We start from the raw sequence: 114,469 nt of genomic DNA on the forward strand, positions 1-114,469 counted from the left end.
CGCTCCGAAGAACACTATCGGGTCGCCACCGCATCAAGCGCCCACACTTATCGGCTGTAAATTTTTAAAGAGCAATTCGTCTTAATCGCTTCGTTTTCGTTCGCAGCGATCAGCGAAGGAGGCGAATTATGCGGGTCATTCCGGATATCGTCAAGCGACTTTCGAATATTTATTTTTGGGGTCCGCTACGCCAATTTTCGACAGCTACCGGCACCCACACGAGACAGGTCGCCCCTTCTGTCACCAAATCGGGAACGGCAGCTGCATACGGGTCGCAGCACAATCGAATTCGAGCGCAGTGATGTCGCTATCGATCAAGCGCCGACGGTCTCGACGACGCCTTCGGGAAGCGGCTGGGGCAACCCGACACAAAACCCTTGCGCGTAGTCGATGCCAATCCCGCTGAGGCGACCGATGATCGCCTCGCTTTCCACAAATTCAGCGATGGTCGCCTTGCCGGCGGCATGGGCCACCTGGTGAATGGACTGGACGATCGTCCGATCGAGGTCGCTGCTGGCAATCCCGCGCACGAAGCTGCCGTCGATCTTCAGGTAGTCCACGGGCAGGCGCTTGAGGTAAGTGAACGAGGACATGCCCGAGCCGAAATCGTCGAGGGCGAATCGACAGCCGAGTGCTCGCAGGCTCTCCATGAGCGTAATCGCTTTCGAGAGATTGGTGATCACGGCCGTTTCCGTGATCTCGAAGCAGACGCTTTCGAAACTGATTGCGCAACGCTGCTGCTGCTGCACGATGTACGCGAATAAGTCCTCGTCGCCGAGCGACGCGCCGGAGAGGTTGATCGACCAGACGTTTGCGGCGAGATGGCCCGCCGCAATGGCTTCGAAAGCACGGCCGATCACCCATCGATCGACGAGCGGCATCAAGTTGAAGCGCTCGGCGGCGCCAATGAAGTACGCGGGAGGAATCACTTCACCCGATTCGTCGACCATGCGCAGCAGCAACTCGACATGCACTTCTTCGCCGGGACCGCCCTCCTTAAGCGACTTGATCTGTTGCGCGTAGAGGCGGAAGCGGTCGTGCTCGAGCGCGGCTTTCACGCGGGCCACCCACTCCATCTGCGTATGGGTGGTCGACTGGAGCTGATCTTCGAGGCAATACTGGTGCACGCGGTTGCGGCCTTTTTCCTTGGCCATATAACAGGCGACGTCTGCCGCCTTCATGATGTCCCACGTCGAGATTTGCGCGGCGTCCACCTCCACCACACCGATGCTCACGCCGGTCGTCAGCAAACGCTGGTCCCAGGGTAGCCGGATGACCGTCACGGCCTCCCGCAGATCCTCCGCGACCCGCAGGGCGTCGTCGATGCAGCACTCCGGCAGCACGACGCCGAATTCATCGCCGCCGAGGCGGGCGAGGATATGGGCAGCGCGCAGCTGCTCTTTCAGGGCACCACCCACACTGCGGATCAATTCGTCGCCGGCCGCGTGGCCGCACGTATCGTTGACGACCTTGAACTGATCGAGGTCGAGGAACATCACCGCATGCGGGCGTGTCCCGGCCTTCTCGAGCAAGCTCGAAAGCCGGCGCTCGAATTCGCGGCGGTTCAGCAAACCCGTCAGATGATCGTGCGTAGCCTGATATTCGAGTTCGGCGGCATGCTTGCGCTCCGTGCTCGCGTCTCGAAGCACCATCACCGTGCCCAGCATTTCCTCTTCGTCATCGCGGATCGTCGCCACAGAGCAGGCCACGGGCAGGAGCGAGCCATCCGGGCGCGTCACAGAGAGTCTGCGTTGCGCGTCGTCATCGGCCGCTGCAGCACGGTTGTGCAGACATTGCGCAGTGACGATATTGCCGGACCGCTCGTCGTAGAGATCACAGACGTCGAACAACGGCTTCAGGTAGATATCGCGCGAGGCACGCCCGAGCATGCGCTCGGCGGCGGCGTTGCAATAGGTCACGCTCGCCTGGTTGTCCATGCGGATCACACCGTCGTCGATCGAAGCGAGCGTGGCTTCGGTGAGGCTCTTTTCCTTCGCGGCGGCCGCTTCTGCGCGCTTCAACCCGGAGATATCGAAGAGGCAACCGACGATGCGCGTCGCCCGGCCGCTCTCGTCGCGTATGGCCTTGCCGCGTCCCCGGCACCACAGATATCGACCATCGGCCATTCGCAGTCTGTACTCGACGTCGTAGAGGCTGTCATGCTTCAGATGGTTGATGATGGTCTCGCGCAAACGGAGCAGATCCGCAGGATGCACGAGCGCATTGAACGCGCGGGTGTCCATGGGGAGGTCGCCGTCGCCATACCCGAGTTGCTGATACAGATAGCGAGAATAGTAGGCACGGTCGTTGACCAGGTCCCAGTCCCATAGCCCAGCGTTGATGCCTTCGAACCCGAGGCTGAGACGCTCCTCGCTCAAACGCAAACGAGCGGCGAGTCGCTGGGAGAAGCGCAGCATCGATAGCACAACGCTGCACGCGAGTGCCGCGACGAGCCACGCTATCGCAGCACGGGACTGCTGAGCGAACACGGCCGCCGCAACGGCACTCATCCACATGGGGACGAGCACCACAACGATTCGACCGCGGCGGTTGCCTTCGGTAAGCCAGCTCACTGCGCGTGTGATCAGTCTCATGGCTGATTTAGTATTCTTTTTGGTTCAGCTTCCATGCGTCGCGTGCGCGCGGCACTACGAGACAGAGTCACAGTAAAGCGTGACGGCGTGTATCTGGAAAACGCGCAAACGGAGGAAGGCCCACGGACGGGTGGGTAAGTCTACCTGCTTTCCCTATTCAGATTGAATGGGGATTACCCCCGGAAGTCATTCATGTTCGCGAGAGTATGCATTTACGTTCTCGCGTGTGCGAATGATAGATACGGAAAGACTTGCGAATTCGATTTTGTACCGGCTCGCAAACGTTCGCGAGCCGGCCGTTTTCAGGAATTGAACACAGAGGCCGCCAACGCAGCCTCTGTGCGTCCTCTCGCTTACCGGCTCTGCAGGCGGATATCGCGCGACGAAGCCCCCACATACACCGCGCCGCCAGCAACATAAGCCCAGTCGCTATGCGTCGTGTCCCAAACGCTCTGTGCACGTTCGGTGATCGTCACGCGCACCGGCTGCGACTGACCCGGCTTCAGGAACACCTTCTGGAAACCAACCAGACGACGCGGCGGCTCGCCGGCATAACTCACGCCCAGATAGACCTGTGCCGTTTCCGCACCCGCTACGCGGCCATCGTTGCGCACCGTGAACGACGCTGTGAGCGTATGCCCCGGGCCCTGCTTCACCGTCAGCCCCGAATAGCTGAAGTGCGTATACGAAAGGCCATAGCCGAACTCGTAAAGCGGCGTGATGTTGTTCGCGTCATACCAGCGATAGCCCATGTCCAGCTTTTCGGAGTACACGGGATCGGTCGCGAAGGCGCCGTTCGTCCCCCACGTCGGCGTGTCCTGATCGTGCACCGGGAACGTGACCGGCAGCTTGCCCGAAGGGTTCACCTGTCCGAACAGCACGTTCGCGATCGCCTTGCCGCCGCCCTCGCCCGGATACCATGCCTCGACGATTGCCGAGACCTGGTCCTTCCACGGCATCAGTACCGGATTTCCGCTCTCGATGATCACGATCGTGCGCGGGTTGGCCTTCGCAACGGCCTCGACGAGCTGATCCTGATTCGACGGGTTCGCGAGACTCAGGCTTTGCAGATCGCCGAAGTCCTCACCCGCAGGCTGCGCCACGACGACGATCGCGACATCGGACTGGCTGGCGAGCGTCGCGGCCTGGGTGATCTCCTGCTGCGTATAGGCGCGGAACGGCTGCGTCTGGTCGGTGTTGCCCGCGAAGCTCACCTGCGCCGAAGGCGCGAGCTGCTGGATCGCCTGGGTGATAGGCGTATTGAGCTTGAGCCACGGGTTGGTCCACCAGCCGCAGCCCGTGGACGAAGCGAACGTGAGCCCGCCGCAGCCCGAGAAGTTGCCCGTGACCGGATCGCGCGTATTGCCCGAGCCGCCGCCGCTCAGCACGGCCGTATCGGCGTGAGCGCCGATCACCGCGATCTTGTGCAGGCTCGGGGCCGAAAGCGGCAGCTGGCTGTTGTCATTCTTCAGGAGAACGATGGATTGTTCTTCCGCAGCCTGCGTGAACGCGTTGTACTTCGCGAAGTCGATCGTGGCACCGCCCTGCGCCGGATGGTCCAGCACGCCCGTGCTGATCATCACATAGAGCTTGCGCCGCACCATGTCGTCCAGACGGTCCTGCGACACGGCCTTCGAAGCGATCGCCTGTTTGACCAGATCGGGCGTGAGGTAGACCGTCGGGCCCACGTCCTCTTCCTCGTCGAGACCCGCGTTGATCGCCGGGGCCGTGCTATGCGTCGCGCCCCAGTCCGACTGCACCTGGCCCTGGAAGCCCCAGTCCTTCTTCAGCACGTCGGTCAGCACATGCGTGTTTTCGCATGCGTAGGTGCCGTTCAGGCGGTTGTAGCTGCACATCACGCTGCCCGGGCGCGCTTCCTTCGCCGCGATTTCGAACGGCAGCAGATAGAGTTCGCGCAGCGTGCGCTCGTCGATCTGGCTGTTGCCCCCCTGGCGGCCCGTTTCCTGTTCGTTGCCGACATAGTGCTTGATCGTGGCGATCACCTGCTGGCTTTGCGTACCGATGGTGCGCGCCGCCAGAATTTCGCCCGCCAGCACGGGGTCTTCGCCGAGGTACTCGAAGAGGCGCCCGCCGCGCGGTTCGCGCGCGAGGTTCGTGCCACCGCCCAGTCCCATGCCGAATCCTTGCTCGCGCAACTGGTCGGCTATGCGTGCGCCGAAGTCGCGCGCGAGATAGGGGTCCCAGCTTGCCGCGAGCGCGATCGTCGCCGGAAAGGTCGTGCTCTTCTGGCTCGTGCTGCCGGAGCCCGTTGCGGAATCAACCATATTGAGGTCGGGAATGCCCAGACGCGGCACGCCCTGAATATAGCCCGCGCCGCCGCCCGGCACGGCGCTCATCTGATATTCGGAATGGATGAACTGGAGCTTCTCGTCCTGCGTCATGCGCTTGAGCAGCAGGTCGGCACGAACGTGCGCGCCGAGGTTCTGGGGGATGGCCATCAATGGCATCGGCAACGGATAAGGTACGTCGTTGCTGCTGTCGCCGGCATGGGCGGTAGCGGCCATCGCAATCAGCACGGCGGCGGTGGGCCAACGGGTGATCCTCATATGTCTCTCCGAGAGTTCGAATACGTTATGGAGTACTGATCAGACCGGTAAACAGGTCTGGCAGAACGGCCGGCCGCGTCGGGCACCGGCAGACTTCCTGCGGGGAAACCGGTTTAGTTGCAGCGCGCAAACGTTTGCTTTGATGCATCCGCTTTGGCTTCGCCGGTTGATGTAGCAAAACTCCAAATAATCATATAAAAACTATTGAGTACCCTTACGGGCTTTTATCTCAGTATTTTCCCGGCTGGCGGTAGCTAACACGCATGAAAGGCGCCAAACCGACAGGTAATTGCAAGCTACCGGTAATGTGATTGTTGCGAACGCAACGGAAATTCGGCATTCGATGTGATTTGCATGACGCTCGCGAATGCGGCGCGCCGGCCTGTGAACGCGGCGTGCAGCGCGCATCGCGGGTCGAAAAAAGCTAATCTGTTACGAGGCCTGCGCAAGCGGCGGCGCCGCCCCTGCGCGCGCGAGATCGACATCACTGTAAGGAGTGACCACGATGGAAAGGCAACGCAAGGTTCCCCGAATCGCGTCGGCCCTGCTCGCTGCAATGTGCGCATTCGCAATGGCAAGCAGCGCACTCGCGCAAACGGGCATGCCCCAAACGGAGCAGCAAGGCGACATCTCGTTCGTCTCCGGCGGGGTCGGCCGCGACGAGTCTTCCGCACTGCGGCACGCGCGCAGCCAGTGGCCGCTCTCGATGCTGTTTACCGGCCCCGGTTCGAGCTATGTGGCCGACGTGCACGTGCAGATAACGAACGCTGGCGGCACGTCGGTGCTCGACACGCGTTCGCACGGTCCGTACATGCTCGTGCGACTGCCGGCCGGACGCTACACGATCACCGCCACCTATAACGAGGTAACGAGGACGCAGCGTGTAAACGTCGCCGGCAATGGCAGCGCGCGTGCGACGTTCTCGTTCCCGGGCAAGCACTGAGCACGAATCGTTTCCGGCCGGTCGGGATGGCTCACCAGGGAACGACTCTGGTGCCCGGATCGTTTCTGTGCAACCGCCGTGTGCAACTGCCGGAACAACGGGGAGAACTGCGCGAATCACTCCACTCCGCTGGAATCCACGTTTTCGAGCTGCCGGCAACGCGTGCCGCTGTGATGTCGACGCAATCAATGCCCAGCGGCCCAGGCAACGATGAAATCGATGAATGCGCGCGTTTTCGCGGGCATGTAGTGGCGTGACGGATAGTAGACGTATAGCGGGAAGCGTTCGTCGGGCCAGTCAGGAAACAGATTCACCAGCCTGCCATCGGCAATCAGGGGCTCGGCGCCGAGAAGCAGCATTTGCGCAATACCGGAACCGGCCAGGCAAGCATTGAGCAAGGCGCCCGGGTCGTTCACCGTGAGTCGCCCTTGCGTCGCCAGCACGACGTGCTTGCGCTTGCGATGAAACTCCCACGGATAAGGCTTGCCTGTCTCAGGGTCGCGGAATTCGAGGCACCGGTGAGCGGGGCCTTCGAGATCTTCGGGGCGCAGCGGTCTTCCCCAGCGCGAGAGATAGGCCGGCGCCGCGACCGTCACGACAGCGGTATCGAGCAGCTTGCGAGCAACCAGCGTGGAGGATCGCGGCTTGCCGAATCGCATCGCGACATCGAATCCCTCCGCAACCAGGTCGCCAAGACTATCTCTCGCGATCAGTTCGATCTCGAGTTCGGGATGGGCGTCCATGAACCGGTCGATTTCCGCGCCGAGAATCGCCCGATAGCACACCGGGTCCAGATTCACCCGCAATTTACCCCGCACCGCCGACGCATTGCCCGATGCCGCGATGGCCGCTTCCTCGAGCCCCGCGAGATGCGGAACCACCTGCTCGTAGAAACGGCGCCCGCCTTCGGTGAGCGAAATCGATCGCGTCGTGCGATTGAAGAGCCGGATATCGAGCCGCTTCTCCAGCCTCGCAATCGCACGGCTCACGCCTGGCGGCGACATGCCGAGCACGTCTGCCGCGGCGGCAAAGGTCCCCGCGTCGACAACGGCGGCAAACACGTTGATCGCGCCGGAAATGTTCTCGAGTGTCGTTGTTCTCAATGTCGTCGTTCCAATGGCAGCCGGTACGGCGGCCCCTGGCAGCCTTTGGCGATGATGGATCGGCCATCCGATTCGTGCGCCCGAGTCACTGATGTAGTGCCCTTCGCGGCATTTAGCTTCGGCCGCCCTGCGTCCAGAATGCGTCTCACCGAAACGGCACCAGGCAGCACCTCGCTGCCAATCGTGTTCGGCTTTTTCGACACATTCGTCGTCGCATGCGGAGGGTTTCAAGTGTACGCAATTACAGGCATTACCGGAAAAGTGGGCGGCGCACTCGCCCGTGCGCTGCTGGCCTCTGGGCAACCGGTTCGGGCAGTCGTGCGCGACGCTGCGCGCGCCGCGTCGTGGCAAGCACGAGGATGCGAGCTGGCCACGGCAAGCATGGAAGACGCCGCCGCGCTGACCGCGGCATTCAGCGGCGCGCAGGGCGTGTTCATCCTGCTGCCTCCGCAGTTCGATCCCTCGCCGGGCTTCCCGGAGTCGCGCGCGGTCATCGACGCCGTTTGCACCGCGATCCACAACGCACGGCCCGCGAAAGTCGTGTGTTTGTCGACCATCGGTGCGCAGGCGCAAGAGAGCAATCTGCTCACGCAACTCTCGCTGATGGAGCAGGCGCTCGCCGCACTGCCTGTGCCGGTGACTTTCCTGCGTCCCGGCTGGTTCATGGAGAACGCCGCGTGGGATGTCGCGAGCGCGCGCGACCATGGCGTGATCGAGAGCTACCTGCAACCGCTCGACCAGGCCGTGCCGATGGTCGCGACCGCAGACGTCGGCCGCCTCGCCGCCGAACTGCTGCAGCAGACGTGGAGCGGCACGCGCGTGGTCGAGCTGGAGGGCCCGCGCCGTGTGAGCGCGAACGACATCGCCTCCGCGTTCGCCCGCGTGCTTGGCCGGCCTGTGCGCGCGGTGGCAGTGAACCGGCAGGAATGGGAGTCGCGCTTCCTGTCGCAAGGCATGAAGCATCCCTTGCCGCGGATGCGCATGCTGGACGGATTCAACGAGGGCTGGATCTGTTTTTCCAGGCCCGCCGATGAAATCCTTCGCGGGCATGTCGAACTGGACACCGTGCTCGAAGCGCTGGCAAGCGGTGCGTGACGAAAGGCATTGGCGGGAATGACGCCAAAGTTGGCGGGTTCGGCCGTGGTCCGCCGAACCCGCCTCGTCTAGACTATCGTCGCAAACCGTCACCATCCCTTACCGGAGCGCGAATCATGTTCGATGTGCTGGCAACGATACCTGCGGGCAGCACGACCGCGCTGGACAACGTGCCAGGGCACGCGCTGACGGGCCGCCAGCGCCATCTCGCCGTTGGGAACGAGCGCGCAGTGCGGTATGCGCCCGCCGTCGCCCCCTTTGCGGCAATGACGGACACCACGCCTGAATCGTTCGACGCCTTGCGCGGACTGATCGAAGAGCACGCGCCCGTTGCCCTGACCACGCTGGATGCCGTGGAGCCACCCGACGGCTTCGCGCTGATCCGGCACGCCACGCTGCTGCAAATGGTCTGGCAAGGCGAAGCGCCTGCGCCCACCGCGCTGGAGCACGCGCGGCTAACGGGGCAAGACGTGCCGGAGATGCTCGCGCTGGCCGCCGCAACGCAGCCGGGCCCGTTTGGTCCGCGCACCATCGAATTCGGCGGCTACGTTGGCGTGCGCAGGGAGGGCAAGCTCGTCGCCATGGCCGGCGAACGCATGAAGATCGAAGGCCATACCGAAATCAGCGCCGTGTGCGTGGACCCGGCGTTCCGGGGACAAGGGCTCGCGGCGAGCCTCATGAAGCTGCTGATGGCGGCAATCAGTGCGCGCGGCGAGACACCCTTCCTGCACGTGCTCACGTCGAATCACGGCGCCATTTCCATTTATCGCACGCTGGGCTTTGTCGAGCGCCGCGAGATGCATCTCACGGTGCTCGGCCTCGCGCCATAGAAAGGCCGCACGGTCACAACAGGTCGGAACGCAGTTCCCGCACCCCTCTTCCCAAGCGCTGTCGCAACAGGCTGCGCAGCGTCGCGCCGTCGCCGTAACCGACTTCGGCGGCGATCCTTTCCAGGTCGAGCTTGCCGCTGCGCAGCAGCGACTGCGCGTGCTCGACCCGCAAATCCTGAAAGTACGCCAGCGGCGACTTGCCGAGTACTTCCTGGCAGCGGCGCTGCAATGAGCGCGAGCTCGTCGCCAGCGCCTTCGCGGCGTCCTGCAGCGAGAATCCCGACTTGAGATTTTTTCTCGCCCATTGCTCGAAGCGCTGAATGAGCGGATCGGCCTGCGCGAGATGATTCGGGATGATGTACGGCGCCTGCGACGAGCGAATGTCGGCCAGCAGATAGCGCGATACGAGCGATGCGAGTTCGGGGCTCGCCGAACGGATCAGCCAGAGCGCGAGATCGAGATGCCCCATGGCCGCGCCGGCCGTCACGCCGATATCCGAAGGCACGAGCATGCGCGATTCGTTCAACTGAACATGCGGATAGCGTTGCCGGAAGAACGGCGCGAGCGACCAGTTGGTCGTGGCTTCGCGGTGATCGAGCAGCCCCGCCTCTGCGAGGATGAACGTCCCCACACAAGATGCGCCGATTCGCGCGCCCCCCGCTTGCCATTCGAGCAAACGCGCCATGCCCTCTTCGACGTCCCGGCGCTCGAACGACCGCATCAACTCCTGCGCAGACAGCGTCACCAATGCCGGTACGATCACCCAATCGGGCTTCGCATCCGGCGCGACCGTTTGCACCGGCACCGCGAGGCCGTGAGCCGAGCGCACCCGCTTTCTCACCCCCACGAGCGTGATGTCGAAACGCGGAACGCCGCCCATGGCCGCGGCCGAAAGCTTGTTTGCGACCGAGAACGCGTCGAGCGTGACGGAGAGCCCGGTATCGAAGACGCCGTCGAGAGCCAGGACAGCAATGCGCATGGCGTAAATGCCTCTAAAGTTGTCGTTTGTGACAGTACAGCCGACGAGACCCCAACGATACACTCAATCGCGTTGCAAGTCGCAACAAACATGGATCAAGGAGGTTGTCATGAAGGTTCTCGCCATTGGATCGATCGTCAAGGAACTCACGCCCGCGCAGCGCGACGAGATCATGCCGCACGAAGTGCCGGCCACGCTCAAGCTCTACCTGGACGACAAAATCGAGCAGTACTGGTTTCGCCACGACAAGCCGGGCGTGGTGTTTCTCATGAGCTCGGGCTCGGTCGACGATGTGAAGGCTACGCTGGATACGCTACCGCTTGCCCAGGCCGGCATCCTCGCGTTCGATCTGCTGCCGGTGGGCCCGCTCGCGCCGCTCGGGCTGCTTCTTCAAGGAAAGTAAGCGCTACGCAGGAGGCGCCGTCCACGCATGCGCCATGGGTTGTCGGCGGCCTCCTGGCAGCCTTCTTCTCCTCGCCGGAGATTTCACCTACAACGTACTGATCCGCCGCCTGTTTTCGATGCGCTCCGGCGGCGGGCGCAGAACTTTGGGGAACCTGCAGAACCTGGCAAAGGGAAGAAGGATGAAAACTAACGGTAAAAGCCAAATCGCCCGCGCACTGGTCCTCGTGGCCATCTCGAGTTGCACGGGCTATGCGTACGCACAAACGGCCGCGAGCGCGCCTGGCGAGGCGTCTGCTCAGGAAGGCGCGCCCGCGCAGTCGGGCAGATCGGACAGCGCGCTGGTGCGAGATGTGCGCCGGGCCTTCACGCGCACCACGGGACTGAATTTCGCCAACATCCACGTCACGGCGCATGAGGGCGTCGTCTCGTTGACGGGGTCGGTACCGCACAAATCGCAGATAGCGCGAGCCGGCGACGCGGCCGGGTCGGTGCGCGGCGTCACCTCGGTGTCGAACCACTTGACCGTGCGGACCGCCCGCGGCAGCGGACCTTGATTGGGCGGACTCGGCAGCGGGCTCAGAACCGGCTTCGATCGGCCGCACAGCAGGATCGTCCTATTCCCGGCGCGCGCGTCCTGTCAAAGTGAGTCATCGAATTTCGATCAAGGAGCCCGCCGTGTCCGGCCAGACTGCGTCCTCTAGCCTCGTCTGCGAGACTTTCACCGAATCCGACATCGAGGGCGCCCACGCGCTTTCCCTGCAATTCCGTTGGCCCCATCGTAGCGACGACTGGCGTTTCGCCGCCGCCGCGGCCGGGCACGGCTACGTGGTTCGCGAAGGCACGACCGTGGTGGGCACAGCGCTGTGCTGGCCGTGGGGCGAGCATGGCGCGACGCTCGGGCTCGTGATCGTCTCGGCCAACCAGCAAGGCCGCGGCATCGGCCGGATGTTGATGGAGCGCCTGCTCGAAGCGCTGGGAACGCGCATGACCGTGCTGCACGCCACCGAGGCAGGTCAGCCGCTCTACGAAAAGCTCGGCTTCAGGAAGATTGGGCTGCTGCATCAGCACCAGAGCGACAGTTTCGCGGCGCCGATTGTCGAGCCGCCGCCGGGCGAGCGTTTGCGTCCACTCGAACCGGGCGATACGCCGCGCCTCATCGAACTCGCTTCCCGCGCGAGCGGGCTCGACCGCAGCGCACTCGTGCCGCCGCTGCTCGATGTGTCCCAAGGCGTCGCGCTGGTGCGCGGCGACACGGTGCTCGGCTTTGCGCTGTTGCGCCCGTTCGGCCGCGGCCATGCGATCGGTCCGGTGGCCGTCGCCGCCGACGATGGATTGCACATGCAGCGCGCCAAAGCGCTGATCGCCAACCGCCTCGCCGCCAACGCGGGGGCCTTCACGCGCCTCGATACGCCCGACGAACACGGCCTCGGCCCCTGGCTCGAATCGATCGGCCTCGCGCGCGTCGACACGGTCGTGAAGATGTCGCGCAACGGCGCGCCGGCGCACGATCCTGGCGTGCTGCAATTCGCCATCGTCAATCAGGCGCTAGGCTGACTGCGCAAACCGACCTCATGACGCTCCTCTACAAAGCCGACCCCGAGCGCGGCAAGCAATGGGCACAGCTTTTCGCGCACAAGGCTCCCGAGATCGCTTTTCGCCTGTGGCCCGATACCGGCGACCCCGCCGCTGTGCGCTTTCTCGCGGCGTGGCAACCGCCCGAGGACCCCGCGCGTACGCTGCCCAATCTCGAAGTGATCTTCTCCGTGGGCGCGGGCATCGACCAGTTCGATCTTTCCGGCGTGCCGGAGCACATCGCCGTGGTGCGCATGATCGAGCCGGGCATTGTCGAGGGGATGGTCGAGTACGTGACGCAATCGGTCCTGACCATTCATCGCGATCTGTTCGACTACGCCCTGCAACAGCAGCAGCGCGTATGGCGCGCCCTGCCCGTACGCGCCGCCGCGTCGCGTCGCGTTGGCGTGCTGGGGCTCGGCATGCTGGGCAGCGCGGTGCTCGAACGCCTGCGCCTCTTCGGCTTTGCATGCGCGGGCTGGAGCCGCTCGCCGCGCGCCTTGCCTGGCGTGGAGTGCTACGCGGGCGCCGAGGCGCTCGACGCCTTCCTCGCGCGCACCGATATCCTCATCTGCCTGTTGCCGCTCACCGAAGCCACGCGCGGCCTGCTCGACGCCTCGCTCTTCGCGAAGCTGCCGCAGGGCGCCTCGTTCATCAACGTCGGACGCGGGCCGCAAGTGGACCAGCAAGCGCTGCTAGACGCGCTCGATCGCGCGCAACTGCGCAATGCGATTCTCGATGTCGCGGACCCCGAGCCGCTGCCGCCGGAGCATCCGTTCTGGACGCATCCGCGTGTGCGCCTCACGCCGCACATTGCCAGCGCCACGCGGCCCGAAACGGCCGTCGATGTGGTGCTCGACAACATCCGCCGCCACCGCGACGGCTTGCCGATGCTCGGCCTCATCGACCGCACGCGCGGCTATTGAGTCTCGTGACGGCGCAGAGGGCGCAGCACAATATGCTGCGCTCCCCGATCAAAACGCCACAAACACGCTATTTCGCGAATTAATTGGCGAAACGCGCACCGGTATCGGCCCGGTAGCATGGAACGGTGAATCAACGGCCAGCCAACGCCCAATCAACGGCCAGGCGCCGCACTCCTCTGACTTATCAGCCGGGAACCGAACCATGCCGAATCGCTCGCTCATCGAAGCCGACCGCAAACATCTGATCCATCCCGTCGTGAACTTCCGTGCGCACGAAGCGCGCGGCGTGACCGTGCTCGAATCCGCCCAGGGCGTGTTCCTGCGGGACGCCGTGGGCAACGAACTACTCGACGCGTTCTCCGGCCTCTGGTGCGTCAACACGGGTTACGGCCATCAAAGCATCGTCGAAGCCGCCGCGCGACAGATGGCGCGCCTGCCCTACGCGACGGGCTATTTTCACTTCGGCTCGGAGCCCGCCATCGAACTGGCCGCGCTGCTCGTCGAGCGCGCGCCTGCTTCGCTGCAACACGTGTACTTCACGCTGGGCGGCTCGGATGCAGTGGATTCGGCGCTGCGCTTCATCACGCACTACTACAACGCCACCGGCCGCCCCGCGAAAAAGCACGTCATCGCGCAAGAGCGCGGCTATCACGGCTCGTCGGCAGTCGGCGCGGGGCTGACTGCGTTGCCCGCGTTCCATCGCAACTTCGACTTGCCGCTCGCCACGCAGCATCATATTCCGTCGCCCTATGCATATCGCAGCGAGCATGCGGACGACGCAGCGCTCATCGCCGCTTCGGTCGACGCGCTCGAAGCGAAAGTCGCGGCACTCGGTGCCGAAAACGTCGCCGCGTTTTTCTGCGAGCCGATCCAGGGTTCGGGTGGCGTGATCGTGCCGCCCGCCGGCTGGCTGAAAGCCATGCGCGAAGCGTGCCGCAAGCTCGACATTCTGTTCGTCGCCGACGAGGTGATCACGGGCTTTGGCCGCACGGGTCCGCTCTTCGCCTGCCAGGCCGAAGACGTCGAGCCGGATCTGATGACGGTGGCCAAGGGCCTCACCGCGGGCTATGCGCCGATGGGCGCCGTGCTGATGTCGGATGCCCTTTATCAAGGCATTGCCGATGGCGACGCCGCCGCCGTGATCGGCCATGGCCACACTTATTCGGCGCACCCCGTGAGCGCGGCCATCGGCCTCGAAGTCATGCGCCTCTATCACGAAGGCGGCCTGCTCGCGAACGGCGTCGCGCGCGCGCCGCGCTTCGCTCAGGGGCTCGACGCATTGCTCGCCCACCCGCTCGTGGGCGACTCGCGTCACCGCGGTCTGCTCGGCGCGCTCGAACTCGTCGCCGACAAGGAGACCAAACAGCGCTTCGACGCCTCGCTCGGCCTGCCCGATCGCATCGCCGCCGCCGCGTATGGCAACGGCCTCGTATTCCGCGCGTTCGGCGACGGCATTCTCGGCTTCGCGCCCGCGCTTTCGTACACCGAAAGCGAGTTCGACCTGCTGTTCGAGCGCCTCGAAAAAACACTCGACGACGTGCTCGCGCAGCCCGAAGTGCGCGCCGCATTGAGGACAAAGAATGGGGTCAGCGCCCGTGTCGCCGCGTGATACCATCACTCGACACTTCGACATGCAGGGCCGCCCCCATCACGATGAGCAACGACTGCAAGCTGGACCGAATCGATCTGCGCATCCTCTCGCAGCTGCAGAAGCGGGGGCGCATCACGAATGTCGAACTGGCCGACGCAGTCGGGCTGTCGCCAAGCCCCTGCCTGATCCGCGTAAAACGTCTGGAGAAGGCGGGGTTCATCGTCGGCTACGGCGCGCAGATCCAGCTGGAGAAGCTGGGCGACGTGCAGATGGTGTTCACCGAGGTCACGCTCGCCGACCATCGCCGCGAGGACTTCATCAAGTTCGAGAAGGCAATACGCGAGGTGGACGAGGTGGTCGAGTGCCATCTCGCGAGCGGCGGCTACGACTATCTGCTGAAGTTCGTCGCGCGCAGCGTGAGCCATTATCAGAGCATCGTCGAGGGGCTGCTGGAGCGCGATATCGGCATCGAGAAGTACTTCAGCTACGTCATCATCAAGACGGCGTTCGTCAAGCCGCACTACCCGCTCGAAACGCTGTTCTCGCAGAACCTGCATTCCTGAGCATGGGCAACGGACGTGAGGCACGCGCCTCGCGCTCCTGCGTCCCGCATCCATTTTCTCGCGCGCGCTTCGCTGAAACCTCGCGGCTTCGGCGCACTCGTCGTGCGCGCTCATTTCCCTGCATCGATCCATTTTCTTCCGCACGTGCGGAAAGGAACCGGCATATGACCACGCGTTATCCCTTGAGCGCGCTGATTCGCGGCGACAACTTCATCGACGGGCAATGGGTGCCCTCGGCCTCCGGCACGCGCTTCGCCGTGACCGATCCCGCGACCGGCAAAACGATCGCCGACGTCGCCGATAGCGATGCGAACGACGCACGCGCAGCGACCGACGCTGCCGCCCGCGCATTCCCCGCCTGGCGCGACACGCTTGCCGCCGAACGCGCCGCCGTGCTGCGCCGCTGGCATGCGCTGATCGTCGCGAACGCCGACGAACTCGGTCAACTGATCTCGCTCGAACAAGGCAAGCCCCTGCATGAGGGACGCGGCGAAGCGATGTATGGCGCGTCCTACGTCGCCTGGTTCGCCGATGAGGCCACGCGCATCTACGGCGACCTCATCCCGCAGCAGCAGCGCGGCAAGCGCATGAGCGCCGTGAAGGAGCCCGTTGGCGTGGTCGCGGCGATCACGCCCTGGAACTTCCCGCTCGCGATGATCGCGCGCAAGATCGCCCCCGCCCTCGCCGCGGGCTGCACGGTGGTCGGCAAGCCCGCCGAAGATACGCCGCTCACCGCGCTCGCACTCGTCATGCTCGCGCACGAGGCGGGTGTGCCGCCTGGCGTGCTGAACCTCATCTGCGCGTCGCGCGAACGCGGCGTGAGCGCCGTCGCCGACTGGCTCGCGGACGCCCGCGTGCGCAAGATCACCTTCACCGGCTCGACGCCCGTGGGCAAGCACCTCGCGAAGGAATCGGCGGCCACCTTGAAGAAGCTCTCGCTCGAACTGGGCGGCAACGCGCCGTTCATCGTCTTCGACGACGCGGACCTCGACGCTGCCGTTGCAGGCCTCATGGCCGCCAAGTTCCGCAACGGCGGCCAGACCTGCGTGTGCCCTAATCGCGTGTACGTGCAATCAGGCATATTCGAGCGCTTCGCCGACAAGCTCGCCACGCGCGTGGCCGCGTTGAAAGTCGCGCCTGCGACCGACCCCGCCGCGCAGATCGGCCCGATGATCAATGCGCGCGCGGTCGAGAAGATCGCCCGCCATGTGGACGACGCCGTGAGCCGCGGCGCGCGCGTGCTCACGGGCGGCAAGCGTTTGAGCGAACTGGGCGCGAACTGGTACGCGCCCACCGTGCTCGCAGGCGCCACGCCCGACATGCAGCTAAGCTGCGAAGAAACCTTCGGTCCCGTCGTGCCGCTATTCCGCTTCGACGACGAAGCCGAGGCCATTCGCGCCGCCAACGACACGCCATACGGCCTCGCCGCCTACTTTTACAGCCAGGACGTGCGCCGCATCGATCGCGTCGCGCGGCAGCTCGAAGCGGGCATCGTCGGCATCAACGAAGGCGCGCTCGCTAGTGAAGCGGCGCCGTTCGGCGGCGTGAAGGAATCGGGCTATGGCCGGGAAGGCTCGAAGTACGGGCTCGACGATTACCTTTGCATCAAATACCTCTGCCAGGGAGGGCTTGCATGAGCACCTATCCGATCGAAGTCGCGTTTCCCGACATCGCCGTGCACGAGCGCAGCGAGACGGGCATCCCCTATGTGCATACGTTCGACGCGGGCGCGCCCGGCCCGCACGTGATGATCAATGCGCTCACGCATGGCAACGAGGTGTGCGGCGCGATCGTCGTCGACGCGCTGCTGCACGCGCGGCTGCGGCCACGACGCGGCAAGCTCACGCTCGCGTTCGCGAACGTGGAGGCCTACCGCCGCTTCGACCCCGCGCACCCCGACGCGGCGCGTTTCGTCGATCAGGACTTCAACCGCGTATGGACCGCGCAGGCGCTGGATGACCTCACGCGCGAATCGAACGAACTGCGCCGCGCCCGCGCGATGCGGCCCGTGATCGACGACGTCGATCTGCTGCTCGACCTCCATTCGATGCACGAGAGGTGCATGCCGCTCATCGTCGCGGGGCCGCTCGCCAAGGGCGTCGAACTCTCTGCGCGGCTAGGCGCACCGGCCACCGTCATTTGCGACGAAGGCCACCCGGAAGGCCGCCGCATGCGCGATTACGAAGGCTTCGGCGACGCCGCGAGCGCGAAGAACGCGCTCTTGATCGAGTGCGGACAGCATTGGGAAGCAAGCGCCGTGAGCGTGGCGCGCGATGTCACCGCGCGCTTTCTGCTGCTCTCGGGTGTCGTGGAACAAGCGGATCTGCCCGCGGACTGGCTGCAACCGCTTCCGCCGGAAATGCGCGTGGTGCGCGTGACCGAGCCCGTGGTGGCGAAGAGCATGGACTTCCGCTTCGCTGGCGATTACACGGGCCTCGAAGTGTTTCCCGAGGCCGGCGCCGTGATCGGCTGGTCCGATGGCGCGCCGGTAGTCACGCCCTACGACGACTGCATCCTCGTGATGCCTTCGCTGCGCCAGTTGCGCCCGGGCGTGACCGTGGTGCGGCTCGGCAAGATCGAGCAGCGCATCGTTCGGAAGCGCTGAAGCGCCCCTACTCATTACACGCAAAGCACGAGGGGAGTCGACAAAATGATGCGCAAGGTCTACGTCATTCTGTGACGCGCGACACAGAAGGCGCTCAAGCCGCTTCGAGCGCCCTCGCCTGCTGCAGGAAGGCGCTGGGCGTCACGCCGCAAAAGCGCTTGAAATGGCGCGCCAGATGACTCTGGTCGAAGAAGCCGACCTGCGTCGCGACCACGGCGCCCGGCACGCCCGCCAGCAGCAATAGCTGCGCGCGGCGCACGCGCACCTCGCACAGGTACTTGTATGGCGAAAGGCCGACCTGCTCACGAAACACGGTCGCGAATCGCGAGACGCTTAGCGCCGATACCTCGGCCAGTTCGGCTAGGCTCACGGACTTGTCGAAATTCGCGTCGATATAGGCCAGTGCGTCGCGAAGCGGCGTGACTGGCGCAGCAACGGATGCATTCGCGTCATGCATGATCAAGCCTCGCTGGCAGTCGATGTGTGCGCGCTTGCAGCGGGCGCCGCGCGCCCGAAACGCGCAATCGAAAACGGTTCGAGCGGTATGTCGGTTGCGCCGGCGTCGAGCAGTTCCGCGAGCGTTTCGCCCACGCCTGGCCCGATCTGGAAGCCCGAGCCGCTGAAGCCGAACGCATAGAAAAGGCCGTCTGTCGTCGAACTCGGGCCAATCACCGGCTCCGAATCTGGCAGGTAGCTTTCCACGCCGCTCCACACGCGGATCACATGCAGCGGCGCGAGCGCGGGAACCAACCGGCGGAACTGTGCGATCTGCTGCACGGTGTTGCCGGGCAGCACGCCTGCGCGGCGCGTTGCTGCGTCGGCGGGCCCAGGGGCGCCGCCGCCCAGCACGAGGTTGCCGCGCGGAATCTGCCGGAAGTACACGCTCTCCTCCTTGATCGACGTGTAGACCCCCATCGAATGCATGAAGCGGTAGGGCACGGGCTCGGTCACGGCCATTTGCGGGCCGCGCGCGACGAGCGGCACCGGCTCGCCGAATTGCGCGGAGAGCGCTCCCGCCCATGCACCGGCGCAAATCAGCAGTTGCTCCGCGCGCCACACGGCGCCCGTTGCGCTCTCCACGCGAAAGCCGCCCGCTTCCTTTTCCACGCGCACGATCTCGGTGTTCTCCACGAGATTGGCGCCGAGCCGCGCGGCGGCGCGCCCGAACGCCGGTGCGGCCAGACGCGGATTGGCGTGACCGTCGCGCGGCGAGACGGAGGCGGCCAGCACCTCGCGGCCCAGGAACGGGAAGCGCTTGAACATCGCGGCGCCTTCGAGCACTTCGAGATCGAGGTCGTACGCACGCGCCTGCCCGGCGTAGCGATGAAAGTATTCGGCGTCGTGTGCGTGGTAGCACACGCGCGTGTGGCCCGAAGGCAGAAACTCGACATCCTCGCCGAGCAGCGACTGCGCGCGATACCAGATATCGAGCGCGCGATTGGACATGGCGAGTTGAGAGAGCGCGCGTCCCTGGCGGCGCACGCCGCCGAAGTTCACGCCGCTAGCCTGCTGGCCCGTGAGCCCGCGTTCGATCAGGATCACTGAACGCTTGCGGCGGCTCAGGAAGAACGTCGTGGACGTCCCGATGATGCCGCCACCAATCACGATCACATCGGCGCGATCCGTCATTCGCTGAACTCCTTTGTGCGGCATGCGCCGGGCTGCGTTTGCGCGGCGGGCGCCGCACCGCCCTGCGCTTCGTCGATACCATTCACCGCGGCGCTCAGCGTCATCGTCAACGGCTTGACCGGCGCCTGACCGCGCAGCCGGCCTACGGCTTCCAGCGGTACACGCGCCTCGGCTGCGATGACTTCGGCCCCGGCGTGCGCGCAGAAGCGGCCCTGGCAGCGCCCCATCCCCACGCGTGAGAACGCCTTCGCGCGATTCGCTTCGGTAGCGCCCGTCTCGCGCACTACGCGGCGCAATTCGCCCGCCGTGACGGCTTCGCAGCGGCAGACGACGGTGTCATCAGGCAGCGTCGCCGCGAAATGCGCGGGCCACGGAAATGCCTGGCGCAATCCTTGTGCAAAGCGCGTGAAGCGTGCGAGTTCGACACGCAGTGTCGCCACTTCGGCAAGTGCTCCTTTCGGTGAGACCGCGCCCGCATCCTGCAACGCCGCCAGAGCGGCAAGACGGCCCGCACGCTCGGCCGCGTCGGCGCCGCGCACGCGTGCGCCGTCCCCGGCCAGATAGACGCCTGCCACGCTGCTGCGGCCGTCCTGATCGACTTCGGGCAGCCATTGCCGCGCGGCTCTATCGAAACGGAACGCGCAACCGGCGAGATCCGCAATTTGCGTTTCGGAGCGCAAGTGATAGCCCAGCGCCACGGCGTCGCATGCCACGCGCGCTTCGCCGCCGTTCGCGAGTTTCACGCGAACCGCCGTCACGCCGTGCTCGGGCGAGCCTTCGATCGCGAGCGGCGTCACGCCCCGATGCATCGGTACCCCCGCGCGGCGCAGCGTGCGCAGGAGCGCCATGCCCTTGCGCAGCGTGGCGGGCACTTGCAGCAAATCGGGCAACGCGCGCAGGCGCTGGCCGAGCGTGGACGTATCGAGCACCGCGCTCACCGTCGCGCCCGCTTTCACGTACTGGGCGGCGACGAGGTAAAGCAGCGGGCCGGTGCCCATCATGACAGTGCGCGCTCCGATGGCGCAGCCCTGCGACTTCAGCGCGACCTGCGCGCCGCCCAGGCTGTATGCGCCCGCCAGATGCCAGCCCGGCACGGGCATGAGCCGGTCGGTGGCGCCGCTGCAGACGATCAGCGCGTCGAAGGCCAGCTCGTGGTAGCGTGCGCCGCTCGCGAGATGCACGGACTTCGGCCCGACGTTCCAGACGAGCGTGTCAGGCAGATAGTCGATCTGCGAGCGCAGCGCGTCGAAGCCGCGATGCAGCGACGCCGCGCGTTCGGCCTCGGTGCCGTAGAGCGTTTCGTAGCTGCGCTTGAAACCTTCGGGTTGACGCCGATAAATCTGCCCGCCGTCGCGCCGCCCTTCATCGACGACGACGGGTCGCAGGCCCGCCGCGACCAGCGTCTGCGCCGCGCGCACGCCCGCCGGTCCCGCGCCGATCACGACGACCTTCAGTTCTGCGCGCGCGGCCATACGCCCTCCCCGGCAAGCACGTTGCGGGTGACGATCGACATGCCCGGCGCCGCGGGTGTCGTGCAGGCGCGCAACCGCTCGCCCTGCGCGGTCCACACCCAGCAGTCCTGGCACGCGCCCATCAGGCAGAAACCGGCGCGGCGTCCATCGTCGAACTCGCAGTCGCGCAGCGCGTCCTGCGTGGCGAGGAGCGCGACCATCAGCGTGTCGCCCTCGGCGGCCTGCGCCACGCGGCCGTCGATCTCGATCTCGAAGGTCGGGCGGCCCGCTTCCGCCACTCTCACGAAGCGCGCGCTCATGCGGCTGCCCTCCCGTTGGATTGCGTCGCCTGTGCGACTTGTGCAGCCTGTGCGGTCTGCAGCCGTTCCAGTTCCGCCGTCGTGTGATGGCAAAGGATCTGCGCGCCGCTCGGCAAGCGCTTCATCACGGGCGCCGACACATTGCACGCGCCATCGATACGCACCGGGCAGCGTGCGCGGAACGCGCACAGCTCGCGTACCTCGGCCGACGCCCCGAGCGGCGGCAGCGCGGCGCCCGCCAGGGCACGCCGGGCGTCGAGCCAGCCCGGCTGCAGGGCCGGCACCGAATCGACGAGCAACCCCGTGTACGGGTGATAAGGCGGCGCCTCCAGCACGTCGCGCTGGCCCGCCTCGACACACTGGCCGCCGTACAGCACGACGACGTCGTCGCAGATCGCGCGCACCGTCGAAATATCGTGGCTGATGAACATGTACGAGACGCCCAGTTCGCGCCGCAATTCGGCGAGCAGGTCGAGAATCGCGGCGCCAACGACGGTGTCGAGCGCGGACGTCACCTCGTCGCACAGAATGAGTGCCGGCTCGGCCGCGAGGGCGCGGGCCAGGTTCACGCGCTGCTTCTGGCCGCCCGAGAGGCCGCCCGGCTGACGCTTCGCAATCGATGCGGGCAGCTTCACGAGGTCCAGTAGTTCGAGCATGCGCTTTTGCGCCCGCGCGCCGCGCAGGCCGTGATAGAAGCACATGGGCCGCGCGAGGATATCGGCAATCGTGCGGCTCGGGTTGAGCGCCGTGTCGGCGTTCTGGAACACGATCTGGATGCGCCGGTACTGATCGGGCGTGCGCGCCGAAAGCGTCGCGGGCAGCGGCACGCCGTCGAGCAGCACCTCGCCGCGCGCGCGCTCGACCAGCCCGGCCACCACGCGCGCGAGCGTCGTCTTGCCCGAGCCCGATTCGCCGATCACGCCCAGTGCGCTGCCGCGCTCAATCCGCAGGCTCACGTCCTCGAGCACACGCACTGCGGGCACACCGTTCGCATCGACCCGGCCATAGCCCGCGGACAGACCGCGCACTTCGAGCAGCGGCACTTCGGCGGCAGGCGGCACGGCGGGCGGACCAGGGTCGGGGCGGCGGCGGGCGGCCAGCAGCGCGCGCGTGTAGTCGTCGGCGGGGGCGTCGAGCACCTGGAGCGTCGTGCCGTTTTCGCGCACCGCGCCATTGTTCAGGACGACGATGCGATCGGCCATCTGCGCCACGACCGCGAGATCGTGCGAGACGTACACGGCCGTCGTGCCCAGCTCCTTCACGACCTTGCGGAAGGCCGCGAGCACTTCGATCTGCGTGGTCACGTCGAGCGCCGTGGTGGGCTCGTCGAACACGACCACGGCGGGGTCGGTGATGAGCGCCATCGCCGCCATCAGCCGCTGCAGCTGGCCGCCGGACACCTGGTGCGGATAGCGCGCGCCGATCGTCTCGGGCGAAGGCAGCGCGAGCGCCCGGAACAGGCTCACCGCCTTCTCGCGCGCCGCCGCGGGCGACATCAGCTTGTGCAGCAGCGCGGGCTCGGTCACCTGATCCATGATCGTGCGTGCCGGGTTGAAGCCCGCCGAGGCGCTCTGCGCGACATAAGCCACGGTACGCGCGCGCAGCGCGCGGCGGCCGCGTTCGTCGAGCGCGAGCACGTCGGTGCCGCCGATCTTCAGGCTGCCGCCCGCAATGGCGCAGCCGTCGCGCGCATGGCCGAGCAGCGAGAGCGCGATGGTGGTCTTGCCCGAACCGGACTCGCCGATCAGCGCGAGCACTTCGCCCTTCTTCACCGTGAAGTCGACACCCTTGACGATCTCGACGACCGGATCGGGCGCCGCGCCCGCGACCACTCTCAGGCCCGTCACTTCGATCATGTTCATTTTCCGCCCCCATGCGCGCGGCCGCCGTGACGGCGCAGGCTGTCGATCAGCAGGTTCACGCCCACCGTGAGCGTCGCGATGGCGACGGCCGGCATCAGCACGGCCGGCGCACCTTCCGCGAGGCCGCCGATGTTCTCGCGCACGAGCGAGCCCCAGTCCGCGTCCGGCGGCTGCACGCCGAGGCCGAGGAACGAGAGGCCGGAGAGCAGCAGCACGATGAACACGAAACGCAGGCCGAAATCGGCGAGCATCGGGTGGATCATGTTCGGCAGCACTTCCACGCGGGCGATATAGAAGAGCCCTTCGCCGCGCGCTCTGGCGACCTGCACATATTCGAGCGTCATCAGGTTCACGGCCAGCGAGCGCGAGATACGGAACGCGCCCGGAATATAGGCGAGCGCCGCGACGGTGATGAGCATCGGCACCGACGAGCCGAACGCCGCGATCACGACGAGCGCGAGCACCTTGCTCGGAATGGAGATCAGTGCGTCGAACAGGCGGCTCAGCACCTCATCGATCCAGCGCGGCGCGACAGCCGCAAGCAGTCCGAAGAATATGCCGATACCGCTTGCGAGCAGCGTGGCGGCGAGCGCGAGGCCCACGGTGTACTGCGTGCCGTAGAGCACGCGGCTCAGCATGTCGCGACCCAGGAAATCGGTGCCGAGCAGATGCGCCGCGCTATACGAGCCGAAGATTTCCGTGGAGGTGATCGCGCCGCCCTTATACGGCGCGACGAGCGGCCCGATGAAGGCTACGCCGAGCCAGAACACGACGATCGCCAGGCCGATCAGGCCGAGCACCGAGAGGCGCCCGACCATGCGGCGCAGCGGCGAGCGCGGCGGCGTGGGCACGTCGCCCGGCACGTCCTTGACGGCGTCGGCGGCGGCCCGCTCCTCGCTCTCGCTCGTCGCGTAGAGCACGGTCGCGGCATGGGAAGTGGCGGGTCGGTTCATCGTTGACGCAGCCTCGGGTTGGATACGATTTGACACAGGTCCGCGATCAGCACGAGCACCAGATACGCGGCGCAAAACACCATCACGCAGCCCTGCACGAGCGGCAGATCGCGGTTCGTCACGGCGTCGACCATCAGGCTCGCGAGGCCCGGATAGTTGAAGATCGACTCCACGATCACCACGCCGCCGAAGAGATACGAGAGGCTCAGCGCGACGGCATTGGCGATCGGCCCAATCGTGTTCGGCAGCACGTGGCGCAACACGACGCGAGCGGGCGACGCTCCTTTGAGGCGCGCCATTTCCACATAGGGCGCGCTCAACTGGTCGATCACGGCGGCGCGCGTCATGCGCGCCATCTGCGCGACGATCACGCAGCACAGCGTCATGACCGGCATCGCGTAGATGCGCAACAGCGTGCCGAACGAGTCCACCTCCGAGAGGTACGAGAGCGCGGGCAGCCAGCGCAGTTTCACCGCGAAGATCAGCACGGCGATGGTGGCGACCAGAAATTCGGGCACGGCCACGGCGGAGAGCGTGAGCACGTTGAGCACGCGATCGAGCAGCGAGCCGCGGAACACGGCGGAAAAGATGCCGATGGCGAGCGCGAGCGGCACCGAAACGAGCGTGGTGAGCCCCGCGAGCACGAGCGAATTCGGCAGGCGCGTGGCGATCAGCTCGCTCACTGGCTGGTTGTTCGACACCGAGGTGCCGAAGTTGCCGGTCACGGCCTGCAGCAGCCAGTGGACATAGCGCGTGAGCGCGGGCTGGTCGAGGCCGAACTGGTGCCGCAGCGCCGCCACCTGCTCGGGCGTGGCCGCCTGACCGAGGGCCTGCTGCGCGGCGTCGCCGGGCAAGAGGCCCGTGAGACCGAACACGATTGCCGAGACGATCAGCAACGTGAGCAGTGCGAGACCGAGACGCGCGGCAATGAGACGTTGCGCGTGAGCTTTCATCGGATGTCGCCTCCCTGAACATCATGAAGCGGGGAATCGGTGGCCGGGGGCCCATCCAGGCGCACACCGGCCGCACACATCACACCTCGAACTACGCCTCGAGCCAGACGTTCTCGGCGAACTTGAAGCCCATCAGTCCGGCAATCGGAATCGAACCGAGGCCCTTGAGCTTCGTCGTGTGCGCGTCGAGCGAGCTCAGGAACAGCGGAATGCCGATGCCGCCGTCGCTGTGCACGAGTACTTGCATGTCGCCATAGATCTTCTTGCGCTTCTCTTCGTCCGGCTCGCCGCGCGCGGCCAGCAGCATCTGGTCGAACTTCGGGTCCTTCCAGTTCGCTTCATTCCACGGCGCATCCGACTTGAAGAACTGCGTGAAGATCACATCGGCGCTCGGGCGCGCGTTGATGTTGCCGAAGGTCAGCGGGTGCTTCATCCAGTGGTTCGACCAGTAGCCGTCGCCGGGCGTGCGCACCACCTGCAGGTTCAGGCCCGCCTGCGGCGCGACCTGCTGCAGCAGCATCGCCATTTCGACCGAGCCGTCCGCTGCCGGGGAGGCATAGATCTGCAGCGGCGTGCTGCCGAGCTTTGCCTTCTGGAAGTAGAACCTGGCCTTCTGCGGATCGAAGGCGCGCTCCGGCAGGCCGGCAAAGTAGTACTTGTTGGTCGGATCGATCGGCTGGTCGTTGCCGATCGCGCCATAGCCGAGGAACACGGCGTTGCGGATCTGCTCGCGGTCGAACAGGTGCATCATGCCGCGGCGGAAGTCGGCATTGCCCGTGACGCCGCCTTCGTCGCGCATGATGAGGTCGGTGTACTGGCCCGTCTTCGTCTCCTTCACCGCGAAGCCCGGAGTGCCCTTGACGCGCGAGGTCGAGCGCGGGCTCACCTGGTTGATGAGCTGCACGTCGCCCGAGAGCAGCGCGTTCACGCGCGCCGACTCGTCGCCGATGCCGACCAGTTCGATCTCGTCCAGATGCGGCAGGCCCGGCTTCCAGTAGCGCTCGTTGCGCACGACCACCGTGCGCACGCCCGGCGAGAACTCCTTGAGCTTGAACGGGCCGGTGCCCACGGCCGTCTTGAAGTCGTTCGTGCCGTCCTTGATGATCATGAAATGCGAGTCGGCGAGGATCACGGGCAGGTCGGCGTTCGCGCCCGAGAGCGTGATCGTCACTTCGTTCGGGCCCGTGGCCTTCACGTCCTGGAACTGATCCGCGAGCGTCTTCACCTTCGAGCCCACCGCGGCGTCCTTGTGGCGCATGAGCGAGTACACCACGTCGGCGGGCGCGAGCGTCTTGCCGTCATGGAACTGCACGCCGCTGCGCAGCTTCACGACCCACACCGTCGCGTCCTTCGTTTCGAGCGACTGCGCGAGCGCCATTTGCGCGCCGAGGTGCGAGTCGTACTCGGTCAGGCCGTTGTACAGCATATTTGCGCGCACATAGTCGGTGGACACCGACTCCTTCGCGGGATCGAGCGTGTCCGACGCGGAAGACGACTGCGTCGCCACGCGGATCTTGCCGCCCTGCTTCGGCTTCTCCTGTGCGAAGGCGGCGCCGCTCGCGGCGAGCAGGCCCGCGCCCGTCATCGACATCATGCCCCCCGCGACCATCGCGCGAAGGAGGTCGCGGCGCGAGGCGCCGCGCTTCGTCAGTTCATCGAGCCGCACGCCCGGGTGAGCCATGTCTTCAAGCGATTTGTCGGTGCTCATGAAACTTCTCCGCGTCTGATGGGGGGGCTGCAGCTCGACGTATCGAGGCTGTGTGTTGTGAAAAACAGCGTCAGTAAAAAGCGTCTTTGATCTGGTAGTACGCGCCGACGAGCGGCAAAAACCACGGCTTGCCCGTGTGGCCCGGAATGGCGGGCCACGCGAAATCGCGCCACGGATTCGCACACGGGTTGCCGCTCATCACCTCGGCCATCACCTGGCCCATGTGCGTCGACATCTGCGTGCCGTGACCGCTGTAGCCCATCGAGAACCACACGCCTTCGTGCTGACCCGCGCGCGGCAGGCGGTCCGCGGTGATATCGACAAGCCCGCCCCAGCAGTAATCGATCCGCACCCTCGCGAGCGCCGGAAAGAGCTGCGCGAGCGTGCGCTGGAGGATGCGCCCGCTCCTCGCATCGGACGGCCGCTCCGACGCCGTGAAACGCGCCCGGCCGCCGAACAGCAGGCGCGAATCCGGCGTCACGCGGAAATAGTTGTGCATGAGGCGGCTCGTCGTATACGAGCGGCGGTTGGGCAATAGCCGCATGAGCTGCGCGGGCGGCAGCGGCTCCGTCACGACGATGAACGAGCCGACCGGCGCAAGACGCCGCCGGTACCACGCGAACGGCCCATGCCGCGAAGGACCCGTGGCGATCAATACCTGTTGCGCATGCAACGTTCCGCGCGCCGACTCCACGCGATAGCCGCCGCCCTCTTTCGCGATGGACGTCACGGCGGCGTGCTCGTAGAGCCGTGCGCCGCGCCGTACCGCGGCGTTCGCGAGCCCGATCGCGAAGCGGCCCATGTGCATCTGGCCGCCGTGCTTCTGGAGCAGTCCGCCATGGAAGCTGTCCGATTCCACCTCACTGCGAATCTGTTCGCGGCCGATGATCTCGACGTCCGGATCGACTTCGCGGCGAATCAGCTCGGCCGTTCGTTCGAGGTGTTCGAGGTGATGCGGTTTCGCCGCGAGCTTGAGCTTGCCCGAAGCGAGATAGTCGCAGTCGATGCCCTCTTCGCGAATGAGCCGCTCGACCGTGTCGACGGCCGCCGCGTAAGCGCGGTAGCAACCCTGCGCGCGCTCGACGCCCAGTTGCCCGCGCAGCGCCGCATAGTCCTGCGCCACGCCGGTATTGCACTGGCCGCCGTTGCGCCCCGACGCGCCGCCACCCATGCGCCCCGCGTCCAGCACCGCGACGCTCGCGCCACGGCGGCCGAACGCGAGCGCCGCGGAAAGCCCCGTGAAGCCGCCGCCCACCACCGCGACGTCCACGCGGCCTTCCACCGGTCCCTCGCTTGCGAGCAGACCGCCAGGGGCGGTGTCGAGCCAGTAGGAGTCGAGCTTCATCGGGCGGCCTCGGCTAGCGCGTTTCTCAAAGACCCAGTTGCGAAGCGAGTTCGCCGATCGTCTCGACTTCGTAGTACTCGTAGTACGGCGTGCCCGGCTCGTGGCCGCGCTTGACGAACGCCTTGTGCTCGATGCCCATGTCGTGCGCCGTCATGAGGTCGTAGCGCAGGCTCGACGAAACATGCAGCACGTCGCCGGGGTTGCAGTTCAGCTGATCGAACATGTACTCGAAGCCCTGCATGCGCGGCTTGTACGACTGCGCCTGCTGCGCCGTGAATACGCGGTGGAACGGCGCGCCGAGTTTGTCGACATTGCTCTGGATCTGGTCGTCCGAAGCGTTCGAGAGAATCACGAGCTTGTACTTCTTCGCGAGGCGCGAGAGGCCTTCCGGCACGTCCGGGTGCGGGCCCCAGGTCGGCACGGCGGTGTAGAACTTTTCCGCTTCGGCCTCGATGAACTCGACGTTCATGCGCTTGCAGGCGCGGCGCACCGAATTGACGACCACGTCGCGGTACGGCTTCCATGCGCCGAGCACCTCGTCGCGGCGATAGCCCGCGAAGAACGCGACGAACTTCTCGAGGTCGGCGCCCTTGAGGCGGTCGCCATACATCTCGCGCGCCGTGTCGGCCATGCGGAACTTCGTCAGCGTGCCGTAGCAGTCGAACGTGATGTACTTCGGCTCGAAATCGATCATGATGGCAATCCTTTCGTGTGATGAACCCGCTTGGGGCTCAGTGGCGAAAACAGGTGGAAGTGCGTCCCTGTGGAAAATTTAAACAGCGCAAAATTTGGCGTTGGCGTCGAATCGTGGGGCCTGCACGGTATAAACGACGCGTTTGCAGGGGCCGCCGCAGCAGATTCTGCGGTGGCGCCATCGCGCGGGCCATAGCCGAATGACCGTGCGTTTTCGTGCGTGATTCGTCAGCTTTGCAGTCAGCATGGCGTCAGGTTCTCGTATCGATCAGCACGCTCTTGAAACGCAGGTGCGCTTCGTAACCCTGGCGCCCGAGATCCTTGCCCATGCCCGAGCGTTTGTATCCGCCCGTCGGGATCATGAAATCGTTGCTGCGGCCGTAGCGGTTGACCCACACGGTGCCCGCCTCCAGCGCGCGCACGAGGCGCAGCGCGCGGCCGATGTCCGCGGTGTGCACGCCAGCCGCCAGGCCGTATTCGGGATGCGAGGCGAGCGCGAGCGCCTCTTCCTCGGTGTCGAAGGTCTGCACCGTGAGAACCGGGCCGAAGATCTCGGCGCGCACCGCCTCGGTTTGCGCCGTCACGCCGGTGAGGATGGTGGGCAGGTAGAACGCGCCGGGCACGGGCGCGTCCGCGCGGCGGCCACCGCAGTAGAGCGTGGCGCCTTCGGCCACGCTGCGCTCGACGATGCCTTCGATGCGCGCGGCCTGGGTTTCCGAAATGATGGGCGGCAGCGTCGTGCCCGAAGCCCACGTCGCGCCGGCGCGCAACTCAGCGATAGCCTGCTCGATGCGCGACACGAGTTCGTCCGCAACGGCGCGCTCGACCAGCAGCCGCGAACCGGCCACGCACACCTGCCCCGCGTTGACGGCAATCGCGCCGGCGATGCGGCGCGCGACCTCGTCGAGCTTCGGCGCATCCGCGAAGACGATTTGCGGGCTCTTGCCGCCCAATTCCAGCGTGACCGGCTTCGTGCCGCTTTGCGCGCACGCCGCCATGATCGCCGAGCCCGCGCGCGTCGATCCCGTGAACGTGACTTTCGCGATGTCCGGGTGGCGCACGAGTGCGTCGCCGGTCGTCGCGCCGTCGCCTTGCACCACGTTGAAGATGCCAGGGGGAATGCCTGCCTCGATCGCGAGTTCGGCCAGACGCAGCACCGAGAACGGCGTCATCTCCGAAGGCTTGAGCACCACGGCATTGCCCGCCGCGAGCGCCGGACCGATCTTCCACGACGCCATCACGAGCGGGAAATTCCACGGCGCGATCGCGCCGACCACGCCATAAGGCTCGGCGATCGTCATGCCCAGATGGTCGTGATCGGTGGCCACGACCTCGCCGCCGAGCTTGTCGGCGAACTCGGCATAGAAACGGATGCCTTCCGCCGTGAACGGCACGTCCCACGCGCACACGTCGCGCACGGGGCGCGTCGAGCCGAGCGCCTCGAGCGGCGCGAGCGTGGCGGTGTCGGCGGCGATCAGGTCGGCGAAGCGGCGCAGGATGCGGGCGCGCTCGCGCGGCGCCATGCGTGGCCAGCCGCTCGTGCGAAACGCGCGCTTCGCGTTGTCGACGGCGTGGTCCACCCGTTGCGCGTCGCCAAGCGGCGCCGAGGCATAGACGACGCCGTCCGATGGCCGCGCGACCCCGATGCGCGCCGCGCCTTCGACGACCCACTCTCCGCCGATGAAGTGGCCGGCTTTTTCGGCCACTGAGGCAGCGACTGCGGCGGGATCGAACTGGTCCATGACTGGGTTCCCTCGACTTGGTCTCGATGGGAAATATCGTAGGTCCACTGCCACCGCATATTTCGCCGACAAAAAAGCCCAATCAGCAGAATCGACGCGTTATTGACCGTCCAACCCCGCGTTTTGCGTTGCATCACGGGCGCTGGCGGGGCGCGCGCCCAAACAGGAAGATCGTCCTAGTCAGTCACGGCGGGCGATGCGATAGTCACGGGACGCGTATACAGAATCCGGAGGCCGGCGTGTCCGACCCAAACCTGAACAGCGTCATTACCTACCGCGCATTTACCGCCGACGATCTGGCCGCCGCGCATGCGTTGTCGACGGCGGTGCGCTGGCGGCACCGCCCCGAAGACTGGCGTTTCGCTGCCCGCATCGGCGAAGGCATCGTGGCCGTGGACGAAAGCGGTTCGCTCGTCGGCACGGCTTTCTCGTGGTTGTTCGGTCCCAACGCGGCGACGCTCGGCATGCTGATCGTCAAGCCCAGTCATCAGCGCCGCGGCATTGGCCGGGCCATGATCGAGCACTGGATGCAGGCGCTCGCCTCGCGCACGCTGCTGCTCCACGCGAGCGACACGGGCTGGCCGCTCGTCGAGCGGCTCGGCTTTACGCGCATCGGCCGCATTCACCAGCACCAGGGCGCGGCGTTTCAGCCGCCGCTCGTCTCACTGCCCGCGGGCGAGCGGCTGCGCCCGATCGGCGCGAGCGACCGGCCCCGGCTCATCGAACTGGCGACGCGCGCAAGCGGCCTCGACCGCTCGGACATGCTGCCGAAACTGCTCGATCAGGCGAGCGGCATCGCGCTCGACCGCGACGGCGACCTGATCGGCTTCGCCCTCTTTCGCCGCTTTGGCGACGGGCACGTGATCGGCCCCGTGATCGCCCCCGATTCGCCGGATGCCTGCCGCGCCAAGGCGCTGATCAGCCATTGGCTCGCCTCCAACGCGGGCATGTTCGTGCGCATCGACACGCCCGTCGATCTGGGACTCTCCGACTGGCTCGAAGGCGTGGGGCTGCCGCTCGTCGACCACATCGAGAAGACGGAGCGCGGCGCGCCCTTGCGCGTCGATACCCAGTTCAAGCAGTTTGCAATCACGAGCCAGGCGGTGTGGTGAGCGCGGTCGAATGGACGGCATCCGGCGTGCTACCACCCGGGCAGCGAACGGATTACCATTAGACGATTCTCGCCTCGAGGGTGACGCTATGGCTACCTATGGTATCGACGGTGTCCGCATCAGTTCCTCAACGGACCGCGTAACACACGTGCGCTGGGCGCTGATCGACCCCCAGACACACGACTGGCTCTCGACACCCACCATCTCCGAAGTGGCGGCCGTCACCAACGACATCCGCTCGGGCGCCGTGGTGTATTCGGTATTTACGCTCGGCGGCATGAGATTTCTCGGTCCGAAGATCAAGCCGGTGCCGCATCCCAACGGAATCGATGGAATCGATCTGGAAGTGCCGGACGGTAACGTCGAAAAATCCATCGACGATCTACCGCGCGTCTAGCGGTGCGTCGATTGTCCTGCCGACTACCGGAAAGAAAGTGCGCTGCGCCCGGATGGGCGCACGTCGGCCGCTAGTCGCCAAAGCAGAATCGCCGGATCAAATCATTCGGAATACCGAATATTTGACCCGGCAATCGACGAGCGAACGCGTTGCAGTCAGTCAGTTGTACCCGAGTATCGCCGACGTAGCGACGTCTGCGCGGTCGCTCGGGTTGCCAGCCAGTACGACGGTGGGCTCATGCAATAACGAGCGATACGGGTGCAGATAAGGTTCGTTTTCCGGATCGGCGTCGTCCTGTTCGATCTCCTGGGAGTGGCTGTACTCACGTTTATCCATGATCGTCTCCTGATGTAGGGTCTAGTTGTTCGACAGTAGGGTTCCCTACATACCGGCTGAGCAAGTTTGGTGCCGCACTCGCTTTCTATCATGCCGGCGGAGTTTCTTCTGCCGCGCCCGACTCTCAGGAAGTCGTGAGCTTCAGGTTCGGACGCAAGTCGTGAGTAACCGCTTCACGTTGCCCTTTGCGCAGGTCCGACACCTGTTCGATGCCGGCCTTCAGCACCTCCTCGCAAAACGCAATTCGCGTGCGGTAGTACTCGGCCTGCAATTGCGCATCGAGAACCCGCTGTTCGGCCTGGAAGAGTGCCATGCGCAATTCACTGAGCGCGCGTTGAGCCTGCTTCTCCGGCGTTGCGGCATTGTGGGCAATCAAGTTCGAAAGCCAATGCAACATGGATAAGCCCCCCTGTTTTCAATTTCACGATCGCACGCGTCAAGTTTGATAACCGCCCGAACTGTCGCTGGGAAAAGACTATCAGAGGCGAAGAAAACCAGTGTGTGTGCAAACGAACGTGTTGTATAAACGATGCAAAAGGTCGTATCCACGACGCGCTTACATAGCGCGTTTTCATCGCATGCTTTCGCTGCACGCTGCGGTTGCAAATAGGGAGCGATACATGTCCGTGGTGCCGGATCAGCCGATCGAGATGGGGCGCAACCGTGACTATCCACAAGCTGAGGTTTTGCACACTTGCGCTGTGCATCGCGTTCGCGTTATTGGGCCCCGGCGTGTGTCTGGCGGACCAGGTGAAAGTCATGATGTCGGGCTGGTTTGCGCCAGCGTATCGTGATCTGGGCCCGCAATTCGAAGACGAGAGCGGCTATACGCTGGCCACCGTCTGGGGCGCTGCAACAGGCAACGCCCTGAATGCGATTCCCGTGCGGTTTGCGCGCGGCGAGTGGGCCGACGTGCTGATCGTGGTCAGCAATGCGCTCGACGACCAGGTTCGCGCGGGCAACGTGGTGCCCGGCAGCAAGGTGGACTTCGCACGCTCGCCAATTGGCCTCGCGGTGCGCGAGGGCGCGCCGCAACCGGACATCAGCACGGTCGACGGTTTGCGCCGCACGCTGCTTGCAGCGAAGTCGATTGTCTATCCGGATAGCGCGAGCGGCGTCTATATCGCCAACGAACTGTTTCCGCGTCTGGGCCTCGACGGGCGCGTGAAAAGCAGGAGCCGCATGGTTTCCGCCGAGCGGGTCGCCACTGTCGTCGCGAACGGCGACGCCGAGATCGGCTTGCAACAGGTCGTGGAACTGTTGCCGGTGAAGGGGATAATAGTGGTCGGCAGTCTGCCCGCGGAAGTACAACGTTACACGGTGTACTCCGGCGGCATTGCAACCACAGCGAGAAATCCTGTCGGCGCAGAAGCGCTGATCCGCTTTCTGTCCTCGCCGGAAGCGGCGGCGGCGATCACGCACAGCGGTCTCGAACCGATCACGGCACCGCAACCTCCTCCGCTGCTGCAGCCGCAACCGGCGCCGCAACTGCCGCTGCAACCACCACCGCAACCGCAACTGGCGCCACAAGAACTGCAACCTCAACCGAATTGAGCGAAGCAGCCGTCCGGCCGATCGGCCATCACCGAAAGCCGGCCATCAACTGGCTGCCATCCCTTTTTCGGCCAGTTCTTTCTTCGCGCTTTCGTTCTTGGTCAGGTGCGTCAGGCCCATGCCGCGCAGGACGTTCGGCGCCTTCGTGAACTGGATGTTGTCATAGCCCACGATCTCGATGCGATTGCCCCAGGGGTCGCGAAAATCCAGAAATGGACCGTCGAGCGGCTTCACGCCCGCCGCCTTGAGTGCGGCGCGCGCCGCCTCCTTGTCATCGACAACGAGGCCGACATGGCGGCCGTCGTCGGCGGGCTGTTTGCGCCCCGCCTGCAACGCGATGAATTGATCGCCAAGATCGATGAAGGCCATCGTCCTGCTCTTGCCGCGCAACTGAAAGTCGAAGATGCGGCCATAGAATGCCAGCGCTTCCTCGATGTCGCCGACTTCCAGCGCGACGTGATTGAAGCCGATGACGCGCGGCCTGGTGGTTGAAGTGTCAACCATTTCCCCCTCCTTCTGCAGCCAGTGCATAGCGTTCGCAAACTCGCCCGGAACCGATATTCCGACGAGACACCCTCAAGTATGGGGATTGAAGTCGACTCGCACTAGCCGGTCAAACAAGATTTGTTGGAGTTATTTTTGAATAAGAATCGTACCCGATGCGGCGCGCGTGCATGGCGTAACCTATGATGGTTCGAGCGCAATGAGCCGGCAAACCGTGAGGGCACCAGCACCATGGACAGGACAGAGCGGACTATCAAGTGGCGCAGTTTGCCAAATGTAAGCAACGACGCGAACGAGCCACGCAATCCATTGCCTGCGGTCTGTGACGTCTCAGTGACGAACGTTTGCAACGCTGCATGCGACTTCTGCGGCTTTTCTCGTGAGAAGAAAATGGCAGGTCCGCGCCGCTATCTCGATCCCGATGCGTTCGAGCGTGCGATGCCGATGCTGCGCAGACGCAAGATTCGCTACATGACGCTGCAGGGCGGAGAGCCTCTGGTGCACCCGCAAATCGAATCGCTCGTAGGCTCGGCCACGAAAGCCGGCATCCAGTGCGGCGTGATCACGAACGGCTGGTTCCTTCCCCGCCACATCAAGCAGCTGGCTGACGCCGGCCTCAAGCGTCTCCTGATCTCGATCGATAGCGCGGACATGAGCGAGCACGAGCACAATCGCGGCCTGCCCGGCCTTGCGGCCCGCATCCGCGAGGGCATCACCCAGGCGCATGCTTTCGGCATCCCGGTTTGCGCAACGGTTACGGTGAGCCGTCTGGTCCGTTACGCAGCGCTTCCCGAGACGCTCAATCAGCTTGGCTTCGATTCCGTGGTGTTCTCCTACCCAAGGCGCGACGCATTCGGTTCCACATCGCTCGTTTACGACGAAAATTCGAAGCTCGTCGACCTCAGCCGCGACGAACTGCTCGAAGCATTGAGTGCCATCGAGGCCCTCAAAAAGCGCTTTCGCGTGATGGACCCGGGCGCTGCACTGGACGAAGTCGCGCGGTTCGTGCGCGGCGAACAGCAACTCATTCCGTGCATCGCCGGGAGCAAGTATTTTTATATCGACTGGAATCTCGATGTCTGGCGTTGCGAACCGTGGCATGAGCCCATGGGCTCTGTGTTCGACCTCGACCGCCTGCCCGATCAACGCGAACCGTGCAACGCCTGCATGATGGGGTGCTACCGCCATGCCAGCGTGCTGATGCACGGCGCCAAGGCCGTCACTGACTCGGTCTATGCGCTCGGCAGGGGCGAGCTTCGCAGTGCTGTCAGCTTGTTGTTCCAGCGCGGCGTGGCGTATTCGCTGTGGTCACTCGCCACCGAAGAACTACCTCGAACGGCGCTTGGCGCACTGGCAGGACGGAGCGGCGCACGCCGTTCATCGCCGCAAGGCGCATGAATCGAGGCTACGGGCAAATCACCGTCATGTTGAACGGGCCGCCGTTCGCCGCCGCGTGCGCGACGGCCTCGTTCGCATCGTCGAGCGCGAAGGCCGTCACGTCGAAATGGCGCAGATCGAGCAGTGCCCCGTTAATCAAACCTGTCATGAGCGTCACGGCTTGCGTGGGGTACATCCATTTGCCCCGCACCGTGATGTCATTGCGCATGATCCACGGATAAGGCAGTTCGAGCCCGGCGCCACCGAGCATGCCGACCCCGCCCATCAGGACCACGCGCCCGTATGGGCGGACCGCCATCACCGCGGCGCGCACCGTCGTCGCCGGAACCGATGGCGGCATCAGGTCCATTACGCAGTCGATCGGCCCAGGCGCCGCCTGTTGCATGCGCTCACGGTCCGTTGCTTCGTCGCCGGAAAGCGCCACGGTCCGCACGCGCTCGCCGAAGTGGCGCGCCAGTTTGTCGAGCGCCTGTACATTGCGCCCGGGGGCTACGACGCACCGCGCACCCATGGCGAGCGCGACCGCGACGCACGCGCTGCCGAAGTTGCCGGTCGCGCCGCTCACGAGCAGGATCTCGCCCGCCCGCAGATCGGACGCGAGCAGCCCGCCATAAGGCACGAGCAGCGTATTGAGCGCACACCATCGCGCAGCGTCGGCCGGATCGATGTCGCCGATACGCACCGCGTTTTCGGTCGGCACCCTAAGCTGTTCCGCGAACGGGCCGTCATGAAAATAGCGCTGCAATTTCTGGGCGCCCTCGCCCCGCGCGCTCCAGCCCTGCAGCACGATGTCGGGCATGAGCGCGTCGTCGCGCGCGCGCACCGTCGGATCGCAGAACACCCAGTCGCCCGGTTGCAGTTTCGTCGCATCCGGGCCGACGGTCCGGACCCGGCCGATCGCGCCGCAACCAGGCACGATCGGCAGGTCGATGGGATAGCGGCGTTCTCCACTAAACACTTCCTGCGCATAGGACAACACCGGCGCCGCAACGACGTCCACGACGACCTCGCCAGTGCCGGCGGTGGGGTCCGGTATCTGTTCGATCGTGAGCGGCGCGTTGAGGGTTTTCAGAATGGCAGCTTTCATGGCGCTTCCAGAAGGGGGACCGAGCCGATTCTGGCAGGCTTAGAATGGGCAACAAGGCCCGCTGCGATCCCAGGATTGCGCAGTCCCACCCACCCTGCACGAAGCGAACGCGATGACCGCCACGACACAAACCCAATTCGGCGATTTTCTGCGCTCCCGGCGCAAGAAGCTGAGCCCCGACGACGTTGGCCTTAACGGCGGCCGGCGCCGCCGCACGCCCGGCCTGCGGCGTGAAGAAGTCGCGGAACTCGCGGGCATCGGCGTCGACTGGTATGTCCGGCTCGAGCAGGGGCGCGCGGTCAGCCCTTCGGCTTCGACGCTCGATGCACTTGCCCAGGCACTGCGGCTCGACAAGGCCGAAGCCGCCCATTTGCGCGCGCTCGCGCAGCGCGGCGAGGCGCGCGTCTTCGCCCGCGAGAGCGTGCCGCCGACCCTTGCGCGGATCGTCGCCAGTCTCGGTCTGCCCGCTTACGTCACGGGCCGGCGCTGGGACATCCTCGTGTGCAACGAGGCCGCCTCCGATCTGCTTGGCTTCGATCGCCTCGCTGCGGCAGATCGCAACATCATGATCTACATGTTCATCGAACCGGAGGCACGGCGGCTCTTTGGCGCGGGCTGGCCCGATGAAGCGCGCCGCATGATCGCGCTGTTTCGCACGAGCCACGACCTCCATGCAGGCGACCCGGCGTTCGTCGAACTGGTCGAGCGCCTGCGTTCAGGCAGCGAGGAATTCGTGAGGTGGTGGAGTGCGCACGACGTGCGCAGCGGCGCATCGGGCCAGAAGGTCCTGGCGCACGCGAAGCACGGTACGCAGCGCTACGAGTACGCAACGTTTCAGGCGAACGACGATCCGGCGCTGAAACTCGCGATTTATACGCCGGTCGACACGAATGCCGTCTAGCCTAGCGCGGCAACCAGCGTATGGTGCGCCCGCTTGCCGGCATGGTGTTTGACGCTCTGCCGGTGCGCACCGGACGTCGGGGCGCTCGGGTACGATGCGAGCCGCACCCTGACGCCGTGCGAACGCGCGAGCATCGAATAGTGATGATGCGCACGGGCGCTTGCGTAATAGCGCGGTTCCACGACCGGCGTGTCGTCGCCGTTCAGCCATCGCCGTATCGTGACGAGATCGGCAGAGCGTCCCCACGAGGTTCGCGAGCCGAGCAGCGCAATCATGACCTGCCCGTTCGGCATGTTCGCATCGACCACGATGCAGCGCCCCGCCTCGCGGATATAGCCTGTCTTTGCGACCAGCACGTCCCAGTCGGCTGAGCTCACTATCGGGTCGGTGTTGTGATAGAACCGCGTCCTCGTGCCGATCGCCTCTTCGTAACGGGGAAGCGTCGTGTATTCGCTGATCAACGGATAGCGCGCCGCGGCGTCCGCCATCTTCACGACATCGCGCGCCGTCGAGAGATTCTCGGGCGAGAGCCCGGTTGGATCGTCGAAGTGCGTACTGGCCATATTCAGCGCGCGCGCCTTTTCATTCATCTGCCGGATGAACGCCGCCTGGCCGCCCGGGAACGCATGCGAAAGCGCGGATGCAGCGCGGTTCTCCGACGCCATGAGCGCAAGACGCAGCATTTCTCCTCGCTCGAGCGACGCACCGATAGGGATGCGGGACCCCGTATGCTTGAGCCGATCGATGTCGTCGTTGTCGACGGTCACCGTGTCACCCAACGGCTGGGCGCTGTCCAGCACGACCATCGCCGTCATCAGCTTGGTGAGCGACGCGATCGGCTGGGCCTCGTCGGCGTTCTTTTCGAGCAGGACTTCGTGGCGCGCGACGTCATACACGATCGCGCTGTGTGAATGGAGGAATGGCGTCTCGCTCCACGCGACGAACGGCGCCGAAGCGAGCAATAGCGCGCTGAGGAATTTTTTCATGGCGTTCACACCCTGGGACGGCAATCAGGCGATGGCGGGTCCAACGTGCAACTGATCCCCAACGATTCAACTGTAGTTGCTCGTTGCACGAATGAGTGTGGGAAAGAGGACAGAATTCTTGCCCTTCACGCCGAGTATTTAGCGGCTTGCGAAAATTCCTCGGGCGTCAGCGAAACCGCCCGTTTCATGGCGTCAGGCAGACAGCCGTTCGACGATCTCATCGAACGAAGGCCGCCTGTCGACCTGCTCGGCGAAACAGTCTGCAATCAGCGCATCGAAGCCGGCGTCGCGTTCATTAGCCTCTGCGGCCAGACGTTGCGCGAGTTCTTCCAGCAGACAGCCGAACGCACGCACCTCGATGCGCTCGAGCGCCTGGGACTGTGCGCGATCGTCGATATCGTGAAAGGACGCCGCGCCGAAGTCGCCGAGCAATACGTGCCCTGAGCCGTCGTGCAGGATGTTGTGCGCATAGAGATCGCCGTGCATGATCCCGCGCCCATGCAGATGCCGCGCCGCCGACGCGATCCCGCGTGCGATCTGCAACGCAACCGGCCTGTCGAACAGAACATCGGCTGCGTAGACGTCCCGCGTACACGAGTCGAGGCTCGGCGGCCCGGCGAGATTGACGAACGACGGAGGGATCAGTTCCATCACGAGGCCGTGCTCGCCCAGCGGATGACCCGTGATCTTGCCGAGCACCGGGATGAGGTTCGCGTGCGGCCCGGCTTGCAGGCACGCCGCCATTTCCAGTTCCGGCAAACCGTCGCTCGTCACCGCGCCCTTGAACAGCTTGACGGCGACCGCCTCCACCGGATGCCCGTCGCGCAGGAGACGCGTCGCGCGATGCGTCACGCCCGATGCGCCCTCGCCGAGCGTTTGTCCGAGTGCGAGCGTATGCCAGTCGATATCGGGCACCGGCGAATCGGCCAGCGCCACCTGCTCGCGCACCACGTTCAGCGGATTGCCGGCGTAGGCGAGCCACGCCAGGCGCGGCAGGCGCAACAGCCAGTCGGGCAAGGCGTCGAGCCGGTTCGCCGAAATCCGCAGCAGCTCGAGCCGGCTGCACGCGGCCATCGTCTCGGGCAACGAGCGCAGCCGGTTGCCGGCAAGCATCAGCTTCTGCAGATTCGGACGTTCGCCGATTTCGGGCGGCAGCGCGTCGATGTCGTTATCGGTCAGGATCAGCCAGCGCAATTGCGGCGGCAGCGCGCGCCCCGTAACGCGGCGGATGCGGTTCGCCTTGAAGCCGACCATGCTCAGCGATTCGCAGTCGCCGAGTACAGGCGGCAACTCGGTGAACGGGTTGTTCGAAGCGAACAGTATGCGCAGACGGCGCAGCCTCGGCAGGTCGTCCGGCAGCGACGTGAGCGCATTGCCCGAGAGGTCGAGCACCTCGAGGGTGTCGGCGAGATCGAAGATTTCGCGCGGAAATTCGGTCAACCCGCAAGCGAGCTTGAGCTGTCGTGCGCCGGCGAGTTGCCCGTCACGCAGTTGTTCGAGAGTAGCGGTCTTCACGCGTGAATTGAATCGAGTAATGGCAAGGAAGTCGCAAGCGCCGCTGCACAACGCAGCGCCGACCATCGCAATTCTAGCGGGTGACTCGCCTGGACTGCATCCTGGGCCGCATTTCCGACTGCATGTTTCAGGAATGCGCCGGGTCGCTTGCGGCAGCCTGCTCAGGCACGCTCGACGTGGACCAGCCGCCGCCCAGCACCTTGTACAGCGTGACCTGATTCGAGAGCTTCGCCAGCTCGTCGGTGACGAGTTGCTCCTGTGCCGTATAGAGCGTGCGCTGCGCTGTGAGCACGGTCAGGAAGCTGTCGGTGCCGGTCTTGTAGCGCGCCTGCGCGAGGTCGTAGTAATCCTGCGCCGATTTCACGTAGTCGCGGTCCGCCGCGACCTGCTCGACATAGGTCGCGCGCCCCGCCAGTGCGTTCGACACTTCCTTGAACGCCGTCTGGATCGCCTTTTCGTAGTCGGCCACGTCGATATCCTTCTCGATCTTCGCAACGTCGAGCGACGCCTTGTTGCTGCCGTAATCGAAGATCGGCATCGTGATCGTCGGCGCGAAGGTCCACGCACCCGTGCTCGCCTTGAACAACTGCGAGAGGCTCGTGCTAGCCGTGCCGGCGCTCGCCGTCAGCTCGATCTTGGGAAAGAACGCCGCGCGCGCGGCGCCGATGTTCGCGTTCGCCGCCTTGAGCGTATGTTCCGCCTCGATGATATCGGGCCGTCGCGCGAGCAAGTCGGACGGGATGCCCGCATCGACGTCCGCGAACATCGCGTCGCTCTCGAGCAGAGTAGGCCCCGTGGCGAAGTCGTCGGGCAACGGACAGCCGATTTCGGCGATCAGATTGTTGCGGTCCTGCGCGACCGCGCGCGTGTATGACGCCACGCTCGCGCGTGCGCTCGCAAGCGACGTCTGCGCCTCGCGCACGTCCTGAAGCGACGCGCTGCCGATCTTCATCATGCTCACCGTGAGGTCGTAGGTGTTCTGGTCGGCCGCGGCGGTGTCGGTCGAAACCTTCAGCAAGGTCTCATCGGAGAGCAATTGCAGATAGTCGGTCGCGACATCGGCCACGAGCGAAAGCTGCGTGCTCGTGCGCGAGGCCTGCGTCGACAGATAGTTCTCGAGCGCCTGGCGCTTGAGGCTGCGGATGCGCCCAAAAAAGTCGATTTCCCACGACGTCGTGCCGACGGAAACGGTATTCGAGTGGCTCACCGCGCCGTCGGTGCGCGTGTTCGTGAGCGAGCCGCCGGCGTCGATCGTCGGCGCCAGCTCCGCGCGCGTGATGCGGTACTGCGCCTCGTACTCGGCCACCTGCAGCGCCGCCACCCGCAAGTCCCGGTTGTGGTCGAGTGCGAGCGCGATCAGTTCCTGCAGGCGCGAGTCCTTGAAGTAATCGCGCCAGCCGACGTCGGCCGCGTTCGGCGCCGCAGGTGATGTCGAGGGCGTAGCCGCCGATGCACCCATAGCGTACGCGGCGCCCGTTGGCCAGGCGGTGGCGACCGGCGCAGCGGGCCGTTGATAAACCGGGTCGAGAGAACACGCACTCAATGCTGCCGCACAGAGCACGGACAGAAGCTTCAATTTCATTCCTGGTCCTTTGCGTGCTGCACGGCTTCGCCGTCGCCATGCTCCTTGAACAGCCGGCGCACGACGATGAAGAACACGGGCACGAAGAAGATGGCGAGCGCCGTCGCCGCGATCATCCCGCCGGCGACGCCGGTTCCGATCGCATGGCGCGCGGCCGAGCCCGCGCCGGTGCTGATCACGAGCGGCAGCACGCCGAACACGAACGCCAGCGATGTCATCAGGATCGGCCGCAAGCGCTGGTGCGCCGCCTCGAGCGTGGCCTCGACGAGCCCACGGCCCTGCTCCTGGAGGTCCTTCGCGAATTCGACGATCAGAATCGCGTTCTTCGTTGCGAGGCCGATTGTCGTCAGCAGGCCGACCTTGAAATAGACGTCGTTCGACAGCCCGCGCAAATGCGCGCCCAACAACGCGCCAAGCACGCCGATCGGCACCACGAGAATGACCGCGAGCGGCACCGACCAGCTCTCGTACAGCCCCGCGAGGCACAGGAACACCACGATCAGCGAAATCGCATACAGATACGTGGCCTGCGAACCGGCAAGCACTTCCTGATACGACTGCCCCGTCCACTCGATGCCGAATCCGGTGGGCAACTGCCTCGCGAGATTTTCGACGGCGGCCATTGCCTGGCCGGTGCTCACACCGGGCGCGGGCTGTGCGCTCATCTGCATCGCCAGTTCGCGGTTGTAGCGCTCGATCTGCGGCGGCCCGAACGTCCAGCGCGTGGTGGCGAATGCGGAGAACGGCACCATCTGGCCGTCGTAGCCCGACGTCGTCGTGGACGTCGTGGACGTTGTAGACGTTGAAGCCGAAGTCGAACTCGACGACGAACTCGAGGATGACGAAGTACTCGACGACGACGAATCCGCGCGCACATACCATTGCCCGATGTCGTCCGGCATCATCCGGTACGGTGCGTCCGCCTGCACGTAGACCTTCTGGATCCGCCCGGTATCGATGTAGTTGTTCACGTACGCGGAGCCGAACGCGGTGGAAATCGTCGTGTCGACATCGGCGATCGACAGCCCGAACGCACTCGCCTTCTCGCGGTCGATATCGACGTAGAGCTGCGGTGTATCTTCGAGGCCGGCCGAGCGCGTCATGGCGAGCGACGGTTCCTTCGCGGCCAGCGCAAGAAACTGGTTGCGCGCCTTCAGCAGCTTGTCATGCCCCTGGCCCGCGCGGTCCTCGATCTCGAAGTCGAGGCCGCTTTGCGTGCCGAGACCATGAATCGCGGGCTCGTTCATCACGAAGATCTGCGCATCGCGATTGCCCGCGAAGACCGCGTTCGCGCGATTGATCACCGCCTGCGCGCTATCGTTCGACCCGCGCTGGCTCCAGTCCTTCAACTGCACGAACGCCAGCGCATTATTCTGCCCTTGCCCGTTGAAGCTGAAACCGTTCACGGCCATCACGTGCGTTACCGCGGGCTGCTTCAGAAAGTATTGCTCGACGGCTGCCACGGTCTGAAGCGTCTTCGAAGAAGGCGTGCCGACCGGCGCCGAAATCGATACCATGATCGAGCCCTGATCTTCCTCCGGCAGATACGACGAAGGCAGCGTCACGTACAGAATGCCGACCACGCCCGCAATGAGTGCATAGCCGAGCATCCAGCGCGCGGGCCTGGCCACCACGCGCGCAAGCGTGGTGCTGTAGCGCGCGTTGCTCTTCGTGAAGAAGCGATTGAACGCGCCGAGCAAGCCGCGGCTCTGCGCATGTTCGACGGCCGACGGGTTCAGCAGGCTCGCGCAGAGCGCGGGCGTGAGCGTCATGGCGAGCAGCACCGAAAGCACCATCGCCGAAACGATAGTGACAGAAAACTGGCGATAAATCGCGCCGGTCGAGCCGGAAAAGAAGGCCATCGGGATGAAGACGGCGGTCAGCACCGTCGTCACGCCTACGAGCGCGCCGGTGATCTGGCTCATCGCTTTCTTCGTGGCCGCCTTCGCGTCGAGCTTTTCCTCGGCCATGATGCGCTCGACGTTCTCGACGACGACGATCGCGTCGTCCACGAGCAGGCCGATCGCGAGCACCATCGCGAACATCGAGAGCACGTTGATCGAGAAGCCTATCGCCGACATCACGCCCAGCGTGCCGAGCAGCGCAACCGGCACGACGATCGTCGGAATCAGCGTCGCACGCAGGTTCTGCAGGAACAGATACATCACGAGGAACACGAGGATCACCGCTTCGACGAGCGTCTTCATGACCTCCTCGATCGAGATCTTCACGAACGGCGTGGAGTCGTACGGATACGCAATCGCCACGTCTTTGGGCAATTGCGGCTGCAGCTCTACGAGCTTCGCGCGCACGGCCTTCGCGACCGCCATGGCGTTCGCACCCGTCGAGAGCTTGACGGCCAGCGCGGCCGCCGGCTTGCCGTCGAGCCGCGAGGACGTATCGTATGAATCGCCGCCCACCTCGACGCGCGCGACGTCCTTGAGCCGAACCTTCGAGCCGTCGCTGTTCACGCGCAGCAGAATGTCGCCGAACTGGTCGGCAGTCGTCATCAGGCTCGACGCCGAGATCGTCGCATTGATCGCCTGGGAGTCCGTAGCAGGCGCGCCGCCGAGTTCGCCGACGGAAAGCTGCACGTTCTGATTGGTGACCGCTGTCGTCACGTCGGACGCAGTGACGCCGAAGCTGCGCAGCTTCACGGGATCGAGCCAGATCCGCATGGCGTGCTGCGCGCCAAAGAGCGTGACGTCGCCCACACCGTTGATCTGGGTAAGCGGGTCCTCGATCTGCGTGGCGATGACATTGCCGAGGTCGATCGAATCGAGCGTGCCGGCCGGCGACGAGAGCGCGACGATCATCAGAAAGTCGCTCGACGCCTTCGCCACCTGCACGCCCTGCTCCTGCACCGTCTCCGGCAGCGAGGCGGTGGCCTGGGTCACCTTGTTCTGGACCTGCACCTGCGCGATGTCCGCATTGGTGCCGGGCCTGAACGTCAGGTTGATGGTCGCCTGACCCGCGCCGCTGCTCGTCGACGACATGTACAGCAGGTTATCGATGCCGGAAAGCTTCTGCTCGATCACCTGCGTGACGGTCTTCGCGACCGTGTCGGCGGAAGCGCCCGGATAGGTCGCCGTGACCTGCACCGAAGGCGGCGCGATGGTCGGATATTGCTCGATCGGCAACGTGGTGGTCGCCGCAGCGCCGATCAACATGATGACGATCGCAACGACCCATGCGAGGATCGGGCGCTGAATGAAGAAACCTGCCATGCGCCCTCCTTACGACTTCGCAGCAGACGCAGCCGCGGCTGCGGTGGCCGAATCCGCGGCCACGTGAACCGCCACGCCGGCCTGCACCTTTTGCAGCCCGCTCACGATCACGCGATCGCCGGCTTGCAATCCGCTCGTGACGATCCACTGGTCTGCATAGGCACTGTCCGCGTGTACCGCAACCTGCTTCGCGTGTCCGGTCGCATCGACGACCCATACGCTCGCGCTGCCGTCCGAAGCGCGCGTGACCGCGAGTTGCGGAACGAGCAGCGCGTTCGTGCTCTCGCCCTCGTCGAGCTGCGCGCGCACGAACATGCCGGGCAGCAGTTCGCCGTCCGGGTTTGGGAAGACCATGCGCAGCGTCACCGAGCCCGTTGTCGCGTCGACGGTGATGCCCGAAAACTGCAGCACGCCAGCGTGTGCGTATGGCGTGCCGTCCTCCATCACGAGCTGCACCGCCGCGCCCGTGCCCGACCGCTTGAGCCGGCCCGAGGCAAACGCCTTGCGCAAGCGCAGCCAGTCGGCGCTCGAACGCGTGACGTCGAGGTACATCTCGTCGTATGCCTGAATGGTGGCGAGCGCCGTGGTCTGCTCTGAAGTCACGAGCGCGCCTTCGGTCACCGACGAAGCGCCGATGCGGCCCGAAATGGGCGCCGTGATCCGCGTGTAGCCGAGATTGATACGCGCCGACTCGAGCGATGCGCGATCCGCGATCACGTCAGCCTCGTCCTCGCGAACGGCCGCGATCGCATCGTCGTTGTCCTGTGCGCTGACCGCGTTGATCTTCACGAGCTGGGCGTAGCGATCGGCTTTCGTCTTCGCGGAAGCGAGCGTTGCCTCGGCCTTCGCGAGCGTGCCGCGCGCCTGATCGTACGTCGCCTGGTAGGTGGCCGGATCGATCTGGTAGAGCACCTGCCCCGCCTTCACGTCCGAACCCTCGACGAAGAACCGCTTCTGCACGATGCCGCCGATTTGCGGCCGCACATCCGAGACCTTGAGAGACGAAAGGCGGCCCGAAAGCTCGGCCGTCATCACGATGCGCTGCGGCGCGAGCGTCTTGACGCCGACTTCGACGCTCTGGCTGGCGGGGTTAGCGGGCATCCCGGCGTCGTGACGTTGACAGCCGGCGATCAATATGGCGGTCGAGCAGAAAAGCGCCGCGCCGAGGCGTTGGCCTTTCCTGTTCCATCCCTCTCTTGCATGAATCTGTTGTGGCATATATTCCATCGAATCGTGCGTTGACGCGCCCTGCCAGAACAAGGCAAGGCGCAAAGCCATTGACTCGTAGTACTAAGCGGTTGAAGTCTTGCAGCCCGGAAAGGCTGATGCCTCGTTGCGCATCAACTTCGAACCCTGAATTAATGTCCCGGTCACATAACTAAACTGAACGGTATGGTTTATAATGGAACGATCGATGACTGTCAATCGCCTTGCCCGGCAACGAATGTTTCATTCCATGACGGACGAGGGTATTGGCGTGGACGCTCGCGTCCCAGGCCCGAGAACAAGTGAGGAAGGGAGACCCGATGAGAAAGAAGACCGAAGAAAAGCGTCAATCCATCATCGAAGCCGCGCTGGCAGTGTTCCGGGACGTCGGCTTCGAGCAGGCGTCGATGACGCAAATCGCGGCTCGTTCGGGCGCGTCGAAGGCGACGCTGTATAGCTATTTCGAGTCGAAGGAGGCGTTATTTGCTGAAACAATGACGAGCCGCGCCGGAAGGGAAATCCGGCATGCGTTCAGTCAACTGACGCTCGAAATGCCGCTGGGCGAGTCGCTCGTCGCGTTTGGGGTCCACTTCCTGACGGCCGTGCTGCAGCCCTCTTTTCTCGCAACGCGCCGCCTGTGCTACCAGGAGGTCGACCGGTCGAACGTGGGCCGAGCCTTGTATGAATCGGGTCCAAAACGGGGCTTGATGCACGTGCGCGACTTTCTGGCGAGCGCGATCGAGGCGGGCACAATCCGGCCGTGCGATCCAGGCGTCGCGGCGCGACATCTACTGGCGCTTCTCGAAGCCGAGTTGGTCGAAATTGCGACGCTAGGCTATGAGGTCAAGGCCTCGCGCGCGAAATTGCTGGAGGTCGTGAACCGGGCAATCGATGTATTTCTCGCGGGCTATGCCGTGACAGCGCCGCAAGCGAACCGCAAGGGTCCGCAGAACGCAAAATGATGGGGGGATTCGCGAGCGCAAGCCCGCATCAGCAAGGCGCAACATGCGGAATCATCGCAGCTTGCCCGTGCAGCACACCCGTTTCGTCGATCAGTTGCCATACGGTCGCGCGCTCGATCCAGAAGCGCTGCCCCGACCTCGTGATGCGGATGCCGCGATAGTCTTTCACGAAGCCTTCGCGCGTCACCGAATCGAGAAATGCCTGCCGCTCGCTACGCTCGGGCGCCTGCGCGGAAAGACGCGAAGGCAGCGCCGTGATTTCGTCCCAGTCGTAGCCGAAGATCGCTTGCGCGCGACGATTGCCATACATGAATACGGGGTCCGCCTGCGTGCCGTGCGCAAGCAAGCCGAACGGCGCGCGTTCGTAGAGCCAGGCCGCGCCCTCTGTGTCGCCCATGCCTTCGGGCACGAGCGCGACGCCCAACAGGCGGCGATAGCTGTTCGCGAGAAGGCGAAATAATTCGGTATCCGTGTTCGGCGACATTCAGACTGGCTCCTTCGAGTCGAGGGGTTGCTTGCGCGTTGCGCAATTCTATCAACCGCTTGTAAAAACCCGCGCCCTGCCTCACGATCCGCCGTCTCGATGCGCCAACTACGGACATCCACGATGTCTATCTGCACTTGCACCCGAATCCGGCTTGCTTCGGGTGAAGTGGTAAACGCCATCGACATCAGTGGCCGAAGCGGCCTCGTGTATCGGCGCAATTCGCAGACCGGTCAGATCGAAGCGCTGGAAAGTGCGAGAAGCTGGGTGTCGCTGCATCCGTCGCTTCACCGTCCCTCGCCTCAACGGTATCTCGTCACGCCAGACAGCCGAGGCTCGATTCGAAGCGTTTGAAGGAGAGGCCGATCTCTAATTCGCCGCGCCGCACGCGCATGGTGTTCGCAACGGCTTACGTATGACGAAAGACGGCGTAATCCGCAAAAACTCAAGAACAGCAGACTTGAGCCGTAATAGGGAAGTCGGCGCGTCATGCGCCTTGCATTTTTAGCCATTCGAACCCCATGAAACTCAGCCGCAAGATTCCCCTCGCCTTCGCCGCGTCGCTCACCCTCATGTCGGCGGGTGCGTTCTACGGCATCCACACGCTCAACCAGGCGATCGATACCTACCGCACCACCGTGCAGGACGCCGCCGCGAACGAGCGCATGGTGTCGGCCACGCTCGTCGAGTTCAAGCTGCAGGTGCAGGAGTGGAAAGACACACTCCTGCGTGGCAAGGACCCGCAAAAACTCGATCGTTACTGGAGCGCGTTTCAGAAGCGCGAGCGCACCGTGAACGATCTCGCCGCCGGGCTCGAAACGAAGCTGCCCGAAGGCGAAGCGCGCACGCTCGTCGCGCAGTTCGCCGAGGCGCACGAGGCGATGGGCCAGGGGTACCGCAAGGGCTTCGAGGCGTTCAAGGCGGCGGGCGCCGATCCTGTTGCGGGCGATACCGTGGTCGCCGGCGTCGATCGCGCGCCCGCCCAACTGCTCGACCGCGCCGCACAGATCATTGCCGCCACCAACGCGCAAGTGGCCGCCCAGGCCGCGGTGCAGGCCGCGCACGCCACCATCGTGAGCGCCGTGCTGATGGTGCTCGCGTTCCTGCTCGCGCTGGCGGGCGGCGTGCTGTTCAGCCGTACTGTCACGAGCCCGCTGGGCCGTGCCGTGGACTTCGCGCGCGAGGTCGCCGACGGCGACCTGTCGACCGATCTGCATGCACATGGCGACGACGAGACCGCGGAACTGCTCACGGCGCTTTCGAAAATGCAGACGAGCCTCGCACGCGTGGTGAGCGAAGTTCGCGCCAACGCCGAAGGCGTGGCAACGGCGAGCGCGCAGATTGCCTCGGGCAACCAGAATCTGTCCTCGCGCACCGAAGAGCAGGCTGCATCGCTTGAAGAAACGGCCGCGAGCATGGAGGAGCTGACGTCGATCGTACGCATGAACGCGCAGAACGCGGAGCACGTCAGTTCGCTCGCGGGAACGGCGGCGCAGACCGCGGCGCGCGGCGGCACGGTGATGCGAGGCGTGGTCGGCACGATGCAATCTATCGCGGACAGTTCGAGCAAGGTCGGCGAGATCATCGGCTTGATCGACGGCATCGCGTTCCAGACCAACATCCTTGCGCTCAACGCCGCCGTCGAAGCGGCGCGTGCGGGCGAGCAAGGCCGCGGTTTCGCCGTTGTCGCGGGCGAGGTTCGCACGCTCGCGCAGCGCAGCGCGAGCGCGGCGCGCGAGATCAAGGCGCTCATCGAGCAGTCGAAAGTACACGTCGAAAGCGGATCGTTCCAGGTGGCCGACGCCGGCCACATCATCGACGAGATCGTCGAAGCCGTGCAGCGGGTTTCCGGGACCGTGCAGGAGATTTCGACGGCGTCGCGCGAACAGTCGACGGGCATCGAGCAGGTGAACATCGCCGTCACGCAAATGGACGAGGTCACGCAGCAGAACGCGGCGCTCGTGGAGGAGGCTTCGGCCGCGACGTATGCGCTGGCTGAGCAGGCGCACGCGCTTCGCGAGACCGTGTCCGCGTTCAGGCTCAGGGAAGGCGCCATTGCCTGACTTCGAGCGATTGCCGCGCGCGCCCTGGGGGACATAAGCGCCGCGTTCTCTCGCTCTGAGCCTGCTCCCCGGCTGGTCTGTGCAACGCAGACTGGCCGTAATTGACTGGCACGCCCGGCCGCGGCGCGCCTTGCGGCTCGGGCAACCGCCGCCGCCGGTTCGCGCTCCAATTTTGTGAGGCGATACGCCGCACTGAAACTTCGCTCCCATTGCTTGAAAGCAAATCTTACGGAATGTAAACTTGATGCAAGCTTTGGATTCGGACGCAGTCTTCCCGAGGCTTCCCTCGAAGCTCGAGTCAATCCATCGATAACTTAGTCATCCTTTACTTCCTTGCCATGGAGAAAACCATGAACTCGTACATCAACCGACTCAACGCCACGTTCGCGATCGCCGGCCTCCTCATGATGGCGCCGTTCATGGCCATGGCCCGCTTGCCAGCGCCGAGCGCTGTCCCGCATGGCGAATCTCTCGTCAAGAAGCGCACGTCGAACCGCTTCGCCGATGAGGAGCGTCGCGCCAGCGAATCCGGTGGAAGTGAATCCGTTAGTGAGTGATCAACATTCCTAAGTAAATTCCATCTCACTTCCTCTTTTCTTGAACGCTATTTGGAGCATTCACCATGAAAGCGAAAGTCACGACACTCTTCATTATTGCCGCCCTGCTCGCCACGACAGGCACCGCGTTCGCATCGCAGCCCGAACACCGGCCTGGCAACCCGCCGCCTACGTCGATCGAACGAGCCAACCGTCCGGTCGGTGCGATTCCGCATCGCGACTGGCATCGTGGCGACCGCCTGCCGCCTGAATACCGTGATCGGATTTTCGTGGTCGAAAACTGGAATCAGCATGGCCTGAAAGCGCCCCCGCGTGGCTACCACTGGGTCGGCGTAGCCGGCGACTACGTGCTCGTTGCCAGCGCGACCGGCGTGATCTCGACGGTTCTGACCGCCGGCAGCCATTGATCATGCCGTTGTCTTTCCACGATATGCCCGCTCTTCGCCGCAACGCGGCCAAGGGCCGGCAACCAGCAGCGACCTGAAGTCGAGCCGCAACGACGGCAAAACAACTAACTCTCGCAAATCCCCGGCACGGCAACTTTCTGGAAGATATGCGGCGACGCGATCACCGAGGAAGGATAAGCGGCCAGACTCGACCGGAACGCCGGCGCAGAGAATGCCGCCCGAAAATGCGCCGTGGATTCCCACACTGCGTAATTCATATAAGCCGGTTGCTCTCCGATCGCGCGGTGGAGTTGCGTTGAAATAAAGCCGGCTTGCTGCTTCATGTGCGCAGCGTCTTCCTGCCAGGCCTCCAGAAACTTCGCCTCATCGGCCAGATCCAGTGTGAAAACGTTCACGAGCACAACGGGCTCGGCGTCAACGGCAAGTTGACGTTCGATCGGGAAAGAAGGATCAAGCGGTCGCAATTGCAGCATGGTGCACTCCAGAGTCTAAAAGCATGATGTCAACCGGTCATGGCCAATATATAGTAAATTGACATGATGATGTCAACTTAGAAATAGGGTGCCATATGCGCGAACTCGCGAGAACACCGGTCGGCGAACTCCTGTCGGGCATCATGCTCGAGCTCTTCCGGCTCAATAGCGGACTGCTCACCTCGGGCGACCGCCTGGTCGAGGGCCTCGGCCTCACGAGCGCACGCTGGCAGATGCTCGGCGCCATCAGGGCCGCGCAACGGCCGCAGCCGGTGGCCTGGATTGCCCGCGATCTGGGGGCCAATCGGCAAAACGTGCAACGAATCGTGAATGACCTGGCCAACGACGGTCTGGTCCGCTTCGAGGCCAACCCTCACCACCGCCGCGCGCAGCTTGTCGTTTTGACCGACGAGGGCCGGCAAGCTTTCGAAGCGGCCATGCGTCTTCAGGCCCCCTGGATAAACCAGCTCTCCGCTGGCGTGACCGCCAGCGAAATCAAGACCTTGCACCGCGTCATCACGAAATTGCAGTCGAATCTGGACCAAATGGCCGGAGCCGACGAGCCGGATTGATCGACAGCGCTGCTTGCGCATGCAATGTGCTACAGCAGGGCATCGTTACCATCCGCGAGGCGAGGCCCACGCATGTCGACCATTGCCCTCATTGTCGTGACGGTCGCGGTGACGCTCGTCGTCATCCTGGTGATCGCGAACCTCACGAGCGGCGAAAAGAAGATCGAGCACAAGATCGACCGGCTTTACGCGAGCGACAGTCCGCAGTTCATCCGCTCGATGGGGCTGCTGCTCGGGCCGCCCGTCGTGGGAGGCAATCGCTTCGAGGTGCTCGTGAACGGCGACGAGATCTTTCCGTCGATGCTGGCCGGCATCCGCGCGGCGCAGCACACCATTACCTTCGAGACCTTCATTTACTGGTCCGGCGCGATTGGCGAAGAAGTCGCCCGCGCGCTGTCCGACAAGGCGCGCGCGGGCATCGCCGTGCACGTGCTGCTCGACTGGGTCGGCTCGTCCAAAATGGACAAGCGTTATCAACGCATGCTGCGCGAGGCGGGCGTCCAGCTCGTCCTGTATCACAAGCCGCACTGGACGGGCCTCGGCCGCATGAACGACCGCACGCACCGCAAGTTGCTGGTGATCGACGGACGCATCGGTTTTACGGGCGGCGTAGGCATCGCCGACGAATGGACCGGCCATGCGCAGGACGAAAAGCACTGGCGCGATACGCACTTTCGCATTGAAGGCCCGGCGGTCGGACAGATGCAGGCGGTCTTCATGGACAACTGGGTCAAGTCGACGGGCAATGTGCTGCACGGCCCGCAGTACTTTCCCGCGATCGACGCCGCGGGCAACGGCCTCGCGCACGTGTTCAGCAGTTCGCCCTCTGGCGGCAGCGACGACATGGAGTTGATGTACCTCATGGCGATCACCGCCGCGGCGCGCTCCATCCATTTGTCGACGGCGTACTTCGTGCCGGACAAGCTGACGATCAACGCGATCGTCGAGGCGGCGAAGCGCGGCGTGAAGGTGCGCATCATCACGCCGGGCAAGCGCATCGATACTCACACGGTGCGCGAGGCCTCGCGTGCGTGCTGGGGCGACCTGCTCGCGGCCGGCGTGGAGATGTACGAGTATCAGCCGACGATGTTCCACTGCAAGCTGATCGTCGTCGACGAATATCTGGTGTCGGTCGGCTCGACCAACTTCGACAGCCGCTCGTTCAAGCTCAACGACGAGGCCAATCTCAACATCTACGACCGCGATTTCGCGCGCCAGCAGACGGCCATTTTCGATGCCGACGCTGCCCTCGCCAAACGCATCACGCTCGAAGACTGGCGCCGCCGGTCGTTACGGGAAAAGCTGCTCGAACACGCAGCCGCCCTCCTCGATTCGCAGTTGTGACGCCTCCCGCGAGCGCCGCGCCGCCAATCGACAAGAAAGCGAAGATCGCCGACAATCGGTGCCCGACATTGGGCTGTCGACAAAGCAAACAGAAAAAAGGGACCGCAATCCATGCTGCACATCGAGGATCTGGCCAATCCGCCCGAGGGGTTTCTGCGCGACGAGCCGGAGGGAGCGGAGTTTTACCAGGCCTTTCAGACGGCCCGGCTGGATGATTTCAGCTTCGGTTATTTCGCCGTGTACCGGGACAGCGCGCTCGTTACCGTGGCGCCCTACTTCGTGATGGATTTCCGGCTCAACACCCTCCTTCCCAGCGGCTGGCTGAAGCAAAGCCTGAGCTGGATCCGCTTCAAGCTGGCCTGCATCGGGCATCCGACCGTCGATGCCGGCCGCATCCAGGGCGAAGTCTCGCAGGAGACGCTCGCGGCCATCAGCACGGCGCTTGCGAAGAAAGGGAGCCTGCTCGCGTACAAGGGTTTCACCGAGGACTTGCCGCTGCGCGGCTTCGTGGCGGCAAAAGGCCTGCCCGTGCCGGTGCTGTCGATCGGCCCGGACTACTACCAGGCCATGAAGAGCGACCGCAGGAACCTGCTCAAGCGTAAGCTGAAAAAGGCCGCCGCACTGCGCTATGAAGAATGCGCGGGTCTGCCCGATCACCTCGTCGCCAGAGTGTATGAGTTGTATCTGAACACCTGGCAGAAAGCCGAGTTGAAGTTCGAGAAGCTCACGCCGGAGTATTTCGCCAATACCCGCAGCCTTAGCCATTATCTGCTGTACTTTCTGGACGACGAGTTGATTGGCTTCACCCAGTTGATCGGCAAGGGAAGGCACCTCGTCAACCGCTATATCGGGCTCGACTACGCCAGGAGCCAGGAGTACGGCTTGTACTTCGCCATGTTCATTCGCACGGTCGAATTCGGCATTCGCGAAGGTTTCGAGGAAATCGAGCTGGGCGCGACGTCCTATGAGTTCAAACGCATCCTCGGCGCCCGCCAGATTCCCACCTGGAATCACTACCGGCACAACAACGCGTTGGTCAACTGGCTGCTCGGCAAGCTGCGCAGCGTGCTGGAACCGTCGGAGTCCGAACTGCGTTAGCGCCCGACCGATTGGTTCGGTGCGTCCCACCTGCCGGCAACACGCGTTACAGGCGATAATGTGCCAAACGCAATCGACTTGAGAAACGGAGTGAGAATGAGCAAGCAAGGCTTCACCACTGGCATCGTTCACGGCGACAGGATCGCGGGCACCGAGCACGGCGGCGTGCGCCAGCCGATTCATACGTCCGTGCAATATGGTTTCGAGCGCGTCGAGGACCTGATCGGCGTATTTCAGGGCACGAAGAAAGGGGGTTTCAACTACGCGCGGCAAGGCACTCCCACGACGGCGGCTCTCGAGCGCAAGATCACGAGCCTGGAAGGCGGCACCGGCACAGTCTGTTTCAGCACCGGCATGGCCGCGATCACGGCGACCTTCCTCACGCTGCTGCGTGCGGGCGATCATCTCGTGTCGAGCCGCTATGTGTTCGGCAACACCAACAGCCTGTTCGGCACGTTGCGCACGCTCGGCGTGGAAGTCACGACCGTCGACGCCAGCGACGCGGAAAACGTGAAGAACGCCATCCAGCCGAATACGCGCATGGTGTTCGTCGAAACCATCGCGAATCCGGGCACGCAGATTCCCGACCTGCAAGGCATCGGCGAGCTGTGCCGCGAGCGCGGCATCGTCTACGTCGTCGACAACACGATTACCTCGCCCGCCTTGTTCCAGCCGAAGGCGGTCGGCGCGAGCCTCGTCATCAATTCGTTGACGAAGACCATCGCGGGCCATGGCGCCGCGCTCGGCGGCGCGGTGACCGATACGGGCCTGTTCGACTGGAGCACGTATCCGAACATCGCCGACGACTATCGGCGTTCGGCACCGAAAGATCAGGGGCTCCTGCAGATCCGCAAGAAGGGCCTGCGAGACATGGGCGCGTCATTGTCGTCCGAGCAGGCGCACGCCATCGCCATGGGCGCGGAAACGCTCGCCCTGCGCGTGAAGCAAAGCAGCGACAATGCGCTCGCGCTCGCACAGTTTCTCGAAGGCCACGAAGCCATCGGCAAGGTGTTCTATCCGGGCTTGAAGAGCCATCCGCAATACGAGGTTGCCCATGCGCTTTTCAAGGGCGCGTCATGGCTGCTCTCGTTCGAACTGCTCAACGCGGAACGCATGATCGACGTCGTCAACGCGCTCGAACTGCCGATCAAGGCGACCGGCCTCGGCGACACGCGCACGCTCATCATCCCCGTCGCGCCGACGATCTTTTTCGAAGCCGGCGCAGAAACGCGCAAGGCGATGGGCATCTCCGACGGCATGCTGCGGCTTTCGGCGGGCATCGAAGATATCGACGACCTGATTGCAGACTTCTCGCAAGCGCTCAAGCTGGCAGCATAACGCCGGGAGCGTCGATGTCGTGAACAGGGCCAGCACTCGCTGGCCCTGCGCGTTTTCGACGCTGATGCCGCTTACGGATTGAAGCGTTTTGCCTCGTCGCGCCAGTAGTGCTGCTGCTGCCAGCCAAGCAAGCGTTTGAGCTTCTCGTTGCTGAGCAGCGTCTCGAACTCGCCGAGGGCCTTCTTGACCGGCACGCCCGGATAGTAGCGATCCAGCAACGTCTGGGTCGGCAAGTCGGACGACACGTCGTCCGCCGCGACGTTCATGATCTCGAAGCCGAGGCCGTCCGTTTCGATGGCGAGCCGGCACGCGTTGGCGAGATCTCGCCCGTCGATGTAGCTCCACGCAATACGCTTGCGCAGCGCGGGATCCTTGAGCCACGTGGAGAACTTCGCGTAATCCTCGGGATCGAGCACGTTGCCGATGCGAAAACAGTAGATGTCCGACCCGGTGCGCGCCTGGAATGCCTTCGCGGTCACTTCGTTGACCACTTTCGAGGTGGCGTAGCTGTCCATCGGGTCCACCGGATAGTTCTCGTCCAGCGGAAAGTACGCGGGATCGCGATGCCGGTGGGCGAACACCACACCGTAAGTCGTCTCGCTCGAGGCGAGGATCACCTTGCGGACCCCTAGTTTCGCAGCGGCGTCGAGAATGTTGTAAGTCCCCATCACATTGATGCGGTAGACCTCGTTATCGGTCGTCAACATGATGCGAGGAATCGCCGCGAAGTGAACGATCGCGTCGATGGGTTTCGGCTCCAGGTCGTCGGCGAATTCCACTGGCGCCGTGGTCGAGGCGATCGCGTTGAAAACCTGGCCCGCGTCGGTGATGTCCGTGATCAGCGTGCGCGCCGTGCGCTTCGGCATGGGCACACGGTCCAGATTCAACACTTCGTAGCCGTGCGCGACCAGGTTCTCGACCACCCATTTGCCGGCAAGGCCGCTACCGCCGGTCACTATCACTCGCTTTGTCATCTGTCTCTCTCCTTTTCGTGGCGTCGTTCCCGCCTCTGCAAACGCGCACGTTACCGCAAACATCGGCCGGCTGTAATGACCACCGCTACCTTTCCAGCCGGATGGATTGTCTGCGGGGGACGCAGACAAAATCGTTATGCGCCCGATTGCGCGGGCGCGGCCACCGCAGGCTGCCGGTTGAACCGCTCCGCCAGAAAATCGATGAACGCACGCGCACGCGCCGACTGATTGCGCTTGTTCGGGTAGTACACGAACAAATCGGCCAGCGGCTGCACGAACTCGGGCAGCACGACGCGCAGCCGGCCGCTTTCCAGATACTTCGCCAGGTCCCACTCCGAGCGCAGCAGAATGCCGTGCCCGTCGAGCGCCCAGCCGAGCACGATATCGCCGTCGTTGCTCGACAGCATGCCGTGCACCTTCACCGCATGCGCCTCGCCATCGCGCTCGAGGCGCCATATGCCGTAGGCGTTGTCGTTCTGTCGATGCACGATGCATTGATGGTTGGCGAGATCGCCCAGCGTTGCGGGCGTGCCCTGCGTCTCCAGATAGCGCGGCGAGGCGCACAGCAAGCGGCGGTTCGTCATGATGCGCCGCGCAATGAGCCGCTTGTCGGGCAGCTCGCCAAAACGGATCGCCAGATCCACGCCGCTTTCGACGAGGTCGATCGGCCGGTCGGTGACATCGAGCTGCACTTCGACATGCGGATGCCGCCGCGCGAACTCCGAAACGAGCGGTGCGATCGTCGTGCGCCCGAAGCCGAGCGTCGCGTTCACACGCAGCAAGCCGCGCGTGACGGAGCGGCTCGACGACACGACATCTTCCATTTCCTGCACTTCGGCAAGAATGCGCGTCGCGTAGTGCAGAAAGGTCTCGCCTTCGGCGGTCAGGCTCACGCTGCGGGTGGTCCGGTTGACCAGGCGCACGCCCAGGCGCGCCTCGAGCTGCGCGAGCCGTTTGGTCGCCGCCGGCGGCGTGATGTCCATGTCGCGCGCAACGCTTGAAAGGTTTCCGTAACGCCCGAGCAGAACGAAAAACGCCAGGTAGGAGGTCAGGTCATTCTTCACCGTGAGTTAATAAAGATGTGAAAACAAGTGAATCATAGAGCCGATCCGGGCGCATAACCTAGCGTCTCCCACAGCCAGCGAATCGCGAACGACCGCGAGAACGACCGCGCATGCTGGCCGTGCCACCAGGAGACACCCGTGAGAATCGTTGAAATCCGCGAAAAAACCGTTCCGATCAGTTCCTCGATCCGCAACGCCTATATCGACTTCAGCAAGATGACGCTCAGCCTCGTCGCCGTGGTCACCGACGTGATCCGCGACGGCAAGCCCGTCATCGGCTATGGCTTCAACTCGAATGGCCGCTATGGCCAGGGCACGCTGATGCGCGAGCGCTTCATCCCGCGCATTCTCGAAGCCGATCCCGCCTCGCTCGTGAACGAGGCGGGCGACAACCTCGACCCGCACAAGATCTGGGCGACGATGTTCACCAACGAAAAGCCGGGCGGCCATGGCGAGCGCTCGGTGGCGATCGGCACGATCGACATGGCGGTATGGGACGCCGTGGCGAAGATCGAAGGCAAGCCGCTCTTCCAGTTGCTCGCCGAGCGCTACGGCAATGGCCAACCCGACCGCAAGATCTTCGTCTATGCGGCGGGCGGCTACTACTACCCAGGCCAGGACCACAACAAGCTCAAGGACGAAATGCGCAGCTATATCGACCGCGGCTACACGGTCGTGAAGAAAAAGATTGGCGGCGCGTCGCTCGACGAGGACCTGCGCCGCATCGATTCGATCCTGAGCGTGCTGGGCGACGGTCAGAAACTGGCCGTCGACGCCAACGGCCGTTTCGATCTGGACACCGCGATCCAGTACGCGAAAGCGCTCTCGCAATACGATCTGTTCTGGTACGAGGAGCCGGGCGACCCGCTCGACTTCGAATTGCAGGCCACGCTGCGCAACTACTACGACAAACCGATGGCGACCGGCGAGGATCTGTTCTCGATGCAGGACGCGCGCAACCTCATCCGCTACGGCGGCATGCGTCCCGACCGCGACTGGCTGCAGTTCGACTGCGCGTTGAGCTACGGCCTCGTCGAATATCTGCGCACGCTGGAGATGCTGCATCAGCACGGCTGGTCCGCGAGCCGCTGCATTCCGCACGGCGGCCATCAGATGTCGCTCAACATCGCGGCGGGCCTCGGGCTTGGCGGCAACGAGTCGTATCCCGATCTGTTCCAGCCTTATGGCGGCTTCCCCGATGGCGTGAAGGTCGACAACGGCTACATCACGATGCCCGACCTGCCCGGCATCGGCTTCGAGAGCAAGGCCGATCTGTTTGCGGAAATGCAGAAGATCGCGGCCTGACGCCGAAGCGAAGAAAAGAGCGCGACCGGAAACACAACCGCTGCACGCATGGCGGTTGGCGGTCGCCCGAAATTACCTGCATGGCGCCATGCTCAGGAGACAGACATGCGGCCCTCGAAACTCAAAAAGTATCTTTCGAAGCTCTACATACAGGTCTTGATCGGTATCCTGGCGGGCATTCTCGTCGGCCACTTCTATCCGGACATCGGAGCGGATCTCAAACCGCTTGGCGACCTCTTCATCAAGCTGATCCGCATGGCGCTCGCGCCGATCATCTTCGCTTCGGTCGTCGTGGGCATTGCCCGGATGAACGACCTGCACGAAGCCGGCCGCGTAGGCGTGAAGGCGCTGCTCTACTTCGAGGTGGCGTCGACCATTGCGCTTCTCGTAGGCCTCGTCGTCGTGAACGTGATCAAGCCGGGCAGCGGCATGAACATCGATCCGGCGCACCTCGACAGCTCGGCGATCGCCAGCTACGCGCACGCGGCCCACGACCACACGGCGCTCGGGTTCCTCATGAGCATCGTGCCGAACAGCATCGTCGGCGCGTTTGCGAACGGCGAAATTTTGCCGATCATCTTTTTCTCGGTGCTGTTCGCCATTGCGCTGGCGAAGCTCGGCCCGCGTACCGCACCGCTCGTCGATATGCTCGACATGTTCTTGCAGGGCATGTTCGGCGTCGTGCGGATCGTCATGTATGTCGCGCCCGTGGGCGCGTTTGGCGGCATGGCGTTCACCATCGCGAAGTACGGGCTCGGCACGCTGGCGTCGTTTGGCGAGCTGATGCTTTGCCTGTACGTGACGTCGATTGTCTTCGTCGTGGTGGTGCTCGGGCTCGTCATGCGCGTTTGCGGATTTTCGCTGTGGAAGTATCTCCGCTATATCCGCGACGAAATCCTGATCACGTTCGGCACGGCGTCGACCGAGGCCGTGCTGCCGCAGATGCTCGTCAAGATGGAGAACCTCGGCTGTTCGCGGCCTGTTGTCGGCATGGTGTTGCCGACCGGCTATACGTTCAACGCGGACGGCACGGCGATCTATCTCACGATGGCGGCCCTCTTCGTGGCCCAGGCGATGAACATTCATCTCACGCTGTTCGATCAACTTGTCGTGCTGAGCGTTTTGCTGCTGACTTCGAAGGGTTCTGCTGGTGTGGCCGGAGCGGGGTTTGTTGCGCTCGCTGCTACGCTTGCTTCGATGCATAAGATTCCGGTTTCCGGGCTGGTGCTGCTGTTGGGGGTGGATCGGTTTCTCAATGAAGCTCGGGCGGTGACCAATTTGATTGGGAATGGCGTGGCCACGATCGTGGTCGCCAGGTGGGAAGGGGCGATGGATGTTGCGCGGGCTCGGGCGGTTTTGAATGGGGAGATTGAGGGTGGGGACGCGTCGGGCGCTGGCGATTTGTCGTTGCCCAGCGGCGAGCCGGTTTCTGGCTCGAGGGGGCTGGTAGAAAACCATCTGTGAAATGAGTACTTTGCGGTGCCTTGTTTTCGCGTCGGTATGCCTGGGTTGCCCCTGTAAGGTTCACCGACGCGAACACAAGAAAAAGCCAAAGCGCCAAAAACCACAACCCTTCCGCGATAGCACCAAAAAACCACAACAAAGCAAACCCAAACCAGACACCAAAGAAATACATATCAGAATTCGTTAGTTTGTCGCAGATGGAACCCTGACTAGACTGCAGGTCCATCTTGTTATGACAAGCGAACCATGCCCCGAACAAATCTGGTGGCGCTATCCCCCCAGCCGCTCTACGTCCAGATCAAGGACACGCTCCGAGAGCGCATCCTGAACGGCACCTATGCGCCGCACAGCCAGATGCCCTCCGAACACGAGCTATGCGCCCTGTTCGGCGTCAGCCGCATCACCGTGCGCCAGGCACTAGGCGATCTGCAAAAGGAAGGCCTGGTCTTCAGGCTGCACGGCAAGGGCACGTTCGTCTCCAGGCCCAAGGCATTCCAGAACGTAACCTCGCTGCAAGGCTTCGCGGAAGCGATGTCGTCGATGGGCTACGAAATTGTCAACCAGTTGCGCAGCTTCAGGATCATCAAGGCCGATCGCCACGTCGCGCAACGGCTCAATCTTCTGGAAGGCGCGCCGGTCGCGGAAATCCATCGCGTGCGCATGCTCAACCGCGAACCGGTTTCGCTAGAACTCACGTGGGTGCCGGAAGCGCTCGGCAAGCGGCTCGCCAACGCCGACCTCGCCACGCGCGACATTTTCCTGATTCTCGAGAACGACTGCGGCGTGCCGCTCGGTCATGCCGATGTGTCGATCGACGCGATTCTCGCCGATGACGACATCGCCCGCGCCCTGCGCGTGGAAGACGGCAGCCCCGTTCTGCGGATCGAACGCCTGACGCACGACGCATCCGGCAATCCCATCGACTACGAATACCTGTATTTCCGCGGCGACGCCTTCCAGTACCGGCTGCGCGTCGACCGCCAAAAAACCCGTGCAAGGGGAAGGAAAGCGCTATGAATACCGAAGTGCTCGAATACGACATCGTGGTCGTCGGCGGCGGCACGGCCGGCCCAATGGCTGCAATCAAGGCCAAGGAACGCAACCCGGCGCTCAAGGTGCTGCTGCTTGAAAAAGCCAATGTCAAGCGCAGCGGCGCAATCTCGATGGGCATGGACGGCTTGAACAACGCCATCATTCCCGGCCACGCCACACCCGAGCAGTACACGCGCGAAATCACCGTCGCCAACGATGGCATTATCGACCAGGAGGCCGTCTATGCGTATGCGCGACACAGCTTCACGACCATCGAGCAGCTCGACCGCTGGGGCGTGAAGTTCGAAAAAGACGGCAACGGCGACTATGCCGTGAAGAAGGTCCATCACATGGGCGCTTACGTATTGCCCATGCCCGAAGGACACGACGTGAAAAAGATCCTCTACCGGCAGCTCAAACGTGCGCGCATCGAGATCACGAACCGCATCGTCGCCACGCGGCTCATGACCGATTCGCAGGGCCGCATAAGCGGCGTTCTCGGCTTCGACTGCCGCACGGCGCAGTTCCACGTGGTGCGCGCGAAAGCCGTGATTCTGTGCTGCGGCGCGGCGGGGCGCCTCGGTCTGCCCTCCTCCGGCTACCTGATGGGCACTTACGAGAATCCGACCAACGCGGGCGACGGCTACGCCATGGCGTACCACGCGGGCGCCGCCCTCGCGAATCTGGAATGCTTTCAAATCAATCCACTTATTAAGGACTACAACGGACCGGCTTGTGCATATGTCACCGGGCCGCTCGGCGGCTTCACCGCGAACGGCAAGGGCGAGCGCTTCATCGAATGCGACTACTGGAGCGGCCAGATGATGTGGGAGTTCTACCAGGAGCTGCAGAGCGGAAACGGCCCCGTGTTCCTGAAGCTCGACCATCTTGCCGAGGAAACGATCCAGACCATCGAGCAGATCCTGCACACCAACGAGCGCCCGAGCCGCGGCCGGTTCCACGCGGGCCGCGGCACGGACTACCGTCAGCAGATGGTCGAGATGCATATTTCCGAGATCGGCTTTTGCAGCGGGCATAGCGCGTCGGGTGTCTATGTGAATGCGCGCGCGGAGACGACCGTACCCGGACTCTATGCAGCAGGCGACATGGCGGCCGTGCCCCACAACTACATGCTAGGCGCATTCACCTACGGCTGGTTCGCGGGCGCCAACGCGGCCGAATACGTGGAGGGCCGCGAGCATGCGAGCCTCGACGAATCCCAGATCGCCGCTGAACGCGCACGGATCTACGCGCCGCTCGATCGCGAAAACGGACTCGCACCGGCCCAGGTCGAATACAAGCTGCGCCGCATGGTGAACGACTATCTTCAGCCGCCCAAGGTCACGCGCAAGATGGAGATCGGCCTGCAGCGCTTCGACGAGATCGCCGAAGACATCGAAGCGATCAAGGCCAACAATGCGCACGAATTGATGCGCGCCGCCGAGGTGCGCGCCATTCGCGACTGCGCGGAAATGGCGGCGCGCGCCTCACTGTTCCGCACCGAAAGCCGCTGGGGCCTGTATCACCACCGGGTCGATTACCCGCAGCGCAACGACGCCGATTGGTTCTGCCATACGCACCTGCGCAAGGACGCTTCCGGCAGCATGACGAGCGAAAAGCGCGCGGTCGAGCCGTACATCATCCCGCTCGCGCAAGCGGATCGAGGCGCTTACGATCAGCTACGCATTCGCGAATCCGCGGAACTCGTCGCCGAACACTAAGGAATCCGAATATGTCCTATACGCCGCACGAAATCTTCCAGCGCAGCAGTGCGCCCGTCACGATCGACGAAGACCGCTGCATCGCCGACAAAGGCTGCACGGTTTGCGTGGATGTGTGCCCGCTCGACCTGCTCGCAATCGATGTGAGCAAGGGTAAGGCCTATATGCAATTCGACGAATGCTGGTATTGCATGCCCTGCGAACGCGACTGCCCGACCGGCGCAGTCAAGGTCGACATTCCGTACCTGTTGCGCTAACCGCTGTCACCCAACGACGGTACCCGTATTGCTCGCCAAACAGATCATGAAAACACGCCAACGGATTCTTCGCCTTTTCGCCGCCCCGCTACTGTTGAGCGCCGCGATCACCGTACACGCCGAGACGATTCGCGTCGCGATCGGCACCCAGGACACCACTATCAACTGCGCGACGGGTGGCCTCCTGATCCGCGAATTGCACTTGCTCGACAAGTATCTGCCCCACACCGGCAAATACGCGAACGTCACCTACGACGTGCAGTGGAAGGACTTCACTTCCGGCGCGCCGCTCACGAACGAAATGGTGGCCGGCAAGCTCGACTTCGGCGCCATGGCGGATTTCCCGGGTTCGCTCAATGGCGCGGCGTTCCAGAAAGCGGGCCGAAAGAGCCTCTTCATCACCGTGCTCGAAGGCAGCACCGATGGCAGCGGCAACGGCATCGTCGTGCCCGTCAACTCGCCGCTGCATTCGATTGCCGACCTCAAGGGCAAGACGATCTCGGTACCGTTCGCCTCGACGTCGCACGGCATGCTGCTGCGCGCAATCAAAGCGCAAGGCTGGAACCCCGATACCGACGTGAACATCATCACGCAAGCGCCGGAAGTGGCAGGGAGCGCCCTCAAGGCGGGCAAGATCGACGCCCACGCCGACTTCGTGCCGTTCGCCGACCTGTTCCCGTACCGCGGCATCGCTCGCAAGATATACGACGGCGCCCAAAGCCGTGCGCCCACCTTTCACGGCGCGCTCGTCGATGCCGCTTATGCGCAGAAGTACCCGGAAGTGGTGGTCGCCTATCTGCGCGCGGCAATCGAAGCGAACCGCCTGATTGCGGAAGATCCCGAAAAATATAGTTTGCTGATCGAGAAGGTGACGGGCATCGAGGCGCCCGTCGACTATCTCTATCATGGACCGCTCGGCCTGCAAACGCGCGATCTCACCTGGAAGCCGGAGTACCGCCAGGCCGTGGCGACTGCCATCGACACGCTGAAGCTGCTCAAGAAAACGGATGTCAATCTCGATGCGAACACCTTCATCGACGACCGCTACATCCGCGAGGCGTTCAAGGAGTCTGGACTCGACTATGACGCCGCGCTGAAAAACTACGCTCGGCAGCCGCTCGCCGCGAACGACGCGCTGACCGGCAAGCCCATTCGTGATTTCCTCGCGGTCACACAGGTGTGGGTCGCCAACGAGGCACACGTGCGCAACTATGCGAACGCGGCGGAAGGGTTCGCAGCGCTCGCGAAACTCGAACAGTCCGGCAGCAAGGTGCGCGCGGTCTACGTGCAGGACCACGACAGCGGACAGAAGCTCTTCGCTTCCGACGCCTGGTACGTACGCGACGCGCATGGCGACGTCACCGCGTTCCTGCAGAAGACAGGCGCGGATGCCTACGCACAGCACACGTCGGGCGCGGTCGTCGACTATGCCGCTGCAAAAACGGGCGCCCAGCAGGCCCTCGCTTCGCGCTAACGCGTCGCGCTCTGTCCGCCCGCTCACTTGCGATTTATGAGGAGTCCGCATGTCTGCCACGCTTGACCTCGCAGCCCGGCAACGCCAGGCCGTCCGGGAACCGGCACTGACTGCAGCCGCAGCGCGCAGCGCACCGATACGCCGCCGCGCATGGCGCGCCGGCTCGATCGTGCTGTTCGTGGCTGCCTGGCAGTTGGCCGTTCATTTCCGGCTCTCGCTTGGCATCGTCACGTTCGCGAATGTCCCTTCGCCCGCCGACGCCATTCCCGCGCTATGGGCGCTGCTCCATTCGCCGAAGCTGCCGATGCATCTCGCCGCGAGTCTGACGCGCGTGCTGGCCGGCTTCTGCGCGGCGGCCCTGGTCGGCGTCGGGCTCGGACTCGCGATCGGTCGCTATCGCGCACTCGAAGATGTGCTCCTGCCGCCGCTCGAAGTGCTGCGGCCAATCCCGGCGGTCGCGTGGATTCCGCTCGCGATCCTGATGTTTCCCTCTTCGGAACTGAGCATGATGTTCATCACGTTCATCGGTGCGCTGTTCCCGATCCTGCTGAACACGATCCACGGCGTGGAGGCCGTCGACCCCCGCCTCGTCGCCACCGCGCGGGGTCTCGGCACCGGCTCGCTGTCGCTCTATACAGAAGTGGTATTGCCGGGTGCCGCGCCTGCGATCTTCACGGGTCTTTCCATCGGTATGGGCACCGCGTGGTTCTGCCTCGTAACCGCGGAAATGATCGCCGGGCAGTACGGCATAGGCTATTTCACCTGGGAATCCTATACGCTCCAGAACTATGCGGATATCGTGGTCGGCATGGCCCTGATCGGCGTGCTCGGCATGGGCAGCAGCCTCCTCGTCAAACGCATCGGCACCGCACTGACGCCGTGGTACCGCCTGCGGGGAGCGCGCCAGTGAACACGCCTGCCGCCGTCCATCCTGAAGCCCGCGCCAGGGCGCCGGTGCCCCACGCGGCGGGGCACATCAACGTGCGTTCGCTGACCGTGGAGGTCGGGCCGCCGCACGCGCGCTTGGCCGCGCTCGACTCACTGAACGTCGAGATCGCACCCGGCGAGTTCGTGTGCGTGCTTGGGCCGTCCGGCTGCGGAAAGTCCACGCTGCTCGGCGCCATCGCGGGGCACGTCCCGTCCACGCAGGGCGAAATCGCCGTCGACGGTCTCGCGGTCGAGCGCCCGCATCCGGAGCGCGGCCTCGTATTCCAGCAGCACACGCTGTTTCCCTGGAAGCGTGTGATCGACAACGTGGCATTCGGCCTGAAGATGAAGGGCGTTGGCGCCAGTGAGCGTCGGCGCGAAGCGGCCGAACTGCTCGCGCTGGTGGGGCTCGCGGGATTCGAGTCGCACTATCCCGCGCAGCTGTCGGGCGGCATGCAGCAGCGTGTGGAAATCGCGCGCGTGCTGATCAACCGTCCGCGCATTTTGTTGATGGACGAGCCCTTCGGCGCACTCGACGCCCAAACGCGCCGCATGATGCAAACGCTTTTGCTCGACATCTGGACGCAGATACGCACGACCGTCGTGTTCGTCACGCACGACATCGACGAAGCGCTGTTTCTCGGCGACCGCATCCTGATGCTCTCGCAACGACCCGCGCGCCTCGTCGCCGATATCACAGTGCCGCTCGCGCGGCCACGCAGCGACGAGAGCACGACCGAAGCCGGCTTCGTCGACATCAAGCGCCGCTGCCTCGCGTTTCTGCGCGAAGCGGCGTAGTCCCTCAAGCGCCCACCAGATCACTGCCCTTCCCATGACCGTTTCCGCTCCCACCTTGCCGAACCCGCAGCACCCGAGCGCCGAAGCGAGCGCCCTGCTCGCGCGCCTCGCCGACGCCGATCCCGCCGTGCGCCGCATCGCGCTCTTCGAACTCGCCGATCTCGAAGATGAAGCGCTGCTGCCCGCGTTCGTGGCGACGCTGCGCGACGATCCCGCTCCAGACGTGCGCCGCGAAGCCGCCGCCGTGCTGGCCGCGTGGGAAGACGACGACGTCGTCGAAGCGCTCTGCGCAGCATTGCTCGACACCGACGACGACGTGCGCGAAGCCGCGGCGCAAAGTCTTTCGGAATTGAAGGCTCAGTCGTCGGGCCACGTGCTGCGCCGGTGGGCCGCGCGGCCCGAACCGTTCGTGCGCCGCGCGGCGCTGCGCGGCCTGCGCGAACTCCGCTTTGCGGATGCCTTCGAGCCCGCGCTGCATGCGCTTGCGGACACTGAGGCCGACGTGCGGCTCGAGGCCGTCGCCGTGCTCGGCTGGCTCAAGGAGGAACGCGCGCTGAAGGCGCTCGCCGCGCTCGGCGCCGGCGACGCGCACCCCGACGTCCGCCGCGCCGCCGTTGGCGCGCTCGGCTTCGCATCGTCGGACGATCAGGCCACGCTCGACGCGCTGCTCACGGCGTTGCGCGACGACGCCTGGCAGGTGCGCGAAGAAGCCGCGACGACGCTCGGCAAGCTGCGTGCCGCAACGGCACTCGCACCGCTTGTCGAAGCGCTCGGTGACGCCTACTGGCAGGTCCGGCTGCGCGCGGCCCGCGCACTCGGACAGCTACGCGATGCGCAAGCGGCCACCGCCGTCGCCACGCTGCTCACGCATTCGATCAGCAACTTGCGCAAGGAAGCGGCGCTCACGCTCGGCGAACTGGGCACGCGCGAGTCTTTGCCCGCGCTGCAAAGCGCGCTGCAGGACCGCGATCCCGAGGTGCGCAAGGCCGTGCGCATCGCTATCGGCCAGATCGCGGGCGCAGCGCTATGAAAACGCCGCTCGAGGTTCGCAACGACGCCGTCGCGCGAGCGCTCACGCTCCGCTGGCCGGCAGGCGAGACACAACGTGTGAAGCACGCCCGGCTGCGCGCGGCGTGCCCGTGCGCAGCCTGCCGGCGCGTGCGGCTCGACGGCGCCGCGCCCGCGGCCGCTGCGGATGTGATGCTGATCGCCATCGAGCCGATGGGCTACGGCGTGCAGCTCGCGTTCAGCGACGGCCATGCACGCGGCATCTATCCATGGACCTACCTCGAGCAGCTTGGGCGCGGCGAAGACCGCTAGCTTGCGCCCTGAAGCTGGCAGCCACCCGCCTCGCTTCGATCTTCGATTAAAGAACGCTCGCATCGCGCCGATAAGCATGCCATGCCGTGCTCGTTTGACGGGCGCCCGATCCGTTGACAAAGAATCGAAGAAAAAGATGCGAAACAGAATGACCCGCCTGCTCGTCGGCACTTCCTTCACATCCGCTGCGCTATTGTCAGGTTGTGTTCAGTTCGTGCCGGTCAAGGATATGGCCAACGACAAGCCCGGCTATCTCGCGGCGCACTTTGCCGTGGATTCCTTGCCCACGAGCGTTCGCGAGAAAATGCCGGCACCGGGCACGCACGTGCTGCCCTTCAAGGTCTTGACGGTGCTCGGCAAGGTAACGGGCCATGTTGGCACGGTGGGGATCGAGCGCGACTTCAAGACTGTGCTGATCAACGCACAAGATACGGGCATGGTCCAGCAGTTGTATGAAAGCTCGGCGAATGGTGTGCCCGCCGCCGCAACGTTCAGCCTCTCTTACCTCAACATTTACAGCCTGAAAGAGGAAACGGCGAACTACGCGCAGACGGCGGCGTTCATCCCCTTCGTCGCGCACGACGCCGACAACAATCAGTTCGCGTTCAACGCGCCGCAGGAAGACGAAACCTATACCACGACGTTCAAGTTCGGCACGACGGTTCAGATCGTCAACTTCCGGGCGCTCACGTGGACCTGTCACACGAGCCGCTACTATCCGGCTTCCCAGTTCAATGCAGCGTTCACCGGCAAAGCGATCGACCTGGACTGCGAACAGACGAAGGACGGTATCGTCCAGAACAAGACGCGTCGAACGTATCTGACTCAGTACGGCATCGGCCTGACCCGCTCGGTCGCCACCACTTCCGGCAAACTGGACTGGACCTATAGCGGCTTCGACAAGGACGGGCAACAAACGCTGACGCCGCACGGCCAGGCAGCGATCGAAAAGCCGATTTGAAGTCGAGGCAGTGACGGCGCGCGCGATCGTCGGCCCCGCCCCTCGATTATTCGGACCGTTGAGAATCGATCGATGCGGTGAACACGCGGTTTCCCACGATTGTGGCCCTGAGTTCCAGCGCCTTGGATACCTGCTCCTGACAGCCAGCTACACTACGGGCGCAGAGGCGATTGCAACGCCTGCCAGACAACTGCGCAAACCACAGGAGGAGCACGCAAATGACGCTTTCGAAGAGAAAATTTGGGCGGACCGGCTGGAACGTGTCCGAGATCGGCTTTGGTGCATGGGCAATCGGCGGCTCGTGGGGAAGCGTCGGCGAAGACGACGCCAGAGCCGCGCTGAACGCCGCGCTCGATAACGGCGTCACGTTCATCGACACCGCCGACGTCTACGGCGACGGCCGCTCGGAGCGCATTATCCGGGACGTGCTGCGCGAACGCGGCGGCAAGCGCCCGATCGTGGCGACGAAACTCGGACGCCGGCTCGATCCGCATGTGACCAGCGGCTATCTGAACAAGCGCGAACTCGAAGGCTTCATCGACCGGAGTCTTTCGAACCTGGGTGTCGACACGCTCGACCTCGTGCAATTGCACTGCCCGCCGACGGAGGTCTACTACCGCCCCGAGGTATTCGACGCGATGGACAGCTTCGTCGCCGCCGGCAAAATCCGCTTTTACGGCGTTTCGGTCGAAAAGGTGGAGGAAGCGCTGAAGGCGATCGAATATCCCAATGTGGTCTCGGTGCAGATCATCTACAACATGTTCCGCCAACGGCCTGCCGCCCTGTTTTTCCGCGAGGCGCTAAAGAAGAATGTTGCGGTCATCGCGCGAGTGCCGCTCGCGAGCGGCATGCTCACCGGCAAATTGTCCGCGGATTCCGTTTTTGCGGCGGACGACCACCGTGCGTTCAATCGTCATGGCGAGGCATTCGACGTAGGCGAAACGTTCTCGGGCGTGCCGTACGACGTCGCCTTGAAGGCGGTCGATGAACTGCGCGGCCTGGTACCCGTGGACGCCTCGATGGCACAGCTCGCCCTGCGCTGGATACTCATGGAAGACGCTGTCTCCGTCATCATTCCGGGCAGCAAGAACGCGGCCCAGGCGGCGTCGAACGTCTCGGCGGCAAACCTCGCGCCGCTCTCCGACGCGGCGATGCAACGCGTGCGGGACGTTTACGAACACTATATAGCGCCGCACGTCCACCAGCGCTGGTAAAAGCCCTTGCGGTCGAGGCCGCAGGAATTTCTGCGCCCGCTTACCCGATTTTGCTCCGCCCCGATTGTTCGGCTGATCCTGCCAGTCAATTCGCGCCAGGCCGCTTTATCGCGGCGGCGCGGACCTTTAGATTCGCAATAGTCGCCGGCCGATGGCTTCATTCAAGCCAGGACGCCGGTTCCATTCGATGCTGCGACATACGGTAAGGAGAACATGATGGGCAAACTTGCAGGCAAGGTGGCAGTCGTCACGGGCGCGTCGAAAGGCATTGGCGCTGCGATCGCCAAGGCCCTCGCGGCCGAAGGCGCTTCGGTGGTCGTGAACTACGCGAGCAGCAAGGCGGGCGCCGATGCGGTCGTGAGCGCGATTACGGCCGCGGGCGGCAAGGCGGTTTCCGTCGGCGGCGACGTGTCGAAGGCGTCCGACGCACAAGGCATCATCAGCACGGCCGTCGAAACTTACGGTCGCCTCGACATCCTTGTCAACAACTCGGGCGTCTACGAGTTCGCGCCAATCGAAGAGTTCACGGAGGCGCAATACCGCAAGCAGTTCGACATCAACGTGCTCGGCGTGCTGCTCACCACGCAGGCGGCCGTAAAGCATCTTGGCGAGGGTGCGAGCATCGTGAACGTGAGTTCGGTCGTGACGACGGTCACGCCACCGGGAACGGCTGTCTATAGCGGCACGAAGGGCGCGGTGGATGCGATCACGGGCGTGCTGGCACGCGAACTGGGACCGCGCAAGATCCGCGTGAATGCGATCAATCCCGGCATCATCGAGACAGAAGGCGCACACGCGATCGGCGTCATCGGATCGGATTTCGAAAGCCAGACGGTCAGCCAGACGCCGCTCGGACGCATCGGTCAGCCGGACGATATCGCCTCGGCCGTCGTGTTCCTCGCATCGGACGACGCCAAATGGTTGACCGGCGAGCATATCGTCGCCAGCGGGGGCCTGCGCTAAGGCAGGTGGGTGAAACTGGCTGGCGCGAAAAAACGCGTGCGTGCTAATCTCCTGAAGATCGGTCGTGCCGCCCGGGTGGCGGCACGACCGGCAACGCTTCGGAAAGAGGAGTTTGGCCAAGCCGCCTCATGCGAGTTTCCGACCTTGTAGACAGCCGCACGATTCTGCGCAGCCGGCGGCGTTGGCTGTATTTCGGCGTGTTCTGGCTCGGCGCCATCGCGACGGGACTGGTCGCGGTCATGTACGCGCGGCTCGTCGACTTCGGTTACTCGCTCTTTGTGCAGATGACAGGCCACAACCGGTGGCTGCCACTCGTCATCACGCCGGCCATCGGTGCGTTCTGCGTATGGGCCACGCGCCGCTGGTTTCCGGGTTCGGAGGGCAGCGGCATCCCGCAAGTCATCGCAACGCTGCACGACGTGCGCAAATTCGGCCCGCGCCTGCTCACGCTGCGCATCCTGATCGGCAAGATCGCCCTGTCGTTTCTCGCCATTGTCGGCGGATTCACGATTGGCCGCGAAGGGCCGACTATCCACGTGGGCGCGGCGCTCATGTACAGCCTCCGGCGTTTCTACCCGGCGCGACTGCGCAGCATGTACGGCGTCGGCCTCGAATACAAGCTCGCGCTCGCGGGCGCCGCCGCCGGCCTTTCCGCCGCGTTCAATGCACCGCTCGCGGGCGTGGTCTTCGCCATCGAGGAACTCACACGCAGCTTCGAGGCGAAAACCAGCGGCGTGATCATCACGGCCATCATCTTTGCGGGCGTCGTCTCACTCGCGCTGCAAGGCAACTATGTGTATTTCGGCACGATCGCCATCGGCAGTCATATGCCCGATCTGCTCGCGGTCGCCGTCATCCTCGTCGGCGTGATCACCGGCCTCGCAGGCGGCGTGTTCTGCTGGCTGCTGCTCAACACCGAACGATGGATGCCGTCCCGTTTGTTCGCTCTCCGAAAGGAACGGCCCGTGACGTTCGGCGCCGTGTGCGGTTTATTCATCGCCGTGATTGGCGTGGCGAGCGGCGGCAATCTGTTCGGCAGCGGCTATGCGCAAGCGCGCGGCATGCTCGAGGGTCATTCACAGCTCGGCGTCGCCTATCCCGTGCTGAAAATGGCCTCGATGGTCGGCTCGTACCTGCCGGGCACGCCGGGCGGCCTCTTTGCGCCGTCGCTGGCGATCGGCGCCGGCATCGGCAATGCACTGCACATGGTGTTCGGGCAGATGCAGCTGCCAATGCTGATCGCGCTCGGCATGGTCGGCTATCTGGCCGCCGTCACGCAGAGCCCGATCACGGCGTTTGTCATCGTCATCGAAATGATCGACGGGCACGCGCTCGTGATCTCGTTGATGGCAACGGCGCTCGTGTCGAGCCAGGTCTCGAAGCTGTTCGCGCCGCCGCTGTACGAAGCCCTGGCGCAACGCTTCCTGAAACAGTGACGCGCGCTCACGCGCGTCGATCCTCACGCGCCGTTACCAGCGCAGCAACCGCGGCCCCAGCCACGCGCCAATGCCGGCGGGCAGCAACATGCCGATCACGTACCAGACGCTCCAGAACGCCGGGCTCATTTCCGGGCAATGGAGGCAATACGCAATGGTCGCGAGCGCGCTCGCAAAGAGCCCGGCTGCCGCGCCCGCTGCGCGCAGGCGGGTGGGCGCGAGACCGCGCACGGCCCAGAAGACGGCCACAAACGTGGGCACCGAAAGCAGCACGATATTGAACGGGCACGTGCGCCATGTGAGGCCCATCACGAGCGGTATGCGTTGCGCGGGCGCCGCGTCGCCCAGTGCGAGCCACGCGCCCGCCAGCACGGCGACGAACGGCAGCGCGACCAGCGCCCACGCATAGCCGCCGCGCCGGCCCGGCCGCCCGAGGCGGCTGACCGCGAGCGCGGCGGCGGCCGCGACACACAACGGGAACGCGAGCTTCGCCCAGAAGATCGGCGTGTGCATGACACTCATGAGATCGTGCCGCACGCCGAACACCACGCTCATCAGCACGACCGAGCCCGCAAAACCGAGCGCCAGCGCCCGCGCGAAGCGGCGCAGCACAGCTTTGCGGTCCACGCGCGCATCGCCGGCGGCGAGCAGGTTGATCAGATCGTCGGTTTTCATCGCGCTCCCCTGATGCGCGTGGCAAGCGCCTTCAAACCGCGATGAATGCCCACCTTGACCGCCGATTCGGAGAGCCCCGTGAGCTTCGCCGTCTCCACGACCGAAAGCCCTTCGAGCTTCACGTGGACGATAGGCAGGCGCTGCTTGTCGGGCAATTGCTCGAGCAGCTTGCCGATATCTCGGCGCGCCTGCGCGGGTTCGTCGTCGGGCGCGGCGAAGAGATCGGTGTGATCTTCGAGCGGATCGTTGAGCACGTCGCGGCGTGCGCGCGAGCGGAAAAAGTCCATCAGCTTGTAGCGGGCGATCGCGTGCACCCACGCCGTGAGCGGTTCGTCGGGGCGCCATGTGTGACGCGCGTTGTGGACCGCCAGCAGGATCTCCTGTACGAGGTCCTCGACGTCGTCGCGCAACTGCGGGATGCGCCGGCGCAGGTAGCCGCGCAAATGGCGCGTGAGTTCCTCGAGGAAGTCGCGATACGCTTGCGCGTCGCCTTCCAGGCCGCTGACGAAAAGCGCTTTGAGACGGGTTTCCGCGGTGTGCAAAGGTCGTCCTGGATGATCGCGACGGTAGGTTAGCGGGCTTGCGGGCATGGCGCTCGCCTGGTCTTGCGAAGGAGAGCTTTCAAAATTATTACGAGCACCGCCATATTCGCGCCCGTTCGCGTGAGCGTAGCCGAACGCTTCGCTCCCCGCAACGGCATGCGCTGCCCCGGCGCGCGCGCCGGGCGTCGCCCCTTCCGTCATCGTCGCCCATGTGCTAGTCAAACCCACCTTGTGCCTCTTTCGCTCGGCGCGAGCGCGTGCGCCCGTTGCGGGTAGTTCGTTCGCCGCGCCAGTTAGGTTACAGCCTCGGCGACTTATTTTTAGGCCGCCCCCCGGTCTCGCGATTTATTCCCGACGCGCTGTAACCGGCGCGCGCGCCACAGCGAATTCACTGTCAACTCTGCGCTAACGAGGAATCGCCATGCACACGTCGATCGGTGAATCGCCCGCACTCGAAGCCAGCGTGCGCCGCCCACGCGCCATCCAGCCGCTCTGGCTGCGCGTCACGCATTGGCTCAACGCGCTTGCGGCGCTCGTCATGATGTTCTCCGGCTGGCGCATTTACGATGCGTCTCCCGTGTTCGCGAGCTTCGTCATTCCCACCTCGATCACGCTCGGCGGCTGGCTCGGCGGCGCACTGCAATGGCATTTCGCGGCAATGTGGCTGCTGTTTTTCAACGGCCTAGTCTATCTCGCCATGAATCTCGCCACCGGCCGCTGGCGCACGAAGTTCTTCCCGCTGAGCCCGCGCGCCGTGCTGCACGATCTGCGCGCCGCGCTCATGGGCCGACTTTCTCACGCTGACCTAAGCCAGTACAACGCCGTGCAGAAGCTCGCCTACCTGATTGCGATCGCCGATCTCGTCGTCCTCGTGCTGTCGGGCCTTGCGATCTGGAAGTCGGTGCAGTTTCCGCTGCTGCGCGAGTCGATGGGCGGATACGACCGCGCGCGCGTCGTGCACTTTTGCGCGATGTCCGTGCTTGCGGCGTTCGTGCTCGTTCACGTGACGATGGTCGCGCTCGTGCCGCGCTCGCTGCTCACCATGCTGCGCGGACGCTGAACGCGCCGCCCAATCCTGTTTGAATCACCGTCCTTCGATATCGATAAGGATTCCAGATGAACACGACCGACCGCAAGATCATCGCAATCGACCGCGCAGCGATCCTTGCCGATGCACGGCGCGAACTCGACATGCCGTCACGGCGCCTGTTCGGCAAGCGCATGCTCACGCTCGGCGGCCTCTCGCTGCTGACAGGCTGCACGATTACCGACGACGCCTCGGTCAACACGTTCCTCACCGCCGTTTCCCGGCTCAACGATCGCGTGCAGGCATGGCTGTTCGACCCGACCGGGCTCGCACCCACGTACAGCGAAGCCCAGATCACGCGCCCCTTCCCCTTCAACGCGTTCTATAGCGAAAGCGAAGCGCCCGTGGTCGATGGCGACGACTATCGGCTCAGGCTCAGCGGGCTCGTCAAGGGCCAGCGCGTCTGGACGCTGCCCGAGTTGTACGCGCTGCCGCACGCCGAGCAGATCACACGGCACATCTGTGTCGAAGGCTGGAGCGCGATAGGCCGCTGGGGCGGCACGCCATTCGCGCATTTCCTGCGCCGGGTCGATGCGGATCTCACCGCGCAATACGTGGGCTTTCGCTGCGCCGACAACTACTACGAAAGCATCGACATGGCCACGGCGCTGCATCCGCAAACCTTGCTCGCTTTCGACTACGACGGCGAGCGCCTGCCGGCGAAATATGGCTATCCGATGAAGCTGCGCATGCCGACGAAGCTCGGCTACAAGAACCCCAAGCACATCGTCGAGATTTTCGTCACGAATACGTATCCAGGCGGCTACTGGGTCGACCAGGGCTACAACTGGTTCGGCGGTTCGTGACGTCTTCCGGCCGCCGCCTGATACGCCACTTCATGCGACGGTTTCACTTCCGCCCGCAAAAGGGGCAACGTTTTTTTCCACCCAGCAAGGAGCAATGCAAATGAACACGATCCGATTCGCAGCCATCGCCATCTCGGCCGCCCTGTTGAGCATGAGCGCGGGAGCATTCGCGCAGGCAAGCGGCGCGATGTCGAACGACGCCATGTCGAAGGACTCGATGCAGAAGGACGCCATGGGCAAAGGCGCCATGGCGCACGATACAATGAGCAAAGGCGGCGCGATGAGCCATGATCAGATGAAAAAGCCGATGAAGCCCGACGCCATGGGCATGGATCATCCGGCATCGGGCGCCATGGCGCACTGAACCGTCGTAACGCGCTCCCGGCATCGCTTGCCAGGAGCGCATCGCGTGCGCCCCAGCACAATGCGCAAGCGATGCACGATTTCCGCGGGGCCGCACACCCTGCACTGGGAGTACGTGATGGGAAGCGAATGGCAACGCCGCCTGAAATTGTTCATTCAGCGCTTCTGGCAGCCAACCAGCGCATGCATGACCTGCATGCCGGGGAGCTGGGGCAACATCATGAGCCTGCCCCATTGGACCATTGCATTCAAGACAGGACTGTTCACCGGCGCGCTGGCGGTGCTTCTCACCTTCACGCCAGCAACGAAGTGGTACGCGAATCGCTATGGCAACGCGCTGCTGGTGGGCTGCCTGACCATCATCGGCGATGCCTACGCACACACGAGTCACTATCGCATTCATGTTCTCGAACACATTGCGACGGGGGTCGTCGCTGGCCTGATCGCGCTCGCAGCGTCGTATCTGTTTGACGAGCGAGCGCGCCGCATACGAACGCTATGGACGCGCCTGACCGGGTGATTCACGAGGCGAAGCGGGCTTCCGCATAGGCCATAGGTCCGATTGACTGCGCATCCACGCATGGCACCCTTCGACAAAGCCGTCCTTTGGCTCATCGAAGGGGAACCCAATGCGCGCCTGCCGATACGTGGTCCTTTGCGCTTTGCCATTCACGATCGTCGGCTGCAACACGCCGCCCATTCCACCGGGCAAGCCGGTCGATATTCCGACCGCCCTCGAGCAGGTCCTCACGGGCCTGTGCAATTTCAGGAAGGAACAGGCCGAGCGCAAGCAGGATATGGGCGTCGCAATCGACACGGTCACCGTGGAACTCGACTTGACCGTCGACGGCGCAAGGAATCCCCCTGTAGCGGTCGCGCCGGATATCCAGTTCATTCCCACGGTGAGCTATGGGCAGATCATCACGGCGAACCGGGGCAGCCGGCTTACGCTCACCCTGAAAGGCGCTGGCACGCACGGCGGCTGTGACGTCATGACATCGCCAAAGTAGCGGCTGTTCGTTTTCGCTATAGGACCATGGGCCCATAGCCAGATCGTGCGGTTGTGACATGATGGGAGGGCGCGTCACACTCGGCCCTGGCACCATGCGCATTGTTCATACGTTGCTGATCATCCTGGCTTTCGGGACGAGTATTGCCAGCCGGCCGACAGGCTGCCTCGCTGCCCAGGGAACGCCTGCGCAAGCCGCGGCGTCACAGGCCGCGACGGCTGCACCAGCCAGTGCGCCATCGCCCCCTGCGGCCCCCACCCCCACCGCCACGCGCCGGCTCAACCTCGCCATCCAGCCGAAGTTCGGCGATTTCGATGCCATGCTCGACCGCAGGCTGATCCGCGTGCTGGTGCCATACAGCAGGACCCTCTATTTCAACGAGCTCGGTCATGAGCGAGGGCTGACCGCCGGGCTCATGCGCGACTTCGAGCGTTACCTGAACAAGACGTACCGGAGCAGCCTCGGCAAGCGTCCCTTGACGCTCGTGATCATCCCGACGACGCGCGACCAGCTCCTTCCCGCTCTGCTGGCCGGGAAAGGGGACATTGCCGCCGGCAATCTGACCGTCACCGAAACGCGGCTCAAGCAGGTCGACTTCGTCGCGCCGCGCGACCGCAAGCCGGTTCGCGAGCTGGTCGTCACCGGTCCGAAGTCGCCCACGCTTACCAAACTCGACGACCTGAGCGGCAAGACCGTGCACGTGCGTGCGAGCAGCAGCTATTTCGAGAGTCTGACCGCCCTGAACGCGCGCTTCAAAAAAGAAGGCAAACCGCCGATTAAGCTGGTATTGCTGCCCGATGCGCTCGAGGACGAGGACGCCATGGAGATGCTCAATGTCGGGCTGGTCCAGATTCTCGTCGTCGACGACTGGAAGGCGAAATTCTGGGCGCAGGTGCTGCCGGGCATCGTGGTGCATGACGACATGGCCGTGCGTGACGCCGGCTATATCGGCTGGGCGATCCGCAAGCAGAGTCCGAAACTCCAGCAGGCCATCACCGACTTCTACGTTGGCTACGTGAAAAAGCAGAGCGTGGCGGAAGTGCGTCTGCAGCAGGAACTGCAGCGCGTCAAGCAGATCACCAGCAATACGGAGGACGCCGAACTGAAGCGCTTCACGCAAACGGTCTGTCTCTTCGAGAAGTACGGCGCGCAATATCGCTTCGATCCATTGATGCTTGCCGCGCAAGGGTTCCAGGAATCGCAGCTCGACCAGAGCGCCCGCAGCCACGTTGGCGCGATCGGCATCATGCAGCTCATGCCGGCGACCGGCAAGGAGCTGGCCGTCGGTGACATCCGCGTGACAGAATCGAACATCCACGCCGGCGCGAAATACCTGGACCTCCTGATGTCCCGCTACTTCCCGGATGCGCACTTTTCCGACTCGGACCGCGCCCTGTTCGCGTTTGCGAGCTACAACGCGGGTCCGGCCAGGATCGCGAAGATGCGCAAGGAGGCGGCCGCCCGAGGGCTCTCGCCCGACAAGTGGTTCAACAACGTCGAGATCGTGGTCGGCGAGAAGATCGGGATCGAGACGACCACTTACGTGCGCAATATCTACAAGTACTACGCCGCCTACCGGCTCGTACAACAAGCGCAGGCGGCACGCGAACGCGCCATCGGGCAGGCGCGCAAGCAGGGCTGAGGCAGACTTACGCGTCAGGCGTCCAGCACCGCGAGATGAATCTCGCGACTTCATCCAGCGCATACCGCGCACTCGACAGCTCGTGCGTGGATCGCTGGAACACGTGGTGCAGTCCTTCGTAGATTTCCAGTTGCACCGTTGCGCCCTGCTCCGCTGCAGCCGCCGCGTAACGTCGCGCGTCGTCGAATAGCAACTCGTCCGTGCCCACCTGGAGCGCGATGGGCGGCAGGCGCCCGGGAATGGCATGCAGCGGCGACGCGCGTCCATCCGTGGGATCGCCAGCCCCAAGATACGCTGCGGCGGCATTGGCGAGCACCGGCCGCGTCAGAACGGCATCCCGGGTCGCATCGCTCTTGAACGACGGCCCTGTCAACGCCAGATCGACCCACGGCGAGAAAGCGGCCACGCTCGCAATGTTCAACGTGCGCGGTTCCTCCACACCCAGAGCCGCCAGTGCAAGGGCGCCGCCCGCGGAGTCGCCGACCAGCGAGACTTCGCGTATGCCGCCGTTCGCCAGCCATCGCAGCGCGGCGAGCACGGCATCGTGCGCCGCGGGAAACGGATGCTCGGGCGCAAGCGGATAGTCGAGCACGAAGGTATCGACACCGGCACGCACCGCGATCTGGCTCGCGAAACCGCGATAGCCCGATGCAGAGCCGAGCACAAAGGCCCCGCCGTGCAGGAACAGGATCGCGCGATGGGCAGGCGCGGCGCGCGGCCGAATCCACCACCCTGTTGCGTCCGCGTTCGCGATGCTCTCCATGCCGACGCCGTCCGCGACCGGCGTCTGCGCGGTGATGGCGTCGTACGCCTCGCGCATCGTTCCTTCGAATTCGTCGAAAAGCCGCTGCGTGCGCTCGATCGAGGCCCTCGCCGCCTCGCGGTCGTCTTCGCTCAGGCTGTGCCGCACTTCGGTCAGGTTTGTGCGTTGTCCGATGCTCATCATGGCTCCTTCGTTGCGTGAATGCGTTGTCAATGGGCATGACGATATCGATTCCACTCAGGGCATGGAAGACGGTCAGATGGAATAGAATCCATTCCAGTCAGGAAGTTTTGGGGAAGGGAAAATGGACCGGCTCGACGCGCTCAAACTTTTCATTCGCATCGTCGAAAGCGGGAGTTTCGCCGCGGCGGCCCGCGACATCGGCGTGGGTCAACCTGCGGTCAGCAAGCAGATCGCGTCGCTCGAGCGTCATCTCGGCGCTCAACTGGTGCGGCGCACGTCGCGCAGCATGACGCTCACCGAGACCGGTCAAACGGTCTATGAAGCGGGCTTGCGCATCATTGGCGACTTCGCCGATCTCGAGTCCTCCGTCGGGCACGGCCAGCTGTCTGCGAGCGGGCTGATCCGCGTCACCGTGCCACCGGTCTTTGGCCGGCTGTATGTCGTGCCGCACCTGCCGGTGTTTTTCTCCCGCTATCCGCAGGTGTACGTGGACCTTTCCGCAACGGAGCGAGTCGTCAATCTCGTCGAGGAAGGTTTCGATCTTTCGGTCAAAAGCGGACCGCTTGCCGATTCCTCAATGATTTCGAGGCATCTGGCCTCGAGTCCGGTCGTTGTCGTCGCGACACCGCAATACCTCGAAAAGCATGGGCGCCCCGAACGGCCGCAAGAGATCGAACGGCATGCCTGTGTGGTTTTCGCGCCCCTGCACGAGCCGCGGGCATGGCGTTTCGGCAACGTCGAAGGGCCGGGCCTGCAGGTTCCGTCCGGCAATTTCCGCACCGGCGACGCGGAGCAGATTCGCGCTGCCGTTCTGGCCCATATGGGCCTGGTTCAGGCGCCGGCCTGGCTCTTCGCAGCGGAGATGGCGAGCGGCGAGGTCGTCAGCGTGCTGGAAGGTTTCGCGCCGCCGCCGTTGCCCGTCCACGGCGTGCATCCATCGGGCAGGCGGCTGCCGAACAAGACTCGCGTGTTTCTCGACTTCGTTGCCGAAATCCTCGCGGCTGCTCCGCGGCCGGCTTTCGTTGCGGCCTGATGGCTTTGCGCCTGTGCGGAACGGTGCTTGCTGCGATAAGTGGGTCACTCATTAAGGAGAGCCAAAATGCCCGAGAAGAAAACGATCGAGCGTGCGCGCGCAGACAAGCGCGCAGGCAAATCTGCAAGTACCCAGGCCGGCGAGTTCGTGAAGGAGGAGTTCGATCGCGTTCGCGAAGGCAAGCATGGCGTGCGTTCCGCGAAGCAGGCTGTCGCGATCGGCCTGTCGAAGGCGCGGCGCGCCGGTGTGGACCTGAAACCGCCGGCGCCAGGCAAAACCAGCGAGGCGACGCGCAAGAAGGCCGCAAAGGATAGCGCGGCGGGCCGCGGCGAGAAAACGGGCCGCGCGAGCACGGAATCGAAGGCCAAACGCTCGCGCACGACGACGCAAGTGCTCAAGGGCGAGAGCCGGGAGGGCGCATCGCCACAAGCCGCGTCGAAGCAGGCAAAGACCGCGGCGGCGCGCCGCCCCGCGGCCAGCCGGTCGGCGGCCGCGAAAAAGGCTGCGCAGACGAAGGGCGCAGCGGGCCGTTCCGCCGCGGCAAAAAAGGCGGCGAAGACACGCGCCGCGCGGGCGCAGCACACCCGCCACTAGCGGTAGCGCGGGGTTATGAGACTATCTTCCTCATCGCCCCGCACGCGCGTGCTGCACAATCGCCGATGTCCTCACCCGCTCTGCTGCTCGAACAGATCCTTCGCGACGTCCCACGCCGCTATCGCTTGCCGCAAGAGCCCGCGGCTTCGGCGCTGCCGCTTCGACACGCCAATCCGGCGACGGCTCTCGCACGCGTCATCGAACAGGCGCGTGAAGCCATCGCACATGGCGGAGCACCCGACGCGACGCTGAAGCCGCGTTTCATCGACGCGCTCGCGGCCATGATCACGGAGGCGATGCACGCCGATTCCGGAGACCGGGCATTTCAGGCGATGGTGCTGCGGCACCGCGCGCCCCACGTACGCGAATTTGCCTCGCTTTCGGCACAGGCCGATCAGGACCGCCGGCAGATCCATGCTGCGGTCAATGCGATCGCGCATCCAGCCAAACAGCAGCGCGCCCTCGAGGCCTGGCAGCGCGAAGCGCTTGCGCGGCTGCATGCGTCCGCGGCATTGGCGCACCACGAGGCCCATTACGCGGGACTCCATGAAACCGCGCGAGACCTTCTCGCTTCGCCGGAGCTTGCGAAGGGCTCGGCTTTCGAACCCGCGCTGGCCGATCTGCAGAACAGTCCGGCACTGGCGCGCTTGTGCCGGCTCGAAGCCCTGGCGCCCGACCCACTCGTGCAGCAATACGTATCATTGCTGGATGCGTATGGTCCGCGGCCGGGTACGCCGGCGGCCGTGGCGCAAGGCCGGGCGTCGCAGCGACGCGGCGCGGCTGTCGAAGCGCTGGCCATCCAAGCCTTCGAATCTCTGGCTCAAAGGCTCAACGCGGCGCAGGAGAACCCGCACGCGTACCGTGTCGTGAGTTCGATGCGCGTTCCGGCCTCGATACCGGGTTCGCACGAGCGCGCCAAAACGGAATGGGACGTGGTCCTGCTCGAGCGGCTGCATGCGAAGACCTTCGATATCGTGCCCGTCTGGAACGTGCGCCTGCTCGTCGAAGCGAAGGCATCCGTCGAATCCGCAACGACCGACCTGCCGCGGCTCATGCGCGGTTTGCGCCTGCTCACGCACGCTGAAGAAAACGTCGTGTATACGTTCGAGACCCAGCAGGGGCCCGTGCGACTGCACGGCGCCTCGCTACGCGCGCAAGGCTTCGACGAGTGCGGCTTGCTGAACGCCGTGCTCTATTGCTGCGACGCGCCCGCCAACGGCGTTTCGCGAATGCTCAACGCCGCGAGCCGTATGCAGCTTTTGTCCGCACCGGCGAGCCTCGAATACGCCAGCACCCAGTGGGACGGGCGCCATGCGGATCCGGAAATACTGGCTGCTGTCTGGCAGCACCTCACGCATTCGTCGCGCTGGCATGCCGTGCTCGACCAGTATTCGATGCTGCGTCTCGTGCGCGAATTGATGGTGCACCCCGATGACCTGATGGCCACGATTCGCGATGCAACGGGGTGCTCGCCGGGGTGTTCACAGTCCACAGCGAACGAACGGCCTTGTTGAAGTGCGCGTGCGTGCGTTCGAGAGAGGCGCGCTGACGCCTCAATGCTCCGTGCTTGCGCGCGCCGCCGCGGGGCACGCCGGATCCTTGCCCCAATGCCCGTCGCACACGCGCCAACGGCAAAGCTGATCTTCGAAGAAGCCCTGTTCTCCGCACGCCTTGACTTGCTGCGCGAGCGTGAGCTTGCCAGCCGCCGGCTTCGACGCGTGCGCGGACGCGTCCTTGCCATCGCCCGGCTTGGTGCGGGCAACGAGCACGGCTAGCAGATCGACATCGGAATCGTCCTTCTGGCCGCCTGGCCGCGCATCGTGTCGCTTCTTCGCCAGCGTTTCACCCTTGGCGCTCCCTGCATGCGCGGCGCTTTTCGCTTCGTGGCGGGCTTCGGCGCCCTTGGCCGGATGCTTGTGATTCGCGTCTACGGACGCGCTCGCCTGCGGCGCCGCACCGCCCGCCGGTGCGCTCGCTCCGGCATCGCGCGCGCCATTGGCCAACGCACGCGAAAGCCGGCCATCGTCGGGTACCGTTGCGGACGCAACGGCGTCAGGTGCGGGCTTCGCGTTGTCGGCAGTTTCGTCGTCGCTCACGATCGTGGCGGCGTGCGAAGCCGACGCCGTATCATGCGCGCTCGCCGCGTTCGCGACGGTTGGCGCTGCCCCTGCAGGGGCAGCTATCGGTGCAACGGCGGTGGCAGCCGCCTGCGTCCCGGCGTTCGCTGGTGCGCTGCGCTCGGCCACGTGCCAGGCGCCGAAACCGGCGGCGCCGATCAGAACCAGCGCCCCGACCAGCATCGGCGTGCGCGAACGCCGACCTGTACCAGGCGGCGCGGCCGGCGGCACGACGCGGCCCTCGAGATTCGCGAGGATGCGCGAGCCGCCCGGTTGTGCGCCCGGGACGCTGGCTGGCGTGTCGGCGAGGAGGCTGGGGGCAGCCTTGGGGGTAGAGTTGTCCGGCGCACTCATTCACTGTCTCGTTGGAATCGTGCTCATTGTGCTCATTGAATTGAGCCTGTTTCACCGCAATAATACGAGGCGGCCCAACTTCGGGCAGCGCTGATTCTAAAATCAAGCATTACAAAAAACAATTGCCACTCCGCGGGTTCGCTTTTGGTCGCCATTGCTCTCGTCGCCTATTTTGCCATTGCCGTACCACTGGCCGCACTCTTGCTGCTGCCCGCCGTACGCGCATCGCTTTTCAGCACGTTATTCGAATTGCATAATTTAATTATGCGTCGCGCTTCAGCAAGCGCCACTCACGCCCGGAGTCAGTTCTTTAAGTCGGCAAAAATTTCTCATTCGAGAATGGCCGATATGAAAAATATACTCATCAGGCGGCGCTTGCTGATTTTCATTACCGCAGGTATTCTTGCGACGCCGCCGCTCATTGCCATTACATTGCGCGGTCATCAGTTATTTCAATACGATGACACGCCCCGGGTGCCGGACGAAAAAATCGCTGCCTTGCTGAACGGCGAGCAGCTGGTTCCACCGCCGCCGCTGCCTCCCGAGGTATTCGCCACGAAGGAGGTCGAGCAGGTGCGGCCCGCGCTGCACGACGCAAGCCGCGACTGGAATCTGCTGGATGCGGATTTCCGCACGCGGCTATTGCTCGTCTACAAGATCATGCGCGAGCAATACGGTTATGAAATGGCACTACTGGAAGGTTACCGCAGCCCCGAGCGGCAAAACAGGCTTGCGCAAATGGGCGGTAATGTGACAAACGCGGCAGCTTTCCAAAGCTATCACCAATATGGACTCGCGGCCGATAACGCATTTCTGCGTGACGGCAAGCTCGTCATTTCAGAAAAAGATCCCTGGGCGATGCGGGGTTATCAGTTATACGGCCAGGTGGCCGAGCAGGTTGGCCTGACCTGGGGCGGACGCTGGAAATTGATGGACCTGGGCCACGTCGAATATCACAAACCCGGCTTCGTTCTGGGTCGCGCGCCGGCAATTGTTAAATGAGGCGCAGCGGGAAATAAATGGGGAGTTTTATGGGGCGTTCATTCATTCTGCCGGGCGGCAAAACCTCTTGCTGCGTGACGACACCGCACACCACGACAAACAGCACCCAAGGCACCAGGACCTGAACGGCTTATGCAACGCTTCTTCAACGTGTTGACAAACACGCGCACGCTCTCTGTCGTCGGCGTGATCGCGCTCGCGGCCGCATTGTTCATCGCGGCCGATGCACTGCAAATCAGCCCGGTCTGGCCCGCTGCCGTGCTCGGCGCGCTGTTCGCGATCTGGCTCGTGTTCTGGCTCTGGCGCCGCGCGCGCGTGCGGCGCGCGAACCGCAAGCTCGGCGACATGCTGGAGCAGCAGGCGCAGACCGATAACGGAGAGCCCGCACCCGCCCCTGCCAGGCAGGCGGAGCTGGATGTGCTGCGCACGCGGCTCGTCGACGCCGTAAAAACCATCAAGTCCTCGAAGATCGGCCAGCTTTCGGGCGGCTCGGCGCTGTATGAGTTGCCGTGGTACATCGTCATCGGCAATCCTGCAGCCGGCAAGAGCAGCGCCGTGCTGAACTCGGGCTTGCAATTCCCCTTCGCCGACAAGCACGACGCCGTGGTGCACGGCATTGGCGGCACGCGCAACTGCGACTGGTTCTTCACGACCGAAGGCATCCTGCTCGACACAGCGGGCCGCTATTCGGTCCACGAGGAAGACCGCAGCGAATGGCTCGGCTTTCTCGGCCTCCTCAAGCGCCATCGTCCGAAGGCGCCGATCAACGGCATCATCGTCACCGCGAGCATCGCGGAACTCACGGGCAACCGCCCCGAGTTCGCCATCAACCTCGCGAAGAATCTGCGCCAGCGCGTGCAGGAACTGACCGAAAAGCTCGAAGTGTTTGCGCCCGTGTACGTGATGTTCACGAAGGCCGACCTGATTACCGGCTTCACCGAATTCTTCAGCAGCAACGACCGCCAGGAGTACGACCGCGTGTGGGGCGCTACCCTGCCCTACGAGCCGGATGAGAAGCGCGATATCGTCGCGCTGTTCGACGAGCGCTTCGAAGAGCTTTACGAAGGCCTCAAGGAAATCAGCATCGCGCAGATGTCGCTCAGCCGCGGCAAGCAGCTCTCGCCTGGGCAACTGAGCTTCCCGCTCGAATTCTCGGCGATCAAGCCGGCGTTGCGCGCGTTCCTCGCTACGCTGTTCGAGAACAACCCTTTCCAGTACAAGCCGATCTTCCGCGGCTTCTATTTCACGAGCGCGCTGCAGGAAGGCGAAACCAGCAGCGCCGCCGCGCAGCGCATTGCCAACCGTTTCGTGCTCTCCGCCGAGGGGCTGCCCAAGCCGCATAGCGCGTTTTCCAAAAACGGCTTCTTCCTGCGGGATCTCTTCTCGAAAGTGATCTTCGCGGACCGGCAAACCGTGAAGCAGTTCGCGAGCCCTGCCAAGACGCGCATGCGCTACGCCACGTTCTTCGGCTTCGTCGCGGTGCTCGCGCTCGCGCTGGGCGGCTGGACGTGGTCGACCATCGGCAACCAGCAGCTCGTGGCGAACGTGCAGGCCGATCTCGACAACGTCGAGCGCATGCAGCAGAACCGCAACGACCTGCAGTCGCGCCTGCAGGCCATGGACATTCTCGAAGACCGCATCGAGCAACTCGAGCAGTTCCGTCGCGACCGCCCGCTCGCCGTTTCGCTCGGACTCTACCAGGGCGACCGGCTCGAACAGCATCTGCTCGAAGAGTATTACAGCGGCGTACGGCAGATCATGCTGACGCCCGTCTCGCAGAATCTCGCCTCGTTTCTCAAGGACGTGGACGCGCATCCCGAACTGCTCGCGCCGATGTCGCATACGCCCGATTCGGGTGCGATTCCCGTCTCGGCGCACACGGCAATGGCGGCCGGCAGCCAGGGCGGCCTCTATAGCGCCGCCTCGCCCACGAGCGTCGAAGACGCGTACAACGCGCTCAAGACCTACCTGATGCTCTCCGACAAGCGTCACGTCGAGGCCGCGCACCTGACCGACCAGATCGCGCGCTTCTGGCGTGGCTGGCTCGAAACGAATCGCGGCAACATGCCTCGCGACGAGATGATCAAGAGTGCCGAGCGCATGATCACGTTCTACCTCGCGCGCGTCTCCGACGACGACTGGCCGATGATCGACGCGAACCTGGCGCTCGTCGACCAGACGCGAGAAAACCTGCGCCACGTGGTGCGCGGCATGCCGGCGCGTCAGCGCGTGTACGAGGAGATCAAGGCGCGCGCCTCCACGCGTTTCGCGCCCATGACGGTGGCGCGCATCGTCGGCGACACGAATACCTCGCTGATTGCGGGCAGTTATGCGATTTCCGGCACCTTCACGCGCGAGGCGTGGTTCCAGTACGTGCAGCCCGCGATCCGCGACGCCGCGACGAAGGAACTGCAAGCGAAGGACTGGGTGCTCAACACCTCCGCGCAAGACGATCTCACGCTCGAAGGCAGCCCCGAGCAGATCCAGAAGGCGCTGGTGTCGATGTACAAGACCGAGTATGCGCAGAACTGGCAGAAGTTCATGCAGGGCATTGCCGTGCAGGACTTCGGCACGTTCGGCCAGGCCGTCGATGCGATGAATCGCCTGGGCGACCCGCAGGATTCGCCGATCCGCAAGATCCTCGAAACCGCGTACGACCAGACCTCGTGGGATAACCCATCGCTCGCGAGCGTGAGCATCAAGCGCGCGGAAAGCGGCGTGACGGGATGGGTCAGGCAATGGTTCTCGCGCATGTCGGGCAACACTGCCACGGCCAATCTCGACCTCAACGGCAATCCGGTCGAGCCTTCGATGGGTCCGATCGGCCAGGCATTCGCGGGGCTGGGCCGCATGGTCGTGACGCACGACAACGCGTCGCTGCTCGGCGGCTACATGGACTCGCTCTCGAAGGTGCGCACGCGTCTTAACGTCATCAAGAATCAGGGCGACCCGGGACCGGGCGCGCGCCAGCTCATGCAGCAAACGCTGGACGGCAACGGCTCCGAACTTTCCGATTCGCTCAAGTTCGTCGACGAGCAGATGCTCACGGGCTTGACCGACGCGCAGAAGAAGGCGCTGCGCCCGCTGCTCGTGCGCCCGCTCATGCAGGCCTACGCCGTGGTGATCCAGCCTGCGACCGTGGAAGTGAACAAGGTTTGGAATGCGCAGGTGTACCAACCGTTCCAGGCCTCGCTCGCGAACAAGTACCCGTTTGCGGGCAGCGCGAAGATCGAGGCAGGCGCGAGCGAAATCGCCCAGATGTTCGGGCCGGACGGTGCGATTTCGAAGTTCGTCGGCACCACGCTCGGGCCACTCGCCGTGCGCCGCGGCGACACGCTCTCCGCACGCACCTGGGGCGACATGGGCCTCACGCTCACGCCCGACTTCACGACCGGCTTCGCGCGCTGGGTGGCGCCGCTTGCGGGCGGCGCGGCGGGCGCGGGACAAGGCTCGTCCGAGCCGCAGACCGTGTTCCAGATCCTGCCGCAGCCGTCGAGCGGCACGACCGAGTACACGATCGCGATCGACGGCCAGCAACTGCGCTACCGCAACACGCCGCCGCAGTGGACGAACTTCGTCTGGCCCAATCCTCAGGGCGCGCCGGGCGCGACGCTCTCGGCCACCACGTTCGACGGTCGCACGATTCAGTTCGTCAACGAGCCGGGACGTTACGGCCTGGAGAAGCTCATCAACTCGGCACAGCGCACGCGCCATCCGGACGGCACGTTCGACCTGACGTGGACGCAAGGCAGCGTGACCGTATCGGTGAGCATGCGCATCGTCAGCACCTCGCAGCCCACGGCTGCGAGCAGTAACGCGCCGCAGCAGCAAGGTTTGAGCGGCGTGCAACTGCCCTCTTCGATCGCAAGCGTCGGGACAGTGAACAGTGCGGCTGCCAACCCTGCGGCCGGCGCGAGCGCGTCGCCCGCCGCCGTGGCCGCGGCGGCCCCCACTCAGACAGGAGGAACCGCGCAATGACGCAGTCCGTTCAGGCGCAGATCGCGTACTTCGGCAAGATTCCGTCGCGCGGCGACTTCGTCAAGAGTGCTCACAATCCGCAGCTGCTGCAGACACTGGACCGCTGGATCGCACAGGCGATGGAACTGCTCGCCGACGATCCGCGGTGGAAGATCGTCTATGCCGAAGCGCAGCCCATGCACTTCGCGTTTCTCGGCTCGCAGAGCAAACTCGCGATCGCCGGGCACATGGTGGCGAGCCAGGACCAGTCGTCGCGGCGCTTTCCGTTTCTCGCGGCCACCGCGCTCGAAGTCGAGCAGCCGCTCGCCTTTCTCGCGCGCAGCCCGCTCGCCTTCGCGCGGCTGTGGTCGCGTGCCGCGCAGCAGATGCAGCCGCTCCTTGGCACGAGCGAACCGGTGGGCGCGCTGCATGCGCTCGGCGAAACCCAGGTTCCCGTGGATGTGGGCGGCGTGGGCAACCCGCACGACGGCACCTTCAACGACTTCGTCGAACACCAGACGCTCGAAGGCCTCGAGCGGATGCTGCTCGCGAGCGGCCACCCCGTGCGCCTGCGCGGCGCGATGCTCGCGCTCGGCTCGCTCCTGCGACCAGTGATGACGAGCGGCTCCTCGCATCTGGAGCGCGGCCTCACGCTGCCGCTGCCGGTCGACCCGTTCTACCGCAGCCTCGTGGCCGCATTCTGGCTGGAGCTGATCGCGCCGTTCGTTTCGAAGGCGGACTTCGAACTCGCTATCTTCATCGGCACCATCGCGCAGCGCGAGCGGCTCATCGTCGGCTTCAACGGCGCATCGGCCCGGACCCTGCACAGCGTGGTTGATCCGCAAACCTACGCCGCCCACAACATCGATATCGACGATCCCGAATGGATCGACGGTCACGCACAAAGCGACCATGGCATCAGCAAACTCGTCAGCTACCTCGATCAGCCGCAACTGTCGCTGCGTCTTGCGATCGACACGTTCCAGGAAGCGTTCGTTGGGGAGGCTGGGCATGCTCGGCGCGGATAAACAGGCGCGCGCTCCTGTGCGTACGGCGATGGCTGCGGCGCTCGCGGCTGGCGTGTTGGGATTCGCTGGCTCGAACGCGTGGGCCGACGATGCGAGCCCTGCTCGCGTCACGCCCGTGAACAACAGCGGCGCGCAGGTCAGCACGACTGAGCTTCCTGCGGCGAACCCGGCGGCCTCTACGGCTGATACTGTTCCCCGCTCGACCGCCACGTCCACGCCCGCGCCTGTCGATACGGCGCCCGGCCAGGTCGTGGCAGGCGGCAAGGTGCCCGACGAAGCCACGCACGCGGCTGTGCTCTCTCGTCTGCGCGAGACCTATGGCGCGGCGAACGTCGTGGATCAGATTGAAGTGGGCGACGTAGCGACGCCGCCTAACTGGTCGGATAACGTGCAGAAGCTGCTCAACGCGCAGCTCAAGCAGATCCATAAAGGACAACTGAAGATCGACGGCACGCAGATCGACATGCGCGGCGAGGTGGGCAACGAGGCCACGCGCCACCAGATCGCGAGCGACATGGCCACCGCGCTCAATCCGACCTATACGATCCGCAATGGGTTGCGCGTGAGCGCGTCCGAGCAGGGGCTGCTCGACCAGACGCTCGCGAATCGCACGATCGAATTCGAAACGGGCAGTGCGACGCTCACGCCGCAAGGCCGGGCGATTCTTGATCAGATGGCGGCCGTGCTTGCGAAGATGAATACGCGTACTGTGGCGATCATCGGGCATACGGACAACTCGGGTAATCGCACTTCAAACATTGCGCTGAGCCAGGCGCGTGCCGATGCTGTTAAAGGGTATCTCGTCGGCAAGGGGATCTCGCCGCAACAGATGACGGCGACTGGTGTGGGTCCTGACCAGCCGATTGCTTCGAACGATACGAGTGATGGGCGGGCAAGGAATCGGCGGATTGAGTTTCGGGCGGGGTTGTAGGGGGACGGGAAGGCGAACTCACTGTCTTTTCTCTTCCGGCGCTGGGCGTTCATCGACGTATTCTTTGGATACCTCAGCCACGGCGGTTTCATTTGGATACACATGCACCGTGAGTACGCTGGAATCTCCCGGCAATTCCCGCAAGACGGCGGTTGCATGGATTCTTTCGCCTAATCTTGGGGCGCCCTCTGGCCCTCCCAGCGAATAATCGATCGAAATCGGGCCAGGCTTCACCTTCACGCAGCAGACGGTCGAGCCACCCGCACCGCCTGGGTGATAGGCCATATAAGCACCACCTGCGTATTGACCGTTGACCGCGACATCGTAGATCGCGCGGGGCCAGTAGTTGTAGATTGAGACGTCGATGTTCATCGGCCGCTCCGAGCAAGCGGCGAGCGGCAATACGGACAGCAAACCGACGAGCAAGCGGCGGGTTAAGGTGTTGAACGCAGCGTCATACATCATGCATCGACGGACATGGACTGCTGCGATGCCACAAGCTTCGGCGGCGGATCGCATTTGCAAATACAGAGGTCATCGCTCAATGCCGCATGTCGTCCATCGGGCGCGGTCATCACCTGACGCGGTCCATCGCATTTGATTTTGCCCGTGGTGTTGCATGCGGGGCATTGCACATCATCGCCTTCGTGGGCAACGTCACGTCCTTCGAACTCGATTGAGGTTGGCGTGGCGACCACCGTACCGTTTGTGGTGGTCCTGTCGCCTTGAAGTATCAAGTAACGCGGCATGGTTCACTCTAGTTTGACGACAAATGGGTTCAACTGACAATCACGCGTCGATCGATATGACCTGCTGCAACGCGACGGTTTCGGCGTCTGTGCGCATTAGTGAACGTCATCACTAACAAAGACGACTGATTTCCCTTGCGTGCGTTCCAGCATCCTGGGCAAACGTATCATCACGATATACTGCCTGACGCCGAGTCCGGCAATCCATTGCGAAACGGGAAATAGAATCAGGGCGCGCTCAGCAGGATCGGGCCGTGCGAACCAAAAACTGGCGTCAGAATGCGCACGATCACGAGCGACAGAGGTGCAATCAACAGCACCAGGTACATGTGCAACTTTCCAGAGGGGCTGCGTGAACTCAACACCGCCTCCAGCTTGGCGATACTTTGCAGCCGATACTGAAAGACACTACCTTAGTCCTCAAATGCCTGCTGAACGAAGCGCGAGGTCGCTAGCGCCCTGTCGACATCGCGGGCGGTAACTGCCATCCAGTAGCCGGTCAGCGTGATACCGAGCGCGAGACCAACAGCGTGTGCGTACAGAGGCAGCGGCGCGAACATAAGGTAGAAAAAGAAGAAAACGACGCCAAAAAAGAAGTAAAACGCCGTCACCATGATCATATTCGCGAGCCCCAGTGAAACGAGCCTCGATTGACCTCTGTCGATCAAAACAATGACGCATGGTCCCACGACGGCAATTATCAACATCGCCGTAGCTATCCAGAAAGGCGCTAGCGACACACGAAACGCCAGCGCGTAAAAACCAAAGGCGATGGTGATCGAAACGACATTGACGAACAGCGTTAGCGGAATCGTCTTCTTCACTACGTTCCAAAGCGCGGTCTTTGCGTGAATCACGGTCGTATCGCGGCGAATTACATTTGCAGATACTGAGCTACTCAGCCACTAGTACGGGCTTTCGGCGATCCTTCGCGAGTTGTCTCGGCAAAATGACCATCACGACAACGATGCGAACCAGCAGCCCCCCAAAACCACAGCGACACCGGCATGCCCAACACCGCCAGAAAAAAAAGGACACCGTTCGTTCCAAAGCTGGAACTCAGGAGTCGGCTCAGAATAAGGCAAAACGGCGCAACACCGCAGACGATCCAGTAATAAATCTTCGGGAAAGGCAAGCGCTCATTGTGGAGTTGATCGAACAACATCATTCCTGGCTGAATCTGAAAGCCGAGATTGGACCCTTGATCGATAAAAGCGCGGTCGACAAAAGAAGTTGTCGTGATTGTATGAAGGACGCTTCGTTTGATGATGATCAGCCAGTACAACGTCAATGCGATGCCACCCAGAAGCCCTGGCCATTTAACCACCGGATGCAGTGGCGCAAAGATGAAATAGTAAAAGTACGCAAAAATGCCGAAAAAGAAATAGACCGCGAATATGCCGATCGACTGGACCAGCCCACACACCCACAGCAAGTTCGTGCGGCGGTACATCATGTAGATCATGAAGGGCGAGAAAGAGCACGTCAAAGTGACGAGCATCGCGAATTTCCACGGCCACCCAGAGACCGCAAGATCGTCGGCATAGGCGGCATATGAAACGCCGGTACCAAGGCAAGAGCAGGCTCATCGGTGCGACTGTTCTCACCATGTCCCGCAGCGAATCCTTGGGTGCCGTCTGCAGCGTTGCTATCGACTGTCTTCGTGGCATGTCTTTGCTTTCTTCCAGTGGATACCCGTCATGATCGAATGCACGCCAAAACCGTGAAGGACTACCTCTTCTACGAGGGAGGATTGCCGCGGCTGATGACGGCGACGGGCGCTGAGCGCTATGCGTCGACTGACATCGACTGCTGCGAAGCCACAAGCTTCGGCGGCGGATTAGATTAACAGACGCAGAGATCGTCGCTCAACGCCGCATGCCGGGCATCTGACGCCGTCGTCACTCGACGAGGTCAATCGCACTTGATTTTGCCCGCGGTGTTGCGTGCGGGGCATTGCACGTCATCGCCTTCGTGAGCAATGTCATGACCTTCGAGTTGAATCGTGGTTGACATTGCCACTACTGCCCCGCTCGCCGTAGTCTTGTCGCCGTTGAGTATCAGGAAGCGTTGGACGGCCTTCTCTCGGAAGCAAACTGCGGCGGTTATTACGGTGCGTCCTGTCGAAGGTGAACTATCCCGGGCAACCCGTCGAAGCCATCGATCAACATGTCGAATTGTTTTGGCGATCCGCTTGGCGCACCGAAAGCATACGCGTCGTCGATCCGCCACGAACCTGTTTCCTTTACGAGAATCAGATCCGTCCGGCCGATTCCGTAGTAGCTCGCGCCACCTTTAACGATCTCTGTCCAGTCGACCCGCACGCGCACCCGCGACGGGCTTGCCTGCAGAATACGGACAGGCTGTGTAATCTTTGGTCGAGCCCCATTGCCATAGTTCGATGGATCGTTTGGGTGTTCCTGCCGCCCACGCAAAGGTAGTTGCGCTTGAAATCACTATCATAGTGATGATACGTCCGAATGTCGATATGACCAGGCTGACTTCTTCCACTATTCTTTCTCGCAGTGGCCGCGGTATCCACGACGCTAGCGGATTGCCCCTGGAACTGCCGTCCTCGCCGGTGGAACAATCAACTGTCGCACTATCGGACTGCACGCGGTAAGTCAGGCCACTAATCGGGCTACCGTCCAAACCGACAAACCTGTATTGCATTTTCGGTGGAGAATCGGAGTCCGTTGACATCTGAGTGTCGGTAGATGAATCCTCCGCAGGCGTTTGCGATGTTGAGGCAGCAGTCCCATCGGCGCCGACGGGTTGTGGCGTCGCGACTCCCGTTCCGTTCGCGGCGGCCTTGTCGTGATGAAGTATCCGGTAACGTGGCACGGTTCATCCCGGCTTGACGCCAAATAGCACGATAAACTGGACATCACGGATCTGATCGAGCAATCGATTTCAAGTTTGACCCGGCGGCCCGGCATCCAGAGGCGAATGCTGCGAGCATCGTGGCCGCTAAAAAAGCAATCAAATAGCGTCGCATGTGTTAGCGCGTTCTGTAGTTGGCAACGACGGATAGAGACGATTCCTGACGCACTAGCACTGGATACTCGTGCAACATCGGCAGAATGTCTCACGGGTCAATTGGATTCCTTGCGAGGCAGCCCTACTGTCCTAATCGTACGGAGAGGTCGGAAGATTTCACCCATCGCACGAGGCCCCCTCCCTTACCGAGGTAGTCGATTCTGGACCAGCTGGAACGCGTTTCAAGCACGGCCACAGGATCTAGTCGAACGAGATAGGCCTTTGTCCTGCTACTGTCTGCCGGCGCGGAATAAAGAATTGATTTCGGGACTGCAACGTAGTTGATGACGCGCCACGGTTGTGGCGTATCCAGTTTCAGAAAATCGCCCGTCGCAATAGTCGGCACGTCGCAATTGGGTAACGCGCCGGACAAGGTGGCAATCCAGGTACCGTCAGACCGTTTCTTCAGGGCAACAGACGCGCCCGTCTCATCGGCCTTGCCGCGTTCCGTGGGATACCAGGTATCGAGTTTCACCTCGCCGGCAGACGACAGCTTGCCTGTGAGAAAAAAGCGACAAGTTGGATTTGCGTCGGGGTCGTTTGATGCGGGCTGAGTGAACGGATTATCAAAAAAACCAGAGACCCGATCGCCGTCGAAAGACAAGAACAACTTCCTGTAGTCAAGCTGCGTTCCAGCCACTGTCCGAAGCGTGTACGCACCTGATTGTTCTTCACTGCGGGCAACGTTGAATGCAGACAGCATGATCAAAGCCATGCCGATCGTCTTTACCCTGGTTACTTTCACTTGCCCTCCTGCGCATTGCGCTTTGCGTCCGCCTTCTGCAGTGCGTCAAAATTTCTCTTCATCTTTCCATCATAGTCGTTCTCGGCATACGATGGTCCGTTGTAACGGGATGCAAATTTGGTAAACTCTTCCTTCTGGATGGCCTTCAATAGTACCGGATCGGCCTTGACAAAATTCACAAATCCGTCAAGATGCGCTTTTTCAGATCGGGAAAGGGCTCTCACCATGGCTTGTACTGAGTCATACCCTAGCGTTTTGTAGTTGGAGCCCATAATCTGGAACGCTCCCCAGGAACATGACTCCAGTGCCGCTGTGTCATCGAGTCGAAACGCCTTTCTCAGTCGGCGATAGCTATCCTTATAAAAATCCCGATCGTCAAGGAGCACTCCTTCACGCAGCAATTGTTTGCCCGTTTCTGCTCCCGCAGCGTGAGATTTATCCTTGTCGTCATATCGCACCCAAACATCGACGGCAGCGGCCGTCCCGTCTGTTTTGGTCAGCGTCTCGGATTTCTTGTAGTACTTCTTTTTCAGGCGATAGTAGCCCACGGGATAAGAAAGATCGGGATTTGTGTCCCAATACTTCTTTCCAGATAGCCGATAAAAATAATGCCGCTCGTAAAGAATCTTGGGGACGGTGCGCCCATCCACAATAGTAAAGCTCCCCGAACCGACCTCCGTCTCATGGACTGCTTTTACGGCGTTGACGTTGCAGCTCAGCGATTTAGCAGCCGCCTTATAGTCATCTTCGCAAATCGGATCGCCGGTATACTTGTCAAGAAATTCATCAAGAGACGCATCATCGCTGGTCGCCTTCAAGACTGAAGCGCCGTTCTTGTCCTCTTCCAGTTTGGTCTTGACACCTTTATCGGGTGCAAACCTCGATGAGGTCTGGCTTCCTAATGGTGCCGCCTTAGGACCTGATTTCGCGCCATATTCAGACACAGCTGCATTTTTTGGATGGAGGACTGTCTGTGCGGTTAACTTGAGCCGAGGACTCACAAGCGTAATAAGCTTGTCGTTCATCGACGACATTGTTACATGGACAATCTTCCACTCACCGTTCAGCTTTTGAATGAGGAACTCAATCGTTTCGTCTTGGGTCGACGGCCAAAAGTCCTCTGTTTGCCCACCGGCTCCCGTCTTGCCAGACACTTCGCGGTCGGCGCCCTTGATACGATAAGAGACGTTCCCGAGCGGATTATGATCGGCATCCAGTACATGCGCACGCACCTTCCCAGATTTTCGCTTCGGAATCTTGAGCGTCTGTCCCGCACGCAACGCACGAGGGTCGCCTATACAGTTCGCTTGTGCGATGGCCTGCCAGGTTACACCTTTTTGCTGAGCGATCCCACTCAACGTGTCGCCGGGTTGAACGACGTAGTTGCCATCCTCATTGGTCATGCTTGACCTCGCAATGCCTGATCATCAGATAGGTGCTCCTCCTCGGAGACACGCCATTTCTCACTTTCTACCCACACGTCTACCTGCTGAGACTCTCTGGTAAAAAAGCGGCTTCCCACCCCGAATTGGTCGGTTACACCGCTTGCTATAACTGTTCCTTGTTGATCCGCAACGTAATAAGGCGCGTTCGCCCACAAATGCGCGTAATCTTCGGAAACAACGTCAAGTCCAGAAAGGTCGAGGAGGTTGCTATACCGTTGTACGTCAACAGGTATCGGCAACGCTGGGATCGGATAATTCGCTTGCGTAGGTCCCGCGAACGAATGCTGCGCACCCTTGATATCGATCTTCCCAGGAGCATGAATTTCTATGTTGCCATCCTTGATGCGGATATAGGCCCCGCCTGACGTCAGCAGGATTTCCTGTTTCGCGGCGGCTTCGATATTCTCTGTCGCGGAAAGCACCTTGACCGTCTTCTGTGCAGTCAACTCGATGTTGTCCGAGTGCGCCTGAACTTCGACCTTGCCCTTAGCCGCAAACAGTTTCATCCCCGCGTTCTGCACGAACAGACTGATCTTCTCGGCAGCGCTGGCTACAAGCGATTTCCCGCTGGCGATGAACGTGCTCTGTCCACTAACCAGGTTAGTCTGCTGATCACTCGCCAAGTGCACTGACTTTTGCGTCGACAGCGCAATACCGGACGGACTCGCAACCAGCATCACAGGCGACTTGAACGCGTTCGCATTGCCGGTGCCACCTCCAGCCGTTCTACCACCAGACGATGCCCCACCCTGCGCACTGCTCTGTGTCGCATCGGTAAAGGACTTGAGCGCATCGTGCCCGTCACTGAGACTCTCCACCTGATGCGCCTCGCTAGCCTGCGACATCGACTCAACCACGCTCTTGGCGCCCATGAGTTGCTGTCTGGCCTCGCTCACGTCCAGTTGCTGGCTGCCAGCCTGTTTAGGATGCGTCGTGACGTACAGCCCCTGCGAAGCACGCACCGCACCGTACGAATCCGTCTTCAGATCGAATCCTGATCCAAGGTATGAACCGCGCGTATTTCCGCTCTGGTCGATCAGATACCCCAGATGAAGCACACTGTTCCCCGTACTGCTGTACAACCTCGCCCGATTCTGCCCCGTCGCATCGTCGAGCACCATTTCATTAAAGCCGGAACCCGAATACTCCTTCGACCGGTAGCCCGAGAGAATACCGTTGCTGTGCCACTGCGGCTGGACACTCCCGTTGTAGACGCGATGCAGGACGATGGGCCGATCGCAATCTCCGCCCACATACCCGATCAGCACTTCCTCGCCAACTCGAGGAACGTGAACGCTACCGTAACCGCCCCCCGTATCCGACTGCGCGACCCGCACCCAGCACGAAGCGCCCGCATCTCCAGAATTCTGCCGGTCCCAGATGAACATCACCTTCACGCGGTTCAGTTCGTCCGTGTAGACCTCTTCGCCCTGCGGACCGACGACGATAGCCGTCTCCAGGTGCATTTCTGGCTTCTTGTGCCCGAACGGGCTGCGGTACGGAACCGTCACGCGCTGCGCTTCGACTTCGACCAGATAAAAACCTGCGGAACCGTCTTCCTGGGTAACAGTTTCTCCGGTGTGCCCGGATTTGGCCCTCGCCAGTTCGTTCTGCAAGCTGTGCGGAAAGCTCGCTTCGTGGTCCGAAAGCGGCAGGTTGTTCTCGATGTACCGGCGCACCTTGATTGCCGCGAATTCCCGCTGGCCCGCCGGATCGTGATCGTGCTCCGGGTGACCGGTCAGTTCGAAGCGCAGTCCCGCATCCATACCGCGAACGCCACCCGCCGCATAGAACCGTTTGGCACGCGACTCCCATTCTTCCAGATGAACTCTTGAAAGGTGTTCGCCACGAGTCTGGTCCGAGTATGTATATGCACCGGTATATTCGTAGACCTCAGCTTGCTCGGGCAGATTCCCCTGGTTCGCCATCGTCGGCAGCGTTGTCCCTTTGGGATTGACCGCGGACGACGGCGTCTTGTAGTCGAAAGTGCGCGTCGTGTGCACGGTGCTTTGCAACGTGCGCGAGCCCGACCACTGCGTAAAGGCGTCCGTTTCGCTGCCAGTGCCGGACCGGTAGAACGTAACCGGATTAGGCGACACCTCGTCGAGCGAATGAATGTCGTCGGTCACGACCAACGTATGTGACTTGCCGTCCTTGGCCTGCCGCCAGAAGCCGAACAGACCTTCTTCTTCCATCAACCGGTGAACAAAGTTCCAGTCGGTTTCACTCTGGCGACAATACGAGCGTTGCGGCAGCGGCTTGCTCAAGGCGAACTGGAACTGGCCGCGCGCTTGCGGATGCTCATTGAATACGTCGGTGATGATGGCGTCGGCGCTCTTGTCCTGCCAGTACCGCATGTCGCTGCGGAACCTAAGAAAGTGCATCCATGAGGCGTAGGTCAGCTGGTAACTCGTGAAGCTGCCGTCCGCGCCGAGCCTTCGGGCCGTATGAATATAGCCGTTGACCGGGAGATAGGACTTGTCCGCCTGCTGAATCCACAGCGTCATTGGCTGCGCGATGAGCTTCTTGAGTTCGATGTCGCCCGCCGTGGACACCAGATCGAGCGTGCCACTGAAATCGCGCCCCAGCTCCGAACAAAGAACCGCCCTGCGCGGCACGAGCGCACTATCCGGCAAGGCTGGAATATCGGTCTTGATCAGGCGGTCCTGCTGGATCAGACCGCCCTGAATGACCTGAACAAGTTCAGTGAGATTCATGCTCAACCCGCATCATCGGTCTTCACACCCAGCATCTCGCGAATCTGCGCGAGCGTGCCATCGTCTTTCACCACGGACGAAAGCCACTTGTGCAGCGGCATTTCCGCCCATTCCGCCGCCTTGTCCGCGAGATAGGCGGCGGGGCTATGCGGTTCGGTCTCGCGAAAGAAGACAGCAACCGCGCGCAGTTGCGCAACGGCTTCGGCACGGCTCTGTATGCCCGCGTACGCGCGTACCGGCATTCGAATCGGATTCGCCATGGTGTCCTCAACGGCCAAAGGTGTCTTGAAGCTTGGTTCCGCGCGTTCGACAGCCACGGGCGAAGCGGCCGGCTGCACGGCAGGCTCCAAGGCCTCCGCATTCAGGTTCACGCCCACGTCACGCGCGAACCGCTCCGCAAGTCCATACACGCTCTCGTTGGCCTCGCGCGCTTGCCGGAAGCTCGGCGCCGCATCACCGGCTCGCGCCTCGAGCACCATATCGAGCGCAGCGAGAGAGGCTTCGAATGCTTTCAACTGCGTGAGCAACGTTCGATAGAACGAAGCCGGCGTGGCCCGCTTCGAGGCGTCGATCTGCTCCACCGAAGGCTTGCCGCGCGCGATATCGTCTGCGTGATCCGGATCGCGCTTGACGGCCTGCGCGACGTGCATCGCGACATCCCAATCGATCGCGCTGAAAGCCACACCCGACTGCGTGAGCGGCACCGAACGCAGCAATTCCGCCGTGCGGCCCGCAAGCCACGCGACATTGCCGAGGCGGTACTCGGTATCGTCACCTTCCGGTAGCGGATGCACCTGCTCCCAATACTGCTCGACCAGTCCGCTCAGGAGCGCATAGCCCTGCGTGAGCCCCGGCACGCCCTCCTGAATCGCGAGCGCCTCGGTAAGCCACACGGCGAGCCGCAAGTCCTTCGTCTGCGTGCGCAGCAACGCCGTGCAGCGTTCGACGACGAAAGGCCAGTCGGCTTCCTTGATCTCGGTGATCCACTCGCCCTGGTCGAGCGACGGGTCATCGAAGCGGCGTGCATGCTGGATCGCGTCGAAATCCGCCGAAAACAGCAGGTCGGCGCCGCACGGCGACGCTTCATTAATGGGCGCTAGCAGCGCGGTCGTGTCAGTCGACATGGCGTTCTACAGAAGGGCTAAGGCGTCGGGCTTCGAGCGAAGCATGGGGGTCGCGTATCAACGTCATGGTCATTGCACCGCGTACTTGAACTCACGCGCATCATCGGCGCGCACGCTCACGCGCGCGAGCGACGTGCCCTGCGCGATGCGCTCCAGAACCTGCTGTGCGAGTTCCGGCAAGAGCGTGCCGTTCAGAATGTGATCGACGTTGCGCGCGCCCGAATCGACTTCGGTACATCGCGCAAGCACCGCATCGACGAGTGACTCGTCCCATTCGAATGTGGCGCCGTGGTTTGCCTCGACGCGGCGGCGAATGCGCTCGAGCTTCAGCTCGATGATCTCCGCGAGCACGTCGTCGGAAATCGGGTAGTACGGCACGACTTTCATGCGGCCGAGGAAAGCGGGCTTGAACGACTTGTACAGTTGCGGGCGCAGCAACTCTGCCAGCGCTTCAGCGTCAGGCAGTTCTTCAACGGACTTGTTCAGGCAGGCCTGCATGACCGCAGTCGAGCCCACATTCGACGTGAGGATGATGAGCGTATTGCGAAAGTCGATCGCACGGCCTTCGGCGTCGTCCATCGTGCCTTTGTCGAAGACCTGAAAGAACATTTCCAGCACGTCGGGATGGGCCTTTTCCACTTCATCGAGCAGCACGACCGAATACGGGTTCCGGCGCACCGCCTCGGTCAGCACGCCACCCTCGCCATAGCCTACATAGCCGGGCGGCGAGCCCTTCAGGCCCGATACGCTGTGCGCCTCCTGATACTCGCTCATGTTGATGGTGATGAGCTTGCGCTCGCCGCCGTACAGAATGTCGGCCAATGCGAGCGCCGTCTCCGTCTTGCCCACGCCGGACGGTCCCACGAACATGAAGACGCCACGTGGCTTGTTCGGGTCCTCCAGATTCGCGCCCGCCGTGCGCACGCGCTGCGCGATGGCTTCTAGCGCATGATCCTGGCCGATCACGCGCTCGGCCAGCAGCGGATGAAGATTCAGCATGGTCTGGATCTCGTCCTTCACCATGCGGCCCAGCGGAATCCCGGTCCATGACGCGACGATTTCCGCCACCACGTGTGCGTCGACCTGCAGCGGCACCATCGGCGCGTTCTCCTGCAGCGCGTGCAGGCGCGCGATGAGCGGCGGCAACGATTCGCGCGCGGCATCGGCTTCGCGCATTCGTTCGGATGACGTACTGTCTTCGCGCGCCGCGTCGATCTGGCCGCGCAGTTTCGTGATCTGCGCCACGAGTTCGCGCTCCTCGGCGTGGCGCGCCTCGCTTTCTGCCAGTTCGCGAGCGGCAGTGTCCCGCGCCTCGCGCAGCGCCACGAGGCGCCCCTCATGCTCGGCGCCATGCACGGTTTCCCGCTCGAGCGAGGCGATCTCCGCTTCGATACGTTCGATGCGCTTCTTGCCGTCATCGATCGCACCAGGCGTCGCGCCCTGCGCGAGCGCCACTCTGGCGCACGCGGTATCGAGCACGCTCACGGCCTTATCGGGCAGTTGCCGCGCGCTGATATACCGGTGGGAAAGCCGCACGGCCTCGGTAATCGCCTCGTCGAGAATGCGCACGTCGAAGTGGCGCTCCATGAGCCCCACCATGCCGCGCAGCATGGCCGCCGCGAGCGTTTCGTCGGGCTCCTCGATCTTGACCACCTGAAAACGCCGCGCCAGTGCCGCATCTTTCTCGAAGTAACGCTTGTACTCGCTCCACGTCGTCGCGGCGATCGTGCGCAGCTCGCCACGCGCGAGCGCGGGCTTGAGCAGGTTCGCCGCATCGTTCTGGCCGGCCTGACCGCCTGCGCCGATGATCGTATGCGCCTCGTCGATGAAGAGCACAATGGGCTGCGCACTCTTCTTGACCTCGTCGATCACGCTTTTCAGACGGTTCTCGAACTCGCCCTTCACGCTCGCGCCGGCCTGCAGCAACCCCATGTCCAGCACGCGCAGCGCAACGCCGCTCAGCGCCTCTGGCACATCGCCCGCGGCGATGCGCAGTGCGAGCCCTTCCACCACGGCCGTCTTGCCCACGCCCGGCTCGCCGGTGAGGATCGGGTTGTTCTGGCGGCGGCGCATCAAGATATCGATCGTCTGGCGGATCTCCGCTTCGCGCCCGATCACCGGGTCGACAAACCCTTCGCGCGCACGCTGGGTCAGGTCAGTCGTGTAGGTATCGAGAGCGGGCGTTTTCGACGCAGCGACACTTGTTGCGCTTCCGACCTCGCCACCAGCTTCTGCCGCGCCTTCGACAGGCTCGACCTCGACCGAACCGAGCGTCACTTCATCAAAACGATGCTTGAGTTCGCCGACAGGAATCTCAGCGAAACGCGTCGATATGCGCTGCGCGAACTGCGCAAGATCGGGCGCGCTCAAGAGCGCGAGCAGCAGATGACCGGAACGGATGCGCCCGATCTGCGAGTCGAGCGACGCGATCAGCCAGGCCTGCTCGAACAGCGCGATCAGATGCGGGGAGAACACCGGTGTGCGCGTGTTGCCCGTCTTGAGGCGTTGCAGTTCGCGTTCCAGATCCGCACGCAGCGCATGCGCATCGACGCGCGACGCACGCAGCACGCATACGAGGTCGCTGGCCGGTTCCTCGAGCAGCGCGAGGAGCACATGTTCGAGGTCCACTTCGTAGTGCCCGCGCGACAGGCACGCACTGGCCGCACGCTCGGTAGCCAGCCGGCAAGTCGTGTTCAGCTTCGCGATCAGGGTTTTCAGGGGCGTGCTCATGTCGTCCGGTCCGGCCTCGGGTCTCGTGTATTCAATGAATGACGTGCAGTTCGTAGCGTGCGTCGCGGCGCTCGCGGTCGGCTTCGTGCGTGCAAAGGAAAGCATCCCAGCCCAGACGCGCGCCGGCGCCCAGGCGGCTCGACCCGACTTCCTCGCGGCGCAGCACCAGCAGCACCTCGTATTCGAGCGTCACGCGCGCGAGCAGCGTGAGCATGCGTTCGAGCGCGAGCGCGTGTTCCGCGCCCGGCAGGAAAGCCTCATAGTCGGCCTTCGAAAGCGGCCCGATCACCAGGCGCGCACGCATGTCGCGCTGCCAGACGCGCTCGCCCGCAAGCGCCGTTGCACCGAGCATCACGTTGCGCTGGCCGAGCATGGAAAGCTGGTCGGGCGGCACGTCGTACCACTTGCCCACGAACTGCTCGACCTGCACGGGCACGCCGAAATAGTCGGAGAGCGTCTGGCGCAGATACGCGGCGGAAACCGGCTGATGACGCGCGGCCACCGCATGCCCCGCGATCGCCTCGTCGAAGAGCGCGCCGCCGCCGTCCTGCAGGCTCTCGCGCGACGCGTCGTTGGCCACGCCCGCAAGCGCGAGCAGCAGTGGCAGATAGCGTTCGTCGCGATCGAGTTCGTAGTGCAACGGCAGCCGGTACTTTTTCCACGCCGAATAGAACAGCGCCGTGGCGCGGTTCGAGAACACGTCGAAAAACTCGCGTGCCGCGCGGTCGCGCCGCAATTGCTCGCGCGCGACGATCTGCTCGGTGTAGTTCAGCGGCAGCGCGCCTTGCGCGCCCAGCAGCCCGAAGAACGCGGGCGTGAGATCCACGCGTTCGAGTTCGCCTGCATCGAGCGCCGCCGTGCGCTGGCCGGCATCGGCCAGCGGCGCGCCAGCCGCGTCATAAGACACGGCACCCGCGATCTCGCTGGCAGGAAACGCGAGCGACAGCGTGTTGCGAAAGCCGATACGCTGTGGGAGCACGTCACGCTGCCGCGCGCCGGCCTTGTCGACGAACCAGCGTTCAAGCAGGCGCACCGCCTGGAAAAAACCAAAGCGGTGCGGCTCATCGAGCAGCCGCTCGATTACGCCAGAATCGATTCGCCGCTGCGGGGGCTGCATCGCATGATCTCCTCGCCGGTGCGCCGCGAAACGACGACCAGTTGCACGAAGCTGTTGATGTGCACGTAAAGCCCGAAAAACACGTCGATGACGCGTACGAACGTTCCGAGGCTCGTGCCGACGAAGTGATCCTCATCGACGGTCAGGCGGATTTCGATGCCGCGCACAAAGGTCGCGAACGGCTTGCCGGGCAGCCATTGCACGGCGGCGCGCTGCTCGACGTCGACGATGCCGTCCACGTGCCGCGCCGAAACCGCCGTGCGCCGCAGGTCATAGAGCGCGAGCATCTCCTTGAGCGTCGTGGCGCCGTGGTTCACGAGCGAGACGTGATTGAGCGCGAGATGCGAAATGAGCCGCCAGTGCGCGGCCTGGCGGCGCTCGAAGCGCACGCACGGCGTCGGCCGCATCAGGAGCGCGATGCTGCTCGCCATCGCGCCGCCCTCCAGAAACAGATCGCCGCCTTCGAGCCCGGTCGCGAGCGCAGTGGGCAAATCGCGGTTGGTACAGGTCAGATCGAGGCTCAATGTTTCGTTTTGCTCGGTATCGACTTCGAAGTCGATATCGACGATCGAGATTTCGGTTTCGTAGCCCGGACTCTTTTGCGCGACGGCTTCGTCGCGCCGGGCGAACCAGTAGTGGCCGGCCCGCATCGATTCGCCATGCCGCAGCGAATAAAAAGGCCGGAACTCGACGACCGTTTCTTCGTGTGCACGTTGCCGCACCAGTTGCACGGAGTCGATCGAATAAACTTCATAGGCGAACGCTCGCCGGCCCTCCGCCACCACCGGATACGAGACCGCCTGATGATCGAGGCGAATCGGCTCGCCGTGCTGCTTGAAGAGGTTCACCACGGGCGTGCAGAAAAGCCGCAGATGATGCGCCGCGAGTGCGTCGAGCAACCGTGCCACGTGCGAGTCGCCGCGCACGTCCTTGAGCACGATATGAAGCGTGAGTCGCTGGCAGCGGCCCGCCGCGGCGGTCATTGCCGCGAGGTCGAAGTCGACGAAATCGAACTTGTCCGGAAACGCAAAATACTCCGTGAGCAAGCGGTACGCAGGGTGCGATTTCGCGGGATAGTCGATCAGCGCGTCAGCCTCGTCGAAGCCGGCTTGCGCGAACGGCAGCGCGGAGAGCGCACGCCAGCGGCCATTGCGTTCGGGCTCGGCGTACGCGGCGATCGCGTGCACGAAGAGGCAATCGCCGAGCGCCGCGATGAACGACTGCTCGCCGTGCAGGTACGTGCGCAGCCCGCCGCTTCTCCACGCAGAGAGGTCGAACTGCGGCGACGTCGACTCGAACGTGATCGACAGGACGCCGGTTGCATTCGGCGGGAGCACGGTCGCGCTCGGTGCGATCGCCGTCGGCACGTAGCGCGCCTCCGAAATGCGGATCGGCGCGAGTGTCACGTCATAGGCGGTGCGAAAGCGGCATTGCACGCCGCGGATCGGCCGGGACTTCAGTTCCGTGCCGCGCTCGATCACGGCCGGCTCGGTGAGATTGCCGAGCGCGCCCGCGGCGCCGAACTGGGCGATCGAGCACGAGGGGAATGGGCGCAAATAATGCGGGTAGAGCACCTCCAGCAGCGCCTCGGTGAACTCCGGGTAGTCGTCGTCGAGTCGCTTGTTGATGCGCGCGCCGAGCAACGCGAACGATTCGATCATCCGCTCGACGTGCGGGTCTTCGCAGTGCTCGCCTGTCATCGCGAGGCGGGCCGCGATCTTCGGGTAGCGCTGGGCGAATTCGCGCGAATAACGCCGCAGGAACGACAATTCGCGCTCGTAATACGGCAACAGCTCTTCCATCGGTACGCTCCCGCCCCCCAAAACTACCTTTGTGTCATGCCATGTCGCGCGCCGCCGGTCGCGGCCGCGTCATGCTTTTGCGCGTGCGCGCGTGACCGAATACTGCAGCGTCGATGGCTGCAGCATCGCGTCGAAACTCACCGGCTCTTGCGCCGGATGCACCACTAACAACGCCTGAATCGCGAAGTACAGTGCGTTGGTCGAGCGCTCGTTCAGTTCGAGCGTCACCGTTACGCGCTGCAAACGCGGCTCGTGCCGCTCGATCGCCTGCTGGATCGACTTGCAGATGAACGCGCGGTCGTAATGACTCGCGAGGCTCAAGCCAGCGAAATCGTTCAGCCCGTAGGTCAGGATCGAACGGCGGCACTCGGGCAACATCGCGAGTTCGTGCTCGGTGAACGCGATGCGCGAATTCAGGATCGACTCCAGATCGCGCGCAACGGTCGCCTTGAGCTCTTCGATCGAGAACTGCCGCAATGCCGCCGGTGCCGGCGAATGCGGATCGTCGTCGAAGAGCTTGTCAAGCAGTCCTGGCTCGAAACGCTTCATCGGTTCAAATAGAGTCGGTCAGCCAGATGAAACCGGCGCAGGCATTGCACGCGATCGCGCGCGCCGCCAGCGCACGCCGCGTCAGACCGCGTAGGTCTTGTCGTTCTTCGTGAGGCTCCATGCGCCTTGCGCATTGCCGCCCTGGTTGCCGCCGATCTTCTGCTGCGTGTACTTCCACTGCACGGCCGCATACTTCAGCGAAAACTGCTCCGTGGGCAGCCCTTCGCCGACCACTTCCGGCGTGATGCTGGAAATGATCACGTATTTGAGCTTGATTTCGAGGTACTTGATGCGGTTACCCTCGCCGTCCGAGCGCATGAAGTCGATCGTGACTTCGTCGAAGGTCGTGCCGCCCGAAGCGTGCTGATAGAGCAGCGGGCTCACCACGTCGATGTCCTTCAGGAAGCGCATGTCGGCATGCTCGCAGCGCTCGACCGTGTGACCGCCCGCCGTCGAGGCCGTTGCCGAACGCGGCTGCAGAATCGAGTGATTCCACGAATCGATTTCGATCCAGCCAGCATGGTCCTTGTCCTGCGACTCGCCCTTGATGGCCGGATTGCCGAATTTTAGATAGATGTCCTTCATAACGCCTCGACTCCCCAGAGTGGTGGTTTACGGTAGTTTGCTAACGCGGGCCCGAGGGCGATGCCCCCGGGTTGCTTCCCGGTGCGATCCGCTGGATAGCGGACCGCTCCTGCTCAACTCAGTTGCGCGCTCGCGCGGTTTTATGCATTCGCCGGCTTCGGCAGATCCGCCACGAGCCGCAGCGAAATCGACAGTTCGTCGAGCTGGAAGTGCGGCCGCAGGAACGCGACCGACCGGTACGAACCCGGCTTGCCCGGAATCTCGCTGACCTGGATCGATGCCTCGCGCAACGGAAACTGCGCCTTTTGTTCCTGCGAGGCGTTGTCGTCGAGCAGCACGTACTGCGAAATCCAGCGGTTCAGGAACACTTCGACGTTCTGCGCGGACGCGAAGCTGCCGATCTTGTCGCGCATCATCGCCTTCAGATAGTGCGCCACGCGCGACACCGAGAAGATGTATTGCAGCTGCGCCGAAAGCACGGCATTCGCGTTCGCGTTGTCGGTACTATATTTTTTGGGCTTCTGCACTGACTGTGCGGCAAAGAACGCAGCGTAGTCCGAGTTCTTGCAATGGACGAGCGGAATGAAGCCGAGGTCGCTCAGTTCCTTTTCGCGCCGGTCGGTGATGGCGATTTCGGTCGGGCATTTCAGCGCGATCTCGCCGTCGTCGGTCTTGAACGTATGCGTGGGCAGGTCTTCCACGAGGCCGCCGCCCTCCACGCCGCGAATCGCCGCGCACCAGCCGAAGTCGTCGAACGCCGCGGTCAAACGCGCCGCAAAGGCCCATGCCGCGTTACACCACAGGTATTTTGCGTGATCCGTGCCGTCCACGTCTTCGACGAAATTGAAGCCTTCCGCCGTCGCGCCGTCCTTCGGATTGAACGGCAGGCGGCCGAGAAAGCGCGGCAGCGTGAGACCCACGTAGCGCGAATCTTCTGCGTCGCGGAACGACTTCCACTTCGTGTATTCGACGGTGTCGAACACCTTGCCGAGATCGCGCGGCTTGCCAAGGTCGGCGAACGACTCGAGGCCGAGCAGTTCCGGCGAGGCCGATGCGACGAACGGCGCATGCGCCGCCGCCGCGACATGCGACATCTGCTCGATGAAATACATGTCTTCGGGCTGGCGCGTCACTTCGTAGTCGCCGATCAGCGCACCGAAGGGCGCGCCGCCGAACGTGCCGAACTCTTCTTCGTAGATCTTCTTGAAGAGCGCGCTCTGGTCGAATTCGACGGCGGTCTTGAAGTCGCGCACGATGTCGCGCTTGGGCGCGTGCAGCGCCTTGATCTTGATGGTCGAGCCGGTATTGCTTTCCTTGCACAGATACTCGAGGCCGCGCCAGGTGCTTTCGAGCCCCTGGAATTCCGGCGCGTGCATCACGGCACTCAGCTGCGCCGAGATCAGGCGGTCGAGTTCGGCCACGCGGGCATCGATCGTCGCGGAAAGATTGCTCGAGACGATCACGGTGCCTTCCAGCACCTGATGCACGAGCTCGCCAATGAGGTCTTTCGCGCGAGCGTGCTCGGATTCGGATTTGGCCACCTTGCTCTTTTCGACGATCTCGTCGAGCAACGAGGGCGCGGCCTTGGCTTCTTCCAGGGCCGGTGCGCGAACTGCGCCAGTCTGCTGATTCATGTCGATCTCCCCTCGCGCTTATGACTCGTTGCCGTCGCCGGATTCGTTGCGCTCGCCACGATCCGCTTCGCCAGCGCCGCCCGTGTTGCCCGCGAGCGCCTGCAATTGCTGCGTATTGGCCAGCACCTCGCTCAGCAGGTCTTCGAGCTTGTCGTTGCCGGCGAGCTTGTTGCGCAGGTCCGCGAGCTTCGAGCGCGCCTCGAGCAGACGACGCAGCGGCTCGACCTGCGCGACGACTTCGTCGGGATTGAAGTCGGCCATCGAACGGAAGCGCAAGTCCACGGCGAACTTGCCGCCCGCCTCGCTTAAGCGGTTTTCGACCTGGAACGCCGCGCGCGGTTCGATGCCCTTCATGACGTCGTCGAAATTGTCACGGTCGATATTGACGAACTTGCGGTCGCGCAGCCGCGGCTGTTCGACTTCCGACTGACCCGCGAGATCGCCCATCACGCCGACTACGAACGGCAGTTCCTTCACCTCAATCGCGTCGCCGAGTTCGACTTCGTACGTCAACTGGACGCGCGGCGGCCGCACTTTCTGCAAGCGCTTCTGAATACTTTCTTTCTTGGCCATCGAGGGCTCCCCTGTTCGAGTCGTTCAAGACCTGTTGTCAGCAATTCACCGCCGTGCGGTTCAGCGCAGTGCGCTGAACGGATCGGACGCACCACCGCTTGCCGCCGCTTTGGCCGGCGCCGCTTTGGCGGGCGCGGGCGCAGGAGCCGCAGCCGCGGGGGCTGCGGGCGCGGACGGTGCAGCCGGCGCAGCCTCGGCTGTTTCAACGGGCTTCGCCGCCGGCTTCTGCACATGGCGAACGATGCGGCGCTTCTTCAGCGCGGGCTTATCCGCCTGCTCGGGCGGGAACAGCGAATCCTCGCCGAGCGTGTCGCGCAACTGCTTCGCGAGCGCCTGCGCATCGGACTTCGCATCACCCTGTAGCGAGGCATCCTGGCGCAGTTCGCCAAGCGACTGCGTCGCGACGCGCAAACCGGCCACGGCCAGCACGCTCTTCGCGGCGCGGTCGGTCTGATCGCGCTGCAGCGCTTCCTGCGCCGCCACGATGGCTTGTCCATAGTGTTGCTGCTGGAACTGGATCTGCGCGATGCGCGACCACGGTTCTTCGCGCGTGGGATCCGCAGCGGCGAGTTTCTGGTAAAGCGCGATCGCGCGATCCTGATCGCCGCCCTTCGCCGCGGTATCAGCGTCGGCTAGCGCCTTGTTGAATGCGTCTGGCGATGCCGCGAGATTATGGTCCTGCGTAGCGCAGCCCGCGATTACCCCGCATGCCAGCACCACCCCGGAGAGCCTTGAAATGACCCGGTTTATCATTCTTTCACCAGCGTGTAATTATTAATTCGATGGGAGGGAACTAGAGTTTTGCTTTAGCTCTAGCGCGCGGGTATAGTACAGCCCAAATTTTGATAATTCAACTTCTTAATGTAATGCGCCGACACTAAATAGCTTCTTTGACACGAGGTTTACTGCCACAAGAAATTCACACAGGAAAGAATTTCTCACTCGTGCAATTGAAAACACGAGCGAGCCGGAAAAGTTTGCCGCATCACTTAATCAACCGCTTATCGGCGCCACGCGGGGTTAAACGCGTCTTTATGCGGATAGCATTATCCGGATCGCATATCAACACTTAACGGACCCCGGGCATTCACGCCTGGCCAACAAATAATGAATGCGCGTGTTATTCGTTTCGCATCGATCCTCATCGTCGCGGCGCAACTCGCCGGCTGCGCGGCGGCCGTACCGGCGCTCGGCAGTGCGGCGTCGGCCGCTTTGCAACTCGCGGGCATCGGCAAGCCCGACGTGCCGGACAGCCAGAAACCCCCGCGCGACCTCGGTATCACGCTGCTTGCCGCGCAAAACCTCAACGCGGCGATCGACCGCAAGCCGCTTGCGCTCGTCGTGCGGCTATACGTGCTGAAGGACCCTACGTCATTCCAGCAGGCGCCGTTCGATACGTTCACCGACCCCGCAAAAGAAAAGAGCGCGCTGGGCAGCGACTTGCTCGGCGTGCGCGAAGTGACGCTCATTCCTGGCCAGAGATATAACGCCACAGAAAAGGTTTCACGCGAGGCGCAAGCCTTCGGCATCGTCGCGCTATTCCGCGATCCGGCCATGCAGCGCTGGAAGTTCGCCTTCGATCCTGCGAAATCCGAGAAATCCGGCATAATGGTCGGCCTGCATAACTGCGCAATGACCGTCACGAGCGGCACGGTGATCTCGCCGGACCAGGGATTACCGCCGCAGCAGCTGAATCTGCTTTCGTCGGTGACTTGCGGGTGAATAAAGGGCAAAGCACCAGGCAGAGTAACGAGCAAGCGGGATATTTAACAATTTCAGTCCGCCGATCGCCGGCGCGAGCGGCACGGGCCGAATCACGCATATAGCCGATTTAACATGAGTTATTCCTCGAAAGTGCTTTGGGGAGAAGGCCTGTTCCTCAGGCCTCAGCACTTCCAGCGGCAGGACGCCTATCACGAAGCGCGCCTCTTCGAATCGATCCAGGCCATTGCGCCGTACAACTGGGGCGTGCGCACCGCGCGGCTCGACCACGACGCACTGGGCAGCAACATGCTGCGCATGAGCGAACTCGCGCTCGTGTTTCCGGACGGCACGCTCTACAGCGCGCCGCAGGCCGACGACCTGCCGCCGCCCGTGGCGCTCGACACGCTGCCCGAGGGCATCAACGAATTCACGTTCTACCTGGCGCTGCACCAGATGCGCGAAACCGGCACGAACTACGCGCCGGATCGCAACGACGGCTTCGTCACGCGTTACGTGAGCGAGCAGGCGAGCGTAGCCGATCACTACACGGACGCCGCGCAGGCCGACGTGACGTTCCTGAAAACGAACGTCAAGCTGATCGCGCACAGCGAGCCGCGCGATCAGTTGCTCTCGGTGCCCGTCGCACGCGTGCGGCGCACTGCGACTTCGGGATTCGAGGTCGACGAAAGCTTCGTGCCGCCGAGTCTCGCCATCGAAGCGTCGCCGCTCCTGCACCAGCGTCTGCGCCGCCTCATCGACGCGCTGCAGGCCAAGGTCAATGCGCTCTACGGCTTTCATCGCGAGCCGACCAAGAACATCATCGAGTTCCGTTCGGGCGACATCGCCTCGTTCTGGCTGCTGCATACGGCGAGCGGCGCGTTCGCCACGCTCGCACATCTCTATCAGCATGCGGCGCTTCACCCCGAGCGGCTCTTTCACGAGCTGCTGCGCCTCGCGGGCCAGCTCATGACGTTCTCCAAGGGCTACGCGCTGGCCGACCTGCCGGCGTACCGTCACGACGATCCCGGCCCCGGCTTTGCGCGCCTCGATACGATACTGCGCGACCTGCTCGAAACGGTGATCTCCACGCAATACTTCGCCATTGCGCTCGAAGAAGTGCGTCCGTCGTTCCATATCGGCCGGCTCGATTCGGGCAAGATCGACGACAAGACCACCTTCTATCTCGCGGTTTCGGCAGACATGCCCGCCGTCGACCTCGTCGAGGCCGTGCCGGCTCGCTTCAAGGTCGGCGCGCCCGACGACGTCGACAAGCTCGTGCTCTCGGCCATGCCGGGCGTGCGGCTCGTCTACACGCCCCAGGTGCCGCCCGCCATTCCCGTGCGGCCCGGCGCATGCTATTTCGCGTTCGAGGCGCGTAGCGCGCTTTATGAGCGCATGGTGCAGGCGCAGTCGGCCATGGTCTATGCGCCCTCGGGCATCAACGATCTCAAACTCGAACTGATCGCGGTGACGTCATGAGCAACGCCCCTTCCCTTTTCGGCGACGCGGCGCCGCCCGTGAATCACCCCGCGCCTGCCGCGGAGCCCGCTTACCAGGTGCGCTCGCTGCTCGATTTGCTCTACGACGGCTTCTTCATGCTGTTCCTGTTGAAGAACGGCCGCGAGCCCGGCGACGCCAGCGAATTCGGCGCGCGCGTGCAGCAGTTTCTGGGCGATTTCGAGCGCGGCGCGAAAAAACTGAACGTCGCGGCCGAAGACGTGTACGCGGCCAAGTTCGCGTTCTGCGCCGCACTCGACGAATCGGTGCTGGCGTCGTCGTTCCGTATTCGCGCCGAGTGGGAACGCCGCCCCTTGCAGCTCGCGCTCTTTGGCGAGCAACTCGCGGGCGAGAAGTTCTTCCAGTATCTCGAGGAATGTCGCGCACAAGGCGCGCCGCGGCTGCAGTCGCTCGAGGTCTTCCATATGTGCCTGCTGCTCGGATTCCAGGGCAAGTACATTCTCGAAGGGCCGGAAAAGCTCGCCTATCTCACGGCGCGCCTGGGCGACGAGATCGCGCATATCAAGGGCAAGCGCGCGGCCTTCGCGCCGCATTGGCCGCTGCCCGATCAGGTTGCGCACCGCCTCAAACGCGAGGTGCCGCTGTGGTCCATCGGCGCGGTGTTCGCGCTGGTGGGTCTGCTCGCCTGGCTCGGCCTCAGCACCTGGCTGCGCGACAACACGGTGCACATGCTCGCCCCGTATACGCAACTCATCAAGCTCGGGCCGCAATCGGCAAATTTGACGATCTCGCTGCCTTGAGCGTTCGAAAGGGGCGTGGCGTGCGGCCCGCCCCTTTCGCACCCAATCAACGCAAAAAGCAAAACCACCGCCGCAGCGGATATTTCGAAGCAACTGCAGAGTAGCCGGATTGACGCATTGTCGATACGAACAACTAAGCAAATCATAATTCGTTGGTTTGCCTGGAATCGTTGCAGATCGACAATCATCGAGCATCGTCAATCCACTACCCTGCTCGTTGCCGAGTCTCCGCTCATGAAGGCGTTCTCCCCGAAAATCCGTCGGCGCTCCGCCGGAACCGTTCTGCTTGCCGCGTGCGCCGCTGCGGTCCTGGTACTCCAGGGCGGTTGCAAGCCGCATGGGGAGCAGGCGCAAGACGCGTCTGTCACGACCCGACAAGCGCCGGCGCAGCAGCAAATCACCTACTTCAAGTACCCCGACAATCCCGCGTTCGACCTGGTCTATCTCGCCGACAAGCTCGGCTACTTCGACAACACGAGCACGCGGCCCAAATATGTCGGCAAGATTTCCGCGCCGCAGATCATTCCGCTCGTGGGCACCGGCGATATCGATTTCGGCACGCGCATGGTGCCGCTCGTCATCTCCGCGATTGCCAGCGGCGCCGATATCAAGGTCATTTCCGCAGGCGGCGAAACACTGCCCGACGCGCCGCACATGAAGTATTTCGTGCGCAAGGATTCGGGCATTCTCGGTCCGAAGGACTTCGAAGGCAAAACGGTAGCGTTCAACAGCTTCGGCGCGTGCGCGGAGTTCGTGACCAAAAAGTATCTGGCGCAACACGGTGTGAATGTATCGAAGGTGAACTGGCTCGTCGTGCCCGACAATCAGTCCGAGCAGGCGCTCGTCACGAAGAACGTGGATGTCGCGATCATTCATCCGCCCTTTTCCGGCTCGGCGGAGGCCGATCCGCAACTGCGCAAGCTGTGGAGCGACTGGGACGAGGATCACGGCCTTGGCGGCATGGCGCCCTATAGCGTGAACGGCGCGTTTGCCCGTGCCCACCCGCAGGCGGTGCGCGACTTCGTCAAGGCCATCGCGAAGGCGGGCAACTGGGTCAATGCGCATCCCGACGAAGCGCGCAAGCTGACGGCCGAGCGGCTCGGCATCGACGTTCGGCTCGTGGAGCGGTATGCCTACGTGAAGGACCTCGTGGTCACGGAGCCGCCCAT

The 114,469-nt window shown here is 63.6% G+C and carries 104 protein-coding genes (1 of these 104 cut by a window edge); 55 read left to right on the top strand and 49 right to left on the bottom strand.

Features of this window, described 5'->3' with window-relative positions:
• Positions 1-314: 314 nt before the first annotated feature.
• Positions 315-2,594, bottom strand: coding sequence for an EAL domain-containing protein (locus tag BFD71_RS22580; protein ID WP_069266550.1), 2,280 nt, complete (start codon positions 2,592-2,594; stop codon positions 315-317).
• A gap of 353 nt (positions 2,595-2,947) precedes the next feature.
• On the bottom strand, positions 2,948-5,161 hold the full coding sequence (locus tag BFD71_RS22585; protein WP_069266551.1) for a glycoside hydrolase family 3 C-terminal domain-containing protein: 2,214 nt from the start codon (positions 5,159-5,161) through the stop codon (positions 2,948-2,950).
• A gap of 505 nt (positions 5,162-5,666) precedes the next feature.
• Here BFD71_RS22585 and BFD71_RS22590 point away from each other — a divergent pair.
• The gene (locus BFD71_RS22590; RefSeq protein ID WP_069266552.1) at positions 5,667-6,104 is read left to right on the top strand and encodes a carboxypeptidase-like regulatory domain-containing protein; all 438 of its coding nucleotides are present in this window, start codon (positions 5,667-5,669) and stop codon (positions 6,102-6,104) included.
• A gap of 185 nt (positions 6,105-6,289) precedes the next feature.
• Here BFD71_RS22590 and BFD71_RS22595 read toward each other — a convergent pair whose 3' ends face one another.
• Complete coding sequence (locus BFD71_RS22595) at positions 6,290-7,207, bottom strand: LysR family transcriptional regulator (protein ID WP_069266553.1); 918 nt, start codon at positions 7,205-7,207, stop codon at positions 6,290-6,292.
• A 231-nt stretch (positions 7,208-7,438) separates the two neighbouring features.
• Here BFD71_RS22595 and BFD71_RS22600 point away from each other — a divergent pair, with 231 nt between their 5' ends.
• Positions 7,439-8,302, top strand: coding sequence for an NmrA family NAD(P)-binding protein (locus tag BFD71_RS22600; RefSeq protein ID WP_069266707.1), 864 nt, complete (start codon positions 7,439-7,441; stop codon positions 8,300-8,302).
• Between the two features lie 116 nt (positions 8,303-8,418).
• The gene (locus BFD71_RS22605; RefSeq protein WP_069266554.1) at positions 8,419-9,132 is read left to right on the top strand and encodes a GNAT family N-acetyltransferase; all 714 of its coding nucleotides are present in this window, start codon (positions 8,419-8,421) and stop codon (positions 9,130-9,132) included.
• 13 nt (positions 9,133-9,145) lie between these two features.
• Here the strand turns inward: BFD71_RS22605 and BFD71_RS22610 are convergent, their stop codons facing one another.
• Positions 9,146-10,111: a GlxA family transcriptional regulator gene (locus tag BFD71_RS22610; protein WP_069266555.1), complete on the bottom strand. Its 966-nt coding sequence runs from the start codon at positions 10,109-10,111 to the stop codon at positions 9,146-9,148.
• 109 nt (positions 10,112-10,220) lie between these two features.
• Between BFD71_RS22610 and BFD71_RS22615 the strand changes: the two genes are divergently transcribed.
• From BFD71_RS22615 to BFD71_RS22650, 8 genes are all read left to right on the top strand, one after another.
• Positions 10,221-10,514: a hypothetical protein gene (locus tag BFD71_RS22615; protein WP_069266556.1), complete on the top strand. Its 294-nt coding sequence runs from the start codon at positions 10,221-10,223 to the stop codon at positions 10,512-10,514.
• Between the two features lie 34 nt (positions 10,515-10,548).
• Positions 10,549-11,070 carry a BON domain-containing protein gene (locus BFD71_RS22620; RefSeq protein WP_256094882.1) on the top strand — a complete coding sequence of 174 codons (522 nt, stop codon included), beginning with the start codon at positions 10,549-10,551 and terminating at the stop codon, positions 11,068-11,070.
• 121 nt (positions 11,071-11,191) lie between these two features.
• Complete coding sequence (locus BFD71_RS22625; protein ID WP_176732939.1) at positions 11,192-12,070, top strand: GNAT family N-acetyltransferase; 879 nt, start codon at positions 11,192-11,194, stop codon at positions 12,068-12,070.
• Between the two features lie 17 nt (positions 12,071-12,087).
• Positions 12,088-13,014, top strand: coding sequence for a 2-hydroxyacid dehydrogenase (locus BFD71_RS22630; protein ID WP_069266557.1), 927 nt, complete (start codon positions 12,088-12,090; stop codon positions 13,012-13,014).
• 202 nt (positions 13,015-13,216) lie between these two features.
• A complete protein-coding gene (locus tag BFD71_RS22635) occupies positions 13,217-14,623 on the top strand; it encodes an aspartate aminotransferase family protein (RefSeq protein WP_069266558.1) in 1,407 nt (468 codons plus the stop codon).
• A gap of 44 nt (positions 14,624-14,667) precedes the next feature.
• The gene (locus BFD71_RS22640; RefSeq protein WP_069266559.1) at positions 14,668-15,168 is read left to right on the top strand and encodes an Lrp/AsnC family transcriptional regulator; all 501 of its coding nucleotides are present in this window, start codon (positions 14,668-14,670) and stop codon (positions 15,166-15,168) included.
• A 164-nt stretch (positions 15,169-15,332) separates the two neighbouring features.
• The gene (locus BFD71_RS22645; RefSeq protein ID WP_069266560.1) at positions 15,333-16,805 is read left to right on the top strand and encodes an NAD-dependent succinate-semialdehyde dehydrogenase; all 1,473 of its coding nucleotides are present in this window, start codon (positions 15,333-15,335) and stop codon (positions 16,803-16,805) included.
• Positions 16,802-17,773: a succinylglutamate desuccinylase/aspartoacylase domain-containing protein gene (locus BFD71_RS22650; protein WP_069266561.1), complete on the top strand. Its 972-nt coding sequence runs from the start codon at positions 16,802-16,804 to the stop codon at positions 17,771-17,773. Before BFD71_RS22645 ends, BFD71_RS22650 begins: the two co-directional genes overlap by 4 nt.
• Positions 17,774-17,867: 94 nt before the next feature.
• On the opposite strand, the gene BFD71_RS22655 is transcribed toward BFD71_RS22650, so the two are convergent.
• The 11 genes from BFD71_RS22655 to BFD71_RS22705 form a co-directional block, all read right to left on the bottom strand.
• The gene (locus BFD71_RS22655) at positions 17,868-18,230 is read right to left on the bottom strand and encodes a helix-turn-helix domain-containing protein (protein ID WP_069266562.1); all 363 of its coding nucleotides are present in this window, start codon (positions 18,228-18,230) and stop codon (positions 17,868-17,870) included.
• Positions 18,231-18,232: 2 nt separating this feature from the next.
• Complete coding sequence (locus tag BFD71_RS22660) at positions 18,233-19,402, bottom strand: NAD(P)/FAD-dependent oxidoreductase (protein ID WP_069266563.1); 1,170 nt, start codon at positions 19,400-19,402, stop codon at positions 18,233-18,235.
• A complete protein-coding gene (locus BFD71_RS22665; protein ID WP_083245408.1) occupies positions 19,399-20,874 on the bottom strand; it encodes an FAD/NAD(P)-dependent oxidoreductase in 1,476 nt (491 codons plus the stop codon). The genes BFD71_RS22660 and BFD71_RS22665 overlap by 4 nt, the downstream gene beginning before the upstream one ends.
• Positions 20,853-21,173 carry a (2Fe-2S)-binding protein gene (locus BFD71_RS22670; RefSeq protein WP_069266564.1) on the bottom strand — a complete coding sequence of 107 codons (321 nt, stop codon included), beginning with the start codon at positions 21,171-21,173 and terminating at the stop codon, positions 20,853-20,855. The genes BFD71_RS22665 and BFD71_RS22670 overlap by 22 nt, the downstream gene beginning before the upstream one ends.
• On the bottom strand, positions 21,170-23,035 hold the full coding sequence (locus BFD71_RS22675) for an ABC transporter ATP-binding protein (RefSeq protein WP_069266565.1): 1,866 nt from the start codon (positions 23,033-23,035) through the stop codon (positions 21,170-21,172). The genes BFD71_RS22670 and BFD71_RS22675 overlap by 4 nt, the downstream gene beginning before the upstream one ends.
• Entirely contained in the window at positions 23,032-23,988 is a 957-nt protein-coding gene (locus tag BFD71_RS22680) for an ABC transporter permease (RefSeq protein ID WP_069266566.1), read from the bottom strand. Before BFD71_RS22680 ends, BFD71_RS22675 begins: the two co-directional genes overlap by 4 nt.
• Positions 23,985-24,941, bottom strand: a complete 957-nt coding sequence (locus BFD71_RS22685; protein ID WP_069266567.1) for an ABC transporter permease — start codon at positions 24,939-24,941, stop codon at positions 23,985-23,987. The genes BFD71_RS22680 and BFD71_RS22685 overlap by 4 nt, the downstream gene beginning before the upstream one ends.
• A gap of 91 nt (positions 24,942-25,032) precedes the next feature.
• The gene (locus BFD71_RS22690; RefSeq protein ID WP_069266568.1) at positions 25,033-26,649 is read right to left on the bottom strand and encodes an ABC transporter substrate-binding protein; all 1,617 of its coding nucleotides are present in this window, start codon (positions 26,647-26,649) and stop codon (positions 25,033-25,035) included.
• A 70-nt stretch (positions 26,650-26,719) separates the two neighbouring features.
• The gene (locus BFD71_RS22695; RefSeq protein ID WP_069266569.1) at positions 26,720-27,994 is read right to left on the bottom strand and encodes an NAD(P)/FAD-dependent oxidoreductase; all 1,275 of its coding nucleotides are present in this window, start codon (positions 27,992-27,994) and stop codon (positions 26,720-26,722) included.
• A gap of 25 nt (positions 27,995-28,019) precedes the next feature.
• Complete coding sequence (locus BFD71_RS22700) at positions 28,020-28,688, bottom strand: haloacid dehalogenase type II (RefSeq protein ID WP_069266570.1); 669 nt, start codon at positions 28,686-28,688, stop codon at positions 28,020-28,022.
• 250 nt (positions 28,689-28,938) lie between these two features.
• Positions 28,939-30,429: an aldehyde dehydrogenase family protein gene (locus BFD71_RS22705; protein ID WP_069266571.1), complete on the bottom strand. Its 1,491-nt coding sequence runs from the start codon at positions 30,427-30,429 to the stop codon at positions 28,939-28,941.
• A gap of 239 nt (positions 30,430-30,668) precedes the next feature.
• On the opposite strand from BFD71_RS22705, the gene BFD71_RS22710 reads away from it, so the two are divergent.
• Positions 30,669-31,541 carry a GNAT family N-acetyltransferase gene (locus BFD71_RS22710; RefSeq protein ID WP_069266572.1) on the top strand — a complete coding sequence of 291 codons (873 nt, stop codon included), beginning with the start codon at positions 30,669-30,671 and terminating at the stop codon, positions 31,539-31,541.
• An 88-nt stretch (positions 31,542-31,629) separates the two neighbouring features.
• Positions 31,630-31,938 (top strand): hypothetical protein, encoded by a 309-nt coding sequence (locus BFD71_RS22715; RefSeq protein ID WP_069266573.1) that lies wholly within the window; start codon positions 31,630-31,632, stop codon positions 31,936-31,938.
• A 159-nt stretch (positions 31,939-32,097) separates the two neighbouring features.
• On the opposite strand, the gene BFD71_RS41535 is transcribed toward BFD71_RS22715, so the two are convergent.
• Both BFD71_RS41535 and BFD71_RS22720 read right to left on the bottom strand, forming a co-directional pair.
• On the bottom strand, positions 32,098-32,274 hold the full coding sequence (locus BFD71_RS41535; protein WP_176732940.1) for a hypothetical protein: 177 nt from the start codon (positions 32,272-32,274) through the stop codon (positions 32,098-32,100).
• A gap of 124 nt (positions 32,275-32,398) precedes the next feature.
• On the bottom strand, positions 32,399-32,587 hold the full coding sequence (locus BFD71_RS22720) for a hypothetical protein (RefSeq protein WP_254317186.1): 189 nt from the start codon (positions 32,585-32,587) through the stop codon (positions 32,399-32,401).
• Between the two features lie 350 nt (positions 32,588-32,937).
• Here BFD71_RS22720 and BFD71_RS22725 point away from each other — a divergent pair, with 350 nt between their 5' ends.
• The gene (locus BFD71_RS22725) at positions 32,938-33,828 is read left to right on the top strand and encodes a substrate-binding domain-containing protein (RefSeq protein ID WP_141710773.1); all 891 of its coding nucleotides are present in this window, start codon (positions 32,938-32,940) and stop codon (positions 33,826-33,828) included.
• Between the two features lie 45 nt (positions 33,829-33,873).
• Here BFD71_RS22725 and BFD71_RS22730 read toward each other — a convergent pair whose 3' ends face one another.
• Positions 33,874-34,359, bottom strand: coding sequence for a VOC family protein (locus BFD71_RS22730; RefSeq protein WP_256094883.1), 486 nt, complete (start codon positions 34,357-34,359; stop codon positions 33,874-33,876).
• 204 nt (positions 34,360-34,563) lie between these two features.
• Here BFD71_RS22730 and BFD71_RS22735 point away from each other — a divergent pair, with 204 nt between their 5' ends.
• Entirely contained in the window at positions 34,564-35,730 is a 1,167-nt protein-coding gene (locus BFD71_RS22735; protein WP_069266577.1) for a radical SAM protein, read from the top strand.
• Between the two features lie 7 nt (positions 35,731-35,737).
• On the opposite strand, the gene BFD71_RS22740 is transcribed toward BFD71_RS22735, so the two are convergent.
• A complete protein-coding gene (locus BFD71_RS22740) occupies positions 35,738-36,817 on the bottom strand; it encodes an MDR/zinc-dependent alcohol dehydrogenase-like family protein (protein ID WP_069266578.1) in 1,080 nt (359 codons plus the stop codon).
• Positions 36,818-36,929: 112 nt separating this feature from the next.
• On the opposite strand from BFD71_RS22740, the gene BFD71_RS22745 reads away from it, so the two are divergent.
• Positions 36,930-37,718, top strand: coding sequence for a helix-turn-helix transcriptional regulator (locus BFD71_RS22745; RefSeq protein WP_069266579.1), 789 nt, complete (start codon positions 36,930-36,932; stop codon positions 37,716-37,718).
• On the opposite strand, the gene BFD71_RS22750 is transcribed toward BFD71_RS22745, so the two are convergent.
• The 5 genes from BFD71_RS22750 to BFD71_RS22770 all read right to left on the bottom strand — a co-directional run bounded on the left by BFD71_RS22750 (position 37,715) and on the right by BFD71_RS22770 (position 46,246).
• Positions 37,715-38,704 (bottom strand): D-alanyl-D-alanine carboxypeptidase family protein, encoded by a 990-nt coding sequence (locus tag BFD71_RS22750; protein WP_083245409.1) that lies wholly within the window; start codon positions 38,702-38,704, stop codon positions 37,715-37,717. The two genes, BFD71_RS22745 and BFD71_RS22750, sit on opposite strands and share 4 nt — an antisense overlap.
• A 192-nt stretch (positions 38,705-38,896) precedes the next feature.
• Positions 38,897-40,219, bottom strand: coding sequence for a leucine-rich repeat-containing protein kinase family protein (locus BFD71_RS22755; RefSeq protein ID WP_069266711.1), 1,323 nt, complete (start codon positions 40,217-40,219; stop codon positions 38,897-38,899).
• Positions 40,220-40,346: 127 nt separating this feature from the next.
• Positions 40,347-41,801 carry an efflux transporter outer membrane subunit gene (locus BFD71_RS22760; RefSeq protein WP_069266580.1) on the bottom strand — a complete coding sequence of 485 codons (1,455 nt, stop codon included), beginning with the start codon at positions 41,799-41,801 and terminating at the stop codon, positions 40,347-40,349.
• Entirely contained in the window at positions 41,798-45,028 is a 3,231-nt protein-coding gene (locus tag BFD71_RS22765; protein WP_069266581.1) for an efflux RND transporter permease subunit, read from the bottom strand. The genes BFD71_RS22760 and BFD71_RS22765 overlap by 4 nt, the downstream gene beginning before the upstream one ends.
• A 9-nt stretch (positions 45,029-45,037) precedes the next feature.
• On the bottom strand, positions 45,038-46,246 hold the full coding sequence (locus tag BFD71_RS22770) for an efflux RND transporter periplasmic adaptor subunit (protein WP_176732941.1): 1,209 nt from the start codon (positions 46,244-46,246) through the stop codon (positions 45,038-45,040).
• Between the two features lie 308 nt (positions 46,247-46,554).
• Here BFD71_RS22770 and BFD71_RS22775 point away from each other — a divergent pair, with 308 nt between their 5' ends.
• Positions 46,555-47,196, top strand: a complete 642-nt coding sequence (locus BFD71_RS22775; protein ID WP_069266582.1) for a TetR/AcrR family transcriptional regulator — start codon at positions 46,555-46,557, stop codon at positions 47,194-47,196.
• Positions 47,197-47,224: 28 nt separating this feature from the next.
• Here BFD71_RS22775 and BFD71_RS22780 read toward each other — a convergent pair whose 3' ends face one another.
• Positions 47,225-47,680, bottom strand: a complete 456-nt coding sequence (locus tag BFD71_RS22780; RefSeq protein ID WP_069266583.1) for an MEKHLA domain-containing protein — start codon at positions 47,678-47,680, stop codon at positions 47,225-47,227.
• A 521-nt stretch (positions 47,681-48,201) separates the two neighbouring features.
• Between BFD71_RS22780 and BFD71_RS22785 the strand changes: the two genes are divergently transcribed.
• The 3 genes from BFD71_RS22785 to BFD71_RS22795 all read left to right on the top strand — a co-directional run bounded on the left by BFD71_RS22785 (position 48,202) and on the right by BFD71_RS22795 (position 50,707).
• The gene (locus BFD71_RS22785) at positions 48,202-49,743 is read left to right on the top strand and encodes a methyl-accepting chemotaxis protein (RefSeq protein ID WP_069266584.1); all 1,542 of its coding nucleotides are present in this window, start codon (positions 48,202-48,204) and stop codon (positions 49,741-49,743) included.
• A gap of 350 nt (positions 49,744-50,093) precedes the next feature.
• Positions 50,094-50,300 (top strand): hypothetical protein, encoded by a 207-nt coding sequence (locus BFD71_RS22790; RefSeq protein ID WP_069266585.1) that lies wholly within the window; start codon positions 50,094-50,096, stop codon positions 50,298-50,300.
• A gap of 65 nt (positions 50,301-50,365) precedes the next feature.
• On the top strand, positions 50,366-50,707 hold the full coding sequence (locus tag BFD71_RS22795) for an RcnB family protein (protein WP_069266586.1): 342 nt from the start codon (positions 50,366-50,368) through the stop codon (positions 50,705-50,707).
• A gap of 104 nt (positions 50,708-50,811) precedes the next feature.
• Here BFD71_RS22795 and BFD71_RS22800 read toward each other — a convergent pair whose 3' ends face one another.
• Positions 50,812-51,180: an antibiotic biosynthesis monooxygenase family protein gene (locus BFD71_RS22800; RefSeq protein ID WP_176732942.1), complete on the bottom strand. Its 369-nt coding sequence runs from the start codon at positions 51,178-51,180 to the stop codon at positions 50,812-50,814.
• A gap of 95 nt (positions 51,181-51,275) precedes the next feature.
• On the opposite strand from BFD71_RS22800, the gene BFD71_RS22805 reads away from it, so the two are divergent.
• The 4 genes from BFD71_RS22805 (at position 51,276) to BFD71_RS22820 (ending at position 55,532) form a co-directional block, all read left to right on the top strand.
• Positions 51,276-51,752 (top strand): MarR family winged helix-turn-helix transcriptional regulator, encoded by a 477-nt coding sequence (locus tag BFD71_RS22805; RefSeq protein WP_069266587.1) that lies wholly within the window; start codon positions 51,276-51,278, stop codon positions 51,750-51,752.
• Positions 51,753-51,824: 72 nt separating this feature from the next.
• On the top strand, positions 51,825-53,096 hold the full coding sequence (cls, locus tag BFD71_RS22810) for a cardiolipin synthase (RefSeq protein ID WP_069266588.1): 1,272 nt from the start codon (positions 51,825-51,827) through the stop codon (positions 53,094-53,096).
• Between the two features lie 111 nt (positions 53,097-53,207).
• On the top strand, positions 53,208-54,194 hold the full coding sequence (locus BFD71_RS22815; RefSeq protein WP_069266589.1) for a GNAT family N-acetyltransferase: 987 nt from the start codon (positions 53,208-53,210) through the stop codon (positions 54,192-54,194).
• A 96-nt stretch (positions 54,195-54,290) separates the two neighbouring features.
• Positions 54,291-55,532 (top strand): cystathionine gamma-synthase family protein, encoded by a 1,242-nt coding sequence (locus BFD71_RS22820; RefSeq protein ID WP_069266590.1) that lies wholly within the window; start codon positions 54,291-54,293, stop codon positions 55,530-55,532.
• A 71-nt stretch (positions 55,533-55,603) separates the two neighbouring features.
• Here BFD71_RS22820 and BFD71_RS22825 read toward each other — a convergent pair whose 3' ends face one another.
• On the bottom strand, positions 55,604-56,506 hold the full coding sequence (locus BFD71_RS22825) for an NAD-dependent epimerase/dehydratase family protein (protein ID WP_028207963.1): 903 nt from the start codon (positions 56,504-56,506) through the stop codon (positions 55,604-55,606).
• Positions 56,507-56,640: 134 nt separating this feature from the next.
• Positions 56,641-57,570 carry a LysR substrate-binding domain-containing protein gene (locus BFD71_RS22830; RefSeq protein ID WP_069266591.1) on the bottom strand — a complete coding sequence of 310 codons (930 nt, stop codon included), beginning with the start codon at positions 57,568-57,570 and terminating at the stop codon, positions 56,641-56,643.
• Positions 57,571-57,708: 138 nt separating this feature from the next.
• On the opposite strand from BFD71_RS22830, the gene BFD71_RS22835 reads away from it, so the two are divergent.
• The 14 genes from BFD71_RS22835 (at position 57,709) to BFD71_RS22900 (ending at position 72,442) form a co-directional block, all read left to right on the top strand.
• Positions 57,709-58,875 carry a mandelate racemase/muconate lactonizing enzyme family protein gene (locus BFD71_RS22835; protein WP_069266592.1) on the top strand — a complete coding sequence of 389 codons (1,167 nt, stop codon included), beginning with the start codon at positions 57,709-57,711 and terminating at the stop codon, positions 58,873-58,875.
• A gap of 105 nt (positions 58,876-58,980) precedes the next feature.
• Complete coding sequence (gene dctA, locus BFD71_RS22840; RefSeq protein ID WP_083245411.1) at positions 58,981-60,339, top strand: C4-dicarboxylate transporter DctA; 1,359 nt, start codon at positions 58,981-58,983, stop codon at positions 60,337-60,339.
• A gap of 246 nt (positions 60,340-60,585) precedes the next feature.
• Positions 60,586-61,356: a GntR family transcriptional regulator gene (locus tag BFD71_RS22845; RefSeq protein ID WP_069266593.1), complete on the top strand. Its 771-nt coding sequence runs from the start codon at positions 60,586-60,588 to the stop codon at positions 61,354-61,356.
• Positions 61,353-63,092 (top strand): fumarate reductase/succinate dehydrogenase flavoprotein subunit, encoded by a 1,740-nt coding sequence (locus BFD71_RS22850; protein ID WP_069266594.1) that lies wholly within the window; start codon positions 61,353-61,355, stop codon positions 63,090-63,092. The genes BFD71_RS22845 and BFD71_RS22850 overlap by 4 nt, the downstream gene beginning before the upstream one ends.
• Positions 63,093-63,103: 11 nt before the next feature.
• Positions 63,104-63,349 carry a 4Fe-4S dicluster domain-containing protein gene (locus tag BFD71_RS22855; RefSeq protein ID WP_069266595.1) on the top strand — a complete coding sequence of 82 codons (246 nt, stop codon included), beginning with the start codon at positions 63,104-63,106 and terminating at the stop codon, positions 63,347-63,349.
• Between the two features lie 46 nt (positions 63,350-63,395).
• Positions 63,396-64,823, top strand: coding sequence for an ABC transporter substrate-binding protein (locus BFD71_RS22860; RefSeq protein ID WP_069266714.1), 1,428 nt, complete (start codon positions 63,396-63,398; stop codon positions 64,821-64,823).
• Between the two features lie 49 nt (positions 64,824-64,872).
• Positions 64,873-65,733 (top strand): ABC transporter permease, encoded by an 861-nt coding sequence (locus tag BFD71_RS22865; RefSeq protein WP_069266596.1) that lies wholly within the window; start codon positions 64,873-64,875, stop codon positions 65,731-65,733.
• A 44-nt stretch (positions 65,734-65,777) separates the two neighbouring features.
• Complete coding sequence (locus BFD71_RS22870) at positions 65,778-66,548, top strand: ABC transporter ATP-binding protein (protein ID WP_069266715.1); 771 nt, start codon at positions 65,778-65,780, stop codon at positions 66,546-66,548.
• A gap of 34 nt (positions 66,549-66,582) precedes the next feature.
• The gene (locus BFD71_RS22875) at positions 66,583-67,578 is read left to right on the top strand and encodes a HEAT repeat domain-containing protein (protein WP_069266597.1); all 996 of its coding nucleotides are present in this window, start codon (positions 66,583-66,585) and stop codon (positions 67,576-67,578) included.
• Complete coding sequence (locus tag BFD71_RS22880) at positions 67,575-67,868, top strand: gamma-butyrobetaine hydroxylase-like domain-containing protein (protein ID WP_069266598.1); 294 nt, start codon at positions 67,575-67,577, stop codon at positions 67,866-67,868. Before BFD71_RS22875 ends, BFD71_RS22880 begins: the two co-directional genes overlap by 4 nt.
• Entirely contained in the window at positions 67,846-68,829 is a 984-nt protein-coding gene (locus BFD71_RS22885; protein WP_141710774.1) for a hypothetical protein, read from the top strand. Before BFD71_RS22880 ends, BFD71_RS22885 begins: the two co-directional genes overlap by 23 nt.
• Before the next feature lie 218 nt (positions 68,830-69,047).
• Positions 69,048-70,043 (top strand): aldo/keto reductase, encoded by a 996-nt coding sequence (locus BFD71_RS22890; RefSeq protein WP_069266600.1) that lies wholly within the window; start codon positions 69,048-69,050, stop codon positions 70,041-70,043.
• A gap of 216 nt (positions 70,044-70,259) precedes the next feature.
• Positions 70,260-71,006 carry a glucose 1-dehydrogenase gene (locus BFD71_RS22895; RefSeq protein WP_069266601.1) on the top strand — a complete coding sequence of 249 codons (747 nt, stop codon included), beginning with the start codon at positions 70,260-70,262 and terminating at the stop codon, positions 71,004-71,006.
• Positions 71,007-71,134: 128 nt separating this feature from the next.
• Complete coding sequence (locus BFD71_RS22900; RefSeq protein ID WP_069266602.1) at positions 71,135-72,442, top strand: chloride channel protein; 1,308 nt, start codon at positions 71,135-71,137, stop codon at positions 72,440-72,442.
• Between the two features lie 33 nt (positions 72,443-72,475).
• Here BFD71_RS22900 and BFD71_RS22905 read toward each other — a convergent pair whose 3' ends face one another.
• Positions 72,476-73,117 (bottom strand): DUF1109 domain-containing protein, encoded by a 642-nt coding sequence (locus tag BFD71_RS22905; RefSeq protein ID WP_069266603.1) that lies wholly within the window; start codon positions 73,115-73,117, stop codon positions 72,476-72,478.
• A complete protein-coding gene (locus BFD71_RS22910) occupies positions 73,114-73,659 on the bottom strand; it encodes a sigma-70 family RNA polymerase sigma factor (RefSeq protein WP_069266604.1) in 546 nt (181 codons plus the stop codon). The genes BFD71_RS22905 and BFD71_RS22910 overlap by 4 nt, the downstream gene beginning before the upstream one ends.
• 421 nt (positions 73,660-74,080) lie before the next feature.
• Between BFD71_RS22910 and BFD71_RS22915 the strand changes: the two genes are divergently transcribed.
• The 6 genes from BFD71_RS22915 (at position 74,081) to BFD71_RS22940 (ending at position 78,567) form a co-directional block, all read left to right on the top strand.
• The gene (locus tag BFD71_RS22915; RefSeq protein ID WP_069266605.1) at positions 74,081-74,719 is read left to right on the top strand and encodes a cytochrome b/b6 domain-containing protein; all 639 of its coding nucleotides are present in this window, start codon (positions 74,081-74,083) and stop codon (positions 74,717-74,719) included.
• A gap of 56 nt (positions 74,720-74,775) precedes the next feature.
• A complete protein-coding gene (locus BFD71_RS22920) occupies positions 74,776-75,552 on the top strand; it encodes a molybdopterin-dependent oxidoreductase (RefSeq protein WP_069266606.1) in 777 nt (258 codons plus the stop codon).
• A 100-nt stretch (positions 75,553-75,652) separates the two neighbouring features.
• Positions 75,653-75,916 carry a pentapeptide MXKDX repeat protein gene (locus tag BFD71_RS22925; protein ID WP_069266607.1) on the top strand — a complete coding sequence of 88 codons (264 nt, stop codon included), beginning with the start codon at positions 75,653-75,655 and terminating at the stop codon, positions 75,914-75,916.
• Between the two features lie 117 nt (positions 75,917-76,033).
• The gene (locus BFD71_RS22930) at positions 76,034-76,435 is read left to right on the top strand and encodes a hypothetical protein (protein ID WP_069266716.1); all 402 of its coding nucleotides are present in this window, start codon (positions 76,034-76,036) and stop codon (positions 76,433-76,435) included.
• A 109-nt stretch (positions 76,436-76,544) separates the two neighbouring features.
• The gene (locus BFD71_RS22935) at positions 76,545-76,925 is read left to right on the top strand and encodes a hypothetical protein (RefSeq protein ID WP_069266608.1); all 381 of its coding nucleotides are present in this window, start codon (positions 76,545-76,547) and stop codon (positions 76,923-76,925) included.
• A 94-nt stretch (positions 76,926-77,019) separates the two neighbouring features.
• Entirely contained in the window at positions 77,020-78,567 is a 1,548-nt protein-coding gene (locus tag BFD71_RS22940; protein ID WP_069266609.1) for a transglycosylase SLT domain-containing protein, read from the top strand.
• Between the two features lie 7 nt (positions 78,568-78,574).
• On the opposite strand, the gene BFD71_RS22945 is transcribed toward BFD71_RS22940, so the two are convergent.
• Entirely contained in the window at positions 78,575-79,513 is a 939-nt protein-coding gene (locus BFD71_RS22945) for an alpha/beta hydrolase (protein WP_069266610.1), read from the bottom strand.
• 121 nt (positions 79,514-79,634) lie between these two features.
• On the opposite strand from BFD71_RS22945, the gene BFD71_RS22950 reads away from it, so the two are divergent.
• The 3 genes from BFD71_RS22950 to BFD71_RS22960 all read left to right on the top strand — a co-directional run bounded on the left by BFD71_RS22950 (position 79,635) and on the right by BFD71_RS22960 (position 82,654).
• A complete protein-coding gene (locus tag BFD71_RS22950; RefSeq protein WP_069266611.1) occupies positions 79,635-80,546 on the top strand; it encodes a LysR family transcriptional regulator in 912 nt (303 codons plus the stop codon).
• A gap of 66 nt (positions 80,547-80,612) precedes the next feature.
• On the top strand, positions 80,613-81,140 hold the full coding sequence (locus tag BFD71_RS22955) for a DUF6496 domain-containing protein (RefSeq protein WP_069266612.1): 528 nt from the start codon (positions 80,613-80,615) through the stop codon (positions 81,138-81,140).
• Positions 81,141-81,205: 65 nt separating this feature from the next.
• Positions 81,206-82,654 (top strand): 3-deoxy-D-arabino-heptulosonate 7-phosphate synthase, encoded by a 1,449-nt coding sequence (locus BFD71_RS22960; protein WP_069266613.1) that lies wholly within the window; start codon positions 81,206-81,208, stop codon positions 82,652-82,654.
• 39 nt (positions 82,655-82,693) lie between these two features.
• Here the strand turns inward: BFD71_RS22960 and BFD71_RS22965 are convergent, their stop codons facing one another.
• Positions 82,694-83,611, bottom strand: a complete 918-nt coding sequence (locus BFD71_RS22965) for a hypothetical protein (RefSeq protein WP_069266614.1) — start codon at positions 83,609-83,611, stop codon at positions 82,694-82,696.
• 144 nt (positions 83,612-83,755) lie between these two features.
• Here BFD71_RS22965 and BFD71_RS22970 point away from each other — a divergent pair, with 144 nt between their 5' ends.
• The 4 genes from BFD71_RS22970 to BFD71_RS22985 all read left to right on the top strand — a co-directional run bounded on the left by BFD71_RS22970 (position 83,756) and on the right by BFD71_RS22985 (position 90,529).
• Complete coding sequence (locus BFD71_RS22970; protein WP_069266615.1) at positions 83,756-84,613, top strand: M15 family metallopeptidase; 858 nt, start codon at positions 83,756-83,758, stop codon at positions 84,611-84,613.
• Positions 84,614-84,745: 132 nt separating this feature from the next.
• Positions 84,746-88,591 carry a type VI secretion system membrane subunit TssM gene (tssM, locus tag BFD71_RS22975; RefSeq protein WP_069266616.1) on the top strand — a complete coding sequence of 1,282 codons (3,846 nt, stop codon included), beginning with the start codon at positions 84,746-84,748 and terminating at the stop codon, positions 88,589-88,591.
• Positions 88,588-89,598, top strand: a complete 1,011-nt coding sequence (tagF, locus tag BFD71_RS22980) for a type VI secretion system-associated protein TagF (RefSeq protein WP_069266617.1) — start codon at positions 88,588-88,590, stop codon at positions 89,596-89,598. The genes tssM and tagF overlap by 4 nt, the downstream gene beginning before the upstream one ends.
• Complete coding sequence (locus BFD71_RS22985; RefSeq protein ID WP_069266618.1) at positions 89,582-90,529, top strand: OmpA family protein; 948 nt, start codon at positions 89,582-89,584, stop codon at positions 90,527-90,529. Before tagF ends, BFD71_RS22985 begins: the two co-directional genes overlap by 17 nt.
• 18 nt (positions 90,530-90,547) lie before the next feature.
• On the opposite strand, the gene BFD71_RS22990 is transcribed toward BFD71_RS22985, so the two are convergent.
• From BFD71_RS22990 to BFD71_RS23065, 17 genes are all read right to left on the bottom strand, one after another.
• Entirely contained in the window at positions 90,548-90,901 is a 354-nt protein-coding gene (locus BFD71_RS22990) for a hypothetical protein (protein ID WP_176732943.1), read from the bottom strand.
• 89 nt (positions 90,902-90,990) lie between these two features.
• A complete protein-coding gene (locus tag BFD71_RS39315; RefSeq protein WP_083245413.1) occupies positions 90,991-91,278 on the bottom strand; it encodes a PAAR domain-containing protein in 288 nt (95 codons plus the stop codon).
• A gap of 413 nt (positions 91,279-91,691) precedes the next feature.
• Complete coding sequence (locus tag BFD71_RS22995; RefSeq protein WP_069266620.1) at positions 91,692-92,102, bottom strand: hypothetical protein; 411 nt, start codon at positions 92,100-92,102, stop codon at positions 91,692-91,694.
• Positions 92,103-92,176: 74 nt separating this feature from the next.
• On the bottom strand, positions 92,177-92,779 hold the full coding sequence (locus BFD71_RS23000) for a hypothetical protein (protein ID WP_256094885.1): 603 nt from the start codon (positions 92,777-92,779) through the stop codon (positions 92,177-92,179).
• 413 nt (positions 92,780-93,192) lie between these two features.
• Positions 93,193-93,510, bottom strand: a complete 318-nt coding sequence (locus BFD71_RS42870; RefSeq protein ID WP_370684304.1) for a PAAR domain-containing protein — start codon at positions 93,508-93,510, stop codon at positions 93,193-93,195.
• 889 nt (positions 93,511-94,399) lie between these two features.
• Positions 94,400-95,062 (bottom strand): hypothetical protein, encoded by a 663-nt coding sequence (locus BFD71_RS23010; protein WP_069266622.1) that lies wholly within the window; start codon positions 95,060-95,062, stop codon positions 94,400-94,402.
• Positions 95,059-96,465 (bottom strand): LysM peptidoglycan-binding domain-containing protein, encoded by a 1,407-nt coding sequence (locus tag BFD71_RS23015; RefSeq protein ID WP_069266623.1) that lies wholly within the window; start codon positions 96,463-96,465, stop codon positions 95,059-95,061. Before BFD71_RS23015 ends, BFD71_RS23010 begins: the two co-directional genes overlap by 4 nt.
• Entirely contained in the window at positions 96,462-99,224 is a 2,763-nt protein-coding gene (locus BFD71_RS23020) for a type VI secretion system Vgr family protein (protein WP_083245414.1), read from the bottom strand. Before BFD71_RS23020 ends, BFD71_RS23015 begins: the two co-directional genes overlap by 4 nt.
• A 2-nt stretch (positions 99,225-99,226) precedes the next feature.
• On the bottom strand, positions 99,227-100,348 hold the full coding sequence (tssA, locus tag BFD71_RS23025; protein WP_069266624.1) for a type VI secretion system protein TssA: 1,122 nt from the start codon (positions 100,346-100,348) through the stop codon (positions 99,227-99,229).
• A gap of 69 nt (positions 100,349-100,417) precedes the next feature.
• A complete protein-coding gene (gene tssH, locus BFD71_RS23030; RefSeq protein ID WP_069266625.1) occupies positions 100,418-103,078 on the bottom strand; it encodes a type VI secretion system ATPase TssH in 2,661 nt (886 codons plus the stop codon).
• A gap of 31 nt (positions 103,079-103,109) precedes the next feature.
• Positions 103,110-104,195: a type VI secretion system baseplate subunit TssG gene (tssG, locus tag BFD71_RS23035; RefSeq protein ID WP_069266626.1), complete on the bottom strand. Its 1,086-nt coding sequence runs from the start codon at positions 104,193-104,195 to the stop codon at positions 103,110-103,112.
• Positions 104,159-105,997 carry a type VI secretion system baseplate subunit TssF gene (gene tssF, locus BFD71_RS23040; protein ID WP_069266627.1) on the bottom strand — a complete coding sequence of 613 codons (1,839 nt, stop codon included), beginning with the start codon at positions 105,995-105,997 and terminating at the stop codon, positions 104,159-104,161. The genes tssG and tssF overlap by 37 nt, the downstream gene beginning before the upstream one ends.
• Positions 105,998-106,066: 69 nt before the next feature.
• Positions 106,067-106,546 carry a type VI secretion system baseplate subunit TssE gene (gene tssE, locus BFD71_RS23045; RefSeq protein ID WP_069266628.1) on the bottom strand — a complete coding sequence of 160 codons (480 nt, stop codon included), beginning with the start codon at positions 106,544-106,546 and terminating at the stop codon, positions 106,067-106,069.
• Positions 106,547-106,627: 81 nt separating this feature from the next.
• Positions 106,628-107,131 (bottom strand): Hcp family type VI secretion system effector, encoded by a 504-nt coding sequence (locus tag BFD71_RS23050; RefSeq protein ID WP_028206760.1) that lies wholly within the window; start codon positions 107,129-107,131, stop codon positions 106,628-106,630.
• Between the two features lie 140 nt (positions 107,132-107,271).
• Entirely contained in the window at positions 107,272-108,765 is a 1,494-nt protein-coding gene (gene tssC / locus BFD71_RS23055; RefSeq protein WP_069266629.1) for a type VI secretion system contractile sheath large subunit, read from the bottom strand.
• Between the two features lie 18 nt (positions 108,766-108,783).
• The gene (gene tssB / locus BFD71_RS23060) at positions 108,784-109,338 is read right to left on the bottom strand and encodes a type VI secretion system contractile sheath small subunit (protein WP_069266630.1); all 555 of its coding nucleotides are present in this window, start codon (positions 109,336-109,338) and stop codon (positions 108,784-108,786) included.
• A gap of 60 nt (positions 109,339-109,398) precedes the next feature.
• Positions 109,399-110,091 carry a tetratricopeptide repeat protein gene (locus BFD71_RS23065; RefSeq protein WP_176732944.1) on the bottom strand — a complete coding sequence of 231 codons (693 nt, stop codon included), beginning with the start codon at positions 110,089-110,091 and terminating at the stop codon, positions 109,399-109,401.
• A 354-nt stretch (positions 110,092-110,445) separates the two neighbouring features.
• On the opposite strand from BFD71_RS23065, the gene tssJ reads away from it, so the two are divergent.
• From tssJ to BFD71_RS23085, 4 genes are all read left to right on the top strand, one after another.
• Positions 110,446-111,060: a type VI secretion system lipoprotein TssJ gene (gene tssJ, locus BFD71_RS23070; RefSeq protein WP_069266631.1), complete on the top strand. Its 615-nt coding sequence runs from the start codon at positions 110,446-110,448 to the stop codon at positions 111,058-111,060.
• Positions 111,061-111,174: 114 nt separating this feature from the next.
• Positions 111,175-112,521, top strand: coding sequence for a type VI secretion system baseplate subunit TssK (gene tssK / locus BFD71_RS23075; RefSeq protein ID WP_069266632.1), 1,347 nt, complete (start codon positions 111,175-111,177; stop codon positions 112,519-112,521).
• On the top strand, positions 112,518-113,300 hold the full coding sequence (icmH, locus tag BFD71_RS23080; protein WP_069266633.1) for a type IVB secretion system protein IcmH/DotU: 783 nt from the start codon (positions 112,518-112,520) through the stop codon (positions 113,298-113,300). Before tssK ends, icmH begins: the two co-directional genes overlap by 4 nt.
• 234 nt (positions 113,301-113,534) lie before the next feature.
• A protein-coding gene (locus BFD71_RS23085) for an ABC transporter substrate-binding protein (RefSeq protein ID WP_083245415.1) crosses the window boundary here: on the top strand, positions 113,535-114,469 show its 5' portion. It continues 151 nt past the right edge of the window; the window shows 935 of its 1,086 coding nt (coding positions 1-935); its start codon is at positions 113,535-113,537; the stop codon falls past the right edge of the window.

It is taken from the genome of Paraburkholderia nodosa, from assembly GCF_001718195.1.
Lineage (GTDB): Bacteria > Pseudomonadota > Gammaproteobacteria > Burkholderiales > Burkholderiaceae > Paraburkholderia > Paraburkholderia nodosa_A.

Bases quoted from the DNA above. Each gene is read 5' to 3' on its own strand.
- BFD71_RS22640 (WP_069266559.1), top strand. From the start codon at position 14,668: ATGAGCAACGACTGCAAGCTGGACCGAATCGATCTGCGCATCCTCTCG.
- BFD71_RS22945 (WP_069266610.1), bottom strand. From the start codon at position 79,513: ATGATGAGCATCGGACAACGCACAAACCTGACCGAAGTGCGGCACAGC.
- BFD71_RS22940 (WP_069266609.1), top strand. From the start codon at position 77,020: ATGCGCATTGTTCATACGTTGCTGATCATCCTGGCTTTCGGGACGAGT.
- BFD71_RS22935 (WP_069266608.1), top strand. From the start codon at position 76,545: ATGCGCGCCTGCCGATACGTGGTCCTTTGCGCTTTGCCATTCACGATC.
- BFD71_RS22985 (WP_069266618.1), top strand. From the start codon at position 89,582: ATGCTCGGCGCGGATAAACAGGCGCGCGCTCCTGTGCGTACGGCGATG.
- BFD71_RS22590 (WP_069266552.1), top strand. From the start codon at position 5,667: ATGGAAAGGCAACGCAAGGTTCCCCGAATCGCGTCGGCCCTGCTCGCT.
- icmH (WP_069266633.1), top strand. From the start codon at position 112,518: ATGAGCAACGCCCCTTCCCTTTTCGGCGACGCGGCGCCGCCCGTGAAT.
- BFD71_RS22760 (WP_069266580.1), bottom strand. From the start codon at position 41,801: ATGAAATTGAAGCTTCTGTCCGTGCTCTGTGCGGCAGCATTGAGTGCG.
- tssF (WP_069266627.1), bottom strand. From the start codon at position 105,997: ATGGAAGAGCTGTTGCCGTATTACGAGCGCGAATTGTCGTTCCTGCGG.
- BFD71_RS22635 (WP_069266558.1), top strand. From the start codon at position 13,217: ATGCCGAATCGCTCGCTCATCGAAGCCGACCGCAAACATCTGATCCAT.
- BFD71_RS22610 (WP_069266555.1), bottom strand. From the start codon at position 10,111: ATGCGCATTGCTGTCCTGGCTCTCGACGGCGTCTTCGATACCGGGCTC.
- tssA (WP_069266624.1), bottom strand. From the start codon at position 100,348: ATGTCGACTGACACGACCGCGCTGCTAGCGCCCATTAATGAAGCGTCG.
- BFD71_RS22580 (WP_069266550.1), bottom strand. From the start codon at position 2,594: ATGAGACTGATCACACGCGCAGTGAGCTGGCTTACCGAAGGCAACCGC.
- tagF (WP_069266617.1), top strand. From the start codon at position 88,588: ATGACGCAGTCCGTTCAGGCGCAGATCGCGTACTTCGGCAAGATTCCG.
- BFD71_RS22675 (WP_069266565.1), bottom strand. From the start codon at position 23,035: ATGAACATGATCGAAGTGACGGGCCTGAGAGTGGTCGCGGGCGCGGCG.
- BFD71_RS22850 (WP_069266594.1), top strand. From the start codon at position 61,353: ATGAATACCGAAGTGCTCGAATACGACATCGTGGTCGTCGGCGGCGGC.
- BFD71_RS22965 (WP_069266614.1), bottom strand. From the start codon at position 83,611: ATGAGTGCGCCGGACAACTCTACCCCCAAGGCTGCCCCCAGCCTCCTC.
- BFD71_RS22890 (WP_069266600.1), top strand. From the start codon at position 69,048: ATGACGCTTTCGAAGAGAAAATTTGGGCGGACCGGCTGGAACGTGTCC.
- BFD71_RS22920 (WP_069266606.1), top strand. From the start codon at position 74,776: ATGAACACGACCGACCGCAAGATCATCGCAATCGACCGCGCAGCGATC.
- BFD71_RS22700 (WP_069266570.1), bottom strand. From the start codon at position 28,688: ATGATCGATTTCGAGCCGAAGTACATCACGTTCGACTGCTACGGCACG.
- tssC (WP_069266629.1), bottom strand. From the start codon at position 108,765: ATGAATCAGCAGACTGGCGCAGTTCGCGCACCGGCCCTGGAAGAAGCC.
- BFD71_RS22665 (WP_083245408.1), bottom strand. From the start codon at position 20,874: ATGGCCGCGCGCGCAGAACTGAAGGTCGTCGTGATCGGCGCGGGACCG.
- BFD71_RS22650 (WP_069266561.1), top strand. From the start codon at position 16,802: ATGAGCACCTATCCGATCGAAGTCGCGTTTCCCGACATCGCCGTGCAC.
- BFD71_RS22825 (WP_028207963.1), bottom strand. From the start codon at position 56,506: ATGACAAAGCGAGTGATAGTGACCGGCGGTAGCGGCCTTGCCGGCAAA.
- BFD71_RS22735 (WP_069266577.1), top strand. From the start codon at position 34,564: ATGGACAGGACAGAGCGGACTATCAAGTGGCGCAGTTTGCCAAATGTA.
- BFD71_RS41535 (WP_176732940.1), bottom strand. From the start codon at position 32,274: ATGGATAAACGTGAGTACAGCCACTCCCAGGAGATCGAACAGGACGAC.
- BFD71_RS22855 (WP_069266595.1), top strand. From the start codon at position 63,104: ATGTCCTATACGCCGCACGAAATCTTCCAGCGCAGCAGTGCGCCCGTC.
- BFD71_RS22865 (WP_069266596.1), top strand. From the start codon at position 64,873: ATGTCTGCCACGCTTGACCTCGCAGCCCGGCAACGCCAGGCCGTCCGG.
- tssB (WP_069266630.1), bottom strand. From the start codon at position 109,338: ATGGCCAAGAAAGAAAGTATTCAGAAGCGCTTGCAGAAAGTGCGGCCG.
- BFD71_RS22820 (WP_069266590.1), top strand. From the start codon at position 54,291: ATGAGCAAGCAAGGCTTCACCACTGGCATCGTTCACGGCGACAGGATC.
- BFD71_RS22630 (WP_069266557.1), top strand. From the start codon at position 12,088: ATGACGCTCCTCTACAAAGCCGACCCCGAGCGCGGCAAGCAATGGGCA.
- BFD71_RS23065 (WP_176732944.1), bottom strand. From the start codon at position 110,091: ATGATAAACCGGGTCATTTCAAGGCTCTCCGGGGTGGTGCTGGCATGC.
- BFD71_RS23015 (WP_069266623.1), bottom strand. From the start codon at position 96,465: ATGACCAATGAGGATGGCAACTACGTCGTTCAACCCGGCGACACGTTG.
- BFD71_RS22950 (WP_069266611.1), top strand. From the start codon at position 79,635: ATGGACCGGCTCGACGCGCTCAAACTTTTCATTCGCATCGTCGAAAGC.
- BFD71_RS22955 (WP_069266612.1), top strand. From the start codon at position 80,613: ATGCCCGAGAAGAAAACGATCGAGCGTGCGCGCGCAGACAAGCGCGCA.
- BFD71_RS22615 (WP_069266556.1), top strand. From the start codon at position 10,221: ATGAAGGTTCTCGCCATTGGATCGATCGTCAAGGAACTCACGCCCGCG.
- BFD71_RS22925 (WP_069266607.1), top strand. From the start codon at position 75,653: ATGAACACGATCCGATTCGCAGCCATCGCCATCTCGGCCGCCCTGTTG.
- dctA (WP_083245411.1), top strand. From the start codon at position 58,981: ATGCGGCCCTCGAAACTCAAAAAGTATCTTTCGAAGCTCTACATACAG.
- BFD71_RS22960 (WP_069266613.1), top strand. From the start codon at position 81,206: ATGTCCTCACCCGCTCTGCTGCTCGAACAGATCCTTCGCGACGTCCCA.
- BFD71_RS22720 (WP_254317186.1), bottom strand. From the start codon at position 32,587: ATGGCACTCTTCCAGGCCGAACAGCGGGTTCTCGATGCGCAATTGCAG.
- tssM (WP_069266616.1), top strand. From the start codon at position 84,746: ATGCAACGCTTCTTCAACGTGTTGACAAACACGCGCACGCTCTCTGTC.
- tssK (WP_069266632.1), top strand. From the start codon at position 111,175: ATGAGTTATTCCTCGAAAGTGCTTTGGGGAGAAGGCCTGTTCCTCAGG.
- BFD71_RS22620 (WP_256094882.1), top strand. From the start codon at position 10,549: ATGGGTTGTCGGCGGCCTCCTGGCAGCCTTCTTCTCCTCGCCGGAGAT.
- BFD71_RS22680 (WP_069266566.1), bottom strand. From the start codon at position 23,988: ATGAACCGACCCGCCACTTCCCATGCCGCGACCGTGCTCTACGCGACG.
- BFD71_RS22645 (WP_069266560.1), top strand. From the start codon at position 15,333: ATGACCACGCGTTATCCCTTGAGCGCGCTGATTCGCGGCGACAACTTC.
- BFD71_RS22845 (WP_069266593.1), top strand. From the start codon at position 60,586: ATGCCCCGAACAAATCTGGTGGCGCTATCCCCCCAGCCGCTCTACGTC.
- BFD71_RS22715 (WP_069266573.1), top strand. From the start codon at position 31,630: ATGGCTACCTATGGTATCGACGGTGTCCGCATCAGTTCCTCAACGGAC.
- BFD71_RS22685 (WP_069266567.1), bottom strand. From the start codon at position 24,941: ATGAAAGCTCACGCGCAACGTCTCATTGCCGCGCGTCTCGGTCTCGCA.
- BFD71_RS22990 (WP_176732943.1), bottom strand. From the start codon at position 90,901: ATGAACATCGACGTCTCAATCTACAACTACTGGCCCCGCGCGATCTAC.
- BFD71_RS22740 (WP_069266578.1), bottom strand. From the start codon at position 36,817: ATGAAAGCTGCCATTCTGAAAACCCTCAACGCGCCGCTCACGATCGAA.
- tssH (WP_069266625.1), bottom strand. From the start codon at position 103,078: ATGAGCACGCCCCTGAAAACCCTGATCGCGAAGCTGAACACGACTTGC.
- tssJ (WP_069266631.1), top strand. From the start codon at position 110,446: ATGAATGCGCGTGTTATTCGTTTCGCATCGATCCTCATCGTCGCGGCG.
- BFD71_RS22775 (WP_069266582.1), top strand. From the start codon at position 46,555: ATGAGAAAGAAGACCGAAGAAAAGCGTCAATCCATCATCGAAGCCGCG.
- BFD71_RS23050 (WP_028206760.1), bottom strand. From the start codon at position 107,131: ATGAAGGACATCTATCTAAAATTCGGCAATCCGGCCATCAAGGGCGAG.
- BFD71_RS22770 (WP_176732941.1), bottom strand. From the start codon at position 46,246: ATGCCACAACAGATTCATGCAAGAGAGGGATGGAACAGGAAAGGCCAA.
- BFD71_RS22745 (WP_069266579.1), top strand. From the start codon at position 36,930: ATGACCGCCACGACACAAACCCAATTCGGCGATTTTCTGCGCTCCCGG.
- BFD71_RS22915 (WP_069266605.1), top strand. From the start codon at position 74,081: ATGCACACGTCGATCGGTGAATCGCCCGCACTCGAAGCCAGCGTGCGC.
- tssG (WP_069266626.1), bottom strand. From the start codon at position 104,195: ATGCAGCCCCCGCAGCGGCGAATCGATTCTGGCGTAATCGAGCGGCTG.
- cls (WP_069266588.1), top strand. From the start codon at position 51,825: ATGTCGACCATTGCCCTCATTGTCGTGACGGTCGCGGTGACGCTCGTC.
- BFD71_RS22805 (WP_069266587.1), top strand. From the start codon at position 51,276: ATGCGCGAACTCGCGAGAACACCGGTCGGCGAACTCCTGTCGGGCATC.
- BFD71_RS22795 (WP_069266586.1), top strand. From the start codon at position 50,366: ATGAAAGCGAAAGTCACGACACTCTTCATTATTGCCGCCCTGCTCGCC.
- BFD71_RS22690 (WP_069266568.1), bottom strand. From the start codon at position 26,649: ATGAGCACCGACAAATCGCTTGAAGACATGGCTCACCCGGGCGTGCGG.
- BFD71_RS22880 (WP_069266598.1), top strand. From the start codon at position 67,575: ATGAAAACGCCGCTCGAGGTTCGCAACGACGCCGTCGCGCGAGCGCTC.
- BFD71_RS22860 (WP_069266714.1), top strand. From the start codon at position 63,396: ATGAAAACACGCCAACGGATTCTTCGCCTTTTCGCCGCCCCGCTACTG.
- BFD71_RS22800 (WP_176732942.1), bottom strand. From the start codon at position 51,180: ATGCTGCAATTGCGACCGCTTGATCCTTCTTTCCCGATCGAACGTCAA.
- BFD71_RS22730 (WP_256094883.1), bottom strand. From the start codon at position 34,359: ATGCACTGGCTGCAGAAGGAGGGGGAAATGGTTGACACTTCAACCACC.
- BFD71_RS22815 (WP_069266589.1), top strand. From the start codon at position 53,208: ATGCTGCACATCGAGGATCTGGCCAATCCGCCCGAGGGGTTTCTGCGC.
- BFD71_RS22900 (WP_069266602.1), top strand. From the start codon at position 71,135: ATGCGAGTTTCCGACCTTGTAGACAGCCGCACGATTCTGCGCAGCCGG.
- BFD71_RS22790 (WP_069266585.1), top strand. From the start codon at position 50,094: ATGAACTCGTACATCAACCGACTCAACGCCACGTTCGCGATCGCCGGC.
- BFD71_RS39315 (WP_083245413.1), bottom strand. From the start codon at position 91,278: ATGCCGCGTTACTTGATACTTCAAGGCGACAGGACCACCACAAACGGT.
- BFD71_RS22905 (WP_069266603.1), bottom strand. From the start codon at position 73,117: ATGAAAACCGACGATCTGATCAACCTGCTCGCCGCCGGCGATGCGCGC.
- BFD71_RS22605 (WP_069266554.1), top strand. From the start codon at position 8,419: ATGTTCGATGTGCTGGCAACGATACCTGCGGGCAGCACGACCGCGCTG.
- BFD71_RS22895 (WP_069266601.1), top strand. From the start codon at position 70,260: ATGGGCAAACTTGCAGGCAAGGTGGCAGTCGTCACGGGCGCGTCGAAA.
- BFD71_RS22655 (WP_069266562.1), bottom strand. From the start codon at position 18,230: ATGCATGACGCGAATGCATCCGTTGCTGCGCCAGTCACGCCGCTTCGC.
- tssE (WP_069266628.1), bottom strand. From the start codon at position 106,546: ATGAAGCGTTTCGAGCCAGGACTGCTTGACAAGCTCTTCGACGACGAT.
- BFD71_RS22875 (WP_069266597.1), top strand. From the start codon at position 66,583: ATGACCGTTTCCGCTCCCACCTTGCCGAACCCGCAGCACCCGAGCGCC.
- BFD71_RS22780 (WP_069266583.1), bottom strand. From the start codon at position 47,680: ATGTCGCCGAACACGGATACCGAATTATTTCGCCTTCTCGCGAACAGC.
- BFD71_RS22670 (WP_069266564.1), bottom strand. From the start codon at position 21,173: ATGAGCGCGCGCTTCGTGAGAGTGGCGGAAGCGGGCCGCCCGACCTTC.
- BFD71_RS22585 (WP_069266551.1), bottom strand. From the start codon at position 5,161: ATGAGGATCACCCGTTGGCCCACCGCCGCCGTGCTGATTGCGATGGCC.
- BFD71_RS22705 (WP_069266571.1), bottom strand. From the start codon at position 30,429: ATGGACCAGTTCGATCCCGCCGCAGTCGCTGCCTCAGTGGCCGAAAAA.
- BFD71_RS22750 (WP_083245409.1), bottom strand. From the start codon at position 38,704: ATGAAAAAATTCCTCAGCGCGCTATTGCTCGCTTCGGCGCCGTTCGTC.
- BFD71_RS22695 (WP_069266569.1), bottom strand. From the start codon at position 27,994: ATGAAGCTCGACTCCTACTGGCTCGACACCGCCCCTGGCGGTCTGCTC.
- BFD71_RS22930 (WP_069266716.1), top strand. From the start codon at position 76,034: ATGGGAAGCGAATGGCAACGCCGCCTGAAATTGTTCATTCAGCGCTTC.
- BFD71_RS23020 (WP_083245414.1), bottom strand. From the start codon at position 99,224: ATGAATCTCACTGAACTTGTTCAGGTCATTCAGGGCGGTCTGATCCAG.
- BFD71_RS23000 (WP_256094885.1), bottom strand. From the start codon at position 92,779: ATGCTCGTCACTTTGACGTGCTCTTTCTCGCCCTTCATGATCTACATG.
- BFD71_RS22660 (WP_069266563.1), bottom strand. From the start codon at position 19,402: ATGACGGATCGCGCCGATGTGATCGTGATTGGTGGCGGCATCATCGGG.
- BFD71_RS22785 (WP_069266584.1), top strand. From the start codon at position 48,202: ATGAAACTCAGCCGCAAGATTCCCCTCGCCTTCGCCGCGTCGCTCACC.
- BFD71_RS22765 (WP_069266581.1), bottom strand. From the start codon at position 45,028: ATGGCAGGTTTCTTCATTCAGCGCCCGATCCTCGCATGGGTCGTTGCG.